The organism is Desulfosporosinus sp. Sb-LF (genome assembly GCF_004766055.1).
Classification (GTDB): Bacteria; Bacillota; Desulfitobacteriia; order Desulfitobacteriales; family Desulfitobacteriaceae; genus Desulfosporosinus.
The window spans coordinates 173014-288356 of sequence record NZ_SPQR01000001.1 but is presented as its reverse complement, the minus strand read 5'-3'; the positions used below and the strand labels follow the sequence as shown (position 1 = coordinate 288356).

Annotated in this window: 118 protein-coding genes, 1 tRNA gene, 5 pseudogenes and 1 riboswitch (1 of these 125 running past the window's edge); of the genes and pseudogenes, 32 read left to right on the top strand and 92 right to left on the bottom strand. The window is 42.4% G+C overall.

Going from position 1 to position 115343, the window contains the following annotated elements:
* Positions 1–247 precede the first annotated feature (247 nt).
* The 4 genes from E4K68_RS01480 (at position 248) to E4K68_RS01465 (ending at position 4452) form a co-directional block, all read left to right on the top strand.
* Positions 248–949 (top strand): class I SAM-dependent methyltransferase, encoded by a 702-nt coding sequence (locus E4K68_RS01480; protein WP_135376964.1) that lies wholly within the window; start codon positions 248–250, stop codon positions 947–949.
* Positions 950–1023: 74 nt separating this feature from the next.
* Positions 1024–1827: a hypothetical protein gene (locus E4K68_RS01475; RefSeq protein ID WP_135376963.1), complete on the top strand. Its 804-nt coding sequence runs from the start codon at positions 1024–1026 to the stop codon at positions 1825–1827.
* Positions 1828–1839: 12 nt separating this feature from the next.
* Entirely contained in the window at positions 1840–2970 is a 1131-nt protein-coding gene (locus tag E4K68_RS01470; protein ID WP_135376962.1) for an ATP-binding protein, read from the top strand.
* Positions 2971–2973: 3 nt separating this feature from the next.
* Positions 2974–4452, top strand: a complete 1479-nt coding sequence (locus E4K68_RS01465; protein WP_135376961.1) for a VWA-like domain-containing protein — start codon at positions 2974–2976, stop codon at positions 4450–4452.
* Positions 4453–4523: 71 nt separating this feature from the next.
* Here the strand turns inward: E4K68_RS01465 and E4K68_RS01460 are convergent, their stop codons facing one another.
* The 6 genes from E4K68_RS01460 to E4K68_RS01435 all read right to left on the bottom strand — a co-directional run bounded on the left by E4K68_RS01460 (position 4524) and on the right by E4K68_RS01435 (position 8324).
* Positions 4524–6128 carry an MDR family MFS transporter gene (locus tag E4K68_RS01460; protein ID WP_135376960.1) on the bottom strand — a complete coding sequence of 535 codons (1605 nt, stop codon included), beginning with the start codon at positions 6126–6128 and terminating at the stop codon, positions 4524–4526.
* Positions 6128–6583, bottom strand: a complete 456-nt coding sequence (locus E4K68_RS01455) for a MarR family transcriptional regulator (protein WP_135376959.1) — start codon at positions 6581–6583, stop codon at positions 6128–6130. The genes E4K68_RS01460 and E4K68_RS01455 overlap by 1 nt, the downstream gene beginning before the upstream one ends.
* A 371-nt stretch (positions 6584–6954) precedes the next feature.
* Positions 6955–7323 carry a hypothetical protein gene (locus E4K68_RS01450; RefSeq protein WP_135376958.1) on the bottom strand — a complete coding sequence of 123 codons (369 nt, stop codon included), beginning with the start codon at positions 7321–7323 and terminating at the stop codon, positions 6955–6957.
* The gene (locus E4K68_RS01445) at positions 7301–7546 is read right to left on the bottom strand and encodes a hypothetical protein (protein WP_243450209.1); all 246 of its coding nucleotides are present in this window, start codon (positions 7544–7546) and stop codon (positions 7301–7303) included. Before E4K68_RS01445 ends, E4K68_RS01450 begins: the two co-directional genes overlap by 23 nt.
* A gap of 279 nt (positions 7547–7825) precedes the next feature.
* On the bottom strand, positions 7826–8083 hold the full coding sequence (locus E4K68_RS01440; RefSeq protein WP_135376957.1) for a hypothetical protein: 258 nt from the start codon (positions 8081–8083) through the stop codon (positions 7826–7828).
* A 100-nt stretch (positions 8084–8183) separates the two neighbouring features.
* Positions 8184–8324: a DUF1456 family protein gene (locus E4K68_RS01435; RefSeq protein WP_135377230.1), complete on the bottom strand. Its 141-nt coding sequence runs from the start codon at positions 8322–8324 to the stop codon at positions 8184–8186.
* Here E4K68_RS01435 and E4K68_RS01430 point away from each other — a divergent pair.
* Positions 8266–8987, top strand: a pseudogene (locus E4K68_RS01430) (HAMP domain-containing sensor histidine kinase); the annotation flags it as partial. The gene E4K68_RS01435 and the pseudogene E4K68_RS01430 sit on opposite strands and share 59 nt — an antisense overlap.
* Positions 8988–9101: 114 nt before the next feature.
* Here the strand turns inward: E4K68_RS01430 and E4K68_RS20210 are convergent.
* The 4 genes from E4K68_RS20210 to ligD all read right to left on the bottom strand — a co-directional run bounded on the left by E4K68_RS20210 (position 9102) and on the right by ligD (position 14386).
* On the bottom strand, positions 9102–9245 hold the full coding sequence (locus E4K68_RS20210) for a hypothetical protein (RefSeq protein ID WP_158291347.1): 144 nt from the start codon (positions 9243–9245) through the stop codon (positions 9102–9104).
* Positions 9246–9524: 279 nt separating this feature from the next.
* Positions 9525–10742 carry a nickel pincer cofactor biosynthesis protein LarC gene (larC, locus tag E4K68_RS01425; protein WP_135376956.1) on the bottom strand — a complete coding sequence of 406 codons (1218 nt, stop codon included), beginning with the start codon at positions 10740–10742 and terminating at the stop codon, positions 9525–9527.
* Between the two features lie 289 nt (positions 10743–11031).
* Positions 11032–11358, bottom strand: a complete 327-nt coding sequence (locus E4K68_RS01420; RefSeq protein WP_135376955.1) for a YnfA family protein — start codon at positions 11356–11358, stop codon at positions 11032–11034.
* Positions 11359–11944: 586 nt separating this feature from the next.
* The gene (gene ligD / locus E4K68_RS01415) at positions 11945–14386 is read right to left on the bottom strand and encodes a DNA ligase D (protein ID WP_135376954.1); all 2442 of its coding nucleotides are present in this window, start codon (positions 14384–14386) and stop codon (positions 11945–11947) included.
* 184 nt (positions 14387–14570) lie between these two features.
* On the opposite strand from ligD, the gene E4K68_RS01410 reads away from it, so the two are divergent.
* The 3 genes from E4K68_RS01410 (at position 14571) to E4K68_RS01400 (ending at position 15851) form a co-directional block, all read left to right on the top strand.
* Positions 14571–14771 carry a hypothetical protein gene (locus E4K68_RS01410; RefSeq protein WP_158291346.1) on the top strand — a complete coding sequence of 67 codons (201 nt, stop codon included), beginning with the start codon at positions 14571–14573 and terminating at the stop codon, positions 14769–14771.
* A gap of 74 nt (positions 14772–14845) precedes the next feature.
* The gene (locus E4K68_RS01405; RefSeq protein ID WP_158291345.1) at positions 14846–15361 is read left to right on the top strand and encodes a Fic family protein; all 516 of its coding nucleotides are present in this window, start codon (positions 14846–14848) and stop codon (positions 15359–15361) included.
* 70 nt (positions 15362–15431) lie between these two features.
* Positions 15432–15851, top strand: a complete 420-nt coding sequence (locus E4K68_RS01400; RefSeq protein ID WP_199241659.1) for a hypothetical protein — start codon at positions 15432–15434, stop codon at positions 15849–15851.
* A 51-nt stretch (positions 15852–15902) separates the two neighbouring features.
* Here the strand turns inward: E4K68_RS01400 and E4K68_RS01395 are convergent, their stop codons facing one another.
* Positions 15903–17294, bottom strand: coding sequence for a PLP-dependent aminotransferase family protein (locus E4K68_RS01395; RefSeq protein WP_135376951.1), 1392 nt, complete (start codon positions 17292–17294; stop codon positions 15903–15905).
* A 163-nt stretch (positions 17295–17457) separates the two neighbouring features.
* Here E4K68_RS01395 and E4K68_RS01390 point away from each other — a divergent pair, with 163 nt between their 5' ends.
* Together E4K68_RS01390 and E4K68_RS01385 are read left to right on the top strand one after the other, a co-directional pair.
* Entirely contained in the window at positions 17458–17922 is a 465-nt protein-coding gene (locus E4K68_RS01390; RefSeq protein WP_135376950.1) for a pyridoxamine 5'-phosphate oxidase family protein, read from the top strand.
* Between the two features lie 233 nt (positions 17923–18155).
* Entirely contained in the window at positions 18156–18533 is a 378-nt protein-coding gene (locus E4K68_RS01385; RefSeq protein WP_135376949.1) for a pyridoxamine 5'-phosphate oxidase family protein, read from the top strand.
* A 333-nt stretch (positions 18534–18866) separates the two neighbouring features.
* Here E4K68_RS01385 and E4K68_RS01380 read toward each other — a convergent pair whose 3' ends face one another.
* Positions 18867–19040 (bottom strand): VOC family protein, encoded by a 174-nt coding sequence (locus tag E4K68_RS01380; protein WP_282432957.1) that lies wholly within the window; start codon positions 19038–19040, stop codon positions 18867–18869.
* A gap of 162 nt (positions 19041–19202) precedes the next feature.
* Between E4K68_RS01380 and E4K68_RS01375 the strand changes: the two genes are divergently transcribed.
* Positions 19203–19316 carry a hypothetical protein gene (locus E4K68_RS01375; protein ID WP_282432948.1) on the top strand — a complete coding sequence of 38 codons (114 nt, stop codon included), beginning with the start codon at positions 19203–19205 and terminating at the stop codon, positions 19314–19316.
* 8 nt (positions 19317–19324) lie between these two features.
* Here E4K68_RS01375 and E4K68_RS01370 read toward each other — a convergent pair whose 3' ends face one another.
* The 3 genes from E4K68_RS01370 to E4K68_RS01360 form a co-directional block, all read right to left on the bottom strand.
* Positions 19325–19789: a phage tail protein gene (locus E4K68_RS01370; protein WP_135376948.1), complete on the bottom strand. Its 465-nt coding sequence runs from the start codon at positions 19787–19789 to the stop codon at positions 19325–19327.
* 174 nt (positions 19790–19963) lie between these two features.
* Complete coding sequence (locus E4K68_RS01365) at positions 19964–23743, bottom strand: response regulator (protein WP_135376947.1); 3780 nt, start codon at positions 23741–23743, stop codon at positions 19964–19966.
* A 238-nt stretch (positions 23744–23981) separates the two neighbouring features.
* The gene (locus E4K68_RS01360) at positions 23982–24374 is read right to left on the bottom strand and encodes a PIN domain-containing protein (RefSeq protein WP_243450208.1); all 393 of its coding nucleotides are present in this window, start codon (positions 24372–24374) and stop codon (positions 23982–23984) included.
* Between the two features lie 187 nt (positions 24375–24561).
* Between E4K68_RS01360 and E4K68_RS21320 the strand changes: the two genes are divergently transcribed.
* Positions 24562–24696, top strand: a complete 135-nt coding sequence (locus E4K68_RS21320; RefSeq protein WP_135376946.1) for an ArsR family transcriptional regulator — start codon at positions 24562–24564, stop codon at positions 24694–24696.
* Positions 24697–24721: 25 nt separating this feature from the next.
* Here E4K68_RS21320 and E4K68_RS20205 read toward each other — a convergent pair whose 3' ends face one another.
* From E4K68_RS20205 to larC (E4K68_RS01300), 12 genes and pseudogenes are all read right to left on the bottom strand, one after another.
* Positions 24722–24871 carry a hypothetical protein gene (locus tag E4K68_RS20205; RefSeq protein WP_158291344.1) on the bottom strand — a complete coding sequence of 50 codons (150 nt, stop codon included), beginning with the start codon at positions 24869–24871 and terminating at the stop codon, positions 24722–24724.
* A gap of 23 nt (positions 24872–24894) precedes the next feature.
* Positions 24895–25581, bottom strand: a complete 687-nt coding sequence (locus tag E4K68_RS01350) for a Crp/Fnr family transcriptional regulator (protein ID WP_135376945.1) — start codon at positions 25579–25581, stop codon at positions 24895–24897.
* Positions 25582–25818: 237 nt separating this feature from the next.
* On the bottom strand, positions 25819–27039 hold the full coding sequence (gene trxB, locus E4K68_RS01345; protein ID WP_135376944.1) for a thioredoxin-disulfide reductase: 1221 nt from the start codon (positions 27037–27039) through the stop codon (positions 25819–25821).
* Between the two features lie 30 nt (positions 27040–27069).
* Positions 27070–27396: a thioredoxin family protein gene (locus E4K68_RS01340; RefSeq protein ID WP_135376943.1), complete on the bottom strand. Its 327-nt coding sequence runs from the start codon at positions 27394–27396 to the stop codon at positions 27070–27072.
* Positions 27397–27824: 428 nt separating this feature from the next.
* The gene (locus E4K68_RS01335) at positions 27825–29309 is read right to left on the bottom strand and encodes an aryl-sulfate sulfotransferase (protein ID WP_135376942.1); all 1485 of its coding nucleotides are present in this window, start codon (positions 29307–29309) and stop codon (positions 27825–27827) included.
* Positions 29310–29493: 184 nt separating this feature from the next.
* Positions 29494–30921 carry an SLC13 family permease gene (locus E4K68_RS01330; RefSeq protein ID WP_135376941.1) on the bottom strand — a complete coding sequence of 476 codons (1428 nt, stop codon included), beginning with the start codon at positions 30919–30921 and terminating at the stop codon, positions 29494–29496.
* A gap of 548 nt (positions 30922–31469) precedes the next feature.
* On the bottom strand, positions 31470–31889 hold the full coding sequence (locus E4K68_RS01325; RefSeq protein WP_243450207.1) for a hypothetical protein: 420 nt from the start codon (positions 31887–31889) through the stop codon (positions 31470–31472).
* A 649-nt stretch (positions 31890–32538) separates the two neighbouring features.
* Positions 32539–33654 carry an aldo/keto reductase gene (locus E4K68_RS01320; RefSeq protein ID WP_135376940.1) on the bottom strand — a complete coding sequence of 372 codons (1116 nt, stop codon included), beginning with the start codon at positions 33652–33654 and terminating at the stop codon, positions 32539–32541.
* A gap of 279 nt (positions 33655–33933) precedes the next feature.
* A complete protein-coding gene (locus E4K68_RS20910; RefSeq protein ID WP_348982829.1) occupies positions 33934–34161 on the bottom strand; it encodes an ATP-binding protein in 228 nt (75 codons plus the stop codon).
* 23 nt (positions 34162–34184) lie between these two features.
* Entirely contained in the window at positions 34185–34595 is a 411-nt protein-coding gene (locus tag E4K68_RS01310) for a HAMP domain-containing sensor histidine kinase (RefSeq protein WP_135376938.1), read from the bottom strand.
* A gap of 399 nt (positions 34596–34994) precedes the next feature.
* Positions 34995–35339, bottom strand: a complete 345-nt coding sequence (locus tag E4K68_RS01305) for a hypothetical protein (RefSeq protein WP_135376937.1) — start codon at positions 35337–35339, stop codon at positions 34995–34997.
* 287 nt (positions 35340–35626) lie between these two features.
* A pseudogene (larC, locus tag E4K68_RS01300) lies at positions 35627–35735 on the bottom strand (nickel insertion protein); the annotation flags it as partial.
* A 256-nt stretch (positions 35736–35991) separates the two neighbouring features.
* Here larC (E4K68_RS01300) and E4K68_RS01295 point away from each other — a divergent pair.
* Positions 35992–40251 (top strand): cell wall-binding repeat-containing protein, encoded by a 4260-nt coding sequence (locus tag E4K68_RS01295; RefSeq protein ID WP_135376936.1) that lies wholly within the window; start codon positions 35992–35994, stop codon positions 40249–40251.
* A gap of 250 nt (positions 40252–40501) precedes the next feature.
* On the opposite strand, the gene dmpI is transcribed toward E4K68_RS01295, so the two are convergent.
* The 4 genes and pseudogenes from dmpI to E4K68_RS01275 all read right to left on the bottom strand — a co-directional run bounded on the left by dmpI (position 40502) and on the right by E4K68_RS01275 (position 46295).
* Complete coding sequence (gene dmpI, locus E4K68_RS01290; RefSeq protein ID WP_135376935.1) at positions 40502–40708, bottom strand: 4-oxalocrotonate tautomerase DmpI; 207 nt, start codon at positions 40706–40708, stop codon at positions 40502–40504.
* Between the two features lie 136 nt (positions 40709–40844).
* Positions 40845–41465, bottom strand: a pseudogene (locus E4K68_RS01285) (DUF169 domain-containing protein).
* 52 nt (positions 41466–41517) lie between these two features.
* Positions 41518–45855, bottom strand: a complete 4338-nt coding sequence (gene polC, locus E4K68_RS01280; RefSeq protein ID WP_135376934.1) for a DNA polymerase III subunit alpha — start codon at positions 45853–45855, stop codon at positions 41518–41520.
* A 194-nt stretch (positions 45856–46049) separates the two neighbouring features.
* Positions 46050–46295 carry an acyl carrier protein gene (locus tag E4K68_RS01275; RefSeq protein ID WP_135376933.1) on the bottom strand — a complete coding sequence of 82 codons (246 nt, stop codon included), beginning with the start codon at positions 46293–46295 and terminating at the stop codon, positions 46050–46052.
* A gap of 336 nt (positions 46296–46631) precedes the next feature.
* On the opposite strand from E4K68_RS01275, the gene E4K68_RS21315 reads away from it, so the two are divergent.
* Positions 46632–46763, top strand: a complete 132-nt coding sequence (locus E4K68_RS21315; RefSeq protein ID WP_282432947.1) for a hypothetical protein — start codon at positions 46632–46634, stop codon at positions 46761–46763.
* Positions 46764–47097: 334 nt separating this feature from the next.
* On the opposite strand, the gene E4K68_RS01270 is transcribed toward E4K68_RS21315, so the two are convergent.
* The 5 genes from E4K68_RS01270 to E4K68_RS01245 form a co-directional block, all read right to left on the bottom strand.
* Entirely contained in the window at positions 47098–47970 is an 873-nt protein-coding gene (locus tag E4K68_RS01270) for an AraC family transcriptional regulator (protein WP_135376932.1), read from the bottom strand.
* Between the two features lie 90 nt (positions 47971–48060).
* Positions 48061–48354 (bottom strand): SHOCT domain-containing protein, encoded by a 294-nt coding sequence (locus E4K68_RS01265; protein ID WP_135376931.1) that lies wholly within the window; start codon positions 48352–48354, stop codon positions 48061–48063.
* A gap of 71 nt (positions 48355–48425) precedes the next feature.
* Positions 48426–48650 (bottom strand): SHOCT domain-containing protein, encoded by a 225-nt coding sequence (locus E4K68_RS01260; protein ID WP_135376930.1) that lies wholly within the window; start codon positions 48648–48650, stop codon positions 48426–48428.
* A gap of 671 nt (positions 48651–49321) precedes the next feature.
* The gene (locus tag E4K68_RS01250; protein WP_135376929.1) at positions 49322–49474 is read right to left on the bottom strand and encodes a DUF1540 domain-containing protein; all 153 of its coding nucleotides are present in this window, start codon (positions 49472–49474) and stop codon (positions 49322–49324) included.
* Positions 49475–49503: 29 nt separating this feature from the next.
* Entirely contained in the window at positions 49504–50559 is a 1056-nt protein-coding gene (locus E4K68_RS01245) for a peptidase (RefSeq protein WP_135376928.1), read from the bottom strand.
* A gap of 211 nt (positions 50560–50770) precedes the next feature.
* On the opposite strand from E4K68_RS01245, the pseudogene E4K68_RS01240 reads away from it, so the two are divergent.
* A pseudogene (locus E4K68_RS01240) lies at positions 50771–51019 on the top strand (NlpC/P60 family protein); the annotation flags it as partial.
* Positions 51020–51151: 132 nt separating this feature from the next.
* Here E4K68_RS01240 and E4K68_RS01235 read toward each other — a convergent pair.
* Positions 51152–52296 (bottom strand): annotated as a pseudogene (locus E4K68_RS01235) (aldo/keto reductase).
* Between the two features lie 561 nt (positions 52297–52857).
* On the opposite strand from E4K68_RS01235, the gene E4K68_RS01230 reads away from it, so the two are divergent.
* Positions 52858–53106, top strand: coding sequence for a metallophosphoesterase (locus E4K68_RS01230; protein ID WP_243450205.1), 249 nt, complete (start codon positions 52858–52860; stop codon positions 53104–53106).
* On the opposite strand, the gene E4K68_RS01225 is transcribed toward E4K68_RS01230, so the two are convergent.
* The 5 genes from E4K68_RS01225 to E4K68_RS21310 all read right to left on the bottom strand — a co-directional run bounded on the left by E4K68_RS01225 (position 53062) and on the right by E4K68_RS21310 (position 55718).
* Positions 53062–53514 (bottom strand): VTT domain-containing protein, encoded by a 453-nt coding sequence (locus E4K68_RS01225; RefSeq protein WP_135376927.1) that lies wholly within the window; start codon positions 53512–53514, stop codon positions 53062–53064. The two genes, E4K68_RS01230 and E4K68_RS01225, sit on opposite strands and share 45 nt — an antisense overlap.
* Positions 53515–53545: 31 nt before the next feature.
* Positions 53546–53806, bottom strand: coding sequence for a hypothetical protein (locus tag E4K68_RS01220; RefSeq protein ID WP_135376926.1), 261 nt, complete (start codon positions 53804–53806; stop codon positions 53546–53548).
* A 17-nt stretch (positions 53807–53823) separates the two neighbouring features.
* Entirely contained in the window at positions 53824–54555 is a 732-nt protein-coding gene (locus E4K68_RS01215; RefSeq protein WP_135376925.1) for a protein kinase family protein, read from the bottom strand.
* A gap of 211 nt (positions 54556–54766) precedes the next feature.
* Positions 54767–55402, bottom strand: coding sequence for a cation diffusion facilitator family transporter (locus E4K68_RS01210; protein ID WP_158291343.1), 636 nt, complete (start codon positions 55400–55402; stop codon positions 54767–54769).
* Positions 55403–55586: 184 nt separating this feature from the next.
* A complete protein-coding gene (locus E4K68_RS21310; protein ID WP_282432946.1) occupies positions 55587–55718 on the bottom strand; it encodes a hypothetical protein in 132 nt (43 codons plus the stop codon).
* A 556-nt stretch (positions 55719–56274) separates the two neighbouring features.
* Positions 56275–56370: riboswitch (NiCo riboswitch) on the bottom strand.
* Positions 56371–57473: 1103 nt separating this feature from the next.
* On the opposite strand from E4K68_RS21310, the gene E4K68_RS20560 reads away from it, so the two are divergent.
* From E4K68_RS20560 to E4K68_RS01175, 6 genes are all read left to right on the top strand, one after another.
* Complete coding sequence (locus E4K68_RS20560) at positions 57474–58520, top strand: TIM barrel protein (protein ID WP_135376923.1); 1047 nt, start codon at positions 57474–57476, stop codon at positions 58518–58520.
* 82 nt (positions 58521–58602) lie between these two features.
* Positions 58603–59493 (top strand): 2-hydroxy-3-oxopropionate reductase, encoded by an 891-nt coding sequence (garR, locus tag E4K68_RS01195; RefSeq protein WP_135376922.1) that lies wholly within the window; start codon positions 58603–58605, stop codon positions 59491–59493.
* 776 nt (positions 59494–60269) lie between these two features.
* Entirely contained in the window at positions 60270–60704 is a 435-nt protein-coding gene (locus E4K68_RS01190; protein WP_158291342.1) for a MarR family transcriptional regulator, read from the top strand.
* Between the two features lie 395 nt (positions 60705–61099).
* Entirely contained in the window at positions 61100–62164 is a 1065-nt protein-coding gene (locus E4K68_RS01185) for a DUF6282 family protein (RefSeq protein ID WP_135376920.1), read from the top strand.
* Between the two features lie 605 nt (positions 62165–62769).
* Positions 62770–64173 (top strand): cytosine permease, encoded by a 1404-nt coding sequence (locus tag E4K68_RS01180; protein WP_135376919.1) that lies wholly within the window; start codon positions 62770–62772, stop codon positions 64171–64173.
* Between the two features lie 46 nt (positions 64174–64219).
* A complete protein-coding gene (locus E4K68_RS01175) occupies positions 64220–64525 on the top strand; it encodes a carboxymuconolactone decarboxylase family protein (RefSeq protein ID WP_135376918.1) in 306 nt (101 codons plus the stop codon).
* 279 nt (positions 64526–64804) lie between these two features.
* Here the strand turns inward: E4K68_RS01175 and E4K68_RS20905 are convergent, their stop codons facing one another.
* From E4K68_RS20905 to E4K68_RS01140, 6 genes are all read right to left on the bottom strand, one after another.
* Positions 64805–64975, bottom strand: a complete 171-nt coding sequence (locus E4K68_RS20905; RefSeq protein ID WP_243450204.1) for a hypothetical protein — start codon at positions 64973–64975, stop codon at positions 64805–64807.
* An 18-nt stretch (positions 64976–64993) separates the two neighbouring features.
* On the bottom strand, positions 64994–65605 hold the full coding sequence (locus E4K68_RS20900; protein WP_282432955.1) for a recombinase family protein: 612 nt from the start codon (positions 65603–65605) through the stop codon (positions 64994–64996).
* A gap of 292 nt (positions 65606–65897) precedes the next feature.
* Entirely contained in the window at positions 65898–66281 is a 384-nt protein-coding gene (locus E4K68_RS01160) for a hypothetical protein (protein WP_135376917.1), read from the bottom strand.
* Positions 66282–66582: 301 nt separating this feature from the next.
* On the bottom strand, positions 66583–66912 hold the full coding sequence (locus tag E4K68_RS01150; RefSeq protein WP_135376915.1) for a hypothetical protein: 330 nt from the start codon (positions 66910–66912) through the stop codon (positions 66583–66585).
* A 656-nt stretch (positions 66913–67568) separates the two neighbouring features.
* The gene (locus E4K68_RS01145) at positions 67569–68261 is read right to left on the bottom strand and encodes an LrgB family protein (RefSeq protein ID WP_135376914.1); all 693 of its coding nucleotides are present in this window, start codon (positions 68259–68261) and stop codon (positions 67569–67571) included.
* The gene (locus E4K68_RS01140) at positions 68262–68636 is read right to left on the bottom strand and encodes a CidA/LrgA family protein (RefSeq protein ID WP_135376913.1); all 375 of its coding nucleotides are present in this window, start codon (positions 68634–68636) and stop codon (positions 68262–68264) included.
* Between the two features lie 270 nt (positions 68637–68906).
* On the opposite strand from E4K68_RS01140, the gene E4K68_RS01135 reads away from it, so the two are divergent.
* The 4 genes from E4K68_RS01135 to E4K68_RS01120 all read left to right on the top strand — a co-directional run bounded on the left by E4K68_RS01135 (position 68907) and on the right by E4K68_RS01120 (position 72049).
* Entirely contained in the window at positions 68907–69347 is a 441-nt protein-coding gene (locus E4K68_RS01135) for a transposase family protein (protein WP_158291341.1), read from the top strand.
* 16 nt (positions 69348–69363) lie between these two features.
* Positions 69364–69822, top strand: coding sequence for a transposase (locus E4K68_RS01130; RefSeq protein ID WP_135376911.1), 459 nt, complete (start codon positions 69364–69366; stop codon positions 69820–69822).
* 29 nt (positions 69823–69851) lie between these two features.
* A complete protein-coding gene (locus E4K68_RS01125) occupies positions 69852–70688 on the top strand; it encodes a transposase (protein WP_135376910.1) in 837 nt (278 codons plus the stop codon).
* Positions 70689–71119: 431 nt separating this feature from the next.
* Positions 71120–72049, top strand: a complete 930-nt coding sequence (locus E4K68_RS01120) for a tyrosine-type recombinase/integrase (protein WP_135376909.1) — start codon at positions 71120–71122, stop codon at positions 72047–72049.
* A 352-nt stretch (positions 72050–72401) separates the two neighbouring features.
* Here E4K68_RS01120 and E4K68_RS01110 read toward each other — a convergent pair.
* From E4K68_RS01110 to E4K68_RS01050, 13 genes are all read right to left on the bottom strand, one after another.
* A tRNA-Pro gene (locus tag E4K68_RS01110) sits at positions 72402–72478 on the bottom strand.
* A gap of 61 nt (positions 72479–72539) precedes the next feature.
* On the bottom strand, positions 72540–72986 hold the full coding sequence (locus E4K68_RS01105; protein ID WP_135376908.1) for an ACT domain-containing protein: 447 nt from the start codon (positions 72984–72986) through the stop codon (positions 72540–72542).
* 202 nt (positions 72987–73188) lie between these two features.
* The gene (gene spoIVA / locus E4K68_RS01100) at positions 73189–74673 is read right to left on the bottom strand and encodes a stage IV sporulation protein A (RefSeq protein WP_135376907.1); all 1485 of its coding nucleotides are present in this window, start codon (positions 74671–74673) and stop codon (positions 73189–73191) included.
* Between the two features lie 232 nt (positions 74674–74905).
* Positions 74906–75919 carry an NAD(P)H-dependent glycerol-3-phosphate dehydrogenase gene (locus E4K68_RS01095; protein WP_135376906.1) on the bottom strand — a complete coding sequence of 338 codons (1014 nt, stop codon included), beginning with the start codon at positions 75917–75919 and terminating at the stop codon, positions 74906–74908.
* 98 nt (positions 75920–76017) lie between these two features.
* Positions 76018–76620 carry a glycerol-3-phosphate 1-O-acyltransferase PlsY gene (gene plsY / locus E4K68_RS01090; protein WP_135376905.1) on the bottom strand — a complete coding sequence of 201 codons (603 nt, stop codon included), beginning with the start codon at positions 76618–76620 and terminating at the stop codon, positions 76018–76020.
* 3 nt (positions 76621–76623) lie between these two features.
* Positions 76624–77955 (bottom strand): ribosome biogenesis GTPase Der, encoded by a 1332-nt coding sequence (der, locus tag E4K68_RS01085; protein WP_135376904.1) that lies wholly within the window; start codon positions 77953–77955, stop codon positions 76624–76626.
* Positions 77948–79276: a DUF512 domain-containing protein gene (locus E4K68_RS01080; protein ID WP_158291340.1), complete on the bottom strand. Its 1329-nt coding sequence runs from the start codon at positions 79274–79276 to the stop codon at positions 77948–77950. The genes der and E4K68_RS01080 overlap by 8 nt, the downstream gene beginning before the upstream one ends.
* 87 nt (positions 79277–79363) lie before the next feature.
* Positions 79364–79906, bottom strand: a complete 543-nt coding sequence (locus E4K68_RS01075) for a hypothetical protein (protein WP_243450201.1) — start codon at positions 79904–79906, stop codon at positions 79364–79366.
* Positions 79907–80049: 143 nt separating this feature from the next.
* Positions 80050–81204, bottom strand: coding sequence for a putative lipid II flippase FtsW (gene ftsW / locus E4K68_RS01070; protein ID WP_135376902.1), 1155 nt, complete (start codon positions 81202–81204; stop codon positions 80050–80052).
* Positions 81205–81296: 92 nt separating this feature from the next.
* Positions 81297–83288: a bifunctional 4-hydroxy-3-methylbut-2-enyl diphosphate reductase/30S ribosomal protein S1 gene (locus E4K68_RS01065; RefSeq protein WP_135376901.1), complete on the bottom strand. Its 1992-nt coding sequence runs from the start codon at positions 83286–83288 to the stop codon at positions 81297–81299.
* An 81-nt stretch (positions 83289–83369) separates the two neighbouring features.
* Positions 83370–83966, bottom strand: a complete 597-nt coding sequence (locus E4K68_RS01060; protein ID WP_135376900.1) for a lysophospholipid acyltransferase family protein — start codon at positions 83964–83966, stop codon at positions 83370–83372.
* A gap of 11 nt (positions 83967–83977) precedes the next feature.
* Positions 83978–84640 carry a (d)CMP kinase gene (cmk, locus tag E4K68_RS01055; protein ID WP_135376899.1) on the bottom strand — a complete coding sequence of 221 codons (663 nt, stop codon included), beginning with the start codon at positions 84638–84640 and terminating at the stop codon, positions 83978–83980.
* Between the two features lie 18 nt (positions 84641–84658).
* Complete coding sequence (locus E4K68_RS01050; RefSeq protein WP_135376898.1) at positions 84659–85381, bottom strand: type II CAAX endopeptidase family protein; 723 nt, start codon at positions 85379–85381, stop codon at positions 84659–84661.
* 84 nt (positions 85382–85465) lie between these two features.
* Here E4K68_RS01050 and E4K68_RS01045 point away from each other — a divergent pair, with 84 nt between their 5' ends.
* A complete protein-coding gene (locus E4K68_RS01045) occupies positions 85466–85705 on the top strand; it encodes a hypothetical protein (protein ID WP_135376897.1) in 240 nt (79 codons plus the stop codon).
* 1 nt (position 85706) lies between these two features.
* Here E4K68_RS01045 and E4K68_RS01040 read toward each other — a convergent pair whose 3' ends face one another.
* Complete coding sequence (locus tag E4K68_RS01040) at positions 85707–86381, bottom strand: HAD hydrolase-like protein (protein ID WP_135376896.1); 675 nt, start codon at positions 86379–86381, stop codon at positions 85707–85709.
* Between the two features lie 82 nt (positions 86382–86463).
* Here E4K68_RS01040 and E4K68_RS01035 point away from each other — a divergent pair, with 82 nt between their 5' ends.
* A complete protein-coding gene (locus E4K68_RS01035) occupies positions 86464–86658 on the top strand; it encodes a hypothetical protein (RefSeq protein ID WP_135376895.1) in 195 nt (64 codons plus the stop codon).
* A 79-nt stretch (positions 86659–86737) separates the two neighbouring features.
* Here the strand turns inward: E4K68_RS01035 and E4K68_RS01030 are convergent, their stop codons facing one another.
* The 10 genes from E4K68_RS01030 to E4K68_RS00985 all read right to left on the bottom strand — a co-directional run bounded on the left by E4K68_RS01030 (position 86738) and on the right by E4K68_RS00985 (position 94735).
* Entirely contained in the window at positions 86738–86944 is a 207-nt protein-coding gene (locus tag E4K68_RS01030) for a hypothetical protein (protein WP_135376894.1), read from the bottom strand.
* Between the two features lie 352 nt (positions 86945–87296).
* Complete coding sequence (locus E4K68_RS01025; protein ID WP_135376893.1) at positions 87297–87617, bottom strand: AzlD domain-containing protein; 321 nt, start codon at positions 87615–87617, stop codon at positions 87297–87299.
* Positions 87599–88330 (bottom strand): AzlC family ABC transporter permease, encoded by a 732-nt coding sequence (locus tag E4K68_RS01020; RefSeq protein WP_135376892.1) that lies wholly within the window; start codon positions 88328–88330, stop codon positions 87599–87601. The genes E4K68_RS01025 and E4K68_RS01020 overlap by 19 nt, the downstream gene beginning before the upstream one ends.
* Positions 88327–89613 (bottom strand): 3-phosphoshikimate 1-carboxyvinyltransferase, encoded by a 1287-nt coding sequence (aroA, locus tag E4K68_RS01015; RefSeq protein ID WP_135376891.1) that lies wholly within the window; start codon positions 89611–89613, stop codon positions 88327–88329. The genes E4K68_RS01020 and aroA overlap by 4 nt, the downstream gene beginning before the upstream one ends.
* A 34-nt stretch (positions 89614–89647) precedes the next feature.
* Positions 89648–90568 carry a prephenate dehydrogenase/arogenate dehydrogenase family protein gene (locus E4K68_RS01010; RefSeq protein ID WP_135376890.1) on the bottom strand — a complete coding sequence of 307 codons (921 nt, stop codon included), beginning with the start codon at positions 90566–90568 and terminating at the stop codon, positions 89648–89650.
* Positions 90549–91592 carry a 3-deoxy-7-phosphoheptulonate synthase gene (gene aroF, locus E4K68_RS01005; protein ID WP_135376889.1) on the bottom strand — a complete coding sequence of 348 codons (1044 nt, stop codon included), beginning with the start codon at positions 91590–91592 and terminating at the stop codon, positions 90549–90551. Before aroF ends, E4K68_RS01010 begins: the two co-directional genes overlap by 20 nt.
* Before the next feature lie 337 nt (positions 91593–91929).
* Positions 91930–92298: a chorismate mutase gene (aroH, locus tag E4K68_RS01000; protein WP_135376888.1), complete on the bottom strand. Its 369-nt coding sequence runs from the start codon at positions 92296–92298 to the stop codon at positions 91930–91932.
* Positions 92299–92310: 12 nt separating this feature from the next.
* Positions 92311–92730 (bottom strand): HutP family protein, encoded by a 420-nt coding sequence (locus E4K68_RS00995; protein WP_199241658.1) that lies wholly within the window; start codon positions 92728–92730, stop codon positions 92311–92313.
* Positions 92731–92964: 234 nt separating this feature from the next.
* Entirely contained in the window at positions 92965–93435 is a 471-nt protein-coding gene (locus E4K68_RS00990; RefSeq protein ID WP_135376887.1) for a hypothetical protein, read from the bottom strand.
* Positions 93436–93481: 46 nt separating this feature from the next.
* The gene (locus tag E4K68_RS00985) at positions 93482–94735 is read right to left on the bottom strand and encodes an NAD(P)/FAD-dependent oxidoreductase (RefSeq protein ID WP_135376886.1); all 1254 of its coding nucleotides are present in this window, start codon (positions 94733–94735) and stop codon (positions 93482–93484) included.
* 379 nt (positions 94736–95114) lie between these two features.
* Between E4K68_RS00985 and E4K68_RS00980 the strand changes: the two genes are divergently transcribed.
* Together E4K68_RS00980 and E4K68_RS00975 are read left to right on the top strand one after the other, a co-directional pair.
* Positions 95115–95384: a hypothetical protein gene (locus tag E4K68_RS00980; RefSeq protein WP_135376885.1), complete on the top strand. Its 270-nt coding sequence runs from the start codon at positions 95115–95117 to the stop codon at positions 95382–95384.
* A gap of 18 nt (positions 95385–95402) precedes the next feature.
* The gene (locus tag E4K68_RS00975) at positions 95403–96308 is read left to right on the top strand and encodes a phosphatase PAP2 family protein (protein WP_135376884.1); all 906 of its coding nucleotides are present in this window, start codon (positions 95403–95405) and stop codon (positions 96306–96308) included.
* On the opposite strand, the gene E4K68_RS00970 is transcribed toward E4K68_RS00975, so the two are convergent.
* The 6 genes from E4K68_RS00970 to E4K68_RS00945 all read right to left on the bottom strand — a co-directional run bounded on the left by E4K68_RS00970 (position 96252) and on the right by E4K68_RS00945 (position 103666).
* Positions 96252–97313: a 4Fe-4S binding protein gene (locus E4K68_RS00970; RefSeq protein ID WP_135376883.1), complete on the bottom strand. Its 1062-nt coding sequence runs from the start codon at positions 97311–97313 to the stop codon at positions 96252–96254. The two genes, E4K68_RS00975 and E4K68_RS00970, sit on opposite strands and share 57 nt — an antisense overlap.
* Positions 97314–97424: 111 nt before the next feature.
* A complete protein-coding gene (locus E4K68_RS00965) occupies positions 97425–98129 on the bottom strand; it encodes a FadR/GntR family transcriptional regulator (RefSeq protein WP_135376882.1) in 705 nt (234 codons plus the stop codon).
* A gap of 173 nt (positions 98130–98302) precedes the next feature.
* Positions 98303–99604 carry a (Fe-S)-binding protein gene (locus tag E4K68_RS00960; protein ID WP_135376881.1) on the bottom strand — a complete coding sequence of 434 codons (1302 nt, stop codon included), beginning with the start codon at positions 99602–99604 and terminating at the stop codon, positions 98303–98305.
* 2 nt (positions 99605–99606) lie between these two features.
* Positions 99607–100995, bottom strand: a complete 1389-nt coding sequence (locus tag E4K68_RS00955) for an FAD-linked oxidase C-terminal domain-containing protein (protein WP_135376880.1) — start codon at positions 100993–100995, stop codon at positions 99607–99609.
* A gap of 215 nt (positions 100996–101210) precedes the next feature.
* Positions 101211–102893, bottom strand: coding sequence for a lactate permease LctP family transporter (locus E4K68_RS00950; protein WP_135376879.1), 1683 nt, complete (start codon positions 102891–102893; stop codon positions 101211–101213).
* 308 nt (positions 102894–103201) lie between these two features.
* Positions 103202–103666: a hypothetical protein gene (locus tag E4K68_RS00945; RefSeq protein ID WP_135376878.1), complete on the bottom strand. Its 465-nt coding sequence runs from the start codon at positions 103664–103666 to the stop codon at positions 103202–103204.
* 170 nt (positions 103667–103836) lie between these two features.
* On the opposite strand from E4K68_RS00945, the gene E4K68_RS00940 reads away from it, so the two are divergent.
* The gene (locus tag E4K68_RS00940; RefSeq protein WP_135376877.1) at positions 103837–104349 is read left to right on the top strand and encodes a hypothetical protein; all 513 of its coding nucleotides are present in this window, start codon (positions 103837–103839) and stop codon (positions 104347–104349) included.
* A 5-nt stretch (positions 104350–104354) separates the two neighbouring features.
* On the opposite strand, the gene E4K68_RS00935 is transcribed toward E4K68_RS00940, so the two are convergent.
* The 8 genes from E4K68_RS00935 to E4K68_RS00900 all read right to left on the bottom strand — a co-directional run bounded on the left by E4K68_RS00935 (position 104355) and on the right by E4K68_RS00900 (position 110484).
* Positions 104355–105125 (bottom strand): pseudouridine synthase, encoded by a 771-nt coding sequence (locus E4K68_RS00935; RefSeq protein WP_135376876.1) that lies wholly within the window; start codon positions 105123–105125, stop codon positions 104355–104357.
* Positions 105126–105213: 88 nt separating this feature from the next.
* Positions 105214–106617 (bottom strand): glycosyltransferase family 39 protein, encoded by a 1404-nt coding sequence (locus E4K68_RS00930; protein ID WP_135376875.1) that lies wholly within the window; start codon positions 106615–106617, stop codon positions 105214–105216.
* Positions 106602–107405, bottom strand: coding sequence for a glycosyltransferase family 2 protein (locus tag E4K68_RS00925; protein ID WP_135376874.1), 804 nt, complete (start codon positions 107403–107405; stop codon positions 106602–106604). The genes E4K68_RS00930 and E4K68_RS00925 overlap by 16 nt, the downstream gene beginning before the upstream one ends.
* A gap of 50 nt (positions 107406–107455) precedes the next feature.
* Positions 107456–107995: a spore maturation protein gene (locus E4K68_RS00920; protein ID WP_135376873.1), complete on the bottom strand. Its 540-nt coding sequence runs from the start codon at positions 107993–107995 to the stop codon at positions 107456–107458.
* Entirely contained in the window at positions 107992–108573 is a 582-nt protein-coding gene (locus tag E4K68_RS00915) for a nucleoside recognition domain-containing protein (protein WP_135376872.1), read from the bottom strand. Before E4K68_RS00915 ends, E4K68_RS00920 begins: the two co-directional genes overlap by 4 nt.
* A 119-nt stretch (positions 108574–108692) precedes the next feature.
* Complete coding sequence (ytfJ, locus tag E4K68_RS00910; protein WP_135376871.1) at positions 108693–109130, bottom strand: GerW family sporulation protein; 438 nt, start codon at positions 109128–109130, stop codon at positions 108693–108695.
* A gap of 8 nt (positions 109131–109138) precedes the next feature.
* Positions 109139–109783, bottom strand: coding sequence for a DUF2953 domain-containing protein (locus tag E4K68_RS00905; protein ID WP_135376870.1), 645 nt, complete (start codon positions 109781–109783; stop codon positions 109139–109141).
* A gap of 98 nt (positions 109784–109881) precedes the next feature.
* Complete coding sequence (locus E4K68_RS00900; protein ID WP_135376869.1) at positions 109882–110484, bottom strand: DNA-3-methyladenine glycosylase; 603 nt, start codon at positions 110482–110484, stop codon at positions 109882–109884.
* Between the two features lie 170 nt (positions 110485–110654).
* Between E4K68_RS00900 and E4K68_RS00895 the strand changes: the two genes are divergently transcribed.
* On the top strand, positions 110655–111017 hold the full coding sequence (locus E4K68_RS00895; protein WP_135376868.1) for a YopX family protein: 363 nt from the start codon (positions 110655–110657) through the stop codon (positions 111015–111017).
* Between the two features lie 222 nt (positions 111018–111239).
* Here E4K68_RS00895 and E4K68_RS00890 read toward each other — a convergent pair whose 3' ends face one another.
* The 6 genes from E4K68_RS00890 to E4K68_RS00865 form a co-directional block, all read right to left on the bottom strand.
* Positions 111240–111617: a PH domain-containing protein gene (locus E4K68_RS00890; protein WP_135376867.1), complete on the bottom strand. Its 378-nt coding sequence runs from the start codon at positions 111615–111617 to the stop codon at positions 111240–111242.
* Between the two features lie 197 nt (positions 111618–111814).
* Positions 111815–112354 carry an SMC-Scp complex subunit ScpB gene (scpB, locus tag E4K68_RS00885; RefSeq protein WP_135376866.1) on the bottom strand — a complete coding sequence of 180 codons (540 nt, stop codon included), beginning with the start codon at positions 112352–112354 and terminating at the stop codon, positions 111815–111817.
* Between the two features lie 5 nt (positions 112355–112359).
* A complete protein-coding gene (locus E4K68_RS00880) occupies positions 112360–113127 on the bottom strand; it encodes a segregation/condensation protein A (protein ID WP_135376865.1) in 768 nt (255 codons plus the stop codon).
* The gene (gene trpS, locus E4K68_RS00875) at positions 113128–114102 is read right to left on the bottom strand and encodes a tryptophan--tRNA ligase (protein WP_135376864.1); all 975 of its coding nucleotides are present in this window, start codon (positions 114100–114102) and stop codon (positions 113128–113130) included.
* A 51-nt stretch (positions 114103–114153) separates the two neighbouring features.
* Positions 114154–114819: a site-2 protease family protein gene (locus E4K68_RS00870; RefSeq protein WP_243450200.1), complete on the bottom strand. Its 666-nt coding sequence runs from the start codon at positions 114817–114819 to the stop codon at positions 114154–114156.
* Positions 114820–114833: 14 nt separating this feature from the next.
* Positions 114834–115343: the final stretch of a CBS domain-containing protein gene (locus E4K68_RS00865; protein ID WP_135376863.1), read on the bottom strand. 2040 nt of this gene lie beyond the right edge of the window; 510 of the gene's 2550 nt are visible here — the last part of the coding sequence; its start codon lies off the right edge, out of view; the stop codon is at positions 114834–114836.

The window sequence follows — 115343 nt, the reverse complement described above, 5'->3', positions numbered from 1 at the left end:
ACTAATACACTCCTCATTTGCCATTCACAGTCCTATTGTTATTTGCTTTTCCGATAGGGAGGCATTTTAGACACTAATCTTTATTTTCCGAGTTATCCTTTAATATTTCCGCGTGATTTGTTTATTCCCTTCCAGGATATTAGAAAATAGCAAAAAAAGTCGAAGACCTAGTAAAGAAGGAATTACAAAGCAAAAAGTAGAAAGTTATAGATAAAAATAGGAAATAGGAACATGAGGGTGATTGCGAATGAACGAAGCACTTTTTGACCACGTAGCTACACATTATGATTCCTGGTATGATACTGAGCTTGGATCAGTATCTGATCAAGTTGAACGTCACCTGGCCCAGTCCATGTTTAAAGCACCAGGGCCAAAGGTTCTTGAGATCGGATGTGGTACTGGACAATATACCAGCTTGCTTGTGCAAGAGGGATATGAGGTCACTGCTATGGATATTTCCAGTGAAATGATGGCTCTGGCCAAAAAGAAAATAGCGACCATTGAGGAAAACAACTCAAAAGCTAAGCCTGTTCACTGGTGGAATGCGGATATTACAGAAATTCTAGATCAACTTGAAACCTATGATGGGATTTTTTCCATGACCGCTTTTGAATTCGTACCTAAACCGGAAAACGTCTTGCAAAAACTTTTTAATCGTTTAAAGTCTAGGGGCTGTATGATGATCGGCCTCATCGCCGGCATGAGTGCCTGGAGTGAATACTATGCGGAGGCAGTTCGTAACAACCCCACTTCTGTCTTCGCCCGTGCTACCCTTTATACCAAAGAGGAAATATGTTCCTGGCAAATCGGCGGAGCTGTCGAAATTGGAGAATGTCTTTTCTTCCCACCAAATGTTCAAACAACAGCTGAGGCCCTAGCTATCGAGGATAAAAGAGAAGGAAATCCTGGATTTGTGGTGGCAAAGTGGGTAAAGGGCAATACTATTTAGATTAACTTAAAAGATATATTAATGTTAATAATACTAAGCAATCATAAAAACAATAACAGAAGGAAAGTAACATTATGGAAAAGGAAAAGCTAATTACAATGATAAAGAATAATCCCAATGCTATAGCCTATATAAATAATCCTACAGATGAGATAAAGTTATTGGCAGTTAAACAAAATGGACTCACCTTAAAATATATAGAAAATCCAACTGAGGAGATGCAGAAATTAGCTTTAGACAATAATGGTCGAGCGATTCAATTTATAAATAACCCTACAGAAGATATGATGATCAAAGCGATCAATGATGGCTGGGTTAACTTAGAGTACATTAAAAATCCAAGCGATGAGTTAATCAAGTTAGCGATCAATCAAGCTGGCTGGGCTATTAAATATGTTAAGAATCCAAGTGAGGAATTGCAATTATTAGCTATACGGAAAAATTACGATTCCATAAAGTTTTTTAAAGAACCTTGCGAATGTGTCCAAGAAGAGGCTGTAAAAATCAGTTATGACGCCTTAAGATATATCAATTCTCCTAGCCATCATGCCGAGCTTCTGGCGATTAAGAATAATGAGAGGGCTATTACCTTTATCAAGGATTTAGATCGACCTAAAATCTTAGAGTTTTTGAAAGTCAATAGTTTAGTGATTAACTATGTCATGAACGAAGTCTCTACCGATGAATTAGAACAAGTGTTAAAGGAATCCTTAGCTAATGAAGATGTTGAAGAAAAATATGTTAGGGACTTTTTAAATTGCCGTTATATTAATAAAGAAAGCGACCTGATGCCCATGGACAAGCTCATGTTTATTTATAAATATGGCAGTAAAAAGGCAAAAAAAATAGCGGTCGATGAGAAGCTGAAGATGCTATAGGAGTGAGACATCATGAATTTTGCAGACACCTTAAAAAGTGTTGACTTAGTACTATCGACTGGAGAAGTCCCCTTAATCGTCGGGGAAAGCGGAATCGGAAAAACAGCGTTAGCCAAGGAAATTGCTCAACAAAACCATTGGAGTTTAATTGTCATCAATGGGAATCTCCTTAAGGAAGGTGAAATAGGGGGTCTGCCAACGATAGAATCTTATGTAGGCGTCAATGATAAAGAAGCTCAGGTTGAAAAGAAAGCGACAGTCTATGCTGTTCATCATAAGCTCAGGGAAATTGATGAAGAAACATCTCAAGGAAAAATCGTTCTGTTATTTATCGACGAGATCAATCGCTGTGAACATACCGTCCAGCAGGAACTTATGAATTTAGTCCTTAATCGAGAAATTAATGGCTATAAGTTACCTGAAGGTGTAAAGATATTAGCCGCTATGAATCCTTCCAGCAAATATGGTTCGGATTTTGATTATCAAGTCGTCGATATGGACGCCGCCCAAGAAAATCGATTTGTCTGGTTATCTATGGAGCCAGATTATCATCAGTGGCTGGATTGGGCTATCGATGCCGGAATTGAGCAAAAGGTTATCGAGTTTATCTCCACTTTCCCCGATTATTTGCATAAGATCAACGAGGATGATCTAAGAGCAACCCCCAGAAGTTACGAGCGAATTTCCAGCAGTTATAAAATGTATCAGGAGAAAAAATCTTCGATACCTCGCTCCGTGTTTTTAAATGTTGTCAAAGGAAATGTCGGGCGATTAATAGCCGAAGAGCTCGTGAGCTTTGTGGAAGCCGATCATCGTTCACTCATAGCCTATCAAGATGTTTTTTCAGAAAATTCTCTTCCTGAATCGATCAGAGACAAAGTAAAAAACGAAAGCCATACCAGGCTTTATCTATCCGCCAAGAATATTCTCAAAGACTTAGAAGCAACTATCTTATATGATCGAGAGGATTCTAAGTTTTATATAGAGACGCTGATTGAGTTTTTGAACCTATATCCTGTCGATTTAAAGATAGGCCTCATGAAGGATATTAAAAACAGTTATCCTGAAGTATACAAACACGCCCTAGAAAATGAAGCGTTCATCGCATCCTATTTTGAAGCTTATCGTTTAATCAGGTCCTAATCTATGGAAACTTTTTTTGATAACCAAGTTCAAGAGCTAATCGAAAAAACAGATATTATTTTCAAGACTTATTTAAAAGCAAAACGCAACGATGCACAGGCCAAGGTAACTATACCCAAATCGTTTACAAAAGAGTTTTTCAGCCTTGTCGATCAAGTAAGCTTAAGTCTTATGGAAGACAAAGATAATTTCTATGGCTATTTTTTGATGCAAATGTCCAGAGAAATCCGCTTTGATATCAGCAGCCCTACTGCTGTGAATTTTAAAGGGGCTAAGTATGTTCTACATTTTAACCCCATCATTTTTTTAAATCTAAATCTCAAACAAATGGAAAGTACGATTAAACACGAAATACTCCATATAGTATCCCTACATTTAATAAGAGCCAAAGAATTCCAGGCTGACTACAGCACCTTAGCCATCAATATGGCCATGAATGTCGTCGTCAATACTTATTTAGATCATCTCCCCCCCTACGCTGTGACCTTAGAATGGGTCAATCTAAAGTATTCTTTAAAACTCTTGCCCTTTAAACCTTTCGAGTATTATCTAGAAGGGATTCAAACTGCCCTGGACCTGCTGGAAGCAGATGAGGATGCTGCCGATGAACGTGATACTGATGATAGTGATGACACTGATGATAGCAAAGATAAAACCGGGACTGCTAACGGCGGTACCCCTGATCGTGATCAGGACGAAACCATAGAAACAGAGTATCATCCTGAAAAAGCCCATGACCTTTGGGAAGATTCCAGTGATATCGATGAAAAAACTCTTCAAAAATTTACGGAGAAGTTTATTAGTCATGCTCAAAAAGGCAGCATTCCAAACTATTTAGAAAGCATGATTTCCTCCCTTAAAAACAGCAGAGGTGAATTGCCTTGGAATTTATATCTTAAGAAATTGATGGGAACGGTTGAAAGCCATAAAAAGAAGACGATCACCAGAAGAAATAGAAGACAGCCCGATCGATTAGATTTACGAGGTCAACTCAGGAGTCATAAAGCAAACATTGTTGTTGCCCTTGACATCAGCGGCAGCATTAGTGATCAAGAATTTCATCAAGCCATTAAAGAAGTCCTGGATATCGTTAAAAACTATAATCATGAACTTACGATTGTAGAATGTGACAGTGAAATCAGACGTGTGTATAACGTCAAATCGGCAAAGGACATAAACGATCGAATTAACATCAGAGGAGGCACCCGGTTTACCCCGGTTTTTGAATATGCCAATCATCACAAGGTTAATTTGTTAGTCTATTTTACGGATGGCAAAGGTGAAGATAAGCTTCTAACAATACCTAAGGGGTATAAAACGTTATGGGTTATTTCCGGGAGAGGTGATAAGCTTTCATTAAAAGAAGCTTATGGGGCCGTTAAAAAACTTAAGAATATTGTAGCAAACGATGATTCATTAAATATCAATGATGTTAAAAGAGATGGATTTTCAATGAATGACCAGGAAGGAATGCATGTTTAAGGCAACCTACCCCATTCGCCTTTTTAAACCAATTGAAAAGGCCATTGCATTCGTTGCAATGGCCTTTTGATTTAAGCATGATTCAAGTCAGGTTCCAGTTTGACCCTTGTTTTTGAATTTCCTTCGACCTCAATTCTTGCATCTCCCATAAACAAACTAACGCAGGTCCCAATAAATACAATACCCATTGCTACTAGAAACACATAATGCAGAGAGTTTGCTAAGGCTAATTTCAACGGAGGCATCATGATTTGTTGTAACGGTTGAGGAATGCTTTTTAGAGCATCAGGACTAAGCAGCATATTAAATAACCCTTGTGGATCAGTTTCAGCCTTTGCAAGCATACCCGCAAAAGGGCTTGCTTGGATACCAGGAATCGCTTGAACCGTTGGTAAAAAGTTTCCTCTTAAAGAACTTGCCGAGTATTGATTCATAACCACTCCGAGAATCGTCATCCCAAGGGTGCTTCCAATACTACGAAAGAATTGAGTTGCAGCGGTAACAACCCCTCTTTCAGAGGGAGGAAAGACACTCTGGACTGCAATTGTCAGCGTTGGCATCACTAAGCCCATTCCTAATCCTAAGACAATAATGTTAACGATCGCCGTTAATTGACTCGTGCTAACATTCATGGTACTCATCAAGTAGAACCCAATGGCCATAATGGCCATTCCCAGGGCGAGCTGTACGCGGAACTGAATTCTAGTGACGAGTTTGCCCCCCAAAATACTTGTTATCATCATGGCCGCCATCATCGGAATCATGGTATTGCCTGAGGATGTTGCGCTTACGCCCAGTACACCTTGGAGATACAAGGGTAAGAACATAATCGCTCCAAACATACCAAAGCCCATGAGAAAACCAACAATATTAACCGTAGTAAATACTTTGTTCTCAAATAAATGCAGACTTAAGATCGGGTCGGCGGCTTTTTTCTCAACCATCACAAAGGCACTTAAGAAGATGATTGCCGTTGCAAAGAGGGTCAGGATTTGCCAAGAGCCCCAGGGATAGTCTCTCCCGCCCAGACTTAAACCCAGTAATAGGGGCACGACTCCAAAAATGAGCGACACAACTCCCGCATAATCAATGGTGATGGCTTTCTCTTTTGCGCGTTGTTCACCGGAGAGACCCACAAAGATCGTGGCCGCAGCTAGTATCCCAACGGGAATGTTAATATAAAATACCCAACGCCAAGAAGAATGGTCGACAATCCAACCTCCGATGGTTGGACCAACTATAGAAGAAAGGCCAAATAGAGCGCCCATGATTCCTTGCCATTTACCCCTTTGAGCTGGCGGAAATATATCTCCAACAATGGTCATGGCCATTGGCATCATGATTCCACCGCCCACACCTTGAAGAGCACGGGATAAGATTAACGACGTCATAGAATGTGCTTGTCCAGATAACGCCGACCCCACCATAAAGATCACAATACCCGAGACGTACATGATACGGCGACCAAAAATATCCGCTAATTTACCTGCAATTGGTACAACGGTCGTCGAGCTTAACATATAGGCCGTTGTTACCCACACAAAGATATTTAACCCTTGCAAATCTGAAACGACTCGGGGCATGGCGGTCCCCACGATTGTCTGATCCAAACTTGCAAAGAACATCCCTAAGAGTAATCCAAGAATTAAAATACTGCGTTTCCGATTCGTTTCCATTACTTCTTCCTGCTTTCTTTAAAATAATCGAGGGCTTTTGAAAATAGTCGAATGAATTCTTTGCTATCACTCTCTCCTAAAAAAGTCACTAAACCTTCAATAAATTGGACTCGCTCAGCATAGAGCTGTTTGATGATTTTCTTACTTTTCTCCGTAGCCCTGACCAATACGATCCGTCGATCCTTTGGGTCGGCTAATCGTTCAATAAACCCATTCTTTTCTAGTGAATTAATGCTGTGGGTAACGCCACTAGGTGTAATCCCAAGCTTTTCACTAATCTCGGTAACCCTCATGCCTAAGGATGGATCGTCACCATGCTCTATAAGCAAGTGAAGCAAATAAAATTCACTGGGTTTGATCCCAAGCTTAGAAAAAGGTTGTTGCCCACTTGACCGTTTAAATTGCGAGAAAATCTTCAGTAACTCTTGGGCTTGTTCTTGAAATAAATGATCCATTTGTTTTACCACCTCAATACTTTACTTGCTCAAGTATATGGCATTTTGATGATAATTTCATTAGTAAACTTCTGGAAACTAAAATGCTTCTAAAAAATAGGAACGAAAACCAACAAAAGGCTGGTAGCAATCATTTGCACCAGCCTTTTCGAACTATTCATCTCCTGCCCACATAGCTCCTCTTTCTTAGTTCCACGCTAAATAGTTCCTAGCTCTATCCATAGAAAGATTGAACGACTGCCAAGGTTTCGCGTTTTCCAGAGCTTGCTTTTTATGTTTAAGCTCGTTCTTCAGTTGGTTGGCCAACACCTGATCGGAGGTATTGTTCGCAAAGTCTACGAGCCTTGGCACAACATCATACGAAAGATTTGTTAAATACGAAGTACCTCTAACAAAAATCGGGATTCAAACCACTTGTAGCGGTGGTTAGACGTCAGAAGCAAGGTATGGGCAACTAAGAGACTAGGAATCATCAAGAAATTCAAAACCGCAAAAATCGGATTGGAGTATATAAAATAAGTAAATGAAAGGGCAATAATCGGTATACCCAAAAGCAACTTCGCATCAATTTTCAACGGTTGAGTATGCCGCATATTCCAGAATAACAGGGCGTAGAGTGTGATCATGTAAAGCGGATAGGACAAGCCAAGCGGTTTCCCGTAAAACAAATAATCAAACAGTAAGCCTAGGATCAGCGCAGAGATTAAGAGATACCCGTTACCCTTCTTGGCAAGCGACACCGGTCACAGCACTGGGGCAATCAATTCCGATTATGCTTGCAAATTCGCAGGTTTCGGTACCGGTTGGTTCTAAAAAGAAGAAAGCTCTCGAAACAGGACGTGTTAATATTGCCCGAACAATGACCCGATCAATGAGCTGAACCGCCCCATTAACGATGGGAAGGGGTTGCCCTGTTTCTGTAAGGAATAGAATGGAAAGGACTCTTAATCCCCCATCGGGCACACATAATGCACCAATGTATTTTATGATTTTTCATTAGGCGATAAATACCTCTTTGTTTGAGGGCAATAAAAAAGACGCTAATTAAAGCGTCAAAATCTACCAACTCAGATTTATACTCAATTCCTATTCTAGACTCTCATTCCACCCAGAACATCCCTCAAGTCCCACAGTTCCTCTTTACCAAGCTAGTTTCGCCCTTCTCGTATCTGGGAATGATCGGGAGAAACTCTTTTTGCTTATCTAGAATAAGGTGCAAAATTAATCAGCGGCTATTGGGAATTATCCAAGTTTGTTGTTAGGTAGTAGATGACTAAAATTTTCAGCAAACTGCATTACAACCGTTTGTACTTCTTCCAACTTTTCCGGCTTCAGCAAAGCAATCATTTTAGGAATAAACTGCACAATATCACCCTGTGTAAAATTGCCTTCTGTCAGCTTCTTAAAGTTTTCAACAAGTAATACTTTTGCTTCCTCTACCTTGTCATCTTTTACTCTTTCTAAAATATAACTTAAAAATTGTTCCTGTCCGTGATCCATATATTAACCTCCATTAAGCTTTATAACATCCCATAGTATATCACAAATTATCAGTATATTCACAGCTTGTCATTCCTGATGTTACGGTAAGTGTTAGCAGCTATCCCCTGATTCTTTTAGCTAATCCTTTTAAGAAATTTCTAGCGAATTGATCACCACACTCTTTATACTGCCTATGACCTTCAATGGTCGACGATCTAAATCGCCAAGAAACTCTCCGCAAGCAATTCACCGCAGACATCGTCCATGAACTGCGTACTCCATTAACCTCGATCAAAAGCTATATCGAAGCCTTCCAAGACAACGTCCTACCTGCCGATGAGGAAAATCTCGCTTCCATTCTAGAGGAAATAGACCGCTTGGTTGACCTATCCACTGACCTCAAAGACTTAAATGTTGCAGAAATAGGTGCTTTAACGTTAATCCACGAACCCGTCGATTTGAAGCATCTTCTTGGAAAAGTGATCCACAGTCTCCAGCCGCTTATTCAAAAAAAGAATTAACCTTGAACTGGAACGTTCCCTCAGAACTTGTAACTACGACGGGGGACGGGCGCCTTCTGACAAGGCTCTTTTATAATCTCGTTCACAATGCCTATCGGTACTCAAATGTCGGCGGACAAATCACCGTCACGCTTATACAAATACCTAATTTTGCCGAGATTAGGATAAAGAACACAGGCAGAGGCATCCTTAAAGAAGACCTTCCTTTAATTTTCGAACGTTTTCACCGTGCCGACAAATCACGAACCCGCGAAACTGGAGGAACGGGCATTGGTCTGGCACTGGTCCACCAGATCACGCTCCTCCATCAAGGCACGATCACTGTACAGAGTAACGTTGGTCAAGAAACCGAGTTTATCGTCAAACTTCCTAAAGACAAAGAAGTTCCAATCGTCACATGAAATGATAATAGGGGCATTTATCTGCTCGACATTCATGAGGGTGTCGTGCGCTATAGGTACAAACGATCTGATCGGTCACAACCAAGGAGACATTAAAGAGCGTTTGAGCTGATGCTACGGCCTCAGTGAGGGCAGCCCTGACAAAAGCCTTACAGCAACACGGGGGCCAGTGAGACTGGCAATGGCATGAACGATGTTGCCAACAACAGTCATGGTTTTCGCTGTTTCCTGATCCTTGGGACACGCTGCTCCTAGCATTGGTGACAGGTCATTTCTTTACCCACACTTAAATAGTCCAGCGGTTGGCCGCAGATATGACAATTTTCCGTGTTGATCTCCGGTTGATGCTGACCAGCATCAATTTTCGGCGCTCAGCAACTTGCTGACGGTTGAGTCGGGTTTAACGTTTCAATCATAGCAACACCCCTAATTCATATTTTTTATATATTAAATGTGTTCTCATAATCCGTACAGCCACTATCGTACTGGCGGCACCCGATACAACCCGAGGCATGCCCATTTTGCCCCAAATTGGTCTCACCCCTCAACAACCTGTCTCAACACGGCATTATAAACTTCAATAAAAGTCTGCCCTGTTTTTCTAGCCATATTTCTGCAATCATCGTATTCAGGAGCATACTTAACAATACCATTTCTAGATGCCACTTTTACCCTGACATCTCCGAATTCCGTAGAGGCCTTGACGATTTCTCTGTTCATACAGTATCTTTGACAACGGCTTCTTCTTATCCCCAGAGTCGTTGTCTCACGCAGAATCATATCCGCAAGTTTCTCTTCATTCTGAATCGTTGCAATGACCGTTAGTATAACTGCAGGGCGGTTCTTCTTCATAAAAATAGGCGTATAAAAGACATCGAGTGCTCCATTTTCAAATAACTGTTCCATCGTATAGCCCAATGCTTCGCCGCTCATATCATCGATGTTGGTTTCAAGGAGCACTATCTCATTAGGAGTATCCTTTTCGGCCTCATCCATAGTACCTATCACGACCCTTAAGGCATTAAAGCCTCCCGTTTCCCTTTTTCCCATGCCATAGCCTACCCTGTCCACCGACATTTCGGGCATCGTGCCAAAGCCTAAAGATAGGCTCTTTATTATCCCCATTCCTGTAGGTGTAATAAGCTCTGTATTTATATCGGTCTGTATCAGAGGGATCCTGCTTCCAGACAGCATCTCCATGACCGCCGGTACAGGAACTGGTATGATTCCATGCTGACATTCGATAAAACCATGTCCATCATAGAGTTTTGATGCATATACTCTATCAACTCCGAGCAAGTCAAGACATATAGCCGTACCTACAATATCCACAATGGAGTCAACGGCTCCAACTTCATGGAAATGCACCTCATAAATGTCTTTATCATGCACTTTGGCTTCAGCAGCCGCGATCTCTCTAAATACCTTTTTACCAAAATTTTTCACGCCCAGTGATAAGTCACTCTCTTCAATGAGTAACTCAATATCTCTCAAATTTCGTGCATGATGATCGTGAGCGTGAGTGTGAGTGTGGCTGTGATCGGAATGATGATGATGTGTCGTCAGAATGACATTCACATCCATACCGGTTATCCCGTTTTTTATGCTTTTTCCTATAACAAGCTTATACCCATCAAGCTTAAGCTTATCAAGCTCTCTCCTTAAGCTCTGTTCATCAACACCCAGATCCAGCAAAGCACCAAGGGTCATATCCCCGCTAATCCCTGAAAAACAGTCAAAGTATAGTACCTTCATCAAATAATTCTCCTATCATTTTCTGTATCATTTAAGTCATACTTCCAGCCTGCAAATCGTGAGCGGCGTATTCCTTAGGCGCTTTATTAAACTTGTTCACTACCTTCTCATCGGCTATCCGTATTAATAGCATATCATTTGGAGTAAACTACAAGTCAAGCATTTTCTTGAAAACCCGAAAACCCTATCCTTATTGTTCAGATGAATCCTGAGAACCCCAAACATCACCGATTTTCTGTTACATTATTTCAGTCTATATCTATAAATTCATAATTTCTAGAACCAAAAATTAATGCCTTGGTGCCCATAGCATGATAGAGACACCAACCATACATACAGCTACGCCTATCCAATCGTATGTATCGGGAATTTTCTTATCAATTCCCCATCCCCATATAACTGCTAAAAATATAAAAATTCCTCCATAGGCTGCATAAGTCCTACCAAAGTTCGGGAACTTTTGTAAGGTCGGTATGATGCCGTAAAGAACAAGGATTATTCCGCCTAAAATTCCATACCAAAGAGGTCGTGCTTCTCTAAGCCAAAGCCATACTAAATAACCTCCTCCTATTTCGGCTAAACCAGCGAGGATAAATAGAAAAAATGCATTAACCAACTAATTATTCCTCCCCTAGGTTATCGCAATTGCTACCCAGTTTTGATAAATTTATCAAATCTATCGCACCAGCCACCCATAATCTTGCCTGCAATTCACAATAAAGTCAACATACTGTCTGATCCAGTTTTCTGTGAGCGCTGCCCAATACTCACTCATATTGGCTTCCTATATTTGTCGGTTCGACTCTATCCCCTATCGTTTTGGTCAAGCCAAACCAAATCCCTGAAATTAAGTTCGATCTACCTCAACACACTTTCTCCTAAGAAGATTGTCGTCTTAGGCGGTACGAGTGTTGTTTCTGAAAATGTGTATACTGCGCTAAAATCCTTACAGAACTAAGAATTAGACTATGACTACCAGACCTTCAAACTAAATCAGAAATTTCTAAAAGTGCTGAGACTATTTCTCTTAAGAGATCATACACCCTAAACCAAATCAGATGCTTTGTTACGCGAAATTAAAGTAAGCTCACTGTAAAGTTCCCCTAAAACCCTGAAACCTCTGATACTAAGCTACTCCCGCTCTATCAACGCAACTGTCTCAACGCACCTCGTTTATGATGTATTCTTATATTCGCGCCTGTTCATTTAAGCCCCTGATTATTCCGATAAAAACCGCTCCAAGGGTCATTGCCGCCGTTTCTCCGGAGTGCCTCCACCATATTGATACCGTTGGGAGCTACTGTGTCCAGTTCGTCCCACGCGATGGGCATGGACACCCCGGCCCCTTCCCTGGCTCTTAGGGAATAGGGGGCAATGCTGGTAGCACCTCTGCCGTTGCGAATCCAGTCGATGAAAATTTTGTTAGTACGCTTAGCCTTTCTCACATTGCTTGTGTAGCGATCAGGCCACTTCTGCTCCATCACTTCGGCAACGAGCCTGGCAAAACCATGAAACTTTTCCCAGGCAACGGCAGGTTTTAACGGGACGACCACATGGTAGCCTTTGCCACCGCTGGTCTTGAGGTACGAGTTCAGGGAAAGCTCGGCGAGAATAGTTTTCGTATCCCGCACACCCTGGCGCACCGTGCTTAGATCCATTCCCTCATCCGGGTCCAGATCGAACACCATCATATCAGGCTTTTCCAGCTCGTCCACACGACTTCCCCAGATATGAAATTCTAAGGTACCCATTTGCGCTTCGGCTATCAGCCCGGACGTGTTCTCGATATAGAAGTAGTCTTCCATTTCTCCACCGCCGGTGGAAATAGGGATGGTGACGATACCAAGGCTCCCCGGACCGGGATGCTTCTTATAGAAGCAGGTCTGGGAGATGCCCTTGGGACAGCGCACAATACTGAGAATCCTGCGGCTCACATAGGGCAGCATTCGCTCTGCCACCTGGGCATAATACCGAATCACATCCCCTTTGGTAATTGCAGAGTCGTTAAAGATCACCTTATCAGGGTTGCTAATCTTGATTCCTTCAATAATAAGACTATTGGCGTTTGCTTTCACGGCTCTCTCCGTTCTATTTCCAGATGATGAAGGCTGTATTTCCTCATCCGCTTTTTCCTTGTTAATGTCCCTGGGATTCTTGTCTATCCTCAAGCCTTTGAAGCTTGCCTGCCTTAACAGATGCTCTTGGGTCCACTCGGCAAATTTAATTTCCGCGACCAATTCAGGTTCAAGCCAGGTGATCGTTTCCTGCGACCTGGGCTTGGGAGGGAGTTTGAAAGAGGGCTCCCTTCTCTTTAGGCCTGCAAATTTCCCCTCCAGCTCTTTCATGTCGGCTTCACTCAGTCCGGTGCCGGCACGTCCTGCATAAACTAAGTCCTCACCTTCATAGATGCCAAGGAGCAGGGAACTTATCCCGCTCGTTTTTCTAGCACTCAGAGTATATCCTCCGATCACAAATTCCTGCCGTGTATCGCATTTCAATTTGATCCAATCGCCGTTTCTTGCTCCGCTGTAGACGGAATCAGCTTTTTTGCCGACGATCCCTTCCATGCCTCTCTCACAGGCCGCGTGGAAACTTTCCGTTCCATTTCCTCTCACATGCCGGCTGTAGTGGAAGTTTTCCGGAGCATCCTTCAGCAAGGTTTCAAGGGTTTCCTTCCTGTCAATCAGGCGATGTCCCCGGAGGTCCGCTCCGTCCAGCGCTAGGAGATCAAAGACGATATAGGTCAGTTTTTTCGACTGGGGATTTTTTAGATAGTTCTGCAGAGCCTGAAAATCCGTCTTGCCCGCTGAGTCCGTGATGACCATTTCGCCGTCCAAAATCATCGCCCTACCATCCGCCCATCCCACGAGGGAATCGACGACATCCTGGAACCGCTTTGTATAATCATGGCCATTCCTGGTGATCAGCCGGACGCTGTTGCCTTCAATGTACGTCAGGATTCTGTAGCCGTCGTATTTCAATTCATAAAGCCAATCCTCACCCTTCGGAACCGAACTGACTAATTTGGCAAGCTGCACGTCGGCACTGCTGAAGGGGTTACTCCTGATTTTTTCCTGTTCCTCTTCTTCAATTTCCATCATGGTGCGTCCAGTTCTGATGCTGGTGGTAAATTCAGAAATCCCGTCGGCATTTTTGACATACTCGTCCTTTTCTTTAAGCAAAAGCCAGCTCGGTTGCTTCTCGCCAGCTTTCCCTTTCAATCGCACCAGAGCCCACTTTCCCTTAAGCCTTTGTCCTTTCAGAACAAACTTCAGCACACCTGCACGTAGTCCGTCAGCCACATCCCCATAGGGTTCCCAGCTGCCTTCATCCCAGATCATAACAACTCCGCCGCCATATTCACCTTTGGGAATCGTTCCCTCAAAGTTTCTGTAGTCCAAAGGATGATCCTCCACCTGTATGGCAAGCCTCTTATCCCGTGTATTATAGGAAGGGCCCTTGGGCACTGCCCAGCTCAAGAGAGCTCCGTCCCATTCCAGGCGAAAATCGTAGTGATCTCTGCGGGCCAGATGATGCTGGATGACATACCTCAGATCCTCTTGGTCAACTTCTTTGATCCCTTCTGGTTCCAAGGTTCTGGCAAAATTCCTTTTTTGATTGTACTCGTTGAGTTTTGCAGTCATATAATCACACCTTCGGATCTATTGTTTCCAATCATACCTAATTCTTACCCTTACTCATCGGCTCCTTCAGGTACAATAACCATATAATTGAGCCGTACCTTGCCTTGCGCCTTAAAATATTTACACGCAAAGGGTTTTTGGGGCAGAATAGAGAATAATATACTATTGAAACTTTATTGAAAGGATGATTCTTTTGATTCCTGAAAAAGATATTAAACGATATCTTGCGAACGTAAAAACAAGCCTTGCTGTTGAAGGCTTTAATATGAAAAGACGTTCTGTCGTGTACGGTCGAAAATACTTGAGAGGCCATATGACCAGTGAAGATATAATTCAAGATATTACAAAATACATCGTCAATAAGAATAGGAAATTCAGGCGCTAATGTCTCCGAAATACGGCTCTGGCCACTCCAAGTACTGTTACCCAGACACCGATATCTTAATTAATAAGTTAGCTTTGAAAAATGAAGCGCTACTAAGTGAAGCCGAATTACTCTTCACAACACAAAGGCTCTTAGAACTTCAAGCATCCCCTATTTTAGCTGATTATAATTTGGAACATTTAATACAAATCCACTATTATATATTCCAAGATATCTATCCTTTTGCGGGTAAAACTCGAGAGGAGGATATCTCCAAGGATAATACTTTATTTGCTCATTGGCAGTATTTGGATCAGAATGCCAACCAACTTTTCAGAAAGCTTAAAGAAGAAGGTTTCTTAATCGGTACAAATGTCGAACGTTTCTCTCTAAGATCGGCGTTTTACATGTCTGAACTAAACATTCTTCACCCTTTTCGAGAAGGTAATGGACGTGTAATTCGTGAATACATTCGTTGTTTGGCTATTGAGAGCGATTATGTTATAAACTGGAATGTTATAAATAAAGATACTCTGCTTCGGGCTTCGATTATGTCTGTCTACGATATAGAACCCCTATCAAGTTGTATTAGAAAAACTATCGAAAATTAATAATAAAACGAGTAGTAAAGCGGCGAAGATGATTGCTGCTTTATTTGTTGTCCATAATTCATAAGATCTTATGTACGCAGGGGTCAATGTTCTTAGGGATCAATACATTAAGGTGGAGAATAGCTTCTACATCATCGGCAGAGATAATCCCAGTAGGCGTAGCGGAGGCAACACTGAGGGACGAAAAGAATTAGGAGATTTAATCAAGGGAGTGGACTCCTCGCTACCGCTGATCTTGCTGGATCACCAACCCCTTGAATTGGAAACAGCTCAACAAAATCAAATAGATCTTCAGTTAGCTGGGCATACCCACGAAGGACAACTATTTCCGGGCAATTTAATCACCAAGCTTGTCTATGAAATAGACTGGGGATACTTGAAAAAGGGTAATTATAATTTAATCGTCTCATCAGGTTATGGGACTTGGGGTCCACCTTTAAGGATAGGGACTCATTCGGAAATCGTTTGTGCAACTCTTCATTTTAAGTAGCCGTTATAATGCCCCCAGTCAGGGTAATAACGTCCGGAATAATAATAAGTCTCAAAACCACGCACTATTCAATCTCCGTATTCCCCTATAAATACTTTCCGGATTTAAACCCCCGAATCCCAACATAATTTTTGGAGACAAGTCACTATTCGTAACATAATATTCGGAAACAGAGTATACACGGACCCCATTTTGTTTGGCAAGTTCTATTAATTCGCTTTCCGAATCTTTTTGTAGGACTCTAACAACAATATGAAGTCCTGCCCCTTGGCCTATAATTTCTACTGCATTTCCCATAACATCATTGACGGCATCAATCATTGCATCGTGCCTCTTTTTATAAGACGTACGAAACTTACGCAAATGGCGATCCCAAAAACCATGACTTATAAATTTTTGCAACGTTAACTGTTCCAATACCGACACAGACGAATGATACTGTTTAAACATTTGCTTATAAGATTCTATGAGTGAAGGACATAAAACCATATAACTGATTCTCAGGGAAGGCGATAATACCTTCGAAAAGGTACCAAGATATACAATATTTCCACTTGGATTAAGTCCTTGTAAAGAAGGAATGGGTTTGCCGGAATATCTTAATTCGCTATCATAATCATCCTCGATAATAAATCCCCCCACGCTTTCGGCCCATTCTATTAATTTTAATCGTTTATTAATGGGCATGACATATCCTAAGGGAAATTGATGAGATGGAGTTATATAAACAACTTTACTTTCGGCTGTCAATAAAGTTAAGTCTATCCCTTCCTCGTTTGCCTGGATTGGTAGTAAATCAAAACCATAATTCTCAAAAATTGATTTTGGGACAATATTTCCCGGTTCTTCAACGGCACATGCCGAAAACCTTTGCCTCAAAAGCAGAGCGAGGATGGATAAACTATGCTGCAGCCCTGAGCAAATTAATATTTGTTCAGGACTGCAGCATACACCACGGGACTTCTCTAAGTATTTTTGCAACTCACATCTTAACGACCATTCCCCCATCGACTCATTATAGGATAGTAAATTTTGAGACTGTTCTTTGAGAGTAATATTTATGAGCCGGCTCCAAATACTATACGGAAAGTCCTCCAACCCCAATTTTGCGGGGTGAAAGTCATACTCTATATTGTTTTCGTTTCGTAATTCCTGGTCATTTACTCCACCTGACATTTGTTTAGAGCATTTAGGGGTGAACTCTTTATAGGGAGGCACAACGAAATACCCGCTACGAGGTCTGCTTTCAATATATCCCTCTATCAAAAGCTGCCGGTACGTATTTTCAACCGTACTTATACTAACGCCTAACAAATTGGATAAGTGCCGGACTGATGGCAACTTCGAGTTTGCCTGTAAATCCCCCGAATTAATTCGATCCTTTATTTGCTCATAAAGCTGCCAATAAAGCGATTTTGAACTATTTGTATCTAACAAAAACATAGACAACCCACCTTAAAGTTATCCGCTCTGTCGCTGTAAATTGCATCAATCAAAAAATGCGTGCCAAACTGACCCGATAAACTTATTATAAACTGTAACTTCCGATAAGTACAGAATTCGGCTATAATCTAGTTAGGCTATAAAATTAAAAGAAGGTATTTTAATGTTTAAAGAAATAAGGCGGAAGGAAAGAAAATTAGATACCGCAGAGGCATTTGAAATTCTAGAAAAAGGTGAATATGGCATACTTTCAACGATCGGGGAAAATGGCTACCCTTATGGTGTCCCTTTAAACTATGTTCTTAACGATAATGCCCTCTATTTTCACTGTGCCCGTGAAGGTAATAAGTTAGAAAATATACAGTTTAACGACCTAGTTTCCTTTTGTGTTGTGACTTATGCCAAGGTTCAACCCGAAAAATTCGTTAGCCTATACGAAAGTGCGATTGTATTTGGAAAAACTGTAGAGGTCATTGATGAGGAAAAAGAAAGGGCTATGGTCGAGTTTACTAGGAAATTCTGCAAAGATAATTTTCGAGAAGCTATTGACCAAATCCACCAATTCTTACAATCAGTTAAAGTTGTTAAACTTACCATTGATCATGTTACCGCTAAAACAAATTTATAGATATTCTTAATAATTTATAGTAGAATCAATTTCATAATGCCTAAAAACCGCATTCGCAATGCCATATATAGACTGAAATCAGCGAAGCACTACTATATATAGGGTCTGCTCAATCGGAAAAACCATTTATGAAATTGATTCAGTTAGTAAGCAAATAGTAAGCTCGTAGAATATTTTGTGTTTCACAAAATAAAATAAGAACTTGCTTAGACTGAATTGAAGGAGTCAAAGAAATGTTAAACGAAAAATTGTTAGAAGTCTTAGCTCATCCTGCTGATGGTGAGGTGGCCATTGTTACACAAGGTGAAGATGGACCACACGTCGTTAATACATGGAATAGTTACGTCCATGTCACTGAAGATGATAGGTTGTTAATTCCCGTAAGCCGAATGCACAATACGGAGAAAAATATTGAGCGGGATAATCGAGTTAAGTTGACAATAGGAAGCCGGGAGGTTCAAGGAACGAGGTATAAGGGAACTGGTTTTCTAATTACCGGAACGGCGAAAGTTGTAAAAGAGGGTCCCGAGTTTGATATGACAAAAGAAAGGTTTTCTTGGCCAAGAGCGGTTTTAGAAATAACCATAGACAAAGTCGTGCACACTCTCTAAGTAATCGATAAATGCCGGCCAGAGCAACAGCCACATCTTTTCTTTATCAACTGCATTTTGAATATATTCTGTTGCAACACTCGTTTGACAGAGGGTTGGGCCATGAAGCGCAATATTAAAGACCTGCAATTTAGCAGGTCTTTAATATTGTTAAATTAAAAAACTCTGTTTGACCCTTAAACAGGTCTAAGTGTTGGCTAGAAGTTATACTATTCATCGTTTTATAAAGGTTTCTTTTTATCTATTCTCCGATAGCTTTAACCCTGTTCTAAAAAGGTTTCCTACAACCTGATCTAAGCTATAATATGGACTGGACATAAAGTTACTTCTGCACTACTGAATAAGGTTGCCGCATGTATCATCGAAGACAGTTATTGTGACTTCTCCCATTTTTGTCGGCTCCATAGTAAACTTCACGCCGTTTTTCAATAATCTTTTGTACTCTTTATGAATATCTGCAACACCAAACACGAACCACTTTGTATAATCATTGCCGTTCCTGGTGATAAGCCGGACGCTACTATGGAACGGCCTATTACCCTCCGGTGGAATTGTTCGCCAAATTCGGAATCGATTTATCGAATGAAGTAAGGATCAGCCCAGATACTTCAAGCTAGTGGAATCAATAAAGCCAGTGAGGGATGGCATTGGAGGCAGCAGTATGACAACTTGTATGTCTGTGACTGTTCGATGATTCCGACGGAATGGGGCTTACCGCCTACTCTTACGGTACTGTCATTAGCCAAACGGCTGGCAAAGTACTTGCTGTTTTCCTTTTTCTAAACTCTTCTTTAGTAATTTGCTTTAATTACAAAAAACGAACCCCGAATTGTTCCAGCTAGTTTAGACTTCTGCCTAGCAAACTTAAACTTCCCTTCTAACTCCTTTGGTACCTCCATCCCCTCAGAAAGTTTAAAACCAACGGCCCGCTTCTTAGGGTCATCAACCGTATACATGACGTTAACCGCAAGACCATCCTCATAAAAGACGTAGGCCATTTTGATATTTTCCACTTGAAAACGCGACGTTTCTAAAGGTTTGGCCGCAAACTCAATATCACGTTCTTCTTTCATAATTCGGTTCACATAATCAAGGGTTTCCAGGTTTTCGCTAGCTGGTACAACCGTAAATTCATGCTTATATTTGTTCATAAAGTAACGGGCTTCATTAGCCCGTAAACCAGCAAGCGCTTCTGCTATAGGTGAAGACTCTAAACCAACTGTAGACACATTTTTGAAATTAACGATATAGGCCATTTCCATCCCTCCTTTTGTCTCTTTATTTTCTAACAACAGGAATTTACATATGTTTACAAGAGAGATTTTGCTTATACTTCCCATAAGCAGTTCCCATTATTCTTAGTACTGTATCCTTATGGATCGTATTCTACCTACACCCATTCCGGATGAATTTATTCCATGACTAATTAATTACTCAAAAGTAATTACAATGTTATCCAAATAGTTTCCCAGGCTGCCAACAAGGGTCATAATTTCAATAGCTTTCTCTTCTTTAGCCGCTAGCTCTAATTGCTTTCCCCATTCGGAAATATAATTAAAACCGTATCCACCGCCTAAGCCTTTTAAAGTATGGCCCAAAATCTGAATTGAACCGTAATCCGCCTTCTTGATCGCTTCACGGATGGTGTTAAGATCTTGACAACGGTTTTCCAAAAATCCCGGAATGAGTTCCTCTAAGTCCTTGTCAACAAGGACCGTGATTTTTGAGGAACTACGATCAATAAGCAGTCGCTCAAAGCGCTTAATCACTTCTAAGAGAACCGCTTTCTTGATGGGTTTTGTTAAATGGGCACTGCACCCTGCTTCGATACTTTTGTTGGCATCTTCGTTTAGAGCGTATGCCGTTAAAGCAATAATGGGTGTAGGCTCCTTATGCTGTTCCTGTTCCAATTTTCTGATGTCCTGGGTTGCGGTGTATCCATCCATAACAGGCATTTGCATGTCCATCAAGACTAGGTTGTAAGCCTTGGACTTAAACTTGTCGACAGCTACTTCGCCATTCTCCGCACTGTCGACCTCGTAAGGAGTATTTTTAAGGTAAGCTTTGATTAACAATTGATTTTCCACGGAATCATCGACCAATAAAATCCTTAGGGGCAACTGTTCTTCGGTTAGATTTTTACTGACAAGATGGCCGGGATTCGGCGGTTCTTTACTTAATATCTCTTCTATGGCATTGCGCAGTTCGGCTCGTTTTATTGGTTTTATTAAATACGTTCTAATTCCAAAACTAGAATACTTAATAGTGTCGCCTGGCCGCATGTCGGAGGTTAACATCATAACCGTCGTCCCAACAAGGCCAGGGTCGCTCTTAATAGCTTCAGCAACGGCAAAGCCATCCATGTCCGGCATTCGGCAGTCTAGCAAGACCAAATTGTAAGGAGTTCCTTGTTTTTTGGCCTGTCTTAATTGATCAATGCCTTCCAGTCCATTATCAACAGTCGTTGAAATTAAACCCCAAGAGTTTAAGGTTTCCCTAAGGATTAATAAATTGGTGGCATTGTCATCGATGACCATTACCCTAGTTCCAACCAATTTCACATCATTTCTTGGGGGCTCATTTAATTGGGATGTGCTCAACGTGAATTCTGCCGTAAAGCTAAATGTGCTTCCCTTCCCCACTTCACTTTCTACCCCAATATCTCCCTTCATAAGCCTAATGATTCGCTTGGCGATAGCCAGCCCTAGTCCGGTTCCGCCGTATTTTCTGGTGGTCGATGAATCCGCCTGTGTAAACCGGTCAAAGATCACGTCAAGTTTATCAGAAGGAATTCCTATTCCCGTGTCGGTCACAGAAAAACGCAGACAGCACAGTCCGAGATCCTGAACCGTTTTGCTTTTGTTTACCTCAACCTTGACAAGGATTTCACCACTCTCGGTAAATTTAACAGCGTTTCCGATTAAGTTTACCAGTACCTGCTTTAATCTGTTAGGATCTCCGCTAACAATCATGGGCACCTCAGAATCAAACCTCGTTAATAGCTCCAGGTTTTTTTGATGGGCTCGCAGGGCTAAGACTTCACAGGTTTTTTCGACTAAACTTATAAGGTTAAAATTAAGATGTTCAAGTTCCAGCTGACCGGTTTCCACTTTGGAGAGATCGAGAATGTCGTTGATCAGGTTCATAAGATTGTCTCCTGCAGACCGGAATATATCCACATATTTAGTTTGTTCTTCATTCAAAGACGTTTCCGACAGCAGGTCAGCCATGCCTAATATGGCATTCATGGGGGTGCGAATTTCATGACTCATCGTTGCTAAAAATTCGCTCTTCGCCCGATTTGCAGCTTCCGCAACCTCCTTGGCAAGCTGCAGGGCTTCTGACGCTTTTCTTAAGTCTGTAATATCACGTATTATGCCAATAAATTTCCGAGTATTCCCGAGGTTCATCTCACTTAAAGTGATGAGCACGGGAATAAGAGCGCCGTCCTTACAACGAGCCTCCGTCTCCCGGCTGTTATCGAGCAGGTGTTTATGACCAGTCATTAAATATTCCTCAATAAAGTTGCCGTGCTTGGCCTCAAGGGGCGGAGGAACAAGAATCTTCACATTCTTGCCGGTGGCTTCCCCTGCTGTATATCCGAAGATACGCTCTGCGGCTGCATTAAACGTTTCAATGATACCAGTCTCCCCAACAATAATAATTGCCTCGCCCACGTTATCAACAATCGCCCGATTTCTTGTTTCGCTGACATGAATGGCTTGTTCAATTGCCTTTTGTCGGGTAATATCGCGGGCAATAGCCGAAGCCCCGATGATATTACCTTTCTTATCACGTATTGGCGAGATTTTAATGGAAACATCTTTAACGGTTTTATCCTTACAGAGTCGCTGTGTTTCGTAATGTTGAACACTCTCACCGTTTCGAATTCGCTCATAGATCGGGGGAAGTTCATCTGCTAGATTAGGGGGAACAATAGTATAGATTGGCCTCCCTACGATTTCTTCTGCTTTATACCCGTAATGTAATTCTGCACCTTTGTTCCAATATTTTATAGTACCGTCCAAGGCTTTACTGATAATCGCATCCTCCGAAGAATCCACGATATACTTAAACAAATCCGAGTTATCCTCAGTCTCGATTTCCTCCGACAAAGACTTTTGTAGTGGGGCGTTTTTCCCATTAAGAGGATTATTAAGGGGGGTATTAAAAGGGGTATTCAGCGATGCATTAATAGCGTGATTTTTAGGTAGTAACTGATCCTGGGATATATTTTCGTAGTGGCTCACCTTATTGCGGCCGCTTTCTTTAGAAAGGTACAAGGCCTGATCAGCAAGCTTAATCAGTTCTTCATGCGTAATATCTTCCCCCGGATGGAGGGTGGCAACCCCCAAACTGATGGTTACAATATCCTTACACTTAGAAGCGGAATGGGGGATCCTTAAGTTCTCGATGGCAAGTCTTATCTCGTTCGCTAACGTTAATGCGCCCTCGGAATCCGTATTAGGCAGGATAACTGCAAATTCCTCACCTCCATAGCGGGCCAGAAAATCGCCCGTCCTTTTTAGTGTGTTTTGAGCTGCTAAGGCCACCTTGCGCAGACAATCGTCACCTTGTAAATGACCATAGGTATCGTTATAAAGTTTAAAGAAGTCAATATCAAGCATAACGAATGATAAGGGATGCTTGTCCCGCTTGGAGCGACCCAATTCATTAAGCAGCACTTCATCAAAGTGACGACGGTTGGCAACACCCGTTAATCCATCACTCAAAGAACGGTGGCGCAGGGTTTTGTTGGCCGCTTCCAATTGTCGGGTAACCTCTAATAGTTCCAATTCCCTTGCTTTCCGCCGATCTGTTTCATGTTTGAGTTTTAAGGCTGAACGCACACGGGTCAGCAATTCGATTTTATCAAGGGGTTTCGTGATATAATCCATAGCACCGGCCGAAAATGCTAATTGAAGTTCCTCCTTTTCTGTTTTTGCAGTAACCATGATTATGGGAATATCGACTGCCGCTTCGTTCTTTTTGATGACTTGACAAGCCTCGATCCCATCCACATCAGGCATGACAATATCCATTAAAATGAGATCAAGTGTTTGGTTACCACAGCATGAGCGCTTATCAAGATATTGATAAGCCGCTTCTGCGGATTGAGCCGTTAGAATATCTGTATAACCACCGGATTTAAGGAAAACTTGGATTAAGTGCTGACTATCCAAGGAATCGTCTACTATTAAGATCGACACATGATCACCTCATAGATTTTTTAGCAATAATTCTTGCTAAATGGATATATTCCTGCCTCGATGGATTCGCAATATCATTTTATTTTTTAACTTTCCCTAAACTTCGTGGAAGTTAGTGTTAACACTTAAAGGAACGCAAAAGAGCAAGTAGTCCCCCATTCGCACAGGCTTCTTGCTCTTCCAGAATGCCGCTCACCGCGGCCAGTTGTACAGCCGGGATGTTCGCGCATTCCGGCTTTTAATTATACTCTCGCTCTAAGTTTCTCTTCTTTGAACTGTTGTTGTTCTGTGATATTTTCCCCATATTAAAAATAATGAGTAAGGAAGTCATCAGGGGAAATTGCTTTAACTGGTGATTAGCAAAGTCTTTCAGATTGCGAGTAATTATTAACTCAATTCTCCTGCGCTCGGCACAAGTTGCTATTAAGGCATCTTCATAATCATCCATCGGCAGACCGAGCGCTTTTTCACAATCACTTTTTGTAACGTCAATAACCTCAAATATGTTGAAAAAATTAATAAGCATTTCCTTGGCTCGATCACTATCCCGATAATCTCTTTTAAGAAAATAGTAAATATCTGTTACGGAGCTTGCAGTAATGGATGCATCACATGAACCTTGAAAACTCAACTGATCACAAAAATAGATCAATTCAAAGCTATGGCATTTATCCCTTTAGACACCGTGTTAAAGGAATATTAAAACCATTCGTGATTAATTACCTTTATTTTACTTATGCATTACTATTTACTCCTTAGCTATTTAGCTATATATCTAAATAATGTTTAGGAAAAGTTTTATTGGCAGGTGAAATCAAATGAATGAGGGCATCTTTAAGGCCATGTCCGACTCAACACGCAGAAAGATCATCGAACTATTGAAGGAAGGACCAAAGTGCAGGCTTCAAATTGCCTTGCACTTTGGCTTGTATGTTTTAATTTTGAACCTCTGAACGGAGCGACTTGCTTTGCTCAGGGTTAGAATACAACAAACTTATCGAGCACCAATAATAATTCGTCCTCGACAAGCGCTGGGACAGAACCAGCTTTTTTTTCCCTTAAGTGAATTAATCGCTCCTGGTTAATAATGTCATCAATATTTTCAGCTGTTACCGATTGAGATTTCATTTTAGGACGTTAAGAGGCTTAAATTATTCCCCTTCTTGTTCTTCAAGTTTAATTTGATCTAATAGTTTCTCAATGTCTAAAACGTTAAATCTTTTTTTACACTTCTGAGGTTCGATAATGCCTTTATCTTTAAGATCATTTAATATTTGGTTCAATGTTACACGATGTATTCCAAGCAGATCTCCTAACTCCTTCTGCGAAACCTCTAATACGCCATTATTACTAGGGTTTAAAAAATATAGCATTTTATAAACACGCATTTTAGGGCTATTTAGACATACGTCATTAATCTGAGCGGATAGATTCCGCATCTTTAAAGCCATGCTACCAAAAACACTTTTTATTACTTCTGGATACTGCGGAATTATCTTTCCTGAAAATACTTCTCTGCTAAATGTAAAAACAATACAATCTTCTTGACAAGTAAAAATGTTATAACATAAGTCTCCATCTAAAAAAGGTACTTCTCCAAAAATATTTCCACTGGAAATATACCAAATAGGCTTTTCTCGACCCAGAGAAGTTGTACTGACAACCTTAATTTTTCCTTTGTATAAATAATATAGGTCATTGACTCTCTGTGCATTCCCTAAAACAACACTATTCTTCTTAAATTGTCTTTTAACCCCCAGATGTAGGACCTTTTCCCAGGGTGATTGAATTTGATTTAGCCAAGGAGACCATGTGTAAGATATTATGGGAGTATCCATAAGGGTAGCCTCCTTAAAGTTTAGTTATAGTTTACAGGTAATGATAATTTTCTTCATTGATTATGTTTATCAACTATGTGTTGTGACATAGCCAATAATTACAGGCATATTGTCAAATTACTAATAAATGCAGGAAGGTATTCAACCTCCTGCATTTTTATTGTTTAACATCACATTCTAGTCGCGCTGACCTTCTAGCACCTGTGCAGTGAACTCATTTAAAACAAGTTCTTAAGCTTACAATTGAGACTTAAGATCCTCTTTATCCACAGTATAACATAGCTTTTTAAGCTTTTCACCTTTATCTAAGACTAAAATGGCAGGCACACTATTAACCTCATATTTCTTCGCCAGATTTTTTTTGGTCGCCATATCAACCTTCACGACTTTGTAGCGTTCCCCTAATTCCTGGTTTGCTTCTTCTAATAAAGTGCTGAATTCCAAGCTTTCATTATTTAAGGCATTGAAGAAAAGGAGTAAGACTTGCTTATCACTTTGAAGAATGTTTGTATTAAATGCCTTTAATTCTTCAATATAGCGTTCAGCAGCAACCGCTGCGACGGCACCGTCTCCAGCAGCCGAAACCACTTGTCGAAGATATTTAATGCGGTTATCTCCAACGGCATATACCCCTTCGATATTCGTTTCCATGATCTCATTAACAGGAATATACCCTCTTTTATCCATCTCGATGCTGCTGTCCTTGAGAAAATTAGTTGAAGGAACCATTCCTACAAAAAAGAAGATTCCCTGACAAGCAAGTTCAGTAAAACCTCCTGTTTTTAAGTTCTTGATTTTGATCCCTTCGACATTTTCATCGCCCAAAACCTCTTCAATCGTGGAGTTCCATATAAACTCTATTTTTTCATTTTGAAAGGCTCTTTCAGAACTGACTTTATTGCAATCGAGGACTCCTTCGTCATGGAGCACAATCACGGTGACTTTACGCGCGAACTTGGTAATGTACATCCCTTCTTCAATCGCTTGGTCCCCGCTGCCGACGACAACAACCTCTTCTCCTTCAAAGAACTCGGCGTCGCAGGTCGCACAATACGCAACACCACTGCCTTGGAGCCGCTTTTCTCCTGGAATGTTCAACAGTCTGGGCTCACTGCCACAGGCGATAATGACCGCATTGGCCGAAAATTCTTTGCCCTTTTTCGTGGTAATGACTTTGCTTTCCTGGGAAAAATCCGTTTTGACAACCTCTTCCCGTAAAAACTCGACGCCAAACGATTCTGCGTGTTTTTTAAAATCCAGCATAAGATCAGAACCACTGATTTCCGGATATCCAGGATAATTGACAATCTCTCTCGTTGTATTGACTAAGCCGCCAATAGTTCCTTTATTGATCACGAGAGTTTTCAGCTTGGCTCTAGCCCCGTAGATTGCTGAAGAAAGTCCTGCCGGCCCGCCACCAATAATAATTAGATCATACAAATTGATCTTGTCTTCCATTGTATCAATACTCCCTTACTGTATATATGATTACGATTCAAAGACTTCTGCAATCTTATCCATGACTTTATCTTCGTCAGTAGCACCCGCTAGTTTCCCTTGATATTCCCCTTCCTTAAAGAAAAGAATCTGAGGTACTCCTTTTAAGGAGAATCTTTGGAACAAATCTTTATCGTCTTCCACATCGACATAATAAAAACCAAACTTACCCTTATACTGTTGTTGTATATCTTCTAAAATGGGGACAACCCCCTGACAAACGTGACAGGTCTTTCTTGAGAATATAACTAGACATTGTTCTTCGTCACTATAGATAGCCTTCTCGAATTGGTTCGCATCTAATTTTTCCAAGGGCATATTTCTTCGCTCCTTATAATTAAATTATTAAGAGAAAAACTGGAAGGACTCGTATAAAGAAACTTGGCTGACGCCAAGCGATGGCCACGGATGGCAAATGCTTTACCCAATCACCGTGTCATCCTGAAGAAGGGACGAGTGAAGGATCCAGATCCTTCGCTTCGCTCAGGATGACAAGTAAAAGGGGAACCCCCAAAAACTTATAATTTCTGATATATCAAAAAAAAGTTGACCACCCAAAGAGGCTAATCCTGTATGCTTAAAGTTGATGAGACAACAGTCATACAGAGTAAGAACCATGTCAGGAAGGTCGACAAAGCTAATATATTAGAAAAAGCATTTCGTTTAAGTTTAGCCCAAAATCACTCATTAAACACAATCGGTACAGTCAGAAAAGAATACCATTCCTTTACTCGTTATCTCATAAATTAAAATTTAGTAAAACCGTCATCATCCTCATCGTCATCTTTTAAGGAGAGGTCCTGATCCCCTGCGGCAACGCAGGCTTGATGAACCTTGGGATATCCAATAGTGCCTTCTACACCGACAACATCTTTAACTTCGCAATCGGCTGCTCCGGGAACACGGAATTTACGAATATCAAGCATCGGGATAGCCGTTTCTTTGGGTTCAGGAAGTTGTGGTATATAGCTGTAAGGGTAACGATAAGCCCGATAGTAAATCACTGCAGGATTTTCCGTAAAGGGCGAAACGAATTCCCACACGACATCTTTCATCCGAGTCACCTCGAAGAAACGACCGCCTACCCCTTCAGTAATAAAGGTATTTCCATTAGGGAGACGTTGAGCAGCACTGGTTAGTGGACTATAGAAACGATAATCGTTAATGACTGGTGAACCGTAACCCATGAGTTCACTTGCTGTAATCTGCCAAACCACGTTCATAGTGACAGGGTTTAATTCAAGAACACGGGAACGGTCAGCAATGTTGACTTTTGTCCCATCTTTAGAAATATTGCTGGGTGCGCCATAACCAGACCAACCACCATTATCAAAGATAAGGATGTTTCCTGCTCCGGGAAGTCCTTGAGGAATCATATGAACATGATGTTGTCCAATAATTTGTCCGATTTTCCGAAGCTTCGGGTCATCGTCAAAATCAGGCCCCATTTTCCAAACGACTTTACCTGTTACTTTAGAAATGATCGCAATAATATTAGATTCGCGAGCATCCCAAATAATATTATCTGGATGGAAGCGTTCGTCACCTTTATTGTACCATTTGTTCGGACCGAGAACGCTCATGGAGTTAATGTGCATCCAGTCGCCCATTCCGCCACCTGCTTCATGCATGTTCGGATTTTTATAGAGGGCTAATTTAGCGACAGCGCTGAAGCCATATTCATTAAAATGGTCGACAGCATGCCATTCCCAAACAATATTTCCTTCCCAGTCCACTTCGATGATAACATCATCTAAAAGTTGTTTGTCGGAGATTCGTTTGCTATAACAGTTCTCATGGCAAAGGATTAAAGTGTTACCACCATCGGTCTTACACTCCATTCCAGGTACATAGTAACCTACAGTGTTGCCTTCTCTTTGATAGTCATGGTGCTGACGAGCCATCCAACGCGGCTCTTCGCCTTCATCTTCAATATGTTCTTTTTTATTAAATTCCCAAACCACTTTACCTTCCCAATCGACTTGAATTAGGTCGATTTGGTCTTGATAGCCGAATTTGCCGTTTCTTCTGCCACGACTCCCCATGACATAACCACCAGGAAGCAATTTATTCGGGAAACCCATTAGGTCTTTAAACGTACGAACAACATTTCCATTCATGTCAATAATGACGCAGCCTAAACCTGGTGCATTCAAAACAGTATAACCGTTAAAACATTTCTCTGGATTATAAACTGTAACACCGGTAGGATGAATAAAAGGTTGACCCATAAAACAACACTCCTTCAATTAATTTAACGAGTTAAAATCTCCCAACTAACAATGTTATCAGATGCTTTGGATTCCTGTTCTTTTCAGAATATTACCAACAGGTCCCGCCTAATTGTGTAAATGATCTCAAATAGTTATATTGTTATCCCTTTTAGTAGCTTTATAGGGTTTTTGAAAAACTCTATTATAATAAACCGATAAGCTTCCAAAAGGGAATTACAATAACCACCATGAAAACTATTCCTACTAAATAGCGAAAGAGATTGATTTTAAAGGCATCTTTAAAATTGATATAACCATAGGCGTAAATAATCATAAAAGGTGCGAGCTGATAAGGGAATAAAAATGGATTGATACCCAAAACCATTGTATAGCCACCGACTAAGGGGTTAAGACCAAGGTGTTTATAGAGTTCTACGATAGGAGGCACGAAAGCGCTTACAGCTGCTATCGTCGTTGTCATCATATGAGCAACAATTGCAAAGATATAAGTTGCGACAATAACGAATACGGAGGACTTCCCTGCGAAGAGAGGTGTAATTGATTTAATGATGAGCCCTGTCGTTCCGGTACTGCTGGCCACAGTTCCAATGATCATGGTGCCTGCAATGAAGAAAAGCAGGACAAAGTTAACTTTGCTGATATCCTCCTTTTTAAGGATATTGAGCCCTGGGAAAAAGAGGAGCGCGGAAGCAATGGTTAAAATCCAGGCCGAATCAATTTTATGGAACTTATCAGTTGCTAATAAAACCAGGACAACGAGAAGGTAAACTACCAAAAGTTTTTCTTTTTTCGACATAGGACCTAACTCACGATAGCGAGCAACTAAAAGATTTTTATCGACGGTTAGTTTTTCAGGACGAATGATCAAGACGGTAAATACCGAAATAATTGACCATATTAGTGCAGGAATCAACATATTACTTGCCCATTGTCCCCAAGAAATGGTTACTCCTATTCCTTTCGAGATCAGACTTCCCGCCAAGGTAATATCTCCACCACCCGTTAGGAGACCAATCGTAGGAGCGGATACCGCCAAAAAACTTGCCATAGATATAGCTGTTCCGGCTTTAGAGCCGGGTTTAATCTCTAAGGCTTGAAGTATGCCGACAACTGCAGCAGCAAGAAGAGCAACTTTGGCGTTAATGACAGGAATCAACGGAGTTAAGATAAAACCAGCAATGACAAGACCAATGATAATTCCAATTAGATTCGTTCCGGTTAAGGCCAGTGAGCGATACGCTATTCGCTTGGCTAATCCGGTTTGGATCACCGCTGTTGCCATAATCAAGCCACCAAGAGTAACCCAAATTGTGGTTGATGCAAAACCAGAAAAGGCTGCAGCGGGAAGCGTAATTCCCGATAAGATATAAAGGACTGGAAGGACAATGGCCACTATCACCGGAGGAACAAGTTCAAAGGCCCACGTTAGAATAGCCCATAAGGTAGTTGCCAGGAAAATTCGAATACTATAACTTAAAGAAGGTGTAAGAAAATATAATAGGATCGGAATAATTAGGGTTGAGGACCATTTTAGTATTAAACTTAACTTAATTGTCTCTTTAACCTGTTGGTTAGTAATGGGCTTGTTATCAATTTCTTGTACAGCCACGTATTTAACCTCCCGAAATTAAAAATTTGGGGACAAGGGATTTCCTCCCCGTAAATCCTGTTTCCAAGGCAATAATAAATTAAGAGAAAAGAGACTGTTTTCGATTTATCACTCCATTCATATAAAAGCAGCTTAAAAGAATAATTCATCTGCTTTAGGAATAAAATATCTTTCACAATTGTGATATTAACATATTTAATACCAAGAAATTGTATAAAAGACTACAATAACTACTATTTAGATTTTTAATTTTTGCTTTTTTTCTTAGACCTTGTGCTCGTATTCTACCTTCCTTTAAAGGTTTAGTTACATAATGGGTTAAAATTCCGTAAAACTCGTTTGTAGCACAGGTTTTAAAGAATAGAAAAACCGAGGCAAGCCTCGATTCTTTTGGGCACTTTTTAGTTTTAGTACTATAAGTGCATGGTTCTCATCGGCGTGCCGCCTATGATATGGTGTCGTGCGCAGCACAAAAGGTCATTGCCTTCGATGCAATGACCTTTTGTGCTTATTTAACTAAATCCAGAGTACGCCTATTTAAGCACGATTCAAGTCAGGTTCCAGTTTGACCCTTGTTTTTGAATTTTTTTCAACGGAGGCATCATGATTTGTTGTAGGGGTTGAGGAATGCTTTTTAGAGCATCAGGACTAAGCAGCATATTAAATAACCCTTGTGGATCAGTTTCAGCCTTCGCAAGCATACCCGCCAAAGGGCTTGCTTGGATACCAGGAATCGCTTGAACCGCTGGTAGATAGTTTCCTCTTAAAGAACTTGCAGAGTATTGATTCATAACCACTCCGAGAATCGTCATTCCAAGGGTGCTTCCAATACTACGAAAGAATTGAGTTGCAGCGGTAACAACCCCTCTCTCAGAGGGAGGAAAGACACTCTGGACTGCAATTGTCAGCGTTGGCATCACTAAGCCCATTCCTAATCCTAAGACTATAATGTTAATTTTGATGACCATTTCATTAGTAAACTTCTGGAAAACATACTTTGTTCATTGGATACATCGAAAATGCCAAAAGAGCCCTTCGCCTTGTGAAAAGGCGAGAGGCTCTCCTAGAATTGTCGCTAGCATGCCACTAGTGAATTGTTTTGGGATAGTGTAGGTCGTTGGGAAGAGAAAACAGCGTTCATTACTGAATAAAGTTGGTAATGATGGCTTCTTCACGCTCAGGGACAGGAACACCAGCCACCCTAATTCTGCCTGCAATCCACAATTAAGTCAACATATACGGCGAAACTTGGCGAAAAAGTGATTAAGGACAAAAATCCCCACACTTCAATGGTGTATAGATAAACGAATAAAACATAAGTCTTGTAAAAAAGATCGAATATATTATGAGGAGTGAAACATTGAAAAAGAGTAAAAGAATCTTAGTACTCATAATAAGTCTTTTAATGCTATCATCAACATTTATCATCCGACCCGGAAGTGATGGCTCAATGAGCTTACCCGCTCCCTTCCACGTGGATATTTATATCTTTGCCACAAATCCTTTTCGTATGGGTTTATCCCATCCGGTTGGTTTCTTGAGCATTCATTTAAAATTTCCTCTTATTAAGCCGATCCTCTATTACTTCCTTCACCCGAGTGCCATGAAGGGCACTTTTTATTGATCAAAGGTTTGGGCAACCTCTTTTAAGCTGTCTACGATGTCCAGATGCTGTGGACAGTGACTCTCGCACTGGCGGCAAGCGATACAATCCGATGCGCGACCGTTTTGTTCTACATAATTCGCATAATAAAAGGTTGAGTTGGATGCCCTTCCAAACTGTACATAGGAGTTATATAAAGCAAAATATTTTGGAATTGGAATATTTTGAGGACAGCCTTCGACACAATACTGACATCCCGTACAAGGCACGGCAATGCTGGAATTAATGATATCCACCGCTTTGTTTATGATCGTCAACTCTTCCTGATTCAGCGGGTTAAAATCCTGCATATAACTTATGTTATCCATTAACTGCTCATCGTTTGACATACCAGAAAGTACCATCGTGACATTGGGCTGACTTGCTGCAAACCGGATTGCCCAGGAAGCTGCGGACAAATCAGGGGCATAGTCCTTAAACATCTTTTCAGCCTCCGCAGGGACTGCCGCAAGCGTACCCCCTTTGATGGGTTCCATCGCGATCACCGACTTACCATGCTTGACACACACCTCATAACACAAACGGGATTGAATGTTGGCATTATCCCAATCCAGATAATTCAGCTGGAGCTGTACAAATTCCACCTCGGGATGAGCGGTAAGAATTTCTTCTAAAAGCTCTGCATTATCATGGTAGGAAAAACCGATCTTGTGGATTTTGCCCTTTGCCTTCTTCTCCTGAATGAAGGCAAAGCTATCAAGTTTTTGGGCAATGGCATAGTTCGCTGCATTCAAACAATGCAGCATATAATAATCAAAATACTCCACGCCACATTTTTCTAACTGTTCCTTGAAAATGCGCTCCATATCCTCTTTGGTTTTTAACATCATGGTCGGCAACTTGGTTGCGATCGTATAGCTTTCTCTGGGATGACGTTTCACCAAGGCTTCCTTGACCATCACTTCACTGACATAATTATGATACATATAGGCTGTATCAAAATACGTGAATCCTCTCTCTAAAAAGGTATCGACCATCCGGCATACCTGGGACAAATCAACGCTCGTCTGATCCTCCGGATTTGTAAGGGGTAGTCTCATACATCCAAAACCCAATTTCTTCTGAAACATAAATTCTCCTCCCGCTTATCCAATTCTTCACCTATAGTTTATCACTTAGAGTTGTCTCCAAGTCAATACAGTTTTACAAATTCGAACTGTAAATCTCAATACTTTTTAGTGTACAAGATTGCATTCCCCTTCTCTTTTATTCGTTTAAGAACTCTATCCATTTTCCATGCTCTTGATGACCCCTGGTAACATCTCAAACAGTCGAATGGTTCGTTCTCGGCTATAACAATAACAGGATTCTATGTATATCCAAATTATGGTACAATGAAATCTGGTAGCTTAACGACCTTGATGAGGCAAACGAATGACAAACATTGTTCCTTCCCCTGGGGAGCTAGAGACCTTAACTTGACCGTCGTGGCTTTGAATAATCCAGTCCGCGATCGCTAAGCCTAACCCCGTACCCTCTTTCTGGTTAGAACGGGCTTTACCAACACGGTAAAACCGTTCAAAAATCTTAGACAAATGTTCTGGTTCGATACCCTCTCCATGATCGGATACTGAAATTTCTATAAAAGTATCCCAGTCTTTTAGGGAAAGGGTAGCTCCCCCCCAGAGGACGTGTATTTAATCGCATTATCTAAGAGGATAATCACGAGTTGTTTAATCCTGAATTCATCCCCCCAATAAGTGACTTCAGAGTCCATAGTAGATTCCAGGAGAATTCCGTGGGACTCTGCCAGGAGTTTGTAGGATTCGATGACCGCACGGAGTGCTGCATCAAGGGGGAAGTATTTCTTCTCTAACGTTTGTTGTTGGGAGTCCGCCCGAGCTAGAAAAAGGAGATCGTCCACCAATTTAGTCATGCGATTCGTCTCTTGCAAACTATAGTCCAACCATTTGGACTGGCTCGCCACTGTTTCTTCAGGGTTTCCTTGCACTAGTTCCAAGTTGACCTGAACGAGTTCTGCAGTTATAACCTGTCGAGGTGTATAAGTCAAGCGGAAATTCCTTCTCCAATCTGACCAAAGGTTTATCCAAGAAATCGATGTTCTCGAACTGAAAATCGAGCCATCAGTTCCTGGTAATACCAAGGATCTTTAATGGCCCAATAGATCGCCTCTTCTAATGAAGAAAACCTTGAGTATCCCGCGAAACAAAGGCAGCGATAACAAAGAAAATAGGGGCTAATCGTGACAAATTCACATTAGTCCCTATTGCGTTATTTTCTAAGGTTTCAGGGCTCAACCCCTTGTATTTCCGCCGGGAATCACAGGCAGAATCACATTGATTTTTACTCGACTAATAAATTTATTGTTAATGCTAATATGGGTGCGATTTTCAATGTGAAAATTAATGTGATTTTCCGTAATATTGTAATAGAATACTATTTCTAGTTTTTACGTTGGATAATGGGCTGTCTCCTTTGCATCAGCCCCTTCGGGCAAATTAATTCTTGTTCGAATCATTCCGGCAAACTCCCCATCCTCGAAATAGCTACTATAGGTAATAACCATCCCAAAGGCTATTTTGGTAAAGGATTTTAATTCCCCGGTTTTAAACCGTGCTATAAAGTCCGCAATCTTTTGGCGATTTTGTTCCTTGTGACAGTCTAAAGCCCACAAACCCACAACCGGTTTCCCATAGAACTCTTCCTCGAATTTATTGGCCCAGATCACATTGAAATCTGCATCTGTAACCAAAAGTCCCGCAGAAATATCCTTAAAAATCTCACCAAAATTCATTCCTATACACCTCCAACTACCTTGTTATCTTCTGTTATTTGTACCTTAACATTACTATCAATATTAACACATCAGTACCGGCCAAAACGGACTACTTACTAAAATATTATTCCATTCTTCTAAAGACAATACCAAATGTTAATTACTAATGCGACACTCGTTACTAAAGTTGTTCCTAAAATTAAAGGAATAGTTATTAGAGTATAACTAGGACACCTCTGATTATTAGCTCTGTAAAAATACTCATTAACATCAAACCTCCTTTTTGCACGGGAATACTTTTTAAATTTCAAATGATCTAGGCACACAGCCGCTCCAAACAATATCTATAATAGAGTCAACTGCGCCAACCTCATAGAAATGTACTTCATAAAGCGGCTTGACGTGAATTTCAGCCTAACAACTATTTCCATTAAAAACCACAAGGGAAAGTAAACAAAAAAACGAATTAACTCGTATGATTTGCAATAATGATTCATAACGAGGAGGAAGTAAGAACAGGGTGCTTTGCGTTTACGCGAAGCACTCTGTTCTTAAAAAGCCTTGTTTCCTTAATCTTCTTGTATATTAAACCTTTGGTAGCCCTTAAAATGTAAATTGTACATCCTTTATTTATGTTTGGGTGCCACATGGATTGTAGGAGGAAGGAAAATTGAACCATAATCGTCAAGACACGAATTCTAGATATGGAAGAAATCAAGCCCGTTTCACAGCAGTCTTAACCATCGTTGCCCTGATCTGCTCTCTTTGTATACCCAGCATCTTGGTTCTTCCCAAAACGGCCTCAGCTTCAGGTGCCCAGATTACCGCCATTAGCGCTAACGAAGCTTATGCCTTAGCTATGAAAAGCGACGGTACTGTTTGGGGTTGGGGAACAGGTCCTTTAGGAAATAATGACCCCGACTCCAACTCGGCGTTAGTTCCTGTTCAAACCAAAAATTTGACCGAGGTTGTGGCGATTAGTGCTGGCGGTGATGTCGCCCTTGCCCTTAAAAAGGATGGGACTGTCTGGAGCTGGGGATCGAATCAATCGGGTGAACTCGGGGATGGCATGACGAGTAAAAGGAATCTGCCAGCGCAGGTTCCTAGTCTCAGCGGAATTTCTGCTATCGCGACAGGGTATAGTTATTGTTTGGCGCTCAAAAACGACGGGACCGTGTGGGCTTGGGGGTCGAATCAGAACGGAGCCTTAGGCGATGGGACGACCAACGACAGAAAAACTCCGGTTCAAATTTCTGAGCTGAGTGGTGTTGTCAGCCTTGCCGCTAATTACCATTCCAGTTATGCGATCAAAGCCGATGGCACGGTTTGGGCTTGGGGCTTAAATGATCAAGGTCAACTGGGAGACGGCTTACGACAAGACCAACAGTTGCCTATAAATACGGGGCTAACCAATATCAAAACCCTTATTCCTGGGGGATATTCTTTAACGGTGATCAAGCAGGATGGTTCACTCTGGCAATTGGGCCTCAGTGTCAATGGTGCAGTAAATAATGATATTCAAAACACTCTAGTTCAAGTTCCAGGGCTTAGCCACGTTGTGTCAGCCGCCGCCGGACAAAACAATTTTATGGCGGTACTCCAGGATCAGACAGTCTGGACTTGGGGTAATGCGCTGCCGGGGTATGGGTCGATGAATACAGTCACTCCTCAACCTGTCCAAGTGCGGGGTCTCAGTGGAACGTTTAGTGTCGTTGCCTGTTTGGGTTGGTACGATCTCGCTCTCAAAACGGACGGCACAGTCTGGACTTGGGGAAATAACATGAATGGTGAACTAGGCGATGGCACTAAGGTCAATCATTACGTGCCTAGTCAAAATTTCGCGGATAAAACTCCCATGGGACCGACGGTGGGTAATGTATCCTTGGTAAGGACACTCTACAGCGAGCCGTATGCGATCACGCTTCGTTTTACAAAACCGATGCTCCAATCGTCATTTAGCACTCAGGGGAACGTCACCCTTAAAGATGATCAGGGCCAAGAAGTCGCCCTAAATTTAACCCAAGAAGGCTCTGACTTAGGAAGGATGCTGATCGAGACCGTGGCTCCCTTGTCCCTGAGTCAACATTATACGTTGCGCCTTACCAACATTGTGGATCTCGAGGGCTTAACCTTGCAGGACTATTCCTACGATTTTACGGTGTCACTTCCTTTCAAGACGTTTCAAGGGGGCGTTAGCGCCGGGGACTCGCATAGCTTGTCTGCTGGAGAATACGTCATGGCTTGGGGAAGCAATACCTACGGACAATTAGGGGACGGAACCAATATTCAGAGATCGACCCCGGTCCGTGTTCAGGGGTTGAAAACCCAGGTCTCTTCGGTGGCTGCAGGAGGGACTCACAGTCTGGCGTTATTACAGGACAAAAGTGTAGAAACCTGGGGTAATAATGACCACGGTCAACTTGGGGATGGGTCGTCTACGAACCGCAATACGGCGGTTACCGTGAATGGGCTCAGCGACATCGTCGGTGTGGCAGCAGGAACGAGGCATAGTTTAGCTGTCCAAAGCGATGGTACCGTGTGGGCCTGGGGAGATAACAACTCCGGACAATTAGGGGATGGCTCTCAGCAGGATCGCTCTACCCCAGTACAAGTTAAAGGTTTAAGACAGGTGACCAAAATAGCTGCTGGAGGAGACACCAGCCTGGCAATCACAGCCGACGGCAAGGTTTGGGCCTGGGGTAATAATCAGGACGGTCAACTGGGTGATGGCACCACCAAGAACGAGTCAACACCAGTTCTCGTTCAAGGTCTATCTGATATTACCTCTATTTCTGCCGGATGGACTCACTGTTTAGCGCTCAAGAGTGACGGAGGGGTATGGGCCTGGGGCGACAATACTCAAAGTATCTTGGGTACAGGAAGTGCTGACGAAAACTGTACTGCACCTGCTTTAGTCCAGGGATTATCCGGTATTACGTCTATTTCCGCTGGAAACCAGTTCAGTATGGCCGCGACGAATCAAGGCGTTACAGTGGCCTGGGGACGCAATGATTTTAATCAATTGGGTGATGGCAGCACTGCAAAATTTGAGTCGACGCCTAAACCGATCGAAAACATTCCCCTCATACCTTCAGTGGACCAAAGTATATCTGCCGGTGGATATCATGCGCTCTGTGCCGCATTCAGCACCATGTCCTGGGGCTATAATGACTCTGGACAATTAGGACTGGGCCTCACCGAACACGTTTCCATGCCAGAGGCTATATCAACCCTGCCAACTCCGGAGTACTTCCGTAAAGCCGGTCAGGCTGCGCCGGATACCGCTGTGGAGATTGCCCAGACTGGCTGGGCGTATGGCACAGAAGCAGCAATTTTAGTCAATGAGAAATCCTATGCCGATGCACTGCCGGGAACGGTATTAGCCTCAGCGGTGAAGGCCCCGATTCTTCTGACAGACTCCAACCAATTAACAGCAGCAACGGCCAAGGAACTTCAACGCTTAAATCCTAAGACGGTCTTCATCCTGGGAGGCAAGGCGGTTGTCTCAACGCAAATCGAACAGACGTTAAAAGCAGAGTATCAAAATGTAATCAGGATTGGCGGATATGATCAATATGAAACAGCGGCAAAAATTGCCCACTATCTTAAAGAACAAAATCTAGCTGCTCCCGGCAAAGCCGTGATAGCCTATGGCGGAAATTTCCCAGACGCTTTAGCGGTGTCCTCGTTAGCGGCTTATCAGCAGATTCCCATTCTCTTGACTAAAACGTACAGTCTGCCCAGTTACACTCAGGACGCTATCCAAGAGTTGCAAGTGTCGGAGGCGACGGTTGTTGGTGGAACGGCCGTTATTAGTGCGGAGGTTGCCAACCAACTACCCGGTATGAAGCGTTTCTCAGGTATGGACAAATATGATTCGGCTATTGCCATTGCCGAGGGCATGAACGCCGATCTGAACACCGTGTTTGTGGCCACAGGAGAGAACTTTCCTGATGCTTTAGCAGGTTCCGTGTTGGCGGCCCGAACCAATAGTCCGATTGTCCTGGTGAGCAAAGAGCTACCGACGGTCGCTCAAAACTTCTTGAAATCAAAGATCGGGCAAATTAGAGAAACGATGGTCTTAGGGGGAACGGGTGTCGTGTCGGATAAAACGATGGAGTCGATAGCCGATACTTTTGATCCAAACCATCCAGCGATGCATATACCTAATGCTTCGCCTGCGTCGGCTGCGCTTAATCCTCTAACGCCCCCTGCTAACAGTCCAATAGTGACCGAACCGCAAATTTTAGGGGCGTCCAATCCCGACCCCAGTCTAAAAGGGCCCTATGAAAATGGGGGTTCCTTGGATAAACTCTGGGACGACTGCGTATATCCTAAGAAAGATTTAACCCTGAAATGGTCTGGACTTTCAACTCCGAATTATCTTGTCAGAGTGAGTGATTCCAAACGCGGGGTGGTCTTTTGGGCTTATGTTGGCGACGTCAACACTTACACTTTGCCAGGGTCAATTTTTACTGAAGGAAACGATTGTCGCATTTCGGTGGCAGGAACGACTGGAACCGATCGTTTGGCGCCTGGCTACAAAGAGTGGTATATCCAAGCAGGTTTTTACCCTTCGTCCGGAGTTCTGATTATGATTCATACGTTAAAGCCGCCGACCATTACTTCACCTGCCAACGAAGCAACGGTGCCCAAGCAAGATCTGACCATAACCTGGGATAGCTCTGATTGGAAAGACCGCTACAAAATGTTGCTTGTATCCTATCGTTACCTGCTTAAAGATTTAACCATCAATCAGACCGGTGATGGCTTCTCAGATTCTGAGATAGGCAGGAGTAGTTTAACCATTCCCAGTTCAAAACTGGCTACAGGTCACACGTATCGGCTTGGAATTGAAGCAACGATCGGTGGCTATAACTTTATTCCGGATGACCGCCAAATTTCTGAGATGACGTTCACTGTGCGTTAATCACAGCTAAAGCTCATATGGAGAAAATCAATCCAGTGATGCGCAGGGCCTTCGCCAGTTGTGATCAGCTTTCTTCAGTCGATCCTTTAAAGGGTTCATCAACTTTTACCCATTTAATCTGTTTATTTTCCCAAAATACTTGTATTAATAAACCCACCGGCCACTTACAATCGTAAGGACCGGTGGGTTTATGATTGGTTGCACAGGAGCAAGTGGTGCACCAGAAAGCCTTCTGAACTTGTTTTAAACGCTATTGTTTATTTGCTCTTTCTGCCATTACTTTGGTAAGCACTTTACCTCCAACACCCCAGTTATCCATCTCGTTTTCTTTGAGTAATACCGTAAACGCTTCTTTCGGGATACCAAGAGTTTCACTCGCTACTGTAGTTAAACCACTAATTAGTTTTTCTTTTGTCTCTTTGTCCATTTTCCCAGCTTCAAGTTTGATAAACGGCATTGTTAACCCTCCTCATTGGTCCGACCATTCGTCCCATATAATATCCCGAAATTTTAATTACTAGTCTCTGAAAGAGTTCTTCATGAGATGTTTGAATCCAACTTTAGACGAAAAATAGAACTAATTACAAGCGATGCTAGTTAATCCGTGACGTAATTGATAACCACGTTTCTTTGGTCAAAAAGCTCTCATCCACTTGTTCTTCCAATTCTAAAAAACGTTTATAAGGGATACTGAAGGAAAGGATGTCTTTGTCAAGAAATTACGTGCCGAGGGGTCAGTTAACCCTACAACGCACTTTGAATTATCTACATCTACTTGTTCTAGAGCATAAAGTACGGATTGATGACAGCCAGCACCAAACTCTATTTTAACATTGTCTTGGGTTGACTTATCATAATTGGCGAACTGCACTAGTGCGGATATTTGATCTGCATTGACTAAAAAGATGATAATTTCCGGCGTTTCATCCTCAGCCAATTCTGTTAAGGGTTTAAAAACAATATAAGTTTTTGTAGCAACATCAGGTAACCCATCAGCAAATTTTGCTGCTAGCTCAGGACTTTTCTTATAAAATTCTCCTTCTTTACCACCTACACCACCAGTCGACAAAAAATATTCAATAAAGCCTAATTGAAATCGCGCAGCCCCATTTCCCTTCCTTAAACTGTAAGGCCCCTTCAGGTTTGACTTCAGTACGAAATACAGCAACGGGTTGGGTTTTAAGTTTTATGGAATTCGCAGTCTTACTTTCCATGCTAACACTCCTCATTACTTATTTCCAATTATTAACCAGTCCCCAAAGGTTATTAAACGACATCAAAAAGACTCATCTGATCACTTTCCGGAATTCCTTTAAAACAGCCAAATTTCCGAAGTGAATCAATGGTGGCATTCCCGATCTTAGCCCGTTTCTTGACATCGTCTACGGAGTTGAAGGGCTTTTCTTTGGCTGCGTTATAGAGACCCTCGGCTGCAACGGTTCCCATGCCGGATATGCTGTTGATGGGCGGTCTTAAGCCTTCCTCCTCGAGCAGGAATTTTGAGGCATGGGATTTGTATAAATCAATGGGCAGGAATTTAAAGCCCCTTTCATACATCTCCAACACCAATTCCAAATCATCGTACATATCCTTATCCTTAGGAGTAGCTTGATTGCCCAGCGCCTCAATTTCCTTCATCTTGGCCTTAACTTTTTCTTTGCCGAAAATCATAAATTCAGCGTCAAAAGCCTTGGCTCGAATGGTGAAGTAAGCGGCGTAATAAGCCTGGGGTATGTGCACCTTAAACCAGGCTATTCGGAAGGCCATCATAACATAGGCTGCAGCGTGGGCTTTAGGGAACATGTATTTTATTTTTCGGCAGGAATCGATATACCATTCCGGTACCTTATGCTCCCTCATCAACGCTTCATATTCGGCCCATTTTTCAGGGTTCGATAAGGCCTTTCCTTTACGAACCAGCTCCATGATCTTAAACGCCGTATTGGGCGGCAGACCCTTACTAATCAAATACGTCATAATATCATCCCGGGTACACACCGCTTCACTTAATGTCACGGTTCCCGAATCAATCAAGTCCTTGGCATTTCCCAGCCACACATCCGTACCATGGGAAAGCCCCGATATACAGATTAAATCCGCGAAGGCTTTAGGCCTTGTATCTAAAAGCATTCCTCTGACGAACTTCGTACCAAACTCAGGAATTCCAAAGGTTCCGACCTTGGAATTGATCTGCTCTGGGGTTACCTGTAAGGCTTCCGTGGAGCAGAATATGGACATCGTCTCCTGATCATCCATGGGTATCGCTTGAGGGTCTACGCCGGTGATATCCTGAAGCATTCGTATGACGGTCGGGTCATCATGACCCAGTATATCCAGCTTTAAGAGGTTGGAATCAATAGAGTGATAATCAAAATGAGTAGTTATGATCTCCGAATTGGAGTCATCGGCAGGATGCTGGACGGGGCAAAATTCGAAGATCTCTCGTCCCTTCGGCACGACGATGATTCCTCCCGGGTGCTGCCCTGAGGTTCTTTTGATACCGGTACAGCCTTTGGAGACTCTTAGAGTTTCTGCCTTATTTACTATGCGGTTTTTTTCCTCATAATACTTTTTCACGTAGCCGAAGGCAGTTTTTTCGGCGATCGTACCGATGGTTCCGGCCTTAAAGGTTGTACCCTTGCCAAAGATAACTTCTGTATATTTATGGGCCTTGGCCTGATATTCTCCTGAGAAGTTCAGGTCAATATCGGGCTCTTTGTCACCATTGAAACCTAAAAAGGTCTCAAAGGGGATATCGATGCCATCTTTCGCCAGCTTTGCTCCGCAAACCGGACAATCCTTATCAGGCAAGTCAAAGCCGATTTTAATACCATAATCGGAGAAGTCCGAATACTGGCAACTGGGACACCGGTAATGGGCCTGCAGAGCATTGACTTCCGTGATACCCGTCAAATAGGCAACCACCGAAGAACCGACTGATCCTCGAGAGCCGACCAGATAGCCATCCTCATTCGATTTCCAGACTAGCTTTTGCGCGATGATGTACATGACAGAGAAGCCGTTTTTAATGATGGAATCCAGTTCTTTATCGAGCCTTTGCTGAAGGATGTCCGGCAAAGAGTCTCCATAGAGGGCATGGGCCTTCTCATAGGTAATATCCTTAATCGTCTGCTCGCAGCCTTCAATATGAGGCGCGCACTTCTCCGCTGAAATAGGACTGATCGGTTGGCACAGATCGGCGATGCGATTGGTGTTGGTGACGACCACCTCATAAGCCTTTGCCGCTCCTAAATAGGAAAATTCCTCAAGCATCTCTTCGGTGGTTTTTAAATATAAGGGGGCCTGATGATCGGCATCCTTAAAGCCTTGACCCGCTTCGAGTATTCGCCTGTAGATCTCATCTTCTGGATCCATAAAGTGAACATCACCCGTCGCGACGACGGGCTTGTTTAATTTTTCACCCAGAGCCACAATTTTGCGGTTTATTGTCATTAAATAGTCTTTGTCGGGCACCTGCTCGGTTCTGACTAAATAATCATTGTTCCCGAGAGGCTGGATTTCTAAATAGTCGTAGGCCTCAGCAATGGCTTCAATTTCCTGATTAGATTTTCCAAGCAAAATGGCCTGGTAAAGCTCGCCTTCACTACAGGCACTGCCGAGGATTAATCCTTCCGAGTATTTTTTAAAAAGGCTCTTTAAGATCCGTGGTTTTTTGTAGAAGTAATCCAAGTGAGAATAGGAAACCAGCTTATATAAATTCTTTAATCCGACATAGTCCTTGGCTAAGATGATGGCATGATAGGTTTTAAGCTTCTTATACTCAGCTTTCTTCGCCTCCTCATCAGAGCCATAGTAATCGATGTCCTCAAGGGTTTCTGCTCCCCGTTGCTTTAGTTTTTCAAGCATCACCTTAAAAACTTTCACCGTGGTATCCACATCATCTAAGGCCCTGTGTGCTACCTCTACTTTAAAGCCCAGGTTCTTCGCGATTCTTCCCAATTTATACGTTTTGTATTCCGGAAAGAGCTCCTTTGCCAAGGACAAAGTATCCAAATAGGTGTAATCAAAGTCATAGCGTAGGACTTTGGCATTGTGCTTTAAGAAACCGATATCAAATTCAGCATTATGGGCTACCAAAACGCTTCCCTCGATAAATTCCAGCAGTTTAGGAAAGACCTGATCAATGGTTTCGGCATCCTTGACCATATCATCGGTGATGTTGGTAACCTCTATGACCCTTGCTGGGATCGGCTTTTGGGGATTAACAAAGCAGCTGAACTCATCGATGACCTTTCCATCCTTGAGTTTCATTACTCCTATTTCCGTGATTTTTTCGGTGACAGGTGAGAAGCCTGTTGTTTCCAAGTCCAAGACACAATAGGTTGTATCCATACTCTGACCCTTGGTGTTGGTTACGGAAGGCTTTTTATCCGGTGCCAAATAGGCCTCGACTCCATAGATAACCTTCATGTCCGGATTATCTCGTCCTAAGAGCTTGTGGGCCTCGGGAAACGACTGAACCACGCCATGATCTGTAATGGCAATGGATTTCATACCCCAGCTCATGGCTCGTTTAATCAGATCAGTAGCACTAGTCATGGCATCCATCTGGCTCATTTGGGTATGCAGGTGCAGCTCGACCCGTTTCTCCTCTGCCCTATCCAGCCGCTGAACCTTTTTCACGCCTGCTGTTTCCACGATGGTATTGGCAATAAGCTCAATTTCTCCAGAAAACTGGCTAACGCCTGCATTTCCCGCAAGCTTGACACCCTTAGCTTTTTTAAGCCTGGATACTATCTCACCATCTTCACCAGCCTTGATGAACGCCTTACAGGTCATGGAACTTGAGCCGTCGTATAAATCAAAGGAAATTAAGGTTTTACCGCTTCTTAATTCCCTGGCTTCGATATTGGATAGTTCGCCCTGTATAGCAATCTTACCCTCATCCGGTGTTATGTCCGTAATTTTTATGATCTTGTCCTTGATCGTCGCATTTCTGCCTAAGATCAAGGAAGGATCGCCTTTTTTTCTGTCGGTTTCTCCGTTGTTCTCAGGCTTTATTGGCTTAGCCTCCCTAGGCAATTCAGAGGCTGGTGTTGGTGCCACTTCCCTTTGAAGAAGCATATTTTCCATTTCTTGTGTATCTTCTTGCTGTCTTTCTAAGTCTTCACTGCTTACATTATCGACAAAATCGATCTGATAGGTTGCGTCGTAGAAGTTTCTAATAGCCTCTTGGATTTTTTTATCGAAACCCCTCGCTTTCAATAAGTAGGAAACTGCCGTTTTGAAGGTAAATTTGACCGAATGATTTTGAACTATTTCATAGTCACACGTTCTGAGAGCTCCCCTTAAGATCGGATGTTTTTCCGTCAACGATGACAACATCGTTTGGAGTTCCTCTTCTAAGGGTTTTCTATGGGTTCCCTCGGTGTAAACGACCGTGATGATTGAATTGTTTAAGGATAATCGTTCTCTGATAAACTGATTCAGGGATTCGATGTCCCTTGTTTCAATATATTGATCAGAGCTGATTTTCATCTCGAGGGTTTTCGTACTTTTAGTTAAGACCACTGCTTGTATAATAGCAGTATGGAGGCTCCCCGCTGCTTCATGATCACTAAAAACTTCACTTATTCGTTTCATGTACTTGTCAGTCTCTCCTAAAAATTTTTCCGTTTAAAGAAAACTTGGCTGGCGATAGTAAAAAATAGACACGACTTGGCATTAAATCGTGTCTATCTAATCTTACCATCAATGACTGTCCTCTGGAAAGGTAAATTTGTCCAGGCAACTCAATAGAACCCTACCACTCGTCCACTGATTAATGTATTGAGAATTCAACCCAATCGGTAATCGGATAAACCTCTAGCTCTCAGTTTTTCTACAATATCATTGACGGTAACCACATTTGCAAAATCGTCATCAGTCATGGTTATCTCGAATTCATCCTCTAGGTCCGCAATAATCATCGACATATCTATCGAATCCACAAATAAGTCTTCCCGCAAACGGCTCTCCAGGGTTATTTTTCTCTTCTTATTTTGTAAAATATGATTTAAAGTGAAAAGTACTCTGTCTTCCATTTTCAGTACACACCTTCCTCAACGCTTATGTAACATCGTGTTGGCTGATCTGAATCACACATAATCGCGCAAATATTACAATTGATGCATACGGCCTTTGTTTTACTAGATAAATATACCTTCTTTCCTATAGCATTGGCAATGACAAAACTGTTGAATCATTGCACTGCCTCGTGATTCATGCAGCCTTGATGCGCTCACTGGTCTTTTCTTCGCATTGGATGGCTCTCCTTTCATAATTTTGTAAAACCCGGCTTACATTTTTTAACTGGTATTGCTTGGTCATAAATTAGAAAACCTAAATTGTCAATATAATTTTGTAAGGAGGTTTTATGAATGTTTGGTATAAAAATGAGAACTAAAAAGCCTAATAGTTTATTCAGCCCTCCTTCGTTATTCATCCTTGCCGTTGCTACAGGAGCTGCAATTTGGATCAGCAAAACAAAGGAATGCGAAGAAGATTGTTAAGAGTCAAGCCGTCCGAAAAGGACGGTTTCTTAATTATCTTAGACAAAGGAGATACATATTCATTTTCCCCTGACACTTCTGAAGAAGAGGGTTTGCGTATATGTTAGTTCGATATTCTTTGTCCACTTTAGGGGTATTCTTATCGGTAGAATTTAACTATGGCAAAGCGCTGTCTTATGTCTGTAAGGGTGACTTTATAGTCCTTTAAGATAGCTATTCCGAACGTTGCCTTCTGCTTAATCTGTTAAGATTACTCCTAATCGCCATGCGTTACGCGCAATGAAAAAGAGCTGTCAAACAACTCTTCGAATACTTAATAATATCACGCCCTATATTACTTTTTCGAAATCGGTATCCATATATTACTTCTAAATGTTGGTGAGGTTACATCTTTATTCTCATTCCAGAGAATTTCTGGACCTTGTATTAGTTCATAGTTTGAGGATGGAAACCATTCGGAATAAATGCGTCCCCATACATTTTGCAGCGTCTCGGGAAATGGTCCGATTGCTTCAAATACTGCCCATGTTGATGAAGGGACACTAAGCTGTGTTAAATTATCTGGACACTCCTTCGTTGTTGCTACACCAATATAGTGATCAAGCTCCCCTTTTTCCTGCATCCTATCTTCAGAAAAGTTTGTAGATGCACTAAGCAACCCATTAGGCTCGACATTAGAAAGTTCTTTAAGCTTATTGATCATTTCAGCATCTAAACTTTTCCACATAGAGGCAATCTCCATATTAACCCCGTTGAAAATTATCGGAACTCTTTTCTTAATGCCAACAATATTAAATGCCTCTTTTTCTTCAATTCGATAGTTCATTTCAATTCCTCCTTTAATGGATAACTGGAAGGTCATTGGTGGGTAGGCTTTAAGTGAATGGCCATTATTTCTAGCTTCGGACGGTGTTACACCATGCAAATTTTGAAAAGCCCTTGCAAAAGAATCTGATGAGTTGTACCCGTATTTCATTGCAATGTCAATGACTTTTACGTTACTATCTTTAAGCTCGAATGCTGCAAGAGTAAGGCGTCTGCGGCGGATGTACTCAGAGAGCGTCACACCTGCTAGGAAAGAAAACATTCTTGTGAAATGATATTCCGAGCAAAAAGCCAGCCGCGCAACCTCTTTAAAATCAATATCATTGGTAAGATTTTCTTCAATATACCTTAACGTTTCATTCATGCTTTTAAGCAAATCCATTTAGCTGACACCTCCTATATCGATATAATAGCAGGTGTTGAATGCATTCATACGACATTTCGTGCACAATTATGTAGGTCCTATTCTTTCTTATTTACCCTCTAAATCTTGTTTTCGGCTTCGGTATTCAGCGGAATCTATCTCGCCACGCGCATAACGTTCACGCAGGATGTCTAAACCACTGTTGTGTCTGCCAAACTCTCCTGTTTGAACTCTCGAATTGTTGCGTCGAAAGACATAGATAGCAAGTAGAATAATCCCTACCCCGAAGATAATTGGCATCATTAACCCCATCATTCCCATCCAACCATAACCGCCTCCATATCCGCCGTATCCATAACCGTTTCCCCATCCGCCCATCATGTTACCCCAACCACTCATCATATGAATTCCTCCTTCAAATTAATTCAGACATACTCCTTGCCCATGATCCCAATTCAAATATACTAATAGTTCTATTGTCCCTTTTTGAGGGATATTGACTGTTTTTGCCCTGAGAGTTCTTGTTTGCGTTCTAAATATTCTTCTCGATCAATCTCACCACGTGCATAGCGTTCATCCAAAATATTAAGTGAAGTATGCGCATGAGCTTGATTGTTCCTACAACACGACTGTCCCAAATTTGATGAATTAATCATATAATAAACGACAATGACAATTAGTATAAAACCTAGCATCATTTTAGATTCCCCCTTTTTAGATGTTTCTCCGAGTTATTTTACCGTTACCGAACCCAAAATGTTTTACCTGTGTTCCCAATCCCACTTCAATTCATCATAGTACCTCTCGAACTGGGAGCGTTCCCTCCGCCAGTCATCATGTTCCCTCCGAATTGACTCATAAATTGGTTCATTTTATCAAGATTATCTTGGCCAATTTGAGACTTTACAACTGGATCTGAATTCATTGCGCTTGATGTTGTTGGGGTGAAAAACTACTTTGCATAAACGCTTGCATTTGGCCAAACCAACTATTTCCTTGTTGCTGGGTCGTTCCTGCTAAAGCTGGTAAAGCCATAAGCCCAATTGCTAACGTTGCGGTTCCTACGATCGCCGTGATTTTTTTTATAGAATTTCCCCATTATATATTCCTCCCCTTAATTCTTCATTTTATAGCTTGCTTCTTTGCTAGCTGATCTTCCATGTCCTTAGTGTAACGCTAGGATACGATCTTCTCATGAAAAACTTGTGAATTTCCTATGAAGAGGGATAAAGAGAATGCAAACAAACGTAATCGAACAAGTGACAACAAAAATAGAAAAATGGCTTACTCTTAAATCTAAGAGTAGCCATTTTTCTCATCGGATGATCTACGCTGTACCTTCTGCGTTCTAGGTAGTAACCTCCATTAATTACTCGGGGAGAAAAGTTGAACAGTCAGTCATGTCAGTACTTTTTGCATTTGGGGATTGAACCTCTATTTTATCAGCATGGCGATGATCCCCTGAGCTATAATAATGGCATGTGTTTACGACACATTTGATCCCCCTGTTAGGTTGAGGCAAAAGGGGTAAGGGGTATTGCGTAATAACAATTATTTAACATCAATGGATTGAATAATCGGTCCCTGCCAATTCTGAAGCCAGACTTGTCCCGTATATCCATTTACATCAAGCTCTGCATAATTCTTGCCGTCTTTTTGAACCATAAATTCATAGTACCCTGGTGCTAGTTCAGGTTTTCCGATCGAGTATCCTTGGCCCATCTTGGTTACAAACTCTTGGGCGTTATTCGTAGCCTGTTCTTCGCTTACTGTAACGTCTCCATTGTTTCCCCAATTCATATATCCATATTTGGTGTTCCACATAATATTCGGCCCCATGTTAGTAATAATCTGTCCTCCATTCTTATAAACCATAATTTCATAGGCTTTAGCCCCTGTCTTTTCCTCTTTAAACTCTACCCCATAAACATTTGAAAATTCATGAAGCTGGGAAACAACAAGGTCCTGATTAACTTTTTGTGTATAAGCTTTTGCAATTGCCACCGCTTGATCAGATGAGGCAACTTCACCGTTGGTGAGATCAACTCCTAAGCTTTTAGCGTTATAGCCTCCGCTCATCATGCCATAACCACCGCCATATCCGTTAACACCCTGGCCTCCCATCATGCCGTAGCCGCCGCCATATCCATTAACACCCTGGCCTCCCATCATACCGTAGCCGCCGCCATATCCGTTAACACCCTGGCCTCCCATCATACCGTAGCCGCCGCCATATCCATTAACACCCTGGCCTCCCATCATACCGTAACCGCCGCCATATCCATTAACACCCTGGCCTCCCATCATACCGTAGTCGCCGCCATATCCATTAACACCCTGGCCTCCCATCATACCGTAGCCGCCACTATATCCGTTTGCTTCCGGAGTAGTAACAGAATCCGGGCTATTATTCGTGGAAGAAAGTGTTAGTGTTACAGGTTTGGGAGTCGTTTCTTGAATCTGAGTTGTTGCTACAGCCGGTACAAAACCAAGGGTCTGTCCTACGGACTTTGCTGCAACCGAGCCCGAATTTAGTGCAAAGGCCGTAGCCGAAAGCGCCATTACGCTTACAATTGAGAGTCCTACAATCCATTTTGTCTTATTCATTGTTTTACCTCCTTAAGGTTTTCCCAAAGTTCACTTTCAAAAGCAACCCTTGTCTTTATGTCTCAAAGTATATTGGATCAATTCGATTATCCTGTGAATGAGTTGTGAATTTCTCATGAAGAAGAAGGAGAGCTAGATTGAGTTTATTACTTCTCTTTATGCTACTAAAAGCAGACAATCGAATAATACCCACCCCCGTTAAGAGAAGGTAAATGCTATTATGACTACCTCAAAAAAGTATATCGGTATCCCTTATTTATGGGGTGGGACATCTCAAGCGACTGGTTTTGACTGTTCAGGTTATGTACGTATGTCTTACTAAAAACGGAAATGTCGACCACGACGGCATCTACATCGGAAACGGTCAGTTCATCAATTCGTCCAGTTCTAAAGGTGTTACCATTTATAATCTTGGTCCCTATTGAGGTCTGTATATGTTGGTGCTAAAAGAGTATTGTAATTGTTTCAAGTAAGACGTTGACTCAGCGAGATGTTTAAAAGGCTCAGACCTTAAATAATGGAAGGGACCCTGAAATGTCAGGGCCCCTTCTTGATGATTTATGTATTTCTCCCATATTTATGATTTTTAATTTTACTTTCTCGTAGGAAACTGGGGTGTTACATCAAACATATCTGATACATCTTTTAAATGCTCTGTTATCCTCAAATGCTGAGGACAGGCTTTTTCACATTCCTTACAGCCGATGCAATCACCCGCCTTACCATGATTATTGGCCGTAAGGTTTATATAATAGACAAACTGACTTGAGAAATTGGTCGTCATTGCTCGTTTGGCACTGTTATACAAAGCGAAGTAATCCGGTATCGCAATCTGTTTCGGACAGCCCTTTTCGCAATATCGGCAGGTTGTACAGGCAATTGCCGTATTTTCATTGATAATTTCAACGACCTGATGGATAATCCTGTACTCTTCTTCGTTCAGCGGTTCGAAGTCCGCCATATAGGAAGTATTATCAAGCACCTGCTCCATTGTGTTCATTCCGCTGAGCACCGTGAAGACACCTTCCTGACTGGCAGCATACGTATTGCCCAGGATGGAACAGAAGCCTCGGGATTGTATTCTTTCATTAGCTTTTCTGCTTTTTCTGGTACTAAAGCAAGAGTGCCTCCTTTACAGGGTTCCATGACGATAATCGGTTTCTGATGCTTTCTGGCTACCTCATAGCACCTTCTTGATTGAATGCTTGGGTTTTCCCAGTCGATATAATTGATCTGTAGCTGAACAAAATCCAATTCAGGGTGGGCCGTTAAAATCTCGTCCAGTAATTCCGGTGTATCATGGAAGGACATACCCAGCTTCTTGATCTTACCTTCTTTCTTTTTTTTGATTCCAAAACTAAAACTGTCAAGTTCACACGCCTTCTTATAGGAAATAACGCCAATATTATGGAGCAGATAATAATCGAAATACTCGACACCGCATTTTTCCAGCTGTTCATTAAATACTTTTTCTTGATCCTCCACAGTTTTTATGTCTCTCATCGGAAGCTTTGTGGCAAGAGAAAATCATCTCGTTTATGCCTTTTTACAAGAGCTTCTCTCATGACGTCTTCACTCATGTAGCTATGATAGACATAAGCCGTATCAAAGTAAGTAAATTTTTTCTCCAAAAAGGTATACCAGTTTGTTTAGCGTTTCTGTATCAAAAGAAGTCTGGTCATTTTTGTCCAGGAGTGGTAACCTCATACATCCAAAACCTAATTTTTTTATCCCTATTTTCTCCCTTCTTTCAAATGCTTTTATAATTGTTCAGATTTGTTGTTCAACATTAATTCTAAAAACTCTACCGACAATAATTTGCAAGAAATCAACCTTGTGTCATAGTCTATCATCTGGAGTTAACACCGGGTCAAGCATTTTGGGAAGCGGATGTGGACAGGATGAATACTCCGGGTTAAAACGAACCATCATTCTGGATTTTAAGAGCCATGGCTCCGGAATTTCGGAGATTATTCTCAAAAGTGGATAGTGCGAAGTACTTTGAAAGTGATTTGATAAGAGTAACCAGATATGCAAGCCGACATTTGTACTTATTTTAGACAATTTTAGAGGTTTTTACGTGTAATTTTTAAATTGAAAATCAATGAGATTCCTCGTAGGGGTAATCGTTGAAGAAAACGGTTATGATTACCTAAATGGTAAACCATGGAAGGTGAATAAATGCGAAAGAAATGGTTGGTCCTAATATTGCTTGTAATTGGTTAAGGGGTTACAAGTGCCTTTATCTTACATAGCTACAAGAATTTCAAGGTCCAACAGGGTTTCGTACCCTTATCGTTGTCCTTTGATCCCTATACATCTATTTCCACTTATGACTGGAATGGTAACATTAACGCTATTAAACCTGCATTTGTTGTAGACAACGGCGATCTCGTCTACGGAGGAGAACCTAATAAGTATAGGCTTTTTTACGAAACTGTTTCCAAATTTCAAGTTCCACTCTATACAACTTTGGGTAATCACGACATTCGAGAAAACGGTCTACCAATTTACACAGAGCTTTTTGGACCCGCCTACAATGGGTAAAAACCTTGATAATAATATTGCCTTTCGCCCATGCTTATCATAGAACGAATAAGCCCTTTCTATATACTCCTTCTTAATAATCCGATGAATGAAGGGAAATTTAGTGCTTTCTAAAATCCTATGACCTATCATTTTCCCGATGAAATAGTTTAGGGTGTTTCCGCCAACTGCTGCAATGATCAAGAAAACGACGACCGTCTTAAAATCAACAGTCCCTGTCACACCTAAAGCTCCAATTACAAAGAGCAATGAATCTCCAGGCAGGAACGGTGTTACAACAAGTCCTGTTTCACAAAAAATAATCAGAAACAGTATTAAATACGCCCAGGTACCATAATTTTGCATTATCCAAAGCAAATGTTTATCAATGTTTACTACAAAGTCCATTACTTGAGGAATAATCTCCATACACCCTCCTAGTCTTTGTGACTGGTAAATTTTAATTAAACATATTCTTAATAAAGCTATCGGCAAACTGTTTCAAATAACCCCTGATCACATTATTCGGTGAATCTCCAAATATAAAATTAATTATGCTCATGAATCCGCCATATATCTGAGCATGGTAATTGAAAGCCAGTATTATTAGGCAGGCAAGTAGAACTACAAACGCAATGACAAGAAATAAGCATCCTCTGCGTACTACCTTCAAGGCTTTTTTCTCTAGCCCACTCCCTCTTATAATTTCTTCATAATCCACCGTTTCACTACACCTCTTTATTTATTAGCTTCAAACGTCTCGTGAAAATCTTGTTCAACGTCAAAAATACTTGTATACCGTTGATCGACACCCATTAGCCTTTTTAAAAGTAACAGTTCCTTTGGCTGCAACAGCAATTCGTCATACCAAGGGCGCTTCTTGAAGCCTGTGAGTTCAAAAGAAGAGTAATACAGGTGCAGAAGGAAGTCTCCCAAAAATGCGAAATCCATATCTGCCCTGTATTTCTCGTTATTAATCCAACGAGCAAGCCCAAAATCAACAAGGTTAACCTTTTGACCATCATACAATGTATTTGGCACCCTTATGTCTCTATGGACTATGCTCTTTGAATGCAAGTACTTTAAAATTTCGACAAGTTGGCGTCCTACTTTATAGATCTCTGCTCTTTCAAACACGTGTTTGTCAAGATAAATTATGTCCTCGAACGTTTTACCTGCCTTAAATTCAAGTACATAGCCGTAGAAGTCCTCACATTCAATCTTTTTAATAAACCGAGGAACGCTCTCATGATGTAAGCTCCTTAGAATTTCCTCCTCAAACCGAGCCTTTACTCCGGCTTTCTTGAGCATTCCCCTTTTTAGTTGCTTGAGAATATACGATTTCTGATCCTGAGAAACCTGATAGCAGATACCAAATCGGCCTTCTCCTATCGTTTTCTCGATTGTATAGTTAGCTATTTGCTCAGACGGCTTATATAATTTGTCCCGTCTAAATAGGTTTAAGACCATGAACTCTTACGACGATGATGACTCGATGAATACCTGTCGTGGCGATTTGAACCAGACTGTGAATGCCTTCTCGAACCTGTCAAGGCCTCAAATATTTTACCTAGTATTCCTCCCGAGCCATGCGGCCTTTTATAATGCCCGCCGCCATGATTCGGATCCGGGTAATGTCCTCTATTTTTTGATCTTGAAAATGAGCTCAAAGTCAACCCTCCTAATAATCATTATTTAGTGTCTTTACGTTGTAAATCATGATGCCCTTCTCCATGCTGGTATCAGCACTTCTAACTACCTCAATTGGATATGTGCTGACCACAATATCACACCTCGGTATTTTCATTGAAATCGTTTCCCTGATTTCGTGAACCAAGGTATGAACCGTTCTTTGGCTTTGATTTGGGTCAATACCGACATTTATAGTGATATACCGAACTGCCCCTGAGGGTCTAATCCTGATTTCATTAATCTGAAGAACACCTGGCATTTTGCCAATTTCCATTTCAATCATTTCCTTCATACCATTGGGTGCCGTATCCAACAAAACATCAATGGTCTCCCTACCAAGCTTGATGCTCACCTTAATAACAAGCAGCGCGACGCCCAAAGCCGCTATGGGATCTGCGTACTTCAAAACAGGTATGTTGAAGTAATCACCCATCCATACAAAGACTAAACCCCCAACAACAACCGATGAGCTCCAAATACCACTACTGAAATGCAGTGCATCTGCTTCCAAGGCCTGGCTTCCATGTTCCTTAGCAGCTTGCTTTAAAACTCTCACTCTTGAAGCATCAACAATGATTGAAATAATCATCGTTAATACGCCCCATTGAATCCTAACCAATTCCACACCTTTGCCGAAAAAAGCTTTTGCACTGTCTCTTGAATGATCCTGCCACAGGTTAGAAAAAGTAAAACTGTTTCGATCAACGCAGAAAGGCTTTCGATCTTACCATGTCCGTAGTGATGCTCATCATCTGCTGGTTTGTCGGATAACCTTACAGCGAAAAAGGTTATAACTGTGGCACCTAAGTCTAACGCTGAATGCAGCGCCTCGGATAAAATACCAAGGCTCCTGTGAAGATGCCTACTATAATTTTCATCGATGTGAGGAAAATTGCTGCAAAAACGGAACTCAACGCAGCCTTCTGTTTGTCAATAGCCATGATTTCCCCCACTCCTACTAATATTTAAGTACAACAAAAAACACCCTAAGATTTTTCTTTAGTTACGCAATGAAATGTCTAACTTTAGACACCCATTACTGGTAACAAATCAGAGTGATTCCTATCGTGCTTGTATTTACTCCCATAGAAGTAGAAACAGAGGAAAAGGAATGCATGATGAATAGACTCTTTAGAAAAGCGCCCAAGTCGCATATTGAACAAAGTCAACAGAATAGTTGCTAAAACACCCCTATTCGATAATATTTGTGTCATCCTGAATAGTTTGCTAACAAATGACTTTAATTTCTCATGTAATTTTCTCAGATTTGCGATTGGTTTGTTATTATTTATAATAAAATTAAACGAAGTTTCATAAATATGTTGCTCTGAGTTCTCAACTAAGCTATGAGGCATATACACAGACATCAACGAGAATAGTAAGAGAAATACTATACAAAACAATTTATTTTTATGTATGATGCTAAAACCCAGCGAATTCACGAATGCCACCCCCAATTTAACGAAAATACCTGTGGGATTATAATTATATTAGAATTATAGTCCCACAGGTATTTTATCCTGCTGCCAGCTCTTGCGCTAGCCCAGCCCCACACACTTTATCGAAGTGTATCGCGTACTCCATTAGTATATCTATTTAAATATTCTATTTTTTACATTATATGTTAGCCAAATTAATTTGTCAACAAAGCTTAACTACCATGCCGCTGGGCTAAGACTTCCATTCCGAGGGGCGATCTACCGCGCGCGGGCAAGGTCGGATATAGAAAACTTGGCTGGCGACCGAAGACACTGTCTTCGCACGGGTTAGCTTAGCGAAGAAGCTTGCGCAGGCGGCTGCCTAGTTACGCCTATGCTCCAGACGAAGACACTGTCTTCGTACGTATTAGCCTTCTTGCAGTATACAACGAAAGTTATACTTTCTGCTTAGTGCAATAAATGCAGCCTAGCTGGTAGCGGCCCGAGGAAGCGAGGAACGAACCCGGCGGGTAACCCAGGATAAGCAATCAAAGCGAGCGGGTACCGCAACGATTTAAGTGGAGCGGTTCCCACTCGCGGCCGCGGGCCTCGTCTCCTTGGCCGGATAACCGCGGGCCTAGCTTTGTTAGCGGGTTAAGCAAATCCGGTGAGAATTACATCGGCCCGCTAACATAGCGGACATAAGCTTTAACATGCACTCCGCCTTCGAGCGCTTTTTTCTGGCGAAGGCTTTGTCCGGCACCGAGGTACGAGGACCGACAAACCAAGACAGAAAACAAGTGCTGGGAAGCGGATGTGGACAGGATAAGCTATTTACGGAGTAGGCTGCTAGGGAGCGCAACGAGGTACGAGTGAGCATCTTGATCCAGCCGCCCAGAGTAAATGACCTAAGCAAAGACCCGAAGCAGCGCGCTAAGCGAGGGCCGGCTTCCCGAGGCTACGAGGGGAGACTGCCCGAGCGCAGGCTGCCAGGACCACAAATGCCGGCTCAGCGAGCGTCATATTCGTTAAATACCATTCGAAAAGCTGGTATTTGCAACTCATTTGCTATTCTGATGAGCTTGTCAACATAAGTCTGCGAACAATTCATACCTATATGCTTTGGTATCAAATGGGTCATTCAAATTCTTAACATCAGATATATAGATTTTTTGCTTTTGCACAGTATCGAGTTTGGTTTAGTACATCCGGTAAATGTAATACTTTTTCTATTGTTGGCCTATTGCTAATCTAAGGAAAGAGGGTTATTTGTGGGTTTTGGCAGATAATGATAACTTATCGTCTAAGGAAATCGAGAGCGTTGAATTTCTTTGTTCGGCTATGTTGGTAGAAATTACGAAGCGGCAGGAGCAGATAGAGTTAAAGCAGTACTTGAGGGATGAATCGATACTTAACCTGTTATTCAATAATTCTGATTTTATTAAAACTAAAGGACAAGAGTGGGGCTGGAACCTCTCGAGCCCATATATTGTTGTAATTATGGAAGGGAAAATGAAGGTACACGGACATAGATTTTCCGATGTTCGTGCTACGGCTGAGAACATTCTTCTTGCAAAATACCCCGGTGTTGTGACAGGAATGATAGGAAATTATCTTGTAACCCTATTCCCTTACCACAGAATAAGAGAAAAAGACAGCATAGTCAGCGATAAATGGAAGGATATCCCGCTTAAAGCTTATTCGGAGTTGCAGAGAATATTAAGCGGAGAGAGAGGTATTGCTGCGGATCCCAGACGCCAAAGCGAGTTTCGTCAGGGTATTGAAAAAGCCATTGCCTATGCAAAAGAATTTGATACGCCTCGCCTCAATTGTTTAGTTGGCAAAAAGATCCCTGGTCTTCGCCAAGAACAGCATGCAGTTCTAGTAAAAAACCTCCGTTACGCAGCAGAACAACTTGAGAAGGCAGGCATCAAGCTTCTCATTGAACCGGTCAATCATTTTGATATTCCCGGGTTCCTTTTAAATAAAACACAAGACGCTTTGGACCTCTTGGCCGAGATAGACCACCCCAATGTTTATCTTCAATATGATATTTATCATGCCCAAAGAGAAGAGGGAGAAATTGCCGGGACCCTCAAAACCCATCTGGATAAAATTCAAAATATCCAAATTGCTGATAACCCAGGGCGGCATCAGCCGGGTACCGGCGAACTCAATTTCCCTTTTCTACTGCGGACAATAGATGCTTTGGGATATCACGGTTATGTTTCCATGGAGTATGTTCCCACACCGAATACAGAGGCTTCGCTGAATTGGCTTAAAGAGCTTGGCTACGGGCTAAAAAGCAGCTCGGTAAGCAAGTAAGAAGGTAAAAGCCATAGTTAGGATGGGTTAGACTCGTAACATCGCTTTTATAAGCAGGTATAGAAACGGAGGATGTTAAGGTATGAAAATTGGTTTTATTGGACTAGGAATTATGGGTAAGCCCATGAGTAAAAACCTTCTAAAAGCGGGGTATTCGCTTATTGTTTATAATCGTTCGACAGTTCCCGTTCAGGAATTAGTTGAATTGGGCGCGTCACCGGCATCGTCCCCTAAAGAGGTCGCCGAGCAATGCCAAGTGGTTATTACAATGCTCCCTAATTCTCCGGAGGTCAAGGAAGTCGTTCTCGGAACTAACGGTGTGTTGGAAGGAGCCCTTCCAGGGACCATTCTAATTGATACAAGTTCGATCGCGCCCGAAGCAAGCCGTGAAATTGCAGCGAGACTCTCCGAGAAAGGAGTCCGCATGCTGGATGCGCCGGTTAGTGGCGGTGAACCTAAAGCCATTGACGGGACGCTCGCTTTTATGGTTGGCGGTAAAGAAGATAACTTTGATACCTGCCTTCCTATCTTTAAAGCCATGGGCTCATCTGCAGTACTTTGTGGGGATATCGGAGCGGGAAACGTAACTAAGTTGGCTAATCAGACGATTGTTGCAGTAAACATTGCAGCTATTTCAGAAGCATTAGCGTTGGCCACGAAAGCAGGCGTGAACCCCGAACGGGTTTATCAGGCGATTCGAGGGGGGCTCGCCGGAAGCACGGTTTTAGATGCAAAAGCTCCCATGATCTTCAAGCGCTCCTTTGACCCGGGCTTTCGCATTGACCTGCATATTAAAGATTTGAATAACGTTTTAGATACAGGGCACGCCTTGGGGGCGGCTTTACCGCTAAACGCCAGCGTTATGGAGATGATGCAGTTTTTAAAAAACAACGGTTTAAAACATGCTGACCACTCGGCCTTGGTGCAATTCTACGAAAAACTTAACGGTATTCAGGTAAAAGTCCTATCTTAATAAAAAAGTACAACTATAAATATAGAAACTTGTTAACATGAGCCATAACTAATCTTTCATCAACTCAAATTGTTACGTATCTTCTCCTCCTTCTAGATAATTTCGACTACGCTATTATATATTTAGAAGGATTATAGATTTGTCACTGTATGATATTGTGATGTTCCAATAAATACTCAAAATTATGCTTGAGTCAGTAAGCTATGAAAAATGCCAGTCGAGGTCACCCGACTGGCATTTTCTTTTGTCACAATACCTCTCTTACCTCAACCTTTAATAAACCTCCAACACCTTTGTACCTCCTGGTAAGGGGACTAGAAAAATGCCGGACTTTTTTGGGAAAAAGATGTTGCATTAAGGTCTTTGTGAATTGTTGTAATTGATTAAAACGACGATAATTTAGTTGACTCTAGATATATTGTGATTCAGGGCACTAGCATTTACCGTTGGTTGGCCTTCCCATAAGTAGTGCCCGTACTGAGAAATTAAAGGCTTCAGCATGGGTTTCTAATTATGGTTTGGTTAATAACAATAACCTTGTAGTTGCCGTATGTGATGCAAATAATATTATGTTTAAAATAGTAATGATAAATCCGCCATTATCATTACTATCTGTTTCTACTTTGGTGTCCACTTTTTTTATATATCCAATGGTAATTTGCCGGGGAATATGGCATAATAATTTGATATCTGTCCGGTTTGCCTCCCGTGATGATTTATCGCGGACAGGCGTTGTTGCCGGTGGGCTTTCACTATTTAGAAATGGATGTAAGAACATGGACACAATTTGGCGTCTTTTACCAAGACTGTACTATTCGATGAGGAAATATCTCTTCACCAGAGCTCGCGAATGCGGATTGGAGAAGGGGCAGCCACGGATTTTGGATTATGTGTATGTCAACGACGGCTGCATTCAACGAGAGATCTGTGACGAGTTCTCGTTGGATAAGTCCTCCATCAGCAATTTTTTGGCGAAACTGGAGGAAGATGGCACACTGCGCCGCAAGCGGAACCCGCTATCTTCCCGCGAGGTCAACGTGTTCGTCACCGACAAGGGCAGGGAGATACAAAAACGACTGGATGTGGTATATGATGAACTGGAGCAGATTACCTTCCAAGGGTTCTCGCCTGAAGAAAAAGAGCAGTGCATCCACTATTTATCCCGTTTGACCAAAAACATGATGTCATATCGCAAAGACGAATCCCAATGATCGCACTACAAAAAGCTGACGGCCGGTATAATACCGACCGTCAGCTTTTTGTAGTGCGATAGGCATGGGCAATAACTTGGTGGTAAAATCCGCTGCGCGCTCGGCATCAGGAAGCGCTGCCGGACTTCAAAGGGGGTTAACGCTCCAAGAGACGTCAAACTCCCGATGCGGAAAAACAGTCGGATATGCCCCATAAATTGTTGTGCATATGTGACATAATTTTCGCAACCTTTTTGCAGTTAAAACCATTGACAAAAATCAATATTAAGGTATATATTTAATCAAACAGTTGAATTGCAAAACAGTTGTGTTTCAAAACTAATTTGTTTGGTGTTAATATTTCCGGCCGGGATATTGACGTAAAAAAACCTCTATTTTAGAAGGGAGCGTTCATTATGTCCAAATCAAAGCAGATTGCGGAATGGAAAGAAAAGAAATTCGGTCGCATGATTACCGAAGAGGAACTGATCAAAAGAGCCCACCCGGCATGGCCGTACCTGTATTTCACTCCTGGCGAATACATTAAACCCGAAGTAATCGACCGCGTTATGGCCGGCAGCATTGAGCTTCACACCCATGGCGCACCCACCGCTTGGCTTGAGGGCCGGTCAAACTACTATGACACAGCCATCAGTTGCAGCGAACAGAAGATGAAGGCCGTAGTGTTTAAAGACCAAGACACTCCAACCAACATGATGGCCGGCGTTTTACAACGAAGCTTGGATGCGTTGGCGGCGGACAAAGCCAAGCGCGGTGAGGAGTTTACGCCCGTTCAGGTGTTTGGCGGCATCGTTTTGGATAAATCCATCGGCGGCATGAATCTTCAAGCCGTGAAAAAGGCCCTGAGCATCGGGCGCTGCAAGGAAATCTGGCTGCCTGCTAACGACTCGGCACATCTGCAGGAAGTTTTTGGCGACGAAACCAAAGGCTACCGGGTCTCCGATATGAGCGGTACGTTGACCCCAGAGATGATTGGCGTGCTGGAAATCCTGCACGACTACAACACTAACAGCACGGGCGAGCGGTGTTGCCTGGCCACCTGCCACGTCTCCAACGAAGAGAAATACGACGTTTCCAAATATGTCAAGCAAAGGGGTATGAACGTCGGAGTTGTACATGACCACATTACCCAGGAGCTGACATTGAACTCCGTGGAAGAGGCTCTGGAACTGATTGATTTGGGATCGTATGTGGAAATATGCTCCAACTCCGTTGTCCCCTGGAGCGCCATGACTAACTGGATTGTGGCCTATGACTATACCATCGAGTTGACCAAGCGCCTGATCAAAGAGCGCGGACCCGAGCACATTCTGCTGGTCACGGATGCCGGGTTGCCGGGTTACGATGAAGTGCCGGCTCTGAGGGTGCTGATCGAAACCCTTCTCAAAAACGGCATCAGCGAGGCGGATCTTAACGTCATGTGCAAAGACGCCCCGGCGGCGCTGATCGGCAAAATCTGATCGGACGGCAACTTAAGATACTCATACAAAATATGCGAAGCGGATTATGCAATGGCTTGGTTCAGCTTTTTTGGCATAGTTGCCGCTGTTGTCGTCATCATCGTAGGCACGCTGCGCGGACATTCCCTGGACCGCGCTCCTTGATAATATGATTTATCAAATCGAAGGGATAGTCGTAGTTGATAATCCAGTTTGTCATTCCTGGCCAGGTACACATGAACACCGGCATAGCCCAGCATGGCCACTGTGGCGATAGCGCCAGATAGTGCTCACCACCGACTCTGGCCAGCCGGGAAACGAATTGGTTGACGGCATCAAATTGTTAATACTGACTCTTATTAAAAAAGGGGTTAGTGAGTCTGATATCAACGTCATGCTAAAGGAAACTCCAGCTATGCTGCTTGGCAAGATTCGATCTAGCGGCAAAGGCAAAAATATTTGAGCGGTGGAACACGTGTGATGGGGTAATTTTTGATATAATCAACTTTTCTATTAGAGACTGCCTCGTCAACGCACCACCGCTTCTTTATTTTTTCACGACGGCCTACCGCTTATAACTCTGGACTTTTAGTTGAGAAAATCTGTAAAGGGAGTGTAGAATATAGATGAGTGGAGAAAATTTAGATCATAAAGAATTAAAAGAAGTAATGGAAGATAATGCTCTTACTAGAGTGCCTGATTCAGAAAGACAAGGATGGCTTTCAATATCTTGGAATACCATGGGAGCTATCTCAACATTAGCTCAGCTGCTCATTGGAGCGACATGTACTTTCATTGCAGGGATCTGGGTCGGAATTATCGCTGCTATTATTGTTTGTATCCTTGGTGGAACCTTAGGTGCATTGATTGGACACATGGCTTACAAACAAGGTCTTTCTAACACAGTTATGTCACGTTTCTATGGTTTCGGTGTCAAAGGGTCAGTTATTTCTGTTATTTGCTATAATTTATTGATTATTGGTATGCTGGCTATGGAAAACGTTTTGATTTACGAAACGATTTTATTCTTCTTTAAAATGCCGGCAACACTTACAAACGCAATTGCAATTTATGCAATCCTAACTGTTCTCTGGATTCTTTTGTCCGCTTTCGGTATCAAATTGGTCACTAAGGTATCATCTATTATGCTTGTTGGCTTCCTAGTAATAATGTGCTACATGGTATTCCAAGCTGCCGCAACATCAGGAATATCTTGGGGACAAATTTTAACACACGGTCCGGTTTTACCAGGCGGAGATACGAAGAGTCATTTCATTCAAGTTATTAATATTTTGATTGGCTCGGCTGGAGCCCTCGCATTAGCGGATGCTGACTTCGGCAGATTCTCAAAATCCACAAAAGATGTTGCTATTGCTGCATTCCTTGGTAATATTATGATGGATATCATTATCTTGCTGACAGGTTCTATCATTGTGTATGCCGGTTATGCGACTCTGCAAAAATATTATATGGCTCAAGGTATGGACATTGTTGCTGCAGGTCAAGCCGCACTTACTAACGTTGGAGGCGACTTCGTTATCCTGGGAGGCGTAATAGGTTTAATCCTGATGATCTTGGCTCAGGGCAAAGTGCAGGTTTTGAATTGCTATTTAGCTTCTTTGGCACTAACAAATGCTGGTGATGCTTTTGGCTGGAAACCAGGACGTTTTTGGATGATTGTCATAGCTAATGCTATCGGTCTTCTCTTGATTTGGGGTAATTTGATTGGAGTACTCACCAGCTGGCTGTCGCTTTTGGGCATATTGACTACTAGCCAAGCGACCATTATGTTAGCTGACTACTTTATCGTCCAAAAAGGTAGAGATGTTTCGACAATGAAGGCGCCGCAGTTTAACTGGGCAGGAGTAGTAACTATTACAGCTGCTACAGCGATTTCCTTCTTGCTGGCTAATGTTATTCCGATCTTATTTATCACAGCTGTAATTGTCTCAGTGATCCTATATCCATTATTAAGAAAAAATATATTTAAAGATACAAGTTTTAACGAGAGTGCTGTAAATGTTAACTAGTAAATGGTAGTTAAATCATAAATTTATAAGAAAGGATGTATGTAAAATGCAAGTTTTGAAGCCACCGTACTTTGCAAGCTTGGAAAAAAATGATCCGGTATTTGCAGAAGCAATCGAAAAGGTAATGATGTCAGCCATGGTTCCAGGTGCACTGGACTATAAAACAAAATTACTTTTAGCTTTAGTCTTGGATGCAGCTTATGGTTCAACTGGCGGTGTTGCCAATGTATCCGAAGAGCTAAAAGCGATTGGGACAAGTAATGAAGAAATTGCCGAAGCTTTGCGTGTCGCTTACTTTGCTTTTAGCAATCCTATTTTGACAGCTTCCACAGCAGCTTTTAAAAATGAATAAAGTATTTAATCGTAAGCATTAGAATATACTCTTGGTTTGTAAAAAGATATCGCGCTTTTCCAAAACATCTATGACTTGACTAATATTTAAGATGTTTATCTAAACTTCAATCTTTGATTGAGTGTCAGATGTAAGTATACATACAGCGTACAGAGGCAAAGGGTATCCACAAAATGGATACCCTTACTTCATTTTTTCGACCTTATTCGTTTAATGAAATGAAAAAATAAAGACTAGTCAACCAGGTAAACACACCTTCGTTGACTAGTCTTTTTTCTATTAGATTTCACACTCGATTTCAGAGCCATCCAACAGGCTCAATATCAGTTTTGTGTCATCATGAACTGTCATTTTCTCAATGAGCTTGAAGTATAAATCCGAATCAAACGCTTCAATGGGACCTGCTGCTTGAAATATGCTAATAAAACGCTTGACCGTTACTCTCTCCAAAACATCTTCACTACTATTTTACTCCGTCCACTTTTTCATGAAATAGTCTTTGTTTTCCACGATGACATTATAAGTATTTACAAATGCTGAATATAGAAGTTTATCATTAATATGTCTGCTATCACAGCCGATTTGTCCCTTAGTCTGATACTTACTATTGCACCGCCAGATCACTCTTCTTAAGTTTTCATCCGGTGAATTCCAAACCTTTCTGCCATAGGCCTTTCCGCAATTACCACAAATGACCCTTCCGGCAAAAGGATGGTCCCCAGATGCATAGTCAATCTTTTGGATCTGGTGTTTCTCGGCAAAAGCCCGCCTTCTCTCTTTTTCAAGCTGAACTGCTTCCCATATTTCTTTATCGATAATAGGCGGATGGCTCTCCTCAACATAATATCTCGGAACCTCACCGTTATTTACAACCCTTTTCTTTGAAAGAAAATCTACCGTGTAGGTCTTTTGGAGCAAAGCGTCTCCTTTGTATTTCTCGTTAGAGAGCATTTTCTGAATACTGCTTTCATACCACTTTGCTTTACCGTTCCAGTTTGGAACTCTTTCTTCCTCCAGTTCTTTTGCTATTCTGTTTGGTCCCTTGCCGTTCAAATAATCGTTGTAAATTCGTCTTACTATCTTGGATTATTTTTCATTGATGATTAAGTTACCGTCTTCGTCTCTGTCATATGCCAGAAATTTAGTATGATTAACCGCAACTCTACCCTGTTCAAATCGCCTCCGAATACCCCAAATTGAGTTTTCCGAGATCGATCGGCTCTCGTCCTGCTGCATCCATGGAAACATATTTCAAATGAAGTAACACCAACGTGCCTGGAGATGCCAAATCGGCTACATAGAAGACTCATTGATGTAATAAACACATTAATGAAAGAGTCCGAGTCCCCTCGCCTCTACTGCGGTAATGAGGCTACAGTTCATCCAATATCACGATATGGTAGTTGGATTCTAAATAGTTTGTTGAGTTAGGGACAATGTCTTCAAAAGCTATGTCTATGTATTTCTCATCAGATATCCTTGCTTGCTCAAGTTTTTTTAAAAAGTCATTGTTATAGATGTTATCTCCCAAATTATCTTCTAGTTCATCTAAACGACCGACCCTTACTTCTGATAGATATTCCAGCTTATACACTACTTCATCTTCTGTGTTTTCAATAAGATATTGTTCTTCTCGGCCATCTGTCTGCAGCCTTTCTATAAAAAACTCGTAAGTTGCTCGATCTGGAAAAATTAAAGTAATATGATTATTTAATGTGAAATTATTTAGTAAATTAAAGCTCAAATAATCTGGCATTCTCCATTCTCTTTCGTGAGTCCAATCTATTATCTTAGTTTCTAGTTCATGTGAAATTATTGGCTCAGATGCCCCCCCAATAACCCTTCTACATAAGGATCTGTTCTTTCTAGTTGAAAATTGACAATTCTCCAGTACTCATCTTCGTTGAAACCTAATAGTTTCTTTGCAGTTTCTTTTTCTTCATATATTACCGGCCTCGCGCCGTTGGAATAGAGGTAAAATCGATCAAAGCTTATACCTACTCCGCTGTATCGTAACTTAGCGTAATTGCTAATTGACAAGGCTTCTAATTCTATTCTTATATTTTCAGTATAGACAACAAAGGAACATCTTGAAAACAAGCTGCAGGCCTCTTTCCAGCAATAAAACCTGTAGCAGTAGTACTTCCTAAAATACATTGGTCTTTTAGTATTTGAACTAGTCGATCTACCGCCGCACAATTTATTTTGTGAATAACAGCTGAATCAATTTTAGTTACATCTCTGAAAATTGCGTTTAAATCATCCTGGGTAGGCTTGGTGAGATGGGTTATAATATCTGATAAATCTGTTCGTTCTAACAACCTTTTATAATAGCCATAACGGTTAGCACCAATATTTTTGGCTGGAACCTTTATTATACGTGTCACCTATTCATCTCCCCTCTTTCTGCGGCTATTTTCTTTCATATATGAATTTCCAGAAACCCATCCTTACCATAAAAAAATGGTAAGCAGATAACAAATTCCCATTCACTTACATTATATTTTATCTTCCCGTATTTTCCAACTTTGGGTTTTCTTTGGAAGAGAAGACTTTTACAGCCTAGCCTATAAACTTATATCAATTGCTGTTCATTCCATGAAATATATTTCATCCATTACTTATTACATTTTAACGTTTTCTTAAACCTTTTAACGATGCCTATACTTTTTAACGAAAGGTAGAATTTATCCCAAGGGGGGTGCATTTTAGCTCTTTCGTTATTTTATAATCACTTTAAAAAACTCCTGAAAGCCGCATGAAAAGCGAAAAATCCCAGTAATACTGGACTTTCAGGTTAAGTAATTGTATCAAAGATTAAGTTCTTATTTGTCTAATAACTCAACTGTTGATACAAATTAACGATGTACTTCCGCTTTCCAAATAAGGGGGGTGCATTTGCTTTTTAGGGGGTGCAAAATGTTCATTAGAAAAACATTCTTCCGGATTTATAGCTGGCAGGCAATTCCTCTTCACTTAAAAATTTGAAATTGCCTTCACGCAGTAGTTCGATGTGCGATACGCTCTTTTTTGAAACCCTCCCTCACCGGCTTAATAAATGACAGACTATAAACGGAGACGCAACCGAACTGTAAATCGCGGCAATTCCCATGGCTACCCCGGACATGGAGCCTTGTAGCGTTCCCTCAGACAGCGCAGATGCCGTACCTTGCCCATGGGCCGTCGTTCCATAAACTATCCCACGGGCTAGCGGATTGGTCACTTTGAGCAGGTTTAACAGAATGGGGGTTAGAAATGTCCCTATCATTCCGGTAGCAATGACTAAAACCGAAGTTAGGGTCGGATCGCCGTGAAGTATGGTGGAAATATTCACAGCGATGGGGACGGTCACGGATTTGGGGGCTAAGGATACAACAATCAGCCTATCTAATCCTAAAAATTCAGCTACCAATACGGTCGTGATGATATTGGCCGTTGTTCCTAACACGATTCCAACAACAACAGGAAGGATGTTTTGTGACAATATCTTTCTGTTCCGGTAGAGAGGAACGGCTAAGGCAACTGTGGCCGGACCCAGAAGATAAGTCAAAATATTCTTGGCGGACTGGTACTGGCTCACGGTAACTCCGGAAACCCAAAAGACAACAATGATGATGGCAGTACTTAGGAATACCACATTGATGAGTGGGCTGGGATAACGCTTATTTAATAAGCGGCTAAGAATATAGGCACCTACCGTGACGGCCATCGTAATCAATAAAAGCGTCAGGTTCATTTAGCATCCTCCTTTCTGAGAACGAAACCTTACAAAAAATGTGGCCACAGAGCCCATGACCATGATGCAAACTGCAGTGCCGAGAATAATTGATAATAAAAGCTGTAACCCGCTTAACTTAAATAATCCAATCCACTGCATGAGCCCTACGGCAATCGGAATAAAGAAAAAAGCAAGATGTTTGAACAATAAATCAGCTCCTTCTTCTATCCATTCGAGTTGAATAATCCCTGTCAGCATCAATAAAAACAAGATAATCATTCCGAAAACATTTCCCGGAATGGGGAAGTTGGTTGTTTCAGCCACAATATTTCCCAATTTATAGATTAGCCAAAGCAAAGCAATTTGCGAAGTAAAACGTAACCATTGCGTCATAAACTCTCACTCCCTTTTCGCTTTCAAATCTTAAATAAATTGTATAGCCCAACCTTGTATTTGTAAAATAGATAGTTGTGATCTAATCTATGAGTAAAATAGATAGTATATGTGCTGAAATAAACTGCCTTATCAGTCCATCCGTAGACATTAGTTGCACTTGGATATTGTAAATGATAATGTAAAAGTGGCGCTTTCCATACTTAGTTGAAAAATGCGGTAAATTATGGTATAATAGAATGGTCAGAAACGCTGAAACGAGGCCATTCTATGGATGAATTTGTTAAGTTATTAGATAGAAATTTAGAGTATGTCAGTCATAAGATCATTGAGGATACTATTTATATCAAAGTTGTGTCAATACGAGAAAAACTTATCTGTCCCTTTTGCGGAAAACCTTCATCAAAAACTCATTCCCATTATGAAAGAAGTTTTCAAGACTTACCGATGCAGAATAAGAAAGTGATCATAATTCTTAGCAACAGAAAGATGCTCTGCTATAATCCGGATTGTGAACACACCACTTTTGCAGAAACTTATGACTTCCTACCCGTTAAGGGGAAGAAGACAAAACGCCTCGAAGAGGCAATCATCAATTTATCCCTGAATGTAAGCTCTCTAACAGCATCTGCTATATTGAATACTAGTATTGCAAAAGTGGGCAAGAGCACCATCTGCAATCTTTTAAAAAAAAGACGCACTAATAATTGATAAAGAATCCGTTTCTATGGTTTGTATTGATGACTTTGCAATTAGGAAAAGGGAATCTTATGGAACAATCATGGTTGATATTGAAACTCACCGTGTGATTGATTTGATTCCTTCGAGGGAATGCGAAGACGTTATAGAATGGTTAAAGACCTATCCAAACCTCAAAGTCGTTTCTAAAGACGGCTCGATCACATACCATAATGCTATAACTAAGGCACATCCCAAAGCTGTCCAGGTAAGTGACAGATTTCATATACTTAAGAATTTAACTTCGTATTGCAAAGAGTTTCTTATGAAATATTTTAAGGCCAAAATAATTATTACGGTGCCTAAAAAGCCTCAAGTAGATGTGACGGCAACATCGGGACTATCTGTAACTAACAAAAAACTAACATTAGAAGAAAAGTTAAACCAAGCGCTTTCTATGCTCGCGGAAGGTCTTGCAAAAAACAGCTTTGCAAGCAGTTGCATATAGATATTCGAACACTGGATAAATTAATCTGTATGAGCGAGGAAGCCCGTATTCAGTATGTAAGAAGCAGTGTGGATCTGTTACATGAGCAAATAGTGTTAAAGAAGCTGGAACTGATAAATGCCGTTAAAGATATGCATAAGAGAAAGTTCTCTATAAGATCAATTTCCAAAGAGCTGCAATTATCTAGGCAGACGGTTAAAAGATATCTAAATGAAAGTGTAACAGCAATTCATGGAAGTTATAGTGTTAAGAGAAGAAGTATCTTAGACCCATACCTAGGTGAAATAAATGTGCTAATTGATAAAGGTATTGCCTTGACCGCAATTGAAGCCAAAATTCGTCAAGTAGGTTATAAAGGTTCTTCCTCTACTCTAAGAACTTATGCAGCAGGCTTGAAAAGGTTGATTCAGAATACTTACAATGCTAATAATATAGCGCCAGAGAATATCGAATTAGTAGAACGTAAATTGTTAATAAAGCTATTATTCAAACAGGTTGGGAAAATTAAAGGACTGAACAGCGAATGTTTAGACAGAGTAAATAGTCAATATCCTCGGTACAAGGAGCTCATAGACATCGTTAATGAATTCCGGAAAATGTTGTTGGATAAAAATGTTGGTATGATTGAACAGTGGATACATAGGGCTTTGGGCTTAAATATTCGTGAAATAACTTCGTTTATAAATGGCATAACCAGAGATATTACGGCTGTAAAAAATGCCATTAAATATGAATACAATAACGGACTTGCCGAAGGCAGCGTAAATAAGCTTAAGGTTATAAAGAGGATAATGTATGGTCGCAATAGTTTTGAAATGTTAAGGAAAAAACTGTTACGGCTTGAAAAAAGGCCAAAATTCAACTAACTATGGAAAGAGCCAAAAATTCGTTGACATTCACAATTTGTTATCAGAACAACATAATATCCCATGGAACCAAATGAACATAAATAAATATAAATCAATATTATTAAATGCATTAGTAATTTGCGACAAAAACGAACAAACTCTAAACCTAATTAATAAATCGACCTATTTCAAACCAATAGAAGATATTACAAAAGATTTAATAATGAATACAAGAAATGCTTTTATACAAACTATTTAAATTATACAAATTACAGAAATCAAACATACATGGATATTGCTAATAAATATACAAATATAGCAAATCAAAACAGAAAAGACTTCAAAAACACATTCGAAGAACTATTGGATAATGGCAACTACAACTATTCGGTCCAAAATGGTAAAAAAACCTATTATGCGGATAAATAAAGAAAAGAAAGGATGAAAGTATGAAAAAGCAAAGAAACGCAAATGGAGAAGGAAGTATCCATCAAAGGAAAAGTGGAATACACGAAGGTAAATGGGTAAGCCAAATAACAATAGGAACCGATCCAGACACCGGGAAACCTAAACGCAAAACATTCTACGGTAAAACAAGGCTAGAAGTTAAAGCCAAAATGAAAGGGGCTATGAAGGAACTTGAGAAAGGAATAGATCTTCAAGCTCAATCAAAACTGACTTTCGGGGAATGGTTAATAACCCGGATGGATAACTACAAGAAAATGGAAGCGAGATTAGCTACTTGGGAGAACTACCAAAGGTCAGTCAAAAACCATATATATCCCGAATTAGGGAACATACCACTAGGAAACCTTAATACGAATGACATACAGAAACTTTACAACAAAATGAAAACCAACAAATCCGCATCCGCTACGATTAGGAGAAATCACCAAATTATTAACTCCTGTTTAGGCCAAGCGATAAAGAATCGACTAATTAGCTGGAACCCCGCAACAGCCGTTACTTTGCCAAAACTTGAAACAAAACAAATTAAAGCCATGACAAAAGATGAAATGAGTGCATTCATAGATTCCATTGAAACTGAAATTTTAAGAGCAGCATTTTTGACACTGCTAGGGACTGGGTTAAGACTTGGAGAAGTATTAGGTTTAAGATGGCAAGATATAGACTTTCGTAAGAAAACGATCAATATAGTTCAAGCACTTGTAAGAACAAAATCAAAAGGCTTAATCATGGAAAACCCTAAAACTGAAAAATCAAAAAGACTACTACCAATTCCAAACGAAATAGCAGTAGCAATTCAATTACACAGAATGAAACAAGGAAAAATCAAACGGCACGCTAAAGAAAACTATGTGAATAATGACCTTATCTTTTGCACGAATAGCGGAAAACGAATAGCGGAAAACCAATAAACCCAAGATTTCTAACTAAAAAGTTTTATGAAGCAAGAGAAAGGGCCGGAATATCAAATGGGATAAATCTTCATGCATTACGGCATACCTACGCGACGAGGCTACTTGAAGAAGGCGAAAACATAAAAACCGTTTCAGAACTCTTAGGACATACAGATATATCGATAACCGGTAACACATACGCCCATGTAATGCCCGAAATAAAAAGAAATGCATCCGATAAAAGAATAATTTATTAAAGAAAAAATCCCCTCAAAGTTGAGAGGATTAATTTCAATGATTCAATTGCAGTAACGTTGCAGTATATTACGACTTTCAGGAAATCAAAAAACCCTGAAACCCTTGATATTACTGGTCGGAGCGACATGATTTGAACATGCGACCTCTACCACCCCAAGGTAGCGCTCTACCAAGCTGAGCCACGCCCCGACTTATTGCCCTTACCTGAAGGACTTTTATAGAGTATCATATTAACGCTAGGAACGCAACCCTAAGTTTGCCCGATTACTTCTATCTTTCTTACACCGTGGATTTTCCCAAGCCCTGTGAGAAGATTTTCCGGAGTATCTGCCATTTCGGCAGTTTCTAGGGAAACAGAAACATTAGCAATTCCTTGCAGAGGGATCCCTTGATTAATCGTTAGAATGTTGCCTTTTACAGAGGCAATGAAATTCAGAACGTGAGAGAGTACTCCCGCTTTGTTTTCAAGCGCTAGGGAAATCGTAATGATCCTTTCCCGACTGGCCTCATAAAAAGGAAACACTCCATCTTTATATTTGTAATAGGCACTTCGACTAAGTCCGACACGCTCGACCGCGTCATTGATCGTGTCTACATCCCCTTTGACTAGTAGTTCTTTCGCCTCTGCGGTCTTCAAAATGGCTTCCGGCAAAATAGCTTTACTTACAATTAAAAAATCATGGGTCCTGCCAGCCACCAAATCTCTCCTATCTACCCCTTGCTTACTATATCAAACATATTATAAGCTAATTCGTATGAGTTTGGCAAGAATTCTGATAGTCACTAAAAAGGAACGTCAGATCTCGCACGAATGCGGTAATCCAGACGTTCCTTTTCTAGTCATTCATTCTCCCTGAGGGTCTAAGCCTATTAGCATTTGATAGAGCCAGTGAGGGACATTAGATAATGATACAAATGAGTCCCCCGTTGCCGTCATTGACAATTCTTTGCAAAGTGTCTTGTAGCTTATGTTGAGCATTTTCTGGCATCTTGTAGAGCTTATTTTGGATTCCCTCACGAACTAAGTCATGCAATGACTTACCGAAAATATTAGATTCCCAAACCTTCTTCGGATCATTTTCAAACTCATCGAGCATATACTTCACGAGTTCTTCCGCTTGCCTTTCTGTTCCGATCAGGGGCGTAATTTCTGTCGTGACATCCGCTCTGATAATATGGAGTGATGGGGCACTGGCTTTCAGCTTGATCCCATAATGTCCACCTTGTTTAACAAGTTCCGGTTCTTCTAGGAACATTTCTTCGAGTTGAGGAGTGACAACGCCATAGCCGTTAATACGGACTTCTTCGATTGCCGCAGACATTTTATCCCATTCCTTTTTGCCCTTGCTATAATCTAACACTAGGCGAAGTAAGGAATGATCACCTTCAATTTCAATCCCCGTGAGTTCTTGTAATACTGTTTTAAAGAGTCCTTCAACAGCAGTGATTTCAATATTGGCAACCCCGGTGCCTAAGTTCATCTCTTTGAGGAGTACATCCTGTGCATATTCGCATTCCGTTAATGCATCTAAGGCTAGATCGATGTCCCGTAAACGCCGAACATTCTCGATTGCTTTACGCACTGTTTCTTCGAAGGCGGCACGGATCGGATGAGATACATCCAGCTCTTCGACCCATTTGGGAAGATCGATGTTAACTTCTTTCACGGGGAACTCATACAATACTTCTTCGAGGATTTGCGTGATATCTTCTTGTGTCATTTCAAGACAATTCACCGCAATCACAGGTATTCCATACTTTTCTTCAAGAGAACGGCATAATTCCATGGTATTTTCCGCATAGGGACGGGTTGTATTTAAGAGTACTACGAAGGGTTTTCCCATCTGACGTAACTCGGAAATAACTCGCTCCTCTGCGTCGAGGTATGCATCCCGCGGAATATCTGTGATCGACCCATCGGTCGTAACCACAACCCCAATCGTAGCATGATCCGTAATGACTTTACGGGTGCCCATTTCGGCTGCATCCTGGAACGACATGGGTTCATCACTCCATGACGTTTTCATCATGCGTGGCTCTTCGCCATCTTCAGTTTCGTACCCTAATGCACCTTCCACACTGTAGCCTACACAGTCAACTAAGCGGACATTCATGTGGATTGAGTCTTTTACTACGATTTCCACGGATTCTGATGGAATAAACTTTGGTTCTGTCGTCGTGATCGTTTTCCCCGTCCCACTTTGAGGAAGTTCATCTTTAGCCCGTTCCCGCTCGAAAGCATCTTGAATGTTAGGCAGGACTAGGAGGTCCATGAATCGTTTGATAAAGGTGGACTTTCCTGTACGGACTGGCCCGACGACACCGAGGTAGATATCGCCTCCTGTTCGTTCAGCGATATCCCTGAAAATGTCTAATTTTTCCATTAGTAAATTCCCTCCCTTTTGAGTGCTGTCCCAAAAATTGGGGAAGGGCCTCCACCTTATCTCCCCTTCCACCTCCCTGTACCACGTGGATTCCCGATGACTGGACTAGCACATTAAGCAGTATAAGTATATTGATTCTTTTGGGCAAATATGACAACAAACAAAAAACGTAGAAAAGGCATTTAAAACAACCTCTTCTACGTCTATGAAACTTAACCTGAAAATATGCGCACTATTTTAGCCAGCTCATCTCAACAACTTCTTCAAGTTCATGGCGTTTCCCACGCATCATTAAATCCGTAACAGCAACTTTGGGATCAGCACCTTCAAACAAGACTTTATAGGCTTGCTCTGTAATGGGCATTGAAATATGTTTCTCTACGCTAAGTTGGTGTGCAACACGGGCAGCTTTTACCCCTTCTACCACCATGCCCACTTCTTGAAGCACCGTTTCTAAGGGTTTACCCTCACCGAGCGCTACACCAGCCCGGCGATTGCGACTATGTGGACTCGTACAAGTAACGATGAGGTCCCCAACGCCCGATAACCCGGCAAACGTTAACGGATGACCTCCCAATGCCACGCCCAAGCGTGCAATTTCAGCTAATCCTCTGGTCATTAAAGCTGCTTTGGTGTTATCTCCAAACCCTAACCCCTCGGCAATTCCTGTACACAACGCGATGACATTTTTTAAGGCTCCACCCAATTCAACTCCGATGACATCCGGGTTTGTGTAGACTCTAAATTTTGGCGCCATCATCATATCTTGCACGGTTTCTGCAGTCTTCACGTCCGAAGCAACCACAACGGTTGTTGGCATATCCCGCCCTACCTCTTCTGCATGGCTGGGGCCAGACAATACCGCAATCGGATTTTGTGGAAGCTCCTCTGTCAATACCTCTGAGAGGCGTAGGTGGGTTTCTTCCTCTAACCCCTTGGCAGTATTGACCACAATGCAACCCGGCCTTAGATAAGGCTTGACCGATCGAGCAGCTTGCCTAACACTATGGGACGGCACACTAAAAACAACCAGATCAGCGTTTAACGGCGAGAGATCCGTTGTTGGTACAAGCCCTGGAGGCAAAACAACGCCCGGCAAATAACGTGCATTTTCGCGGTGAGTCCTCATAATTTCCATCTCATCTGGATGACGACCGATAAGCGCAACCCGATGGCCTGCATTCACTAAGAGCACAGCCAAAGCACTACCCCAGCTCCCGGCCCCATAAACCGCTATATCGGGCATATGTTTACTCCTCTCTACACCAAGATACTTAACCTTAAGCACTAAGACTCTTCTAAATACGAGTCCGTGCAGCTCAAGGTGGGGTAGAGTCCCCCTCACTACAAATCCTTAGGATTGTTTTTATCGCCAAACCGATGTTCGGTTCCTTGTAATACACGTTGAAAGTTAGCCCGATGAAGAATCAATACGATGGATGAAGCGATCAATCCAAAAAAACGATAGGCTATTGGTTCAGGAAAAACAAAGACAGCAATAGCTACTGTAAGGGCCCCGACAACAGAGCCCATGGAAACATAACGTGTCACCGCTACCACCAGAAGAAACAACGCAATTGCCACCAACATGACCTTCGGCATTAAGACGGTGATAATTCCGAACCCAGCCGCGACTCCTTTTCCACTTGGACGAAAGCCAAAGAGTGGATTCCAACTATGACCCGCCATTGCTAGCAAACCACCTATAATTCCTCCCCAAGGTCCCAATGCCCAGTAACCGACGGTGGCCGCCAATGCCCCTTTCAGGAAATCTCCGAGCAGCACCAAAATGCCCAGTTTAGCTCCTAGAAGTCGAAAGGCATTCGTCGTTCCGATATTTCCGCTACCATGCCGACGCACGTCAATTCCTTTAAGTTGTCCCGCTAAATAGGCAAACGGAATTATACCCAAGCAATACGTTAAAATAAAAATCAGGTAGCGTGACATGATTTACTCCTTCTCTTCATCTTTTTGTCGAATAACGATTCGAATGGGTGAACCCTCAAACCCGAAATGTTTCCGCATCTGATTTTCAAGATATCGCTTATACGAAAAATGCATCAGTTCTGGGTCATTGACAAAGAACACAAAGGTTGGTGGCTTAACTCCCACTTGAGTAATGTAGCGGACCTTTAAACGCCGTCCTTTATCTGAGGGGGGCGGGTTGAGATGCAGCCATTCTCTCAATAAGGTGTTCAACGTGGCCGTCGTCACTCGGGTAGCATTTTGTTCCACCACGAAATCAACGAGATCTAAAATTTTATTAACCCGTTGTCCTGTTTTTGCGGAAATAAACATCGTGGGTGCATACTGCATAAAGCCTAATTCTTCGCGAACAGACTTTTCAAACTTATTGATCGTCTTCTCATCCTTTTCGATAAGATCCCATTTGTTAATAATTAATAGGATTCCTTTACCCGCATCATGGGCATATCCAGCTATTTTTTTATCTTGTTCTGTAACCCCATCTGTGGCATCTATAAGCATGAGAATCATATCCGAACGATCGACCGCGCGAAGAGAGCGAACGACGCTATATTGCTCTGTTAATTCGTCGATACGTCCTTTACGGCGCATTCCTGCCGTGTCAATGAGGATATAATGCTTCCCTTCATGCTCAAAAGGGGTATCGATCGCATCCCGAGTCGTCCCGGGAATATTGCTGACAATGACTCGTTCTTTCCCCAGCATCGTGTTGACCAAGGATGATTTTCCGACATTAGGGCGACCAATCACAGAAATACGTATCACATCGGGATCATACTCTTCGTCATCATTCTCCGGAAAATTAGAAATTACCAGGTCGAGTAAATCTCCCGTGTTCATGCCGTGAACTGCAGAAATGGGAATAGGTTCCCCTAACCCTAAACTGTAAAATTCAAAAAGTTGGCCTTCAGCTTTTTCGAAATTCTCTACTTTATTCGCGGCGAGCAAGACTGGTTTTCCAGATTTACGCAACGTTCGCGCAATCATGTCATCATCCGGCGTGGGAGAAATTTGGGAATCCACGACAAAAATAATCACATCCGCTTCTTCCATGGCGATTTCCGCCTGACGCCGCATTTGGGAAGCAATCGGCGTCCCCTCATCCTTAAATTCGATCCCCCCGGTATCGATCAAGGCGAACTTCCGTCCAAGCCATTCCGCATCTCGATATAGACGATCTCTAGTCACACCCGGCATATTTTCAACAATCGCCACAAGTCCGCCAGTAATTCGATTAAACAACGTTGACTTGCCGACATTCGGCCGTCCCACAATAGCTACAACGGGTTTACTCAAAACGTTCCACCTCCAAAGAATATCCAATTACCTGATCTAAAAACGCCAGGCCATTATTATCGACAATTCGTGCCTTACCATTTACTTTTTTCTCTAACCACTCCACACTCTGATCATCAAGGAAGATGTCTTCATCCGCCTTGAGCATCACGCGTGGAATAAGAAACTCCTCCCCAGACAAATCCCCTAATTGATGAGCGATATCCTGGGCCGTTAGTAATCCAGCAGCGGTCACAGATGGACCAAAAAAAACATTGACAATCGCATGTATCGTGACCTTCAGCCCGCTCACTTCAGCCATTAAGCGGTCCCTCCACGATTCAAAAAACTCCTGTGCTGATGTTCCGGTGATGAGATGTACATGACGTTCTGTTATCCGATCCGGCAGCGAATTCCATCCAGATTCGACTTCAGTGATAAAATTCCGAGCCATTCCAACACCATTCTCTAATTGTGGGAAATCATCATACACAGCTTCCTCTGGAAACTTTCGTCTAGCCATAACGTAAAATTCATCCGCAAAGTAGACGAGATGCCGACCTGTCTGTGCAAAGAAATTTCTTTGCCATTCCTCACCTTGATCAAGGATTCGACATGCTTCCTGTGCTGTAAATCCACGTAGTGTAGTGAGCTTTTCGCGGTAGCGAGTTAACCCCACTGGTACAACAGCAATCGATTGTACGGAAGGATACAGTTCACTTAACTGCTCGATTGTTTCTTTCAACACATCTCCATCGTTATGATCAGGGACTAATACAACTTGAGCATGAACTACAATACCAGCCTCAACTAAACGTCTGACTTGCTCAGGGAGCTTTCCGGCGTGCGGGTTTTTCATCATACGAACCCGTACCTCAGAATTCCAAGCGTGGACAGAAATATACAGTGGACTTAGATGAAGTGCAAGAATTCGTTCAAATTCTTCATCACTCAAATTAGACAAGGTGATGAAACTCCCCTGGGTAAGCGATAAGCGGTAATCGTCATCTTTATCATAAAGAGATGATCGCATTCCTTTTGGCAGTTGTGCCACAAAACAAAACGTACAATTGTTACGACAGAATTTTAGACCATCAGCACTTACCGATACTTCTAAACCCAAAAATTCTCCGGGAGCTTTCTCAATATCAATCTCCCATAGCTCTCCATTTACCTTTTCAATAAGAAGCGTAAACTCATCTTCTGAGATACCAAACTGAAAATCAACGATATCGTTCAAGTCCTCTTCATTTACTGCCAGAACGCGATCGCCGACTTTAATTTCCATTTCTTCAGCAATACTTCCTGTGTCGACCGATGCGACCACAAGCCCTTTAGGCAAAATATTTCATCCTCCTGACGTTCCAGATCATGGCATATTATCCCAGCCTTGATCGTTTACAAGTATACTACAAATTTAACGCATCTGCTACTGTAGTTCACGCTCTTCTGACGGTTCATAGGCCCCTACACCATTCATAAGTGGAAGCTCCGTGACCCTTTTTTGCACTTCCCGTTTCGTATACAATCGGTACCCTTGACGAAGACCAGCCCAGACCGTGAATAATCCTACACTGAAATTCCATACAAAAGGATCAGGAAAGTCTGCATGCCTTACGATCCCCTCATACGTAAACCGCACTAAAGCCTGGTTCAAAAGCCAGCTTCCGATTAAGGCAGCTGCTATTCCCCAATCCGACTTAGATGTTAGCCACGCAACTAAGACGAGCACAGCATTAAAAAGCCATGATCCATAGGGAATAACCCCAGGATCATTCACTAGAAAAAGTGTTTCAACACTTAAAATGAAGCTGGTAAAAATAAGCGGGAAAATCCGCCGTTTAGTCCGTTGCCACGCCCATATCCAAAAAACCAGCATGACCGCAAGGCGTGCATAGTGCCAGTGCCAAGGCATCGTCGAAGGAAAGACGACCTCTATTATCCATCCTATAAGCCAAGCGATCGTCAACATAAGAAAAAATGTTCGAGAGGCTCTTTGTTCGGCCCAAGTTACGAGTACCAAGAATAGAATAACCCACTCACCATAGGGAAAAAACAGAATAAACCCCTCCTTATATGGACCCCTAATCCATATTATTCCCATATAGAAGGAGTTTACACGGTGATATCTGGGAGGTTCGCTTCAGTCCGAACGGTTGTTATTTTTTGCCGATATCGAGATAAATTCAGGAGCAACCCCAGTTCCGTTAAGGTTATAACTAGAGAACTCCCGCCATACGAAATTAGGGGCAGAGTAATCCCTGTAACCGGAAAGACCCCGGTCACAACTGCCAAATTAATCGTCGTTTGAATTGCCAACTCAGAGACCAACCCAAAGCCTAATAACTGCCCAAAACGATCGGGACATTCCTTGACAACGCGGTAGATCCGTGCATATAACGCCACAAAGAGGATTAATAACAGCACCGTTCCCACTAAGCCTAACTCTTCCCCGACCATGGCAAAAATCGTGTCCGTATAGTTTTCTGGAAGAAAACCGTATTTCTGCAAACTTCGCCCCAAACCGACTCCAAACAAGCCTCCTGAGCCAAAGGCGATTTCTGCATTGGTAATCTGATATCCTAAGTCCATAGCGTATTTCCAGGGATCTAACCAGACCAGAATTCGCTTCCATTGATACTCCGTGCGGTGAACCAAATAAAGAAGTGGTAAACCAAACGTTGGAGCAGCCGCTATAAACCAGATCGTCGGAATTTCCGTTTGTAAAAGCATCGCAGCACTAGTTAGCGCTAAAACCATTGTCGTTCCTAAGTCTGGCTGTTTATAAACAAGGGCCAAGATGAAAACAGTAACCGAAAGAAGTATACCCAGTGGGACGCGCCAATCCTTACCACGCTTGATTGGATATCGATCTAAGATATGCGCATAAAAAAGCACCAAGGAAAGTTTGGCTATTTCGGAAGGCTGAACTGTAATACCCGCAATTGAAATCCAACGGGCTGAGCCTTTCGCCGCAATCCCTGCATCTGTGAAGATAACCGCAGTGAGTAATCCAAGACTAACAAGGACGCCGATCCCCGTGAAACGCCGCAAAAACGCATAAGGGATTTTAATGGCTACAAACGCAAATACCGAACCAATTAACACCCACTTCATTTGTTGAAGTACATAAAAATACGTGTTTTGTGTAGCATTGAACCCACGTACTGCCCCAGCACTCAACACCATAATTAAACCGAAGGCTAAAAGTGCCAGTGTCAAATACAAGATGGGGAAATCAATGGGCTGAGCGGGTTTTCGTTTAGCCATCTGACTCACCTTTCTTCTATGCCCCACTGGAAAATGACTTCCTGCACCAAGAGCAAGAAGTCATTTTGGGGTAAACCATAATCATTTGAACGCTATTCCTCTCGGTTTTCAGCAAGGATTCCCTTGCCAAGTATATCACCGATGGTTACTGGCTTGATTTCTGGTTGAGAAGCCAAGGCGAGCTCATCATCAGCTTGGCTTGCGTCCAGCATCAGATCCCGAATGCTTAAGCTAATTCGTTTCTCCTCTGGCTTACATTCAATAACCTTAGCACTCACTAAATCCCCGATTTTAAGAATTTCTTCCACTTTATTGACACGATGATCCGCTAATTGGGAAATATGAACTAACCCGTCCACTCCCTCTGCGAGTTGAACAAAGGCCCCAAACGTAACAATGCGTATGACTTTGCCATTAACCAAAGACCCCACAGGATATTTTTCTGCAACTCGAACCCATGGACTTTCTTTGAGTTGTTTTAGCCCCAAAGACAGTTTTCCAGTCTGTTGCTCAAGTTTTAACACTTGAACTTCCACTTCGTCTCCGATCGTTACCATTTCTGAAGGATGCTTAATCCGTGTATAGGCCATATCCGAAATATGCAGCAGTCCATCCATTCCACCGATATCCACAAAGGCCCCAAAATCGACGATCCGCCGAACGACCCCAGTTACTACATCTCCCTCTTTAAGGGTTTCCAGTAACTGTTTGCGCTTAATCGCTTGCTCTTCGGCTAAGATAATTTTTTGGGAAAGAACTACTTTTCGCTTAGAAGGATCAAATTCGATAACCCGTAAACGTAAGGTTTGACCTAAAAATTGATTTAGGTCCTCAACATACCCCAGTTGAATTTGAGAGGCAGGAACAAAGCCGCGCATTCCCACGTCCACTACCAAACCGCCCTTGACAACCTCAACGACGACTGCTGGAATCTCTTCTTTACTCTCAGCTAATTTCTCTAATCGATCCACTGCACCCTCTTCATCCGCTTTTCGTTTAGAGAGCACTGTATACCCTTCCTCATTTTCGACGCGAATCACAACAGCGCTAATTTTATTTCCAATAGAAACAATCTCTTCAGGACGTGTTTTTCTAGCGATCTTCAACTCATTCATTGGAATCACGCCCTCAGATTTCCAACCGATATCAACAAAGATCTCCTCGTTGGTTATTTTAACAACCGTACCGGTAACTCGGGCGCCAAGATGAAGTTCTTGAAAGCTTTCCTCCCAACTAGCCATGTCCATTTCAGTCTCATTCATTTCAGACATTTTCTTATATACCTCCTCGATTATCCAATCTGGTGTAGAAGCCCCTGCGGTTAACCCTGCACATTTAGCCTCTTCAAACCAGGTATTTTCTAATTCATCCGCCGTTTCAATTAAATAGGTTTTCGTTCTTTCCGCACAGATAATCGCTAATTTTTGGGTATTTGCACTATTGCGCCCACCGACAACTACCATCACGTCCACAGTTTCCGCTAACTCACTGGCAACCTTTTGTCGTTCAGCCGTTGCGTTACAGATCGTGTCGTGAACAGTAAGCTCCGCAGTATGGAGTTTTAACTCTTGAACTATTCTTTTAAAGTTTTCCGCGGGTTGAGTTGTCTGGGCCAGAACGGATAATCGTGGGTAAAACGATAGCTCCTTCGCTTCCTCGACCGTTTGGATGGGTATGGCCTGTTCTCCAGCCCAACCCAGAATCCCTTGAACTTCAGGATGGAGTTTATCCCCCATGACAATCACCTGTTGCCCCATTTGAGCCGATTTGGCAGCTAGTCGTTGAGCTTTCTGAACAAAAGGGCATGTTGCATCCACCACTTGAATGCCTTTATCCTCAGCTCCTTTGTAGACGCTTGGTGCTACACCATGGGACCGAATAATCAGGGCTTGTTCGGCGGTTACTTCGATTAAAGTATCCACGACATGAATTCCGCGGTCAGCCAATCGTTTCACAACCTGCTGATTGTGAATGAGTGGCCCAAGTGACACTGCTGGTGAAGTTTCCACTGTCCGTTCTGCCATTTCCAGGGCACGCTTTACCCCAAAACAAAACCCAGCTTTTGCCGCTAGTTTAACGTTCAAACCAAGAACCCTCCCCAAAATTCGTAAAGAACTAGTTCTCCACTCTATTCTTAAATTCCTGCTAATTTGTAGGAATCTATGTTACTTTGCTTCAGGCAATTCAAGCAATGCCTGCATAATGCGGTCGGCAATCCATTCCCTTCGATTTGTAACCCCTTCAGGTGCCTTTAGCATCTGAGCAGTCAAAGGTTTTCCTACCACGACCCCAATATTTCCCCATCCTTTGGTAAACAGGTTCCTTGTCCCATAAACCTTAACAGGAACAACGGTCGCTTTACTTTTCTCCATTAAAACAACCATACCCGGTAAGCCCTTTTGAATTTCTCCTGTCTGTGACCGTGTGCCTTCAGGAAAAAGTCCCAATACTCGACCCTCTTTTAAAATTTCCAAAGATTTTCGTATTGCACTCATATCCCCTTGCCCCCTTTTTACTGGGAAGGCACCAACCTTAGAGAAAATACGCCCTAAAACCGGGATACGGAATAACTCCTCTTTAGCCATAAAGGAAACCTGGCGTGAAAGGCTACAGGCCGCGACAACTGGGTCCCAAAGGCTAACGTGGTTAATCGCTAGAATAACGGGACCCTCTGTGGGTAAGTTCTCCGCTCCTTTGACTTTCCATCCCATTAACTTAAACAGAAGACGGAAAAACCCTTTCGCAAAATCGTATAACGACATTAACCCACCTCCTAAGCCAACGCTACAATTTTCGCCACGATTTCTTCGACACTTAAGCCCGTGGTGTCGAGAACAATGCCATCTCTCGCAGGTTTTAGTGGAGAAACCTCTCGTTCTGTATCCATACGGTCACGTCGTTGCATATCTCGTGTGACCTCTTCGAGGGATATATCTTTCCCGGCATGGCTAAGTTCGGCCCAACGGCGCTTTGCCCGCTCCTCGGGAGTGGCCGTTAAGAAGATTTTGATATCTGCTTCTGGCAAAACATGGGTGCCAATATCACGGCCATCCATGACCACACCTCCACGACTACCCTCCAAACGTTGAAGTTCAACTAGACGTTCTCTGACCCCAGGATAAGCCGCGACCGTTGAAACAGCTCGTGAAATTTCGGGGCAACGTATAGCCTCAGTGACATTCTCTCCATCGCACCAAACAATTCCTTCATCCGAATGATCAAGAACAACCTCCGTCGATTGAGCAATTTGGCTTACACTCAGTTCGTCTTCGATTGACGCTCCGTTTTTTAGCGCCTTATAAGCAATTGCTCGATACATGGCACCAGTATCCACATAAAATAAGTTCAAACGTTGAGCTACAATCTTGGCAACCGTACTTTTACCCGCACCAGCAGGGCCATCAATCGCAATTTGTAATGACTCTCTTTGTCTCACACTTCATGCTCCTTTTATTCAAATTGATAAACTAGTCGCGATCAATGTTGCAACTATATTATTCAATGCATGTAACGCAATAGAAGGATAAAGGGATTTATACTTGTCATAAAGGTAAACCAAGGCGATTCCCAAGATAAAACGCGGAACAAATCCGTAGAGTTGGAGATGAAGACCGGAAAATATCGCGGCACTAATCAACGCTGCGGTCCATTTTCCGAAGTATGTTTGTAAACCTCCAAAGATAACTCCTCGAAATAATGTTTCTTCCACTAAAGGAGCCACGACACCTGCTAAAAGCAAATTAAGAATCAAAGTATACCATGTAGCTTGCCCTAATAATTTGGTATATACATCTGTTGTCGGAGGATTTAACCCATGCTTGTATAAGACAAGGGCATAGATAATATTGACCGCCCATGTTGAGGCATAGATTCCCAAGACCTTTGGGATTACTTCTTTAAGCGGTACTCCCCGCCAACCAAGATCTGTCCATTTCCAATGCCGAACTTTCTTCAGAATCCAAATTAAGAGTGCGAAGGATAACTGAGTCATAAACGCATTCAGATACATTAAGACACGCTCATGAGGCCACCACTCCATTAATTCGAGGGTTCCCAAAGATAAGATAACATATAAAGCGACAACTCCGCCCAAAACCATTAAAAGATCTATCCAATTCAAGTTTCGTTGCGAAGGATTGCCTAACAGGCCAGAATTCGATTCAATTTCTTCGGCCATACTCACGCTCCCTCTTTTCCTTACTAAGAACACATATTTCTTCAAGTATTTTCCGAGACTAACGATTAAAAGGAGGGAATTCGTATGCATCTAACAGATACAACACTACAAGTTTATCATCGACATTATAAAATTCCCTTAGAGACCTATTTCAATACGGTTGCCCATTTCCTGGACCCGTGGGACGAACGTGCTTATCAGTTTGCTGTCCATCAGTTTCTGGAGGAAACCAAAGATGGAGGTATCGTGGGGATGGTTCGTCAAGAAAAAGACGAGAATTATGTCTATTTAGATGCTGCTGTACGTTACCCTGTTCAACAATAGTTTAAACTGTGAGTGATTCTGCTCCAGAAAATAATAACCTTTCTAAGTCGCTAACATTCGGCACGATAAAATCAGGCGCTGCATCTTGCAATTCTTTAACGGTTCCATACCCATAACCAACAGAAATAATATCGATATGGTTGGCTCTAGCTCCAAAAACATCAAAACGCCGATCCCCAATCATGACCACTTTCGACATTGAACCGACGGGCACCTTTTTCAGCACTTCGGCGATCAAAACATCCTTCTCTACAAATTGACCATTCAACTCGCTTCCCATGATGACACTAAAGCAAGAATCGAGTGAGAAATGTTTAAGAATTATTTCTGCAAAGACCTTTGGTTTTGACGTTGCCAACAGATGCATACAGCCCTTATCTTTTAACCGAACCAGCAAATCTGGAATTCCAGGATAAACATTATTTTCATAGAGACCTATCTCTGAGAAACGTTCCCTATAAAGCTCGATAGCTTGGTTTAGAAGAGATTCATCCATTGTTTTAAGAAGTATCTTAAAGCTTTCCTTTAAGGGCGGTCCAATAATCCATTCTAAATCATCAGCCTCTGGAATAGGAAAATCCAACTTCTTCAATGCGTATTGAACAGAACGTGTAATCCCTACTTTCGGGTCTGTCAATGTTCCATCTAAATCCCAAAGCAAAACATCATAAAGCACAAAATAACCCCCATTTTTTCCTTAAATTTCCCGGATGAATTCTACCTAAAAAAGCCATTCTAAAATGAAAGGGGGAATTAAAATGTTTTATCATCGGAGAAACCACCATGCCCATGGATTTCTTTATGCACTTAGTCTTGTCGGTGCCTTTTATCTCGGTAAAAAATACGAGGAAAATGGTTATTGTTTTATGTCACGCGGGTGCGGCTGTTCCAGTGACGACGAAGACATGGACATGATGAACGACGATTCCACGCCGAATAGCTTTCCAAGATAACAATATCACTATACTTCAATCAACGGTAGCTTTACTTACTACTAATAATCAAAACTCCGAGATTTTCTCGGAGTTTTCTTTATTTCACCCGCAAATGTTGTTCAATGGGCTCCGTGCGGTAATAATGCATTTGAGAGACTGGAACATAAGGTAACCCACTATCAAGTGACAGTGGCGGAAGCTCTCGCAGTTGTGACGGCCACCTCTCCATGGATTGAGACCCCAGTTGATTAATCAAGGTGCAAACCTTCTGAACACCCAAATCACAAAGTTCCTTGAGCGTCATCCTGTCGCGGGACTCCCTTTTGCAAAGCTTGGCGAGCAATATGCCAGTGAGTTAATTCTTTCGGCACAAAACCCCTCCTAATCAACTCAAAACTTGTTCCCTTAAAACGGACATTTCGCTGGCAAAGTGTTCTTTTAGCAATCTACGCATCGAGTAGGCCTTAGTCTCACGCAAAAAAAGCGAGACCTAGTCTTCGAACTTAGCTACATAATACAATAATCCATCAAGAAATAAAACACCACCTTTTTCTGCCTACTGTCAAATCTCATGTTAAACAGTAGTCAGAAAAAAGTGGCCTATTTCAAGAACGATATGAATCTCTGGCTCTAGCAGTTAGCCTTTTATTCAAGATTCACTGCAGTAACTTATCTAATCCCCAGAACGTGGTCATTCCGAAGATAATTCCCAGAAAAAGATTGGGTACAAATCTAGCAAAAAGAAAGGTTAAGACCCCAGTCCATAAAAAGGGGTTATGCGTTAGGGCAATTGTCCCTCCCGGTGTCACTAACTCCGGTACGACTAAGGCAGCTAGTAAAGCAATCGGGACGAGTTCTATGAAGTCCCGTGCAAAACCTTGCACATCCTTTCCTTTGAACAGAAGGAAAGGAAGAACTCTCGAGCCATATGTGACTAAAGTCATTAATAATACCGTCTCTAGAAATTGGAGTGACACCGACTTTCCTCCTTCTCTCTTTTGCGCCACCATGCCCCAATTCCAGCGGCGAAGGCCACACTTAAAATAAGATAGATTTTCCCTGGAATAAGCAATTTAAAAACGATAGCCAGGATCGCGGCCAAGAGGTATGTCATATAATTTTTCTTTGAGAGCGACGTTGTCGTCAAAATAATAAATAAGGCTAAGAGGGCGAATTGAAAACCCGAAAACTGGATAGGCAACCATTTTCCAATGACACCACCAAGGATGGTAAAAATAACCCAAGAAGAAAAAGATCCTAGGTTAATCCCAAGCATGACTCGGCGGCGGGTTTCCTCTTCATGAACATCTTTTAGAATCTTCGTATTAAGCACAAATGTTTCATCTGTTAGCCCTTGAGCTAGCCCCAAAGACCAGGGGAGAGTTCTTTCCGGGAAAAAGGGAACGGCCGACAAACTCATCAGCAAATGACGAATATTAATAATCAATGTAGTCAAGCCGATCATCCAAACAGTAGCCCCCTGATGGATCATTTCGATCGCAATAAACTGCGAGGCACCTGCATAAACAAAGATAGACATCAGTCCGGCTTCCCAAACTGCCAGACCGTACTGCGACGCTAAGATTCCAAAGGTCACCGCTACTGGAGCATACCCGATCACGATCGTCAGGGATTGACGCAATCCATACGTAAATCCCTTATTAACTTCAACTGATGTTTCGCTTTTCATTGAATAACCTGCTTAATCACGTGTAAGAAATCTGGATAGGAAACATCTGCAGCATCCATATTTTCCACACTAACTCCTTCCTTCGATACCAGTCCAGCGATCGCCCACGCCATCGCCAACCGATGATCCCCATGGCTACTCACGAGTCCGCCACGTAAGGAAGAATGACCTTGAATGCGCAACCCATCGGGAAGTTCCTCAACTTTTGCCCCCAAAGTATTCAATCCGTTGGCGACTGTACGGATGCGATCGGTCTCTTTAACTCGTAGTTCTGCTGCACCCCGTATAACGGTTTCTCCTTCGGCTAAGCTTGCCGCCAACGCCAAAATTGGGATTTCATCAATCAATCGTGGAATTAAATCCCCACCAATTTCAGTTCCTTTGAGACGTGCAGGTCGAACTCGTAAAGTTGCCCTAGGCTCACCACATACTTCCGAAACATCCGTCACCTCAATATCTGCTCCCATAGCTCGCAACGCGTCTAAAATCCCGGTACGGGTCGGGTTCACACCGACATCTGGCAGAATCATTTCTCCACTTCCTGCTAGACTTCCTAAGACGAGAAAAAAAGCAGCCGATGAAATATCTCCAGGCACTGAAACGTCTTGACCAGTTAAGTGCCCGCCCCCTTGAACCCAGATCTCTGTCCCTTCACTATGGACATCGACTCCAAATCCCCTGAGCATCCGTTCGGTATGATCTCTCGAACGAGCGGGTTCTTCAACTCTTGTTTCTCCCTTCGCTCTCAGACCTGCTAAGATGATGGCCGATTTCACCTGGGCCGAAGGCACTAGAGTTCGAATAGTATGCCCTTGCAACTGACCACCGTTCATCGTCAAAGGCACCAAATTACCCCCTTGGCGACCCATGATCTGGGCACCCATCTGCTTGAGAGGGTCAGTGACACGCCGCATCGGTCGTGAACGTAGAGATGCATCTCCAGTTAGAGTGACGGAAAACGGACTTCCTGCCAACACACCAAGCATCAGTCGTAAAGTCGTCCCTGAATTCCCCGCATCCAGTACGTCAGAAGGCTCCCGCCAAGCTTCCATACCCTGGCCACAAATTCGAACCTCAGACCCCTGCCTCTCCCAAGACACTCCAAGTTGTTTTAAACACCGAAGCGTACTCAAACAGTCCTGACCTAGTAAGAAATTCGAAATATAGGTTTCTCCATGAGCCATCCCGCCCAAAAGCGCTGCCCGATGAGAAATAGATTTATCACCTGGGACTCGGATTTCTCCTGCAACGCTAGTGACCGGCATTATAAACACACCTCGCATAGGTACTAACCCCCTAAGTCCATGATTTGTCGGATTACTTGATGCATTCTCGAACTAAATGGGCCTTTCTAAAAGCTTCGGCAACAGACTCCCCATCTCCTTGCTGAAGGAACTCTCGCATTTCCCTAATTTTATGTTCCCAGAGAGTAAGCCCACCGAGAATTGCATCAGCATTTCTCACCATAATTTCCTTCCACATTTCAGGAGAACTATCAGCTATACGCGTTAAATCTCGAAAACTACGTCCGGCTAATTCCAAAACCGGTTCCCCCTCTTTTGAGGCATCCTGCGCAGCTAACGTCAAGGAAACCGCCAAAAAATGGGGAATATGACTGACCATTGCCACTTCAAGATCATGATCCACAGGTTCACGGAACACGACTATAGCGCCAAGATGTTGTACAACCTTCACTAAAGCTTGTACAACATCTTGGGGGCAACCTGCCGCAGGGGTTAATACATAGGGATACCCTCGAAACAGATTGGGATCTGCTACTCTAAACCCAGACAATTCAGAGCCTGTCATTGGGTGACCACCCACAAAAAAGAAGTCGCTAGAACCCCTATGATCGATTTCAAACGACTTTTCACAAATTTCTTTCTTTAAGCTTCCTACATCGGTCACGATCGTCCCCTTAGGAACCCTACCCACTAGATTCTCTAACCCGTATGTCAATTGCTGAAGAGGAAGAGCTAAAACGACCAAATCAACCTCTAGAAAATGAGGCATGGACGTCCAGCCTTCCTCAAGCCACCCTCGACTCAAAGCTTCGTCGATACTAGCTTTCTCCGGATCAACCGCAAGGACTTCCCATCCAGCATGGTGCAGGGCACCTGCCCACGATCCACCAATTAATCCCAAACCAATGATGCAAGCCTTCGGAGTACGAAGGCCTGACCATCCTGGTGTCAAATTCCCCTTGGTCCCTGAGGGACTATATCCGTCTGTCAACATGAAAAACGTCCCCCAATTGACGATCAAGTGCATGAGAAAGTCTCGCTAATTGAGTCATCATAACTTGGAATTTTTCAGGTGTTAAAGACTGTTTTCCGTCTGAAACGGCCTTCTCGGGCTGAGGGTGAACTTCAACAATCAAGCCGTCTGCTCCAGCAGCCAATGCTGCCTTCGCCATAGGTTGAACCAGTTGCCAGCGCCCAGTTCCATGACTGGGGTCAACAATGACCGGGAGGTGAGAAAGAGCATGCAGAGCAGGGACCATGCTTAAGTCAAGCGTATTTCGAGTATAATTTTCAAACGTTCGGATTCCCCGCTCACAGAACATAACCTGATAATTCCCTCCATCCATGATGTACTCCGCTGCCATCATCCATTCTTCTAATGTCGCGGACGGCCCTCTTTTAAGTAGTACTGGCTTCCCACACTTAGCTACTTCTTTAAGGAGGATAAAGTTCTGCATGTTCCGAGCACCGATTTGGAGAACATCCGCATAATCAGCGACCAAAGAAACATCCTGCGCGTCAATTACTTCCGTAACGACTAAAAGTCCTGTTTCCTCACGTGCTTCTGCTAAATAACGCAATCCCTCTTCCTCTAGTCCTTGGAAAGAATAAGGGGAAGTACGCGGCTTGAAGGCACCTCCACGTAAGAAGGTCGCACCAGCTTCCTGCACAGCATGTGCAGTTTCCAGTATCTGAGCTCTGCTCTCAACAGCACACGGTCCAGCCATTACGTGGATTTTACCACCGCCAATTTCTTGGCGGCCTATTCGGATAATAGTATCCGCAGGATGAAATTCACGACTAACTAGTTTATAAGGTGCCATAATAGGGACGACCTTTTCAACCCAAGGTAAAGCCTCTAAATCAAGGGCTTCAATTCGCATGCGATCTCCAATGGCCCCCATGATCGTTTTCTCTACCCCTTGTGAAAGATGAACTTTTAAGCCCTCTTCCGTTAACCGTGTGGAGACCTCTTCAATCTGTTCTACTGTAGCACCCTTTTTCAAAACAATAATCATTTTTCCCGACCCCTTTCTACCATCCTACATGTGCTCTCCATCTTTTAGCGTTTCTTCTAGTGCCTGCTTTTCCTACATTTTTGCAATTGACATGTTCAAAAATAGAACAAAAAAGCACCCTGAATAGAGGGTGCTTTGACTCCAAATCGCTCCCATCCTACTATCCTACTTAAATACGCGCGAGTTCTTCTACGCGAAGCACCCACAAGAATCCCATGTCCGCCATTCTACATTTGACTTTGCCATACAAAGCCAGCTCACTTACCGAAAGTTCTTTTTTATTTAGACTATCTTACCACAGAAAGGTCTGTTATCACAACCCCTAAAACAGATCAACTTACGGATCAGCGTCTAAAAGATCTTTACGTAATATTACCGCATCGCGTAAAAACATGTGCCTGATTTCCGTTTGATTTCGCGCAGTGTTAACGTGCAACAACACTCGAATGCAGTGAGGAAGCGCACCTGGCACTGGGATTTCTGTCGAACAAAGGAGCGGTACCAACTGCCAACCTATTTCACGTGCACTTGAAGCAGGAAAATCCGCATTTAAATCCGGGGTTACAGTAAAAATAGCACTAACCAAGTCATCCGTGCAAAGTAAATTTTCAGACATGATCGATCTCAAAAGTTCTTGGGTCGCTTCCCGAATCTCCTTAGCATCATTGCGATCTACCGTCGTCGCGCCTCGTATTCCTCGTACCATGTGCTAACCCCCTTACTCTTTGGGAGCAACGCGATGTCCAAGTCCCACAGCCACCTCGTCCAAATGTAAAAGCCCAATTCCAAAAAAGACCGCAACACTTAAATGGTCATCTTGACGAGCAATTCCAATCTTTCCCCCAATGTTTAGACCCATGGCCTTGTTCATAATTTGACTTAAGGCCTCGCGAGTGGCACCCGCAACTGCCCCTTCATCCCCGTGTGTTTCTTTAATAGCCCCTTCTCGTTTAGCGGCTACAATAGCGCGTTCTACAATCTTGCGAACGGAACTAACGTACTCTCCACCGTAATCGACTGCTGCGGTTTTAACCCCAAGTCGATGAAATGATTCCTTCAAATGAACCTCTTCTTCTCGGCTCTCTGACATGGCCATCTTTAATGCAGCAAGCGCAATTTTCTTGCTTTGTGCCATCATCGCGTACTTCCTTTCCCTAGAAAAAGACACCTTTCAGTATCTATACTTTTTTCGGTAACCATCCCACTATCATTAACTACAACTTAAATAAATGCGAATCATTTCTTAAGTTCCTTATATAGCACGAAAGCATACTCCGTCCTACCGTACTCCCCTCCTTCATCTCCCATTGTTTAAGAAAAAACCAAGACTATATTTTAACAATTATAGTACTCCTTCAAGTGATTTGCAATACTATGGTTTCACCACCACGTTCTGAATGTTCCCTTGCACCACGAAAATCTGATTTTGACGGGGCTCAAGCAATTGGGCATCTTTCTTAATAACTTGAACCTTAATAGATTGAGACACACCTATCCCATCTAGTTGAATTTGACCTGATGAAACCGTCATTTGCTGTTCCCCTTTGGCAAGGGTGGCAGTCACCTTTCCATTTTGGAGCACCCGGATAGGTGCAGCCGGTGTCGCTTTTAAAGTAATCTGCCAAGTTTTAACTGCTGCTTGCGTCGGATTTGCAAGAGGAGGGAGATCCATAGGAGGGGCTTCGACCTTTGCTGCCACCGCCATATAGAATTGAAGTGGATCCCTAACTGCACTCAACTGCATTAAAACAAGCAAAATTGAGGCCAGAACCATAATCCTAATTATCCTGCGTTCTCCCTGCTGAACTGTATTCCACATCCATTCTAATACGCTTCGTCGCATGCTAAACACCTCGAAAGAGTTTATGCACTTAAAGTCTTAATCAGACCTATGATAATGTGCCCTTGCCTGCTGCACGTCCAGCTCGAAAGCCCATAGCAAACGCAGCCTGGAGATTATACCCACCCGTAATGCCATCGACATCCACGACCTCGCCTGCCCAATAAAGCCCTTCAACACATTTTGAGGCCATTGTTTTAGGGTTAATTTCCTTAACATCGACCCCCCCTGCGGTTACAATTGCAGTTTCTATAGAAAGTGTCCCTGTAATAGTAATGGGTAATCCATGCAGCAAACCGACCAAGCGTTTACGTTCTTCTCTGCTGATTTGATGCACTACCCCGTCTGGGTTGATCCCGCATAAGCGAATCATGACTGGAATCAGGCTTTGAGGTAGGAGGTCATCCAACGCATTCTTGAACTGCTTATTGCTGTACTTTTGGAAATCCCGTTGGACCCTGGCATCTAACTGTTCAGCTGAAAGAGCAGGCTTTAGATTAATGTGCAACTCAACTTTTTGTCCTTCGCGCAGCGCATCCCCTGCCTGACGGCTTATCGTTAAAACAATGGGACCTGATACCCCAAAATGCGTAAACAACATTTCCCCAAACTCTGTCGATTGTTTCTTCCCACTAATCCACAACGAGGCTTCAACATTTCGCAAGGCTAACCCCTGTAACTCCTTCACCCACTCTTCGGACGCTTTTAGGGGAACTAAAGCAGGCCGCGGGGTGATTACACGGTGCCCTAGTTTCTTGGCAAGCCGAAAGCCATCTCCGTTTGATCCTGTCGCAGGGTAAGAGGATCCTCCTGTACAAACTATTACCACAGGTGCTAAGTACTGTTTTTGGCCCGTCCCTCGCACTCCGATGACATGTCCGTTTTCAATCATTATCTCGTCCACCGCCATGCCGGAACGAATCACTACTCCCTTATCGGCAAGAAAGGCTTCCAGGGCTTCAACGACCTTTTCTGCGTCATCAGAAACAGGGAAAACTCTTCCTCCCCGTTCAACCTTCGTCTCTACCCCGTAATCGGCAAGAAAATCCCGTAAGGCTATGTTATCAAAATCTCGCAAAATACCATGTAAGAAGCGACCATTCCCGGGGTAGTGGTTAATAAAATCCGACACATTTTCTTCATTGGTTATATTACAGCGTCCTTTGCCTGAAATGGCTATTTTTCGACCCAAGCGTTCCTTCTTTTCTAGCAATAGAACCCTTGCACCGCCTTTTGCGGCTTGTCCGGCGGCCATCATTCCTGCTGCTCCGCCACCCACCACAATAACCTGATATTCGCTCATTCGTTTATTCCTCTCTTCTTAGGTTCTTATCAAGCAAGTAGCCGCCACAAGCGACACCTAGAGCTCTTAAGTAAGACTTTAAATTACATATTTACAAATCTAACGATATTATTTAACGTTTCTTCTTTTTAAAACCCTCAAGTCAAAAAAGACATTCCAAAAGAAACGCCAAAGATATAGAAACATATTCTAATTAAACCGATTTATGGTTTAATTTTTTGTGATTTTCTAATTCTTACCACCTCTATTAAAGTATCTTAACATACCTCATGCTGAAAGTGAATTAAGGGTATTTTTGATCTCGGAAGTCTTCTGTGCTAAGATTGAGAGTAAATCTCTTTGTCAATATACTGAAATAGCAAATCAGGAGGAATGTTTCATGAGTCTCGATCAACGCACGATAGCGGTAACACAAATTTCTGCAGCAGCAGCTTGTAATGCTCTTGCCGCGCTCCGCCTAGCAGTCACAGAAGCCTTAACGTTGGGCATAAGCTCAGAAGAAATTCAAGAAATTCTGGCTTTAGCTAAAGACATTCAACAACAACCTATTTCACATGTGACCCATATGATCGATCAGCTTTTTCGTGAACAGAAGAAAAAGACACACGAACAGAGTGCCCACTGCGATTGCGGCGGCCACCATGCTTAGGGTAGGATTACACACTATATGCTAAGCTTCTACCAAACGATTCAATCCTTTCACAATACGAGTACTGATGCCTTTTTCATTTTGCTCAGTTTTTTAGGAAGTGAACCAACCTATATACTCATAATTTCGGTTCTCTTTTGGAATGTAGACAAACGTTTTGGTTTTAGACTAGCCGTTTTATTTCTAACATCCATGGCTTTTAATGGCTTTCTCAAAGGGTTCTTTCACACCCAACGGCCGATCGGCCAATCGGGTGTCCGTTCCATTTATCTTTCATCCGCTACAGGAAATTCATTTCCCAGTGGTCATAGTCAAGGTGTTGCCACTTTTTACCCCTACCTATGGCAACGTTGGAGGAGTCAAAAGAGATTGCTTGGAATAGGAATTTTCATGATTGTGGGAATAGGATTTTCGAGACTCTACCTAGGATTACACTGGCCTGGTGACGTCTTGGGCGGGTATTTATTAGGTGCTCTCATAGTCTTAGGGTTTCAGCAACTTGATGAAACCCTGTTTAGGCTTCCAATTCCTTTACCCTCAAAACTCCTCTTGTCCGTTACACTTCCTCTGATTTTTTTACTTGTTTACCACACCCATGAAGGGTGGCAAATGGTCGGCTTTGTTATCGGTTTTACCAGTGGATATTTTTTGGAGGACTCGTTTCTGGATTATCGGGAGCATACGCGATTCGCTTTCTCCATCTGTAAAACACTTGTTGGGCTCGCCATTCTTGGACTTTGGGTCTGGCTTTGGCACCCGCTAACCCATTACTACCCCTGGGTTTACCTACCAGTCCTCACATTAGGAGGACTATGGACATCCTTCGGAGCCCCTTATATATTTCGTCGATTCGGTTGGGAAGGTCCTCTAGGGGATGATAAATCCGTGGCTGTCCGGATCGTTGGTCGAACAGACCAAACATAAATCCGCGTTATCAAAAATCCGTTTGCCGCATCGGCTGCAATACCTGGGGCTCCCCTCGTAAATCAAAATTTTACCCGTCATTAAACGATGATTCAACGGTTTAAGGCTAAAGGACAAGGCCTGGGAGCGACAAGTTTCTATACAACGTTGGCAATGAACACATTTTTGTGGTTCGAAAATGAGCTGCATTGATAAAATTCTATCTTCTTTGGTAGGATCCTCGGGACTAGGATTCATTTCTTCCCTCTTTTGTAATGAACCTTGTGGGCAAATTGCTGCACAAACCCCGCAACTGGTACACGAATCTGCTACAAATAAAGCACGGAATGGGATTTTTTCTTCCATTAAATGCCCCAATGATTCAATGAGCCACTGCCGATATTTTGGAATAGGATACGTCTCATCGGCAGCCAAGTTAGGTAACCACTCTTCGATCTTTTCCTTGCCTTTCTGACGCCAACCAATCCCCTCAGCAGGTCGTACAGTTGGGCTAGGTGCCGCTAAAGTCTGTGGTTCGACTGCATCTTTATCTGGCCGGACTTGTATACGAATGGGTGAATGTTCCGGCCAATCTACATGAATCAGTTTAAAGGTCTGAACACTGGAGGCACATGCTCGACGGTCTTCACACTCGGCACAATTACCTGTTAGAATTGTCACAGATTTTTCTTTCGCCAAGAGCATAAGGGTCATCCAACCGTCACGATCCAGCATCCCCAAACATGGGATCTCAAAACCAAGAGCGATCGACTGCGGACAATTTAAAACAATTTCGTTTGACTCGAAGAGATAATCATGTAGTTTATCCATTGTCTGATCAACAAACCCGTCACTTGGACAGGCGGCCATACATACGCCACATTCCGTACAATGTCTTGGTTCCAACTGGCGATATTCCGTGATCGCTTGGTGCGGACAATTCTCTATACACAATCGACAAGCACGAGCATAAGGTTTTTTCGTATTAAGACAATTTCCGTTGTGGTACACCATTTTGCATGTCATGCTTTTATCCTCACTATCATTTTTCCTGTAAACTATCAGCCTTCCCTAATTTGATAAGAAAAGAGGCGAAACACTCGCCCAGTGTATCCGCCTCTTCTATTCAACCTCCAGCTATTTCGAAAGCTGGTTCTCGACACCTACTAAGTGATCCATCATGGCTTGTCGGGCTCTCTCTACATCGTGGTCTTTAATCGACTGATAAAGAGCATAATGATCGTCATATAATTTCTGGGGCGTGTCCGTGTCCCGGTCCTCTGCAAGCTTGGCACGACTATTTCTCAAGGCCTTTTGCATAGTATCGGAAATAGTATTCATCAGACGAATCAGGATCTTATTATGAGTTGCCCTGGCAATTGCATAATGAAAATAATGATCCGCATCCTCACCCGAACGATGCAAGGCGAGATCTAGCCTCATAATTTCTAAGGTTTTAAACATACCATGTATCTCTTCTTCATCTGCTCTCTCAGCGGCTAGCCCCGCAGCCTGAACCTCTAGGATCTTACGAGCTTCATAAAGTTCCTGATCCGTATCTTTTTCAATGAATAGCATCCAAGCGAGAGGAGCAACCACCGATTCGATATTAACCTGTCTAATGTACGTACCTTCCCCAGAACGGACTTCGATCAGACCCATCATCTCTAGGGCACTGATAGCTTCACGAATCGATGAACGACTGACTTGAAACCGATCGACTAATTCGCGCTCTGAAGGCAAACGGTCGCCAGGTTTTAAATGTCCTTCAACGACGAGCTGCCCTATTTGATCTACGATCTGTTCATAGATTTTCCGAGTTTTAATGGGCTTTAAGATCACCCTTTTTCACTCCTTCAGACCTGTTCTACCGTCAACCCATATTATTACTCAAGTGTAGCATGAGATTGAGCCAAAATCCATCATTTTTCAAAAACATGGAAACGCTTTCTGAAAACGTTTCCATGTACAAGAATCCCGGAAAAAACATTCAAGGTAGTACGGCGTTCAACCAATCAAGAACGCTTTTTTTCTTTTTTACCTGCACGATAAGATTCTGCTAAAATCTGAATTGTATGCATTACTTGTTTCTCCAGTCCAGCATTTTCGACTCCACTTTGCAATTGTAAGCGACAAGCTGGACAACCCGTTGCCACTGAATCCGCTTGAGTTTGAGCAATATCCGCAGTTTTACGGTCCGAAATCTGCACGGATAGATCTGGATGAACGAGACTAAAAGATCCAGCCATCCCACAACAACGACCAGGTTCTTTCATTTCGATCAGTTCAACACCAGGTATACTTTTAAGAATTTCACGCGGCTCCTGATTAATTCCCTGCCCGCGGTTTAAGTGACAAGGATCATGATACGTCACTTTTCGGGAGACGCGACCTAAGCCTTCCTTTTTAAACGGTACTTGATGGACTAAGAACTCAGCAATATCATACGATTTGCCAGCCCATTTATCAGCTAAGGCTTTGAATTCAGGGTCATTCTCAAGTAACTCGGCAAATACATGCTTCCAAGCTGTTCCTCCAGAAGAGCAGGCCACTACCAAAGCGTCTGCCCCCTTTTTCTCAAACTCTCTCAAATTACGTCTTGCCAGAGCACGAGCCGAGATGACATCGCCATTCACAGAGGCAGGGATACCACAACACCCCTGACCCTTCGGTATAACAACTTCAATATCATTTTCAGTAAGAACCTCGACCACAGCTTTACCCATATCCGTATAAAAATAGTTGATCATACAACCAGTGAAAAATGCCACTCGCATCTTAGGACTTTTGACCCGGATCACTTCTGGATACTCGGATCGTAAAGTCTTCTTCGCTAACATCGGGAACACTTTATCCGTTCCAATCCCAATATCAAAACGCATTCGAGCTATACGATCGCTTTTATGAGGCAAATGCTTCAAGGCTACACCCTGGAACACACTCCCTGTCTTCATACCCAGATCAAACAACCGTTGCATCTTTAATGCCGTAAAGGCGATTTTTTTGACCGAGTGTAACCCCTTTTTACGAACAGCTTCTGCCCTAGCAGCAAGGATAATCTTATCAAACCGAACTCCGCACGGACAATTATTGTTACAAGCCATGCAAGTTGTGCAAAGTGAAAAACGATCCGCCATTCCCTCAGTCATTTCTATTTCTCCCGAGAGAAGATATTCCGCTAAACTAATCTTTCCCCTTGCTACTCCAACTTCTTGACGTGTTTCCTTATAAATGGGACATACTGCCTGACAGTTCCCACATTTCATACATTTATGGAGTTCTTCGGTAATCGAATCCAGTGAATCATATACGGACACGATTAGTCCCTCCTTACAATCTTCCCTGGGTTCAACACATAGTTTGGATCCAGGGCTTCTTTAATACGCCGCAATGCTGCTACGCCAGCTTCTCCAAATTCCATATTAAGATATTTCATTTTAGCGATACCGATCCCATGTTCGCCCGAAAGAGTTCCACCTAGGGAAATAGCTACCTGGAAAATCTCGTCGACCGCCAGGTGCACCCGTTTCATTTCTTCCACATCTCGTTCATCGGTCAAAATTGTGGGATGTAAATTACCATCCCCAGCATGTCCAAACGTTGCAATTTGAAGATTATGCTTTTTAGCTATTCCACGAATTGCTTTAAGCATATCTGGTATTTTGCTACGTGGTACGGTCGCATCTTCAAGTACAGTCGTTGGTCTTTTTTGTGCGAGAGCCGGCAGGGCAGTGCGGCGAGCCAACCATAGAAGATCGCGTTCTTTATCATCTTTAGCAATATTGACCTGAACGGCCCCTTCTTCTTTCAAAATCCGTTCAACCAAAACCGATTCCCTAGCGACAACTTCTTTATATCCATCGACCTCACACAAGAGGACCGCTTCGGCATCGATCGGGAGCCCCGCATGAACAAAGTGCTCTACCGTTTGGATAGTATCATTATCCATAATCTCTAGGGTTGCAGGTATCACTTTATTACGAATAATTGCTGCGATAGCCTTTCCAGCCTTATCAAGATCATCAAAGACTGCTAAAATACTTTTCCGTGCCTCAGGAGCTGGTATCAGTTTGACAATTATTTCAGTAATAATCCCCAAGGTTCCTTCTGCGCCAGTGAAGAGGGCTACTAAATCATACCCCGTAACATTTTTAACCGTTTTTCCTCCCCAACGAATAACATCTCCATTGGCTAAGACCACCTTTAAACCCATGATATAATGCTTTGTTACACCGTATTTCAGACCTCGTAACCCTCCCGAGCACTCTGAAACCGAGCCACCCATGGTTGCTGTTGTAACTGTACCGGGATCCGGCGGATAAATTAATCCATACTTTCCGGCTTCATCGTTGAGGGCTTGTATAATCAATCCTGGCTGAACTGTCGCCGTTAAATTATCCTGATCAACTTCAAGGATTTTGTTCAAGTTGAGCATGGAGAGGACAATACCCCCTTGAACCGGAATAGTCCCCCCACTGAGGTTCGTTCCAGAACCTCGCGGATAGATTGGGATTTTGTAATTAGCAGCGATTTTCACGACTTCCACTACTTGTTCAGTGGAGACGGGCGTAATTACAACATCTGGTTTTTGATGCTTCATCGCCGCGGTTGCATCGTAAGCATAGGTGAGTAAGTCTTCCTGCTCAGTGAGAACATTTTCAGAGCCGAGCACTTGAATAAGTTCCTGTAAGACTTGACGATCTAACATTCTTTAACCCCCTTAAAACTTATCAACATACTGTTATCGTTTATTTGTCGAACGTCTAACGTTCTGACGGTCAGACCAGTTTTCTATACCTTTATATTAATTCAATTGTATCTATATTTCAATATAAATTTATAATTCCCTTTTTTACCAAAAAAATGGGAAGTGGTTTTATGAAACCACTTCCCACAAATAACATTATTCGGTGAAATCTAAGTTTAGTGCAGTATTGATGCGATCATCGGCATTATACCTGCAATTGTTGGCATCATGCCTTGGAACACATACGCCTGGAGATAAGTCATGATACAAACGAGCAACAAGAGGAAGATCGAATGTTTTAGTGTGAAACGGAAGAGGTCAGACTCTCTACCAACTAAGCCGGTTGCTGCTGCAGCAACTGCAATGGATTGTGGCGAAATCATTTTCCCCATAACACCACCGGAGCTATTTGCCGCAATGGCCAGAATAGGATTAATACCGATTTGTTGAGCTGAAACATTTTGGAGTTGACCGAATAAAGCGTTAGCTGAGGTATCAGAACCCGTTAAGAATACGCCGAGCCAACCTAGCATTGGAGAGAAGAACGGGAATGCATGGCCTGTTTGGGCAAACAAAAGACCGAGGGTATAAGAAAGCCCAGAGTAGTTTGCAATATAAGCGAAGCCCAATACCGAACCAATCGTGATGACGGGATAGATAAGTGTTTTTAGCGTTGTTCCAGCCACTTTAGCTGATCTAGCCGGGCTTATACGAAGAATAATCATGGTAATAACCGCTGTGATTAGAATCGCGGTCCCTGCATATGCAAAGAAATCAAACTTGTAATTTGCAGCGTAGAGGGTAGGTTTCTTAACGATTGGCGCTGCTTTCATAACAAAGCCATCAAGACCAGGCCAGTGAGGGATCATTACAAACCACTTGAGAGTTTTACCAACATAATCTTTAAAACTATTTGTACCCCAAATAGCTACTATGAGGGTGAGTACTATAAATGGAGACCATGCTTTAAGGATCTGACCGCCAGTATATTTTTTATACTGCTCAACCTTTTCACCTTTCTCATTTGGGAAACGCCAGATGTTTTTTGGTTTCCAGAATTTGAGTAAGGTTGCTAAGCAAACGAGTGAAAATAGCGAAGCAATAATGTCGGGGAGCATAGGTCCGAGGAAATTTGAAGACCACCACTGGGCAATGGCGAAGGTTACACCTGCGGTCAAAATAGCGGGTAAGACTTCCTTGGCACCTTTCCAACCAGCCATTACAATTATTAAATATAAGGGAACAAAAACGGAAAGGAAAGGGAGCTGACGTCCTACAGCAGCAGAGATGATGTTACCACTAACCCCAGTAGCTGCAGCAGCTGCAAGGATCGGAGCACCAATTCCACCAAAGGCAACTGGAGCCGTGTTCGCGAGTAAGCAAAGACCTGCAGCATAGAGAGGTTCAAAACCCAATCCAATTAGGATCGCACCGGTAATTGCTACTGGTGTACCAAACCCGGCAGCACCTTCTAAGAACGCGCCGAAAGAAAACGCGATGAGAAGGGCTTGAAGACGACGGTCATTAGACAAAGAAGCAATTGAACTTTTAATAATATCAAACTGCCCAGCTTCGACAGTCAGGTTATATAGGAAAACGGCGGTCACAATAATCCATGCAATCGGGAACAATCCGTTTAGGATTCCTAGTAAACTTGCGGAAATTGCAAGCCCTACTGGCATCTTGTAGACAATAATTACATCAATAATGGTGAATAAGAGCGTGGTACTCCCAGCGATATGTCCTTTCATGCGCTTAATTGCTAGTGCCCAAAATAAATAGAAGATAGGAAGGGATACAGCAAGTGCCGTTAATCCAATGCTATTTCCAATAGCGGCATAGTTCTGTGTCCATGGCATAGATAATTCCACCTTTCATATAAGTATAAATCAAAGTTTGTCCGTTTCATCTTAAAATTATCCGCTTTTCCCACTCACTCTATTTTTTCCTCACCTCCAAAAGTTTGCCATCAATTTCTCAAACGGTTAATACAGACTGACTGTTAAGCGGTCAGACCGCCTAACCAGTATGTTATAAACACATATTAAGCTAATCTTAAGAAAATTTCAATATGTAAAAACACTGTTAGAGAAAAAAACAAATTTCACAAGCCTTTTCCGACCATATTGTCATTAAGTTTCCTGATTATAAAAACCACTCTTACCATTTATCGCAAATATTTCTGTTCTAGTAATTTAATCTCTTGTTGAAACGACTGACTTAAACGAAACAACAATCGTTCCATATCCAAACGGTGTAGTGATATATTCTCTGGACTTAAGAATTCAATTTTACGAAATTCATGTTTAACCAAAAGAGGGAGTAAATCATCCAGATTTTCTACCCGCAAGGTCAACACAATGGGTGCATAAGCAACTTCTTGGTTGCGTCTTCCATTCTCTTGACTTACGACATAGACATCAAGACTTAAATCGACATCTTCAATAAGAATCCCTTGTAATGGAACATTTCGCAATAAGGCAACCTGTTGTTCCCTTATAGTTTCTGCCATTTGTTCTTTACTTTTACTACCGAAAAAAAATCGTCCACTCTTCGATTCACCGCGGTAATCTAACCGGATCCGCACTCGAATGTGTTCTGTTAAAAGCTCATTTCCAATTCGAATCTTCATACTTGACTCTCTCCATTCCACATTTTCAGCATTATCTCATCATATTTTGCTTCTATATATTCTTATATGTTTAATTTTCTTATGTAATCTTTGCTTTAGGTTTTGATTTATGGACATACTAAAAAACGCAAGAATTATTTTAAAGCACTTTTAAGGGAGGTATAAAAAAGATGCAGAAAACAGCTATTGCAATTTTTAAAGGGCCTCAACAAACAAAAGAGGCCATTGAAGAAATCCAAGGAGAATCCTTGGCGAATAGTAAAATATCGGTCATAGTTCGTAGCGAATATATCCATCAGGGAGATTTCCACGAAGAAATTGCCAATGAATTAGCCTATTACCCCAGTGAGATTAACTTAGACAAATTTAATGCATGGCTAGTTCAGGCACCGCCGTTTGTTGTACAGAATTTAGGTCAAGTCGTTGTCGCCGGACCGCTAGCTAGTCAACTTATGCACCTGCCTCAGGGAAGCGGACTTGTCGAAGTACTCCAGAGCTATGGCCTATCCGAAATCCGAGCTCGGCATTACGAACATGAAGTTCGCACAGGGCATTGGTTAGTTTTAATCCAAACAAGCAATGACAAGATCAATTCCGTGGCAAACGCCTTGCGTTCTTTCGGTGGAAGAGACATCGAAAAATGGAATACAGAGATTGAACATCCAATTTACCCAAAAGGTTAACGATTCTAAAGTCCTACTTTGGAGCGCAAATCTTTGATTTCTCGGATCGAAAGTGGACGGTAAGCCCCCGAAAGAAGAGTATTCTCCTCGGTTAGTGATCCAAAACGAATCCTTTCTAGTTTAACTACTGTATATCCGATAGCTGCGAACATCCGTCGAACTTGACGATTTCGGCCTTCATGAATCGTTACCTCCAAAATTTCCAGAGGATCCTTTTTCAATTTGAGATTCGATCCATTAGAATTACCGCTCACGCGCACAACTTTGGCGGGAGCGGTTTTTCCGTCTTCAAGCAGTACCCCCTGCCGCAGACTTTCAAGCGCATTAATGCCAACAGGACCTTGCACCCAGACACGGTATGTCTTTTCTACCCCATATGAGGGATGCATCAAACGATGGGTTAATTCTCCATCGTTGGTGAGTACTAATAAACCTGATGTGTCGTAATCCAGCCTACCCACGGGATAAACCCGCACTTGAACATCTCTCATCAAATCGACCACTGTGAGGCGTCCTTGTGGGTCACTGGCACTTGTAATCACACTAACCGGTTTATTGAGTAGATAATAGTGTAAACCCTCTGCTCGTTGAACCGATTGCCCATCTACTTCAATACGGTCTTGAATCCCTACTTTAGTCCCAAGAGCGGTAACCGTATTCCCATTGACTGTCACACGACCATCAACAATCAGTTGTTCGGCATGTCGTCGGGAAGCCACTCCGGCTTGGGCTAGCACTTTCTGCAATCGTTCTCCACCCTCATTATCTTGAGCCATTTTTCTCACCTTCCATGAATGATAATCCTTTTCTCTTTGCACCCTCATAAACCGCATCCTGCCAATGACTAAAGCGTCTTCCTCGTCATCAAGGTTTTGCCCTAGAGTTATTTAAATCAAAAATTCCTGGGCCAATTTCCGGATAACTATTCTGAACCTTTTTCCAAAACTGTTCTTTCTGCTCGCTTTGGGGAAGGCGAACAAGATAATCGCCTGGGAATCGTTGTAGTATTTTAGAGGGAATTTCGTCATCCTTTACAGTAGTCATTCGAAACCCTACACGGTGGGCATAATAAAATGTCATCGGTGGCGTATCACTTAAGACAAGAATACTTGAGGCTGGAGTATGGTCCTTGATCCAACTTGCCTGTATTAGATATTGGGGGTCCCACTGATACTTGGCCGTTAAAGATGTATAAAAACCTCGGTTGATCAAGACTAAGAGCACAATTCCAATCACAGTTCCTGGTAAATCACCGATTACATCAAGAGCATACGCACTGAGCAGGGCTACAAGAGGTAAAATTGGAACTAAGTAATAATCTAAGGGAATTCGGGCACAAACCACCCCAATATAGAGAACACCAATCCCTATCCAAGCCAAAAGGGCCATCCGCGCTCGTGAATGGCAATAAATCAAGCGGCAAATACCCACTCCAGAAAGAAGGAGAATACCCTCGTTGAATCCTCGTCGAATATTCTTGCTCAATAATTTCCAGTCCAAATTACTGGCATCTGCTACGTTCCCTGTTAATATTCCCGATACAAACTGACTTGAAGGCGCGACTTTGAAATGTACCCATCCATAGTATAACATAGGTGGAATAAGCGCAATTAAACTATAACGAATAATCTGACCGATTCGATGAGGTTTAAAAGGGTAAAAACCAAGCAGGAGGGCAACCGGAAACAACATAAGCTGAGGAAGCTTAGCTAATATTGCACCTGCCATAAGCAAGGCAACTTTCCATATTCCTTTCTCCCCCTGTACATTTCTCCATCTCCAAATCATCGCCAAAGCCCAAATACTCCAAGCTTGAGCCATTGGTTCAGGCATAACAACACGTCCATAATAAATCGACAAGGGCATCACGGCATAAATGGCTGCAGCAAAAAGTCCTGCGCGTTCCGTGAACATCTTCCGTCCCAAATCATAGATTCCGACCACCGTGACCAGGGATAAACAAACCGACCATAGACGTCCCCAAATATCTGCCCAACCGAATAAAGACCACGTCCACGCCAAGAGGTATGGCAAAAAGGGAAATTCTAATTCAACCCTTTGAGGAGTAACCCCATCATAATTGAGCTGAGGTAAAAAAACACTCGGAAAATCCGTCAAATGTCCAAGCATATGTATCGACATACTTGCAGTATCTGCCTGTCTCCAGGCTTGATTGTCTAACAAGGGGTTCGTAATTCCCCTTAGTCGGGTCCCTAAGGCTAAGAGTAGGATCAGAATCAAGAGAAATTGTCTTATTCCTCGGCCCATTCAGCTGTACTCCATGTTTTAAATTTTATTTGGTAAATTAGCTGGATATATCCCCAAATCGTTGCCCATATTCTCATTTTACTAGCACCCTTTTTCAGTTCATAGTGCAGTTTCAAGGGGATTTCAGTCACGTTCTCTGCGAAAGGTGCAACCTTCAGCAGCAATTCTACCATGCCTGAAAAATTGCGACTTTGAATAATATTCGGGCCATATTGCCGAGTTCCTTCGGCCAAGACCGAAAGTCGATAAGCACGATAACCACAAGAATAATCCCGAACCCCTTTTATCGGAGCGAAATAATGCATAAATTTCCCCGCTCCCCAAGATAGGCCCCTACGCCCTAAGGAAAGTCCATGTTGCTCTCCACCTTGGACATAACGAGAAGCGATCACTAAATCAGCACCCGAGCAAATGGCCTCGTATAACAAGGGAATGTGGTTTGCGGGTTGGGTATTATCTGCATCCATCGTGATAACCATGTCTGGGGAATCTTGCTTCATCCGGACTCCGGTTTCCTGAAAGTCATGTTGATTTCCTCCAGCGTTCAAGACATATTGAAAACCACTGTTTAAGGCCGCACCAAGGCCCTGGTTTTGTTCGTGATCAACTCTATGGATGTTTGTTTGAGTTTGAGCATAACTATTGACCACCTCCAGAGTGCGGTCTGTACTTCCATCGTTAACGACGATAATCTGATGAGGAATCGTCTCGCAGTTTTGTTCTATGTCTTCCAGCAATGTTGGAAGCGCTTCGTCCTCATTATACGCGGGTAAAACAATATAAAGCATACTACACAATGCCCCCTTTCGGTTCATCGTTAGTATGCACAAAGAATGGATCAATAAAACGTCTTGGTAACAATCCAGACTGAGACGATCAGGCCAATAAAATCGGCTAATAATCCTAATTTAAGGGCATAACGATATTTTTTAATTCCCACTGAACCAAAATACACGGTTAATACGAAGAAAGTAGTGTCCGTACTTCCCTGGAGCGTTGATGCTAAACGGCCGATGAAGGAATCCGGCCCATGTTGATTAATAAGTTGTGTTGCTACCCCTAAGGCTCCTGATCCACTCAAGGGACGCATTATGGCTAAGGGTATAATCGCAGCGAAATTTGGATCCAGTCCTAATTTTGCAAAAAGTGGTTGTAAGTAATGCGACACAATATCGAGTGCTCCGGAGTCAATAAAAACTTTAATGGACACAAGCATTCCAATCAGAAACGGAAGAATTCTTACACCCGTTTTAAACCCTTCTTCTGCTCCAGCTACGAAGGATTCATAGACAGGGACATTTCGAAGGTAGGCTAACACCGGGATAACTAATAATAGCAATGGGATCGCCCAACGAGAAATCTCTGCAATAATCCTCATTTTCTCCTCCTGTGGCGAATAAGGTAATCCACGATGATAGCGATGGTCATAGCACACCCTGTAGCGACGATTGTCGTCCCTATAATTTCCGTTGGATTGGCGGAGTTTGCTTTAAGACGCACTCCAATGATCGTAGCTGGGATTAACGTAATACAAGACGTATTTAAGGCAAGAAATGTAATCATTGCAGGACTTGCCACCTCAGGAGTAGGATTTTCACGTTGAAGTTCTTGCATAGCCTTCAGTCCAAAAGGGGTAGCCGCATTACCAAGTCCCAGTATATTTGCACTTAAATTCATGATAATTGCCCCGAGTGCAGGACTATCTGGTTTAAGGGATGGAAATAAACGACGTACTGCAGGGCCAAATAACCGAGCAATCCCTTTAATAAACCCAGCTTCCTCTGCCAAGCGCATGAGACCTAACCATAAACTCATCACACCAATAAGTTCAATGGCAACCTCTACTCCCAGCTCCGCGGCTTTCATCGCAGATGCCGTAACACTTTCGATATGTCCATTAATCGCGGAGACAATAATTCCAATTGCCAACATTAAAAGCCAGATGAGATTAACCATTTCTCACCCCCTATTTCAATAAAATGTATGAAAAGGACAAACAAAAAAGAACGAAATCAGCCGTTCTTTTTTGTTTGTCCTTATTTATCATTGTCATTTCGTTCTGAAATAGCAATCTGTTAGTCACGAGCAAGGATTATTTCATCCGTTGTTGTTTTCTTCTTCTTTTGAAACATTCCAGTAAGCCTGTCCAACAAATCAGGAACCGTATCGATCAACCGATCAACTACAACATTACTATCGACAGGAAGAAGTCGAATAGTCCCGTTACCTACGACCAAAAAACCAACAGGTTGTACCGATACCCCTGCTCCGGCACCACCCCCAAAAGGAAGTGCGGGTGGTGAGCCACCTGCATTTGCGTTCTCTTTATGGTCCTCTGGTGGTGCAAACTCGCTACCGCCTGCTGCAAAACCACACGAAACCCTTGATATTGGAATGATCACAGATCCATCATGGGTTTCTACCGAATCCCCTACAATCGTATTCACGTCCACAATCTGTTGAATACTTTCCATAGCCGTTTTCATCAATGATTCAATTGGATGATTCCCCATCGGTTTGTCTACCCCCTTATACCCCGCTTAAACGTTCGTAATACCATTAATCCTACAAAAATAATATGACCTATTCTTAAATCAAATATGCATTGAAGATCACATAAAAACCCTTGCTTCTTAAATTGTGGTACAACGACTAGCTCTGGGCATGGAACCTCAACCGTTACTTGATTATAAAGCCGCGAAAGTGCAAACCCTAGCATTGTCCAGAAAGTTCCTGCCGCAATCGCCGTTTGGGCAGCATCTTTATAACCTATTTCAATACGCCATTTGATGGATTTGCAATGAATTCCTCGGTAAAATCGGATCCTTACCCGATTTAAGTAACGCAAAAGGCGAGGAATATTTAGCCAAAGACGAATTAAATAGCCTTTTCGAAAATAGCGAAAGCGCGCTTTTGTCGTTGCTTGACGTTCTCCGCCTTTTCCTTTAGCAACTTCTTCGAATTCCAGTTGTGGTCCTTTTTCCCATTCCAATTGTAGGGTTGGAATTTGATATTGTAAATGCCACAATCCGCGAAAGGCACGCAAATGAATATCGATATTATCTTCCTCTTCGATACGCCGGTATCGAAAATCCACCTCAGCTTTTATCGCCAAACTTAGTAGCATCAGAATAACCACAGCGAGCAAGAATGCTAAAACCCGCACCAAAACCCCTCCGTACTCCATGTCCTCGTCATAGTGACTGGCTCTAAATTGGTAAGATGCCCGATTTGGAGTGTTTTTATGCAGATTCATCATTTAGTTTACAATACAGAAAGGGCCCACAGATATAATGAGGCAACTGATCCATATGGAGAATACCTTTTTCTATATCGCTCAAACTTTTCTTTTGGAAGTTCTTTAAGGCCGTATAAATTCATCATTCCTCTACAAATAGCTAAATCTTTATAGCTCACTACATCAGGACGGCAGAGTGAAAAGATAAGCAGCATTTCAGCAGTCCAAACACCTACGCCATGTAGTGAAGACAGCTTTTTTATGATCTCTTCATTTGTCAAAGTGTGAAGTCTATTAAAATCCAGTATACCTGATTTAGCAGCATCTCCAATTCCCTTAATATATCCGGCTTTTCTCTCTGACATCCCGCAACCTTGGATTTCAGCCAGGTCCGCCTGGGTAATACTTTCCGGCGTAATACTTCCAAGCAGCATATACAATCTGTTCCATACAGTTGTTGCAGCTTTATTTGAAATCTGCTGACTGACAACACTTGAAACGAGAGCCGCAAACGGGTCAGGGGTAATTTCTCGTTGAATCATGCCTATTCTGTCAATAGCGGCACCAAGTTTTTTGTCCTTGCGTTTTAAATAATCAATTTCTCTTTGTCCATATTCGAAAATCTCCACGTTTATCATCTCCAAATCTATCCTCGTCGACCCGAAAGATCAACGTATGTCACTTGCCGTTTTCTAAATGGTAAAAGATACAAGCTTCTTAACCCTCTCAAATATGGCTCCTTTTTGCGTACTAAGTAGATAAAGGTTTTTCGCAGTTTCATAAGGAGGTACCACAAAAATTGAGAGATCTAAAGTTTAGGGTTTGGGACAAGGTTAAGGAGCAAATGTTTAAACCACTAGCCATAAGTTTTGATATGCAGAGTTCAATTCCATTTGCAGTGAGTGTGCCTGGTCGTTCATGGGAACCGAGCGGGAAATTTGAATTGCTTCAATGGACTGGCTTTCCTGATGGAAATGGAATAGATGTGTACGAAGGCGATTTAGTCAAAATCTCATCTGTCATTTACAAAGTCATTTGGAATGAAATGCAAGCAACTTTCGAACTTGCAGAGTTAGGGAGTTGCTCAACGCGCGATATCAGTGCCGTTGCATTGGGTGGTGTTATAGGCAATGAGTTTCAAAATGCTAATCTATGCCAATAGCAGTTACAATAAACCACGAGGAACTATCGCCTTTTGACGTACAAAAAATGAACCTCTCAATAAATTCTTTGAGATCAGCATTTAATCTATTGATAATCTTCAAAGACAGCTTCTCGGGGGTCTAAGTTTATTACCGCCCATTAGGGTGCCGATGCGATTACTAGTCTAGGTATTACAAGACAAGGTTGGATTTTATCCAACCTTGTCTTGTAATACCTATTATTATTTCGCAACGTATTTCGCAAGAGTTCTTTGTACATCGTATATGTTGTTGTCCTTTTTAAATTCCTTTGAAATCGGTTGCTGTGACCCCGAAATCCATATCTTGAGCTCCGCATCCAAATCAAAATGACCGGCAGTCTCAATACTAAAATGTGAAATACTCTTGTAAGGTACGGAGTGATACTCGACTTTTTTACCTGTTACCCCTTGTTTATCAACTAATATCAGGCGCCTATCGGTGAAAATAAATAGATCTCTGATCAATTTGAATGCCTTATGTACTTGTTCACTTTCCACTAGGACCAATTCGAGTTCTTTCTCAATCTCCTTAGTACCTACCTCAGACGCATTTCCTAACAATCCATTAAATAAACCCAACTCTTTCTCCCCCTTCATATTATACCATCTTGATTCTCAAAGATTTCTTCTGATTCCTGATGCGGGTGACGTACTGATTATGTTCCTTCGATCCGAAAACCTTTTGCTAACTCGAAAATAGAGAAAAGCCGATAACATAATTCATCGGATTTTCTCTATTTAGTGTCAAACCCTCACGCCCTAGTTTGACCCACATATCACGAGGATAGCGTTGAAACTCGGAGTTCTTCCACTTCAAGATTCGGCATATCCTCTAATGAACGCAAGCCAAAATGCAGCAGAAACTGTTCTGTCGTTCCGTAGAGAATGGGGCGCCCTGGACCGTCCTTACGACCTACTTCAATTACTAAACCCTTTTCTACCAACGTTGCCAAAGCCCGATCCGACTGAACTCCTCTGATAAAGTCCACTTCCCCTCGCGTCACCGGCTGTTTATATGCAATAATAGAAAGCACTTCAAGGGCCGCATTAGAAAGAGCCTGAGCAGGTTGTTTATACAGAATCTCAATATAGCGCGCGACCTCTGGTTTAGTGCCCAATTTATATCCACCATTAATTTCAAGGAGCATTAATCCGCAAGCATCTGCAGCATATCGGGCACGAAGCTCGTAAAGTAGTTCTTCGATCTTCATAGGATCTAATTCAAGAATCTCCCCAAGCAGCTCAGGCGTTAGTGGGTCCTTTGCTACAAATAATAAGGCTTCTAAGGCCGCCGTTTCCGGTTCCCGAAACAGCATTCAATCTACTCCTCTTCCGTGAATTCCCAAGCTTTTTGCGTCGGAAATAAGATGATATCACTCAGCAAGGTCGACTGTTCGGCGCGGACTTTTCCCATTTTCAAGAGTTCCAGCAACGCCAGAAAAGAGACAACCATTTCCATGCGCGAGCCGATCCTCATGAGCTGACTGAAATGCATCCCTTTCGGATGAAGTAAAACACGGCGCAATACATCTGCGAGCATCACCTCAATAGCGATCTCCTCTGGCTCAACATACCGTATCTCTTCTCCTTTTTCAGCGCGTTCTATCACTCTAGAAAACGCTTGCCAAAGATCATCGAAGGACACCCCGTTAAGTGGGTCGTCTTGCGGGACATCAACCAGAAGCCCCTGGACATCAACTTCACGGTAATAGGATCTTCCTGATGAGGTTTCCAAGGCTTCTAACACCTGTGCAGCCTGTTTAAAGGTCCGATAAGCAATAAGGCGTTCAACCAGCTCTTGCCGAAGATCTTCTTCCCCGACCTCGTCTTGTTCAAGTTTCGGGGGTTTGGGTAAAAGATCCCTTGACTTAATATAGAGCAACTGGGCAGCGAGGACTAGAAATTCTGTTGTGACTTCCATGTCCAAGGACCCCATTTGCCGTACGACTTCCACAAACTGATCAGCAATCCGTGCAATTGGGATATCGTAAATATCCACTTTTTCTTGTTGAATGAGGGTTAGTAATAAGTCTAGTGGACCTTGATAGGCAGGTAATTCAACTTGTGAAACGGTTCTTCCACGGTCCATTTACAACCCCATGACGCAACGAACTTCTTTCATTGTCTCAGCGGCAGTTACCCGAGCACGTTCTGCACCTTCCTCTAGGACCTTCTCCACCCGACCTGGTTCCTCCCAATAGACACGCCGTTCCCTGAACGGGCTGATCAACTTCTCCAAGTTCTCTGCTAGTTGCCTTTTACAGGCGACACACCCTACTTTTCCTCCGCGGCAATTTTCTTCCACTTCCGCAACTTCCGGGGTATAGATTTCATGAAACTTATACACAACGCAAACTTCAGGGTGTCCTAAGTCATCCTTACGAAGCCGGGCCGGATCAGTAACCATTTGTTGGACCCGTGTTTTGATTTCCTCCGTGGGAGCGGTTAGAGATATGGCATTATTATAACTTTTACTCATCTTCCGACCATCGACCCCTGGCAAGAGAGGCACTTTGCCCACAAGATCCTTCGGTTCAGGGAATACCATTCCATAAAGATGATTAAAACGGCGACCAACTTCCCGACAAAGCTCGACATGCGGGATCTGGTCTTCCCCAACTGGAACGACACTTGCTTTATAAAGCAAAATATCTGCTGCCATTAAGAGGGGATACCCTAAGAATCCGTATGTACCAAGGTCTTTTCCCTGTTTGCTTAATTGAAGAATTTGATCCTTATACGTAGGAACACGTTCTAGCCAAGACAAGGGCGTAAACATAGAAAATAGCAAATGAAGTTCAGCGTGCTCTTTGACTTCAGATTGTAAAAAGACTGCACTTTTCTTGGGATCAATTCCCACACTGAGCCAATCTAAAGCAATTTCACGCCTTAAACGAGGATAGTCCAATCGATCTTCATAACCCGTCGTTAACGCATGTAGATCCACGATGGAAAAATAGCACTCATAGTCATTCTGTAAAGCAACCCAGTTCTGAATTACGCTCAAGTGCCCAATATGTAATGGCCCCGTGGGACGCATTCCGCTGAAAATTCTTCCTTTCATTCTAACACCCCTTATTGTCATCTTAGTCTTATAATAATAAAAACGTATAGATCAAGTTAGCCACATTGGACCGAGAAAAGGAGATAATATCAGGGTTAAGGTTGTCTGGTAGGCGTAAGCGATTCCATTCACTGCGGGGAAAAGCACTCTACCGAGAATATCTGTAAAGAGAAGAATGACTAAGATAATCATCCCATACTGCTCCATCTTAAATAGCCGATGAGCAAAGCGTTCGGGTAGAATCCCTCCGAGAACAGCAAACCCGTCAAGAGGAGGGATAGGCAAAAGATTAAAGACCCCCAAACCCAGATTCATGATTACAATAGATTTGAACACAAGCGCAATAACACTGCTCCATTCTGAACCGTGGATCCAATGCATCGTTAGATACCATAAAAACAATACCACAAACGCTGTAAATAAATTCATGATAGGACCAGCCAAAGCAACTAGCATTCGGCCTCGCAGTTTGTTCCCTTTATAATATCGAAGGTCTGTCATCACAGGTTTTGCCCAACCGAATTGGTATAAAAGAGCCATGAGTGTTCCAAAAAGATCTAGATGCACAAGAGGGTTTAAAGTCAAGCGCCCTTGACTACGTGGCGTTGGGTCTCCTAAACGGTCAGCGACCCAACCATGAGCGAACTCATGAAAGGCAAAACCAATCATTAAGGCAGGAATATTAGCGATAAGAGTTGTTATATCAAAACCAAACAAGAACTTTCCTCCTTCTAACTCGGGGTAGTAACCCACTGACGAACCATGGCATTCTCTTCTTCAGAAGTGTGAATTTTACCATTGAGCCAAGCCAAGCGCACTTGATCAAGGATTTTCCCAATCTCAGGTCCTTCTTTAACACCCATCTGAATAAGAGCCTTTCCATCTATGGACATTCTAATCTTTTGTCTGGCTTCCAGATATTCCGTAATTCGTGTGTTAATTTGTTCATCTCGTGCCAAAACCATCAAGATTCCCTTCGGGACTTTGATCAGCAATTGGTCCATCACACTAACTGTCACTTCATTTTTAAGAGACTTTCGTAAATGCACAAAAGTCATGGTTTCATCTCGAAGGGATCTATTAAGGCATACTCGTCCTAGAACTTTCTCAATAACTTCTGAGTCCATTTTGGAAACAGAAATTAGCCAACGCGTGCTTAGCGACCAATTCACACTGTCCTGCACATCGTCTAAGTTAAAGTTCCAGGCATAATCATCACCAAACCACGCTTTAAACAAGCC

What these genes read in the sequence shown, in the direction of transcription:
- E4K68_RS01480 (WP_135376964.1), top strand. Translation starts at nt 248, where the DNA reads ATGAACGAAGCACTTTTTGACCACGTAGCTACACATTATGATTCCTGG.
- E4K68_RS01475 (WP_135376963.1), top strand. Translation starts at nt 1,024, where the DNA reads ATGGAAAAGGAAAAGCTAATTACAATGATAAAGAATAATCCCAATGCT.
- E4K68_RS01470 (WP_135376962.1), top strand. Translation starts at nt 1,840, where the DNA reads ATGAATTTTGCAGACACCTTAAAAAGTGTTGACTTAGTACTATCGACT.
- E4K68_RS01465 (WP_135376961.1), top strand. Translation starts at nt 2,974, where the DNA reads ATGGAAACTTTTTTTGATAACCAAGTTCAAGAGCTAATCGAAAAAACA.
- E4K68_RS01460 (WP_135376960.1), bottom strand. Translation starts at nt 6,128, where the DNA reads ATGGAAACGAATCGGAAACGCAGTATTTTAATTCTTGGATTACTCTTA.
- E4K68_RS01455 (WP_135376959.1), bottom strand. Translation starts at nt 6,583, where the DNA reads ATGGATCATTTATTTCAAGAACAAGCCCAAGAGTTACTGAAGATTTTC.
- E4K68_RS01440 (WP_135376957.1), bottom strand. Translation starts at nt 8,083, where the DNA reads ATGGATCACGGACAGGAACAATTTTTAAGTTATATTTTAGAAAGAGTA.
- E4K68_RS01435 (WP_135377230.1), bottom strand. Translation starts at nt 8,324, where the DNA reads ATGTCTGCGGTGAATTGCTTGCGGAGAGTTTCTTGGCGATTTAGATCG.
- E4K68_RS20210 (WP_158291347.1), bottom strand. Translation starts at nt 9,245, where the DNA reads ATGCTAGGAGCAGCGTGTCCCAAGGATCAGGAAACAGCGAAAACCATG.
- larC (WP_135376956.1), bottom strand. Translation starts at nt 10,742, where the DNA reads ATGAAGGTACTATACTTTGACTGTTTTTCAGGGATTAGCGGGGATATG.
- ligD (WP_135376954.1), bottom strand. Translation starts at nt 14,386, where the DNA reads ATGACTGCAAAACTCAACGAGTACAATCAAAAAAGGAATTTTGCCAGA.
- E4K68_RS01410 (WP_158291346.1), top strand. Translation starts at nt 14,571, where the DNA reads ATGATTCTTTTGATTCCTGAAAAAGATATTAAACGATATCTTGCGAAC.
- E4K68_RS01400 (WP_199241659.1), top strand. Translation starts at nt 15,432, where the DNA reads ATGTACGCAGGGGTCAATGTTCTTAGGGATCAATACATTAAGGTGGAG.
- E4K68_RS01395 (WP_135376951.1), bottom strand. Translation starts at nt 17,294, where the DNA reads ATGTTTTTGTTAGATACAAATAGTTCAAAATCGCTTTATTGGCAGCTT.
- E4K68_RS01390 (WP_135376950.1), top strand. Translation starts at nt 17,458, where the DNA reads ATGTTTAAAGAAATAAGGCGGAAGGAAAGAAAATTAGATACCGCAGAG.
- E4K68_RS01385 (WP_135376949.1), top strand. Translation starts at nt 18,156, where the DNA reads ATGTTAAACGAAAAATTGTTAGAAGTCTTAGCTCATCCTGCTGATGGT.
- E4K68_RS01370 (WP_135376948.1), bottom strand. Translation starts at nt 19,789, where the DNA reads ATGGCCTATATCGTTAATTTCAAAAATGTGTCTACAGTTGGTTTAGAG.
- E4K68_RS21320 (WP_135376946.1), top strand. Translation starts at nt 24,562, where the DNA reads ATGAATGAGGGCATCTTTAAGGCCATGTCCGACTCAACACGCAGAAAG.
- E4K68_RS20205 (WP_158291344.1), bottom strand. Translation starts at nt 24,871, where the DNA reads ATGAAATCTCAATCGGTAACAGCTGAAAATATTGATGACATTATTAAC.
- E4K68_RS01350 (WP_135376945.1), bottom strand. Translation starts at nt 25,581, where the DNA reads ATGGATACTCCCATAATATCTTACACATGGTCTCCTTGGCTAAATCAA.
- trxB (WP_135376944.1), bottom strand. Translation starts at nt 27,039, where the DNA reads ATGGAAGACAAGATCAATTTGTATGATCTAATTATTATTGGTGGCGGG.
- E4K68_RS01340 (WP_135376943.1), bottom strand. Translation starts at nt 27,396, where the DNA reads ATGCCCTTGGAAAAATTAGATGCGAACCAATTCGAGAAGGCTATCTAT.
- E4K68_RS01335 (WP_135376942.1), bottom strand. Translation starts at nt 29,309, where the DNA reads ATGGGTCAACCTTTTATTCATCCTACCGGTGTTACAGTTTATAATCCA.
- E4K68_RS01325 (WP_243450207.1), bottom strand. Translation starts at nt 31,889, where the DNA reads ATGGTCATCAAAATTAACATTATAGTCTTAGGATTAGGAATGGGCTTA.
- E4K68_RS01320 (WP_135376940.1), bottom strand. Translation starts at nt 33,654, where the DNA reads ATGTTTCAGAAGAAATTGGGTTTTGGATGTATGAGACTACCCCTTACA.
- E4K68_RS01305 (WP_135376937.1), bottom strand. Translation starts at nt 35,339, where the DNA reads ATGAATTTTGGTGAGATTTTTAAGGATATTTCTGCGGGACTTTTGGTT.
- dmpI (WP_135376935.1), bottom strand. Translation starts at nt 40,708, where the DNA reads ATGCCGTTTATCAAACTTGAAGCTGGGAAAATGGACAAAGAGACAAAA.
- polC (WP_135376934.1), bottom strand. Translation starts at nt 45,855, where the DNA reads ATGAAACGAATAAGTGAAGTTTTTAGTGATCATGAAGCAGCGGGGAGC.
- E4K68_RS01275 (WP_135376933.1), bottom strand. Translation starts at nt 46,295, where the DNA reads ATGGAAGACAGAGTACTTTTCACTTTAAATCATATTTTACAAAATAAG.
- E4K68_RS21315 (WP_282432947.1), top strand. Translation starts at nt 46,632, where the DNA reads ATGTTTGGTATAAAAATGAGAACTAAAAAGCCTAATAGTTTATTCAGC.
- E4K68_RS01270 (WP_135376932.1), bottom strand. Translation starts at nt 47,970, where the DNA reads ATGGATTTGCTTAAAAGCATGAATGAAACGTTAAGGTATATTGAAGAA.
- E4K68_RS01265 (WP_135376931.1), bottom strand. Translation starts at nt 48,354, where the DNA reads ATGATGAGTGGTTGGGGTAACATGATGGGCGGATGGGGAAACGGTTAT.
- E4K68_RS01260 (WP_135376930.1), bottom strand. Translation starts at nt 48,650, where the DNA reads ATGATGCTAGGTTTTATACTAATTGTCATTGTCGTTTATTATATGATT.
- E4K68_RS01245 (WP_135376928.1), bottom strand. Translation starts at nt 50,559, where the DNA reads ATGAATAAGACAAAATGGATTGTAGGACTCTCAATTGTAAGCGTAATG.
- E4K68_RS01225 (WP_135376927.1), bottom strand. Translation starts at nt 53,514, where the DNA reads ATGGAGATTATTCCTCAAGTAATGGACTTTGTAGTAAACATTGATAAA.
- E4K68_RS01215 (WP_135376925.1), bottom strand. Translation starts at nt 54,555, where the DNA reads ATGGTCTTAAACCTATTTAGACGGGACAAATTATATAAGCCGTCTGAG.
- E4K68_RS21310 (WP_282432946.1), bottom strand. Translation starts at nt 55,718, where the DNA reads ATGGCTATTGACAAACAGAAGGCTGCGTTGAGTTCCGTTTTTGCAGCA.
- garR (WP_135376922.1), top strand. Translation starts at nt 58,603, where the DNA reads ATGAAAATTGGTTTTATTGGACTAGGAATTATGGGTAAGCCCATGAGT.
- E4K68_RS01190 (WP_158291342.1), top strand. Translation starts at nt 60,270, where the DNA reads ATGGACACAATTTGGCGTCTTTTACCAAGACTGTACTATTCGATGAGG.
- E4K68_RS01185 (WP_135376920.1), top strand. Translation starts at nt 61,100, where the DNA reads ATGTCCAAATCAAAGCAGATTGCGGAATGGAAAGAAAAGAAATTCGGT.
- E4K68_RS01180 (WP_135376919.1), top strand. Translation starts at nt 62,770, where the DNA reads ATGAGTGGAGAAAATTTAGATCATAAAGAATTAAAAGAAGTAATGGAA.
- E4K68_RS01175 (WP_135376918.1), top strand. Translation starts at nt 64,220, where the DNA reads ATGCAAGTTTTGAAGCCACCGTACTTTGCAAGCTTGGAAAAAAATGAT.
- E4K68_RS01160 (WP_135376917.1), bottom strand. Translation starts at nt 66,281, where the DNA reads ATGCCAGATTATTTGAGCTTTAATTTACTAAATAATTTCACATTAAAT.
- E4K68_RS01145 (WP_135376914.1), bottom strand. Translation starts at nt 68,261, where the DNA reads ATGAACCTGACGCTTTTATTGATTACGATGGCCGTCACGGTAGGTGCC.
- E4K68_RS01140 (WP_135376913.1), bottom strand. Translation starts at nt 68,636, where the DNA reads ATGACGCAATGGTTACGTTTTACTTCGCAAATTGCTTTGCTTTGGCTA.
- E4K68_RS01135 (WP_158291341.1), top strand. Translation starts at nt 68,907, where the DNA reads ATGGATGAATTTGTTAAGTTATTAGATAGAAATTTAGAGTATGTCAGT.
- E4K68_RS01130 (WP_135376911.1), top strand. Translation starts at nt 69,364, where the DNA reads ATGGTTTGTATTGATGACTTTGCAATTAGGAAAAGGGAATCTTATGGA.
- E4K68_RS01125 (WP_135376910.1), top strand. Translation starts at nt 69,852, where the DNA reads ATGAGCGAGGAAGCCCGTATTCAGTATGTAAGAAGCAGTGTGGATCTG.
- E4K68_RS01120 (WP_135376909.1), top strand. Translation starts at nt 71,120, where the DNA reads ATGAAAAAGCAAAGAAACGCAAATGGAGAAGGAAGTATCCATCAAAGG.
- spoIVA (WP_135376907.1), bottom strand. Translation starts at nt 74,673, where the DNA reads ATGGAAAAATTAGACATTTTCAGGGATATCGCTGAACGAACAGGAGGC.
- E4K68_RS01095 (WP_135376906.1), bottom strand. Translation starts at nt 75,919, where the DNA reads ATGCCCGATATAGCGGTTTATGGGGCCGGGAGCTGGGGTAGTGCTTTG.
- plsY (WP_135376905.1), bottom strand. Translation starts at nt 76,620, where the DNA reads ATGTCACGCTACCTGATTTTTATTTTAACGTATTGCTTGGGTATAATT.
- E4K68_RS01075 (WP_243450201.1), bottom strand. Translation starts at nt 79,906, where the DNA reads ATGTTGACGATCGCTTGGCTTATAGGATGGATAATAGAGGTCGTCTTT.
- ftsW (WP_135376902.1), bottom strand. Translation starts at nt 81,204, where the DNA reads ATGGCTAAACGAAAACCCGCTCAGCCCATTGATTTCCCCATCTTGTAT.
- E4K68_RS01060 (WP_135376900.1), bottom strand. Translation starts at nt 83,966, where the DNA reads ATGTCGTTATACGATTTTGCGAAAGGGTTTTTCCGTCTTCTGTTTAAG.
- E4K68_RS01050 (WP_135376898.1), bottom strand. Translation starts at nt 85,381, where the DNA reads ATGGCCGAAGAAATTGAATCGAATTCTGGCCTGTTAGGCAATCCTTCG.
- E4K68_RS01045 (WP_135376897.1), top strand. Translation starts at nt 85,466, where the DNA reads ATGCATCTAACAGATACAACACTACAAGTTTATCATCGACATTATAAA.
- E4K68_RS01035 (WP_135376895.1), top strand. Translation starts at nt 86,464, where the DNA reads ATGTTTTATCATCGGAGAAACCACCATGCCCATGGATTTCTTTATGCA.
- E4K68_RS01030 (WP_135376894.1), bottom strand. Translation starts at nt 86,944, where the DNA reads ATGACGCTCAAGGAACTTTGTGATTTGGGTGTTCAGAAGGTTTGCACC.
- E4K68_RS01020 (WP_135376892.1), bottom strand. Translation starts at nt 88,330, where the DNA reads ATGAAAAGCGAAACATCAGTTGAAGTTAATAAGGGATTTACGTATGGA.
- aroA (WP_135376891.1), bottom strand. Translation starts at nt 89,613, where the DNA reads ATGCGAGGTGTGTTTATAATGCCGGTCACTAGCGTTGCAGGAGAAATC.
- E4K68_RS01010 (WP_135376890.1), bottom strand. Translation starts at nt 90,568, where the DNA reads ATGTTGACAGACGGATATAGTCCCTCAGGGACCAAGGGGAATTTGACA.
- aroF (WP_135376889.1), bottom strand. Translation starts at nt 91,592, where the DNA reads ATGATTATTGTTTTGAAAAAGGGTGCTACAGTAGAACAGATTGAAGAG.
- aroH (WP_135376888.1), bottom strand. Translation starts at nt 92,298, where the DNA reads ATGGTACGAGGAATACGAGGCGCGACGACGGTAGATCGCAATGATGCT.
- E4K68_RS00995 (WP_199241658.1), bottom strand. Translation starts at nt 92,730, where the DNA reads ATGATGGCACAAAGCAAGAAAATTGCGCTTGCTGCATTAAAGATGGCC.
- E4K68_RS00990 (WP_135376887.1), bottom strand. Translation starts at nt 93,435, where the DNA reads ATGCGACGAAGCGTATTAGAATGGATGTGGAATACAGTTCAGCAGGGA.
- E4K68_RS00985 (WP_135376886.1), bottom strand. Translation starts at nt 94,735, where the DNA reads ATGAGCGAATATCAGGTTATTGTGGTGGGTGGCGGAGCAGCAGGAATG.
- E4K68_RS00980 (WP_135376885.1), top strand. Translation starts at nt 95,115, where the DNA reads ATGAGTCTCGATCAACGCACGATAGCGGTAACACAAATTTCTGCAGCA.
- E4K68_RS00975 (WP_135376884.1), top strand. Translation starts at nt 95,403, where the DNA reads ATGCTAAGCTTCTACCAAACGATTCAATCCTTTCACAATACGAGTACT.
- E4K68_RS00970 (WP_135376883.1), bottom strand. Translation starts at nt 97,313, where the DNA reads ATGACATGCAAAATGGTGTACCACAACGGAAATTGTCTTAATACGAAA.
- E4K68_RS00955 (WP_135376880.1), bottom strand. Translation starts at nt 100,995, where the DNA reads ATGTTAGATCGTCAAGTCTTACAGGAACTTATTCAAGTGCTCGGCTCT.
- E4K68_RS00950 (WP_135376879.1), bottom strand. Translation starts at nt 102,893, where the DNA reads ATGCCATGGACACAGAACTATGCCGCTATTGGAAATAGCATTGGATTA.
- E4K68_RS00945 (WP_135376878.1), bottom strand. Translation starts at nt 103,666, where the DNA reads ATGAAGATTCGAATTGGAAATGAGCTTTTAACAGAACACATTCGAGTG.
- E4K68_RS00940 (WP_135376877.1), top strand. Translation starts at nt 103,837, where the DNA reads ATGCAGAAAACAGCTATTGCAATTTTTAAAGGGCCTCAACAAACAAAA.
- E4K68_RS00935 (WP_135376876.1), bottom strand. Translation starts at nt 105,125, where the DNA reads ATGGCTCAAGATAATGAGGGTGGAGAACGATTGCAGAAAGTGCTAGCC.
- E4K68_RS00930 (WP_135376875.1), bottom strand. Translation starts at nt 106,617, where the DNA reads ATGGGCCGAGGAATAAGACAATTTCTCTTGATTCTGATCCTACTCTTA.
- E4K68_RS00925 (WP_135376874.1), bottom strand. Translation starts at nt 107,405, where the DNA reads ATGCTTTATATTGTTTTACCCGCGTATAATGAGGACGAAGCGCTTCCA.
- E4K68_RS00920 (WP_135376873.1), bottom strand. Translation starts at nt 107,995, where the DNA reads ATGAGGATTATTGCAGAGATTTCTCGTTGGGCGATCCCATTGCTATTA.
- E4K68_RS00915 (WP_135376872.1), bottom strand. Translation starts at nt 108,573, where the DNA reads ATGGTTAATCTCATCTGGCTTTTAATGTTGGCAATTGGAATTATTGTC.
- ytfJ (WP_135376871.1), bottom strand. Translation starts at nt 109,130, where the DNA reads ATGGGGAATCATCCAATTGAATCATTGATGAAAACGGCTATGGAAAGT.
- scpB (WP_135376866.1), bottom strand. Translation starts at nt 112,354, where the DNA reads ATGCTGTTTCGGGAACCGGAAACGGCGGCCTTAGAAGCCTTATTATTT.
- E4K68_RS00880 (WP_135376865.1), bottom strand. Translation starts at nt 113,127, where the DNA reads ATGGACCGTGGAAGAACCGTTTCACAAGTTGAATTACCTGCCTATCAA.
- trpS (WP_135376864.1), bottom strand. Translation starts at nt 114,102, where the DNA reads ATGAAAGGAAGAATTTTCAGCGGAATGCGTCCCACGGGGCCATTACAT.